This window comes from Devosia sp. FKR38, from assembly GCF_005222805.1.
Lineage (GTDB): Bacteria > Pseudomonadota > Alphaproteobacteria > Rhizobiales > Devosiaceae > Devosia.
Genome location: NZ_STGC01000005.1, coordinates 2,292,883 through 2,406,224, shown reverse-complemented (window position 1 = coordinate 2,406,224; position 113,342 = coordinate 2,292,883). Strand labels below are relative to the sequence as shown.

The following is a 113,342-nucleotide window of genomic DNA, read 5'->3' as shown; positions in this document are numbered from 1 at the left end:
GACTGACCACGACAAATGGCTGTTGGTCACCGCGGCCCTGCCGTTCGGCGATATTGTGGGGGAGTTCCGCCTCGACTCTCACAAGCATTCTGATCAGTCCCGGGCTGAGATAGACTACTTCTTGACCCGTTTGACCCTTGATCGGCCAAGCCTGCCGCGGCCCTAAGGCGGCTGGTTGCCGTATCAGCATGGCCCCTTCACCCATCGGCAAGGGCGAAACGGCTTTTACGACGAAGGGTTCACTTGCTCCTCTTGGCCGACAGGGTTAAGACGTGCGCCAATTCAACGCAGTCTGGGATGACGACTTATGGCGCGCAAAAAGATCGCTCTTATCGGCTCGGGTCAGATTGGCGGCACGCTCGCCCATCTGGCGGCTCTCAAGGACCTCGGCGACATCGTGTTGTTCGACATCGTTGACGGCGTACCGCAGGGCAAGGCCCTGGACCTGTCGCAGTCGGCCCCGGTGGAAGGCTACAATGCCTCGATCACCGGCACGTCCAAGTACGAAGACCTCAAGGACGCCGATGTGGTGATCGTCACCGCCGGCGTGCCGCGCAAGCCGGGCATGAGCCGCGACGACCTGCTGGAAATCAACCTCAAGGTGATGGAGCAGGTGGGTGCGGGCATTGCCAAGTATTGCCCCAAGGCCTTCGTGATCTGCATCACCAATCCGCTCGACGCCATGGTGTGGGCGCTGCAGAAGTTCTCCGGCCTGGCCACCAATCAGGTGATCGGCATGGCCGGCGTGCTGGACAGCTCGCGCTTCGTGCATTTCATCGCCGACGAGCTCAAGGTGTCGGTGGAAGACATCAACGCCTTCGTGCTGGGCGGCCATGGCGATACCATGGTGCCGCTGGCCCGCTATTCGACCGTTGCCGGCATTCCGCTGACCGACATCGTCAAGATGGGCTGGATGAGCAAGGAAAAGCTCGACGCCATCATCCAGCGCACCCGCGACGGCGGCGCCGAGATCGTGGGTCTGCTCAAGACCGGTTCGGCTTTCTATGCGCCGGCGACGTCGGCCATTGCCATGGCCGAGAGCTATCTCAAGGACAAGAAGCGCGTGCTGCCTGCGGCCGCCTATCTGGACGGCCAGTATGGCGTCAAGGGCACCTATGTCGGCGTGCCGGTGGTGATTGGCGCTGGTGGCGCCGAGCGCATTGTGGAAATCTCGCTCAACTCTGCCGAGCAGAAGGCCTTCGACAAGTCGGTCGCTGCGGTGGATGGCCTGATCGAGGCCTGCAAGAAGATCGCGCCCAAGCTGGCGTAATACGATGAACGAGGGCTCCCCTCCCCCTTGAGGGGAGGGGTGGGGGTGGGGTCGATCAGCGATCCACCAATCACCCCCACCCTCGATCCCTCCCCTCAAGGGGGAGGGAAGGACGACTGAAACGTCGGATGCCCTCCGGCAGCAGAACACCCACCCAAGGGGACTTTAAATGAACATCCACGAACATCAGGCCAAAGAACTGCTGAAGTCGTATGGCGCGCCGGTTGCGGCTGGCGTGGCGATCTTCTCGGCTGACGAAGCCGAAGCTGCTGCGAAGTCGCTCCCGGGTCCGCTCTATGTGGTCAAGAGCCAGATCCACGCCGGTGGGCGCGGCAAGGGCAAGTTCAAGGAACTGGGCCCCGACGCCAAGGGCGGCGTGCGCCTGGCCAAGACCATTGCCGATGTGGTGGCCTTCTCCAAGGAAATGCTGGGCAATACCCTGGTGACCAAGCAGACCGGCGACGCCGGCAAGCAGGTCAATCGCCTCTATATCGAAGACGGCGCTGACATTGCGCGCGAGCTCTATTGCTCGCTGCTGGTGAACCGCGAGAGCGGCCGCGTATCCTTCGTGGTCTCCACCGAAGGCGGCATGGACATCGAGGCCGTGGCCGAGCACACGCCCGAAAAGATCATCACCGTCGATATCGACCCGACCGCCGGCGTGACTGACGCTGACGTCGCCAAGATCGTGTCCGCTCTGGCGCTCGATGGCGATGCCAAGGCCGATGCGGCCAAGCTGTTCCCCATTCTCTACAAGGCCTTTGTCGAAACCGACATGAGCCTGCTCGAGGTCAATCCGCTGATCGTGATGACCGACGGGCACCTGCGCGTGCTGGACGCCAAGGTGAGCTTTGATAACAACGCCGCCTTCCGCCACGAAGAGCTCAAGGCCCTGCGTGACCTCAGCGAAGAAGACGCCAAGGAAATCGAAGCCTCCAAGTTCGACCTGGCCTATGTGGCGCTCGATGGCAACATCGGCTGCATGGTCAATGGCGCGGGCCTGGCGATGTCCACCATGGACATCATCAAGCTCTATGGCGCCGAGCCGGCAAATTTCCTGGACGTCGGTGGCGGCGCTTCCAAGGAGAAGGTGACGGCAGCGTTCAAGATCATCACGGCCGATCCGGCGGTGAAGGGCATTCTGGTCAACATCTTTGGCGGCATCATGCGCTGTGACGTGATCGCCGAGGGCGTGATTGCCGCGGTCAAGGAAGTTGGTCTGCAGGTGCCACTGGTGGTGCGCCTGGAAGGCACCAATGTGAAGGAAGGCAAGGCCATCCTGAACGAATCGGGCCTCAATGTGATCTCGGCCGATGACCTGGACGACGCCGCCCAGAAGATCGTCAAGGCGGTGCAGGGCTAGCAGCATGCGCGCCGGCCTCGCCCTCATTGTTGCTTTGACCGCCTGTGTCACGCCTGTCGTGGCGCAGGGCAAGGTCAAGCGCGGGGGCGAGCCGCCGGCGGTGGCTGCGCTGCATGTGTGCGAAAAGTTCGCCGGCGGCGATGTGCTGGCGGTCGAGGCCGCCACGGCCCTGGGCTGGGACGCCTATGTGCAGAATGCCGAGAGCCCCTATGTACAGTCCTTTGGCGGCAGCCGGGAGTTCCCCAACCTGGGGCGTGCGGACCTGTTCTCGCTCTACGAGACCTATCCCGAAACCACCTTCGGCTATTGCCGCGTCGACATGATCGATGTGAGCGGGGATGGCCTGGCGGCCTTCCAGTCGATCCTGGACCTGGGCAGCTATGTGGGTGACACCACCATTCAAGACGACAATCACTATGCCAGCCTGACGGGCAAGGACGATCCTTCCCGCCAGTTGCTGGCGCACTGGGCCGGCGGCAGCTTCGTGATGCAGCTGTCGATCAACCACCCCAAGGCCGAGGGTGTGAAATGATCAGTTTGAAAGCTTCGGCTTCAGAAAATCCTGACCGTGGGACCCCCGGGCGACTCCTATTCGCTTTGGCGTTGGTCACAGCCACAGCGGTGCTGGTCGTCGGGTACGCTCCCGTGGCGAGATGGTTGCCGCTGAGCTATGCCGTTGTTTATGTTTCGCTACTGATTGCAGCCATTTACGTCGAACACTCGTTCCCCACAGTTCCGGCGCGGCCATGGCTTTGGCGGCTATTCTACGTGTCCCCATTCATCCTGTGGGTCGTAGAGTTCATCCGAGTGAGCGAGCGTATTTCGGCCGGTGCCCATCAGTCATCAGGTGCGGGTCTGGGCTTTTTTCTCATTCTCGTCGTAGTGCCGGCATCGTTGCTTTCCTTGATCCTGGGGGCAACGATCAAGCACTTGGCCTTCGACAATAAATCAGACAGCAATTCTGCAGGTTTGCCTCGCCACTCGGTGGACTGAGGTCCGGCCAGCGATGGCCTATCGGAAAAAGGACTAATAGATGTCGATCCTCGTCAACAAAGACACCAAGGTTCTCGTGCAGGGCCTGACCGGCAAGACCGGTACGTTCCACACCGAACAGGCGCTGGCCTATTACGGCACCAAGATGGTGGGCGGCACCCATCCCAAGAAGGGCGGCGAGACCTGGTCCTCGGGCGTGGACGGCACCGAACTGCCGATCTTCACCTCGGTGGCTGAAGGCAAGGCCAAGACCGGCGCCAATGCCTCGGTGATCTATGTGCCGCCGGCCGGCGCCGCAGCGGCCATCGAAGAAGCCATCGACGCGGAAATCCCGCTGATCGTGTGCATCACCGAAGGCGTGCCGGTGCTCGACATGGTGCGGGTCAAGGCAAAGCTGGAAAAGAGCAAGTCGCGCCTGATCGGGCCGAACTGCCCAGGCGTGCTGACGCCAGAAGAGTGCAAGATCGGCATCATGCCGGGCTCGATCTTCTCGAAGGGCTCGGTGGGCATTGTTTCCCGCTCGGGCACGCTGACCTATGAAGCTGTGTTCCAGACCACCAATGAAGGCCTTGGCCAGACCACGGCCGTGGGTATCGGTGGCGACCCGGTCAAGGGCACCGAATTCATCGATATGCTGGAAATGTTCCTGGCCGACGAAGCCACCAAGTCGATCATCATGATCGGCGAAATCGGCGGTTCGGCCGAGGAAGATGCCGCCCAGTTCCTGATCGACGAAGCCAAGCGCGGTCGTCGCAAGCCGATGGCCGGCTTCATCGCCGGGCTCACTGCCCCCAAGGGTCGCACCATGGGCCATGCTGGCGCCGTAATTTCGGGCGGTAAGGGCGGCGCGGAAGACAAGATTGCCGCGATGGAGGCTGCGGGCATCCGCATGTCGAAGTCGCCGGCGCGGATCGGTCGCACTTTGGCCGAAGTTCTCAAGGGTTGAGAGCCTAGACCAAAGGCGGTCGCGCTTCGGACACAGAACGGTGATAAGTCGGCTGTGATTTGCGGCAGTAGAGTGTGAAATAGCCGCGGCGCCTCCTGGGGCGCCGCAAGTCTTAATAAGATGCAAAGGAAGAGCGGGCACTATCCTGCAAATTTGGTGACCGCCCATATGACCGGCAATTGCCCGGTCTGTTCAGAAGGATGGCGGGGCGTGGGCCTCGCGACATAAAAGCGATGACACGACAGGAAAAGAACGACCAGTTCTTGCTGACTTCCTTCCTCTATGGAGGGAACGCCGACTACATCGAGCAGCTGTATTCCCGATACAAGAACGATCCGACCAGCGTGGATGACACCTGGAAGAGCTTCTTCTCCAAGCTCGACGACGGCGAGGGCGTAGCCCAGAAGAACGCCGACGGCCCGAGCTGGGGCCGCAAGGATTGGCCGCAGAGCGCCAATGGCGAGCTGGTCAGCGCGCTGGACGGCAATTGGGGCGAGATCGCCATCAAGGCCGAAAAGGCCGTGGCCAAGACGGCCCAGGCCACGGGCGCAGCCCCGGCCAGCGCCGCCGATGTGCTGCAGGCCACGCGCGATTCGATCCGCGCCATCATGATGATTCGCGCCTATCGCATGCGCGGCCACCTGCATGCCGATCTCGATCCGCTCAAGATGAAGGCCGACGAGCCGGCGCCGGAGCTCGATCCGCGCAGCTATGGCTTCACCGAGGCCGACTACAGCCGCAAGATCTTCATCGACAACTATCTGGGGCTGGAATACGCCACGATCCCGGAAATGCTGGCGATCCTGCAGCGCACCTATTGCGGCACGGTGGGCATTGAGTTCATGCACATTTCCGATCCCGAGGCCAAGGCCTGGATCCAGGAGCGCATCGAGGGCCCGCACAAGGAAATCACCTTCACCGCCGAAGGCAAGAAGGCGATCCTGAACAAGCTGGTGGAGTCCGAGGGCTTCGAGAAGTTCATCGACGTCAAGTACACCGGCACCAAGCGCTTTGGCCTGGACGGCGCCGAGGCGACCATCCCGGCGCTCGAGCAGATCATCAAGCGCGGCGGCGCGCTGGGTATCAAGGATATCGTGCTGGGCATGGCCCACCGCGGGCGCCTCAACGTTTTGACCCAGGTGCTGGGCAAGCCGCACCGCGCGCTGTTCCATGAGTTCAAGGGCGGCGCCTTCTATCCCGACGACGTCGAGGGTTCGGGCGACGTGAAGTACCATCTGGGTGCGTCCTCAGATCGCGACTTTGACGGCAACAAGGTGCATCTGTCGCTGACAGCCAATCCGAGCCATCTGGAAATCGTGGACCCGGTGGTGCTGGGCAAGTCCCGCGCCAAGCAGGACCAGCATATTTCCCCCGACGGCCGACTGGTCAATATTGCCACCGAGGGCAAGCCTGACCGCTCCATGGTGCTGCCGCTGCTGATCCATGGCGATGCGGCTTTTGCCGGGCAGGGCGTGATCGCCGAATGCCTGGGCTTGTCGGGCCTGAAGGGCCATCGCACGGGCGGTTCGATCCACTTCGTGATCAACAACCAGATCGGCTTTACCACGAGCCCGATGTATTCGCGCTCGTCTCCCTATCCCACCGACGTCGCCAAGATGATCGAGGCGCCGGTGCTGCATGTGAACGGCGACGATCCGGAAGCTGTGGTGTTCGCGGCCAAGGTGGCGGTGGAATATCGCCAGAAGTTCGGCAAGCCTGTCGTGATCGACATGTTCTGCTATCGCCGCTTCGGTCACAACGAAGGCGACGAGCCCAGCTTCACCCAGCCGCTGATGTACTCCAAGATCCGCGCGCACAAGACCACGCTCGAGATCTATTCGGAAAAGCTGGTGGCCGAAGGGCTGCTGACTGCCGCCGAGATCGACAAGCTCAAGGCCGACTGGCGCGCCAAGCTGGAAGCCGAGTTCGAGGCCGGGCAGGACTATCGCCCCAACAAGGCCGACTGGCTCGATGGCGCCTGGAAGGATTTCCGCCCCGCCGACCAGGAAGGTCCGCGTCGCGGTGAAACCGGCGTGGCCGTCGATCGGCTGAGCAAGATCGGCACGGCGCTGACGCGCATTCCCGAGGGCTTCAACGTCCACAAGACGGTCAAGCGCTTCATGGACAATCGCCTGGCGGCGATCGAATCTGGCGAGGGCATCGACTGGGCCACGGCCGAGGCGCTGGCCTTCGGCACGCTGGTGACCGAGGGGCATCCGGTGCGCCTGTCGGGTCAGGACTGCGAACGCGGCACGTTCAGCCAGCGCCATTCGGTGCTCAATGATCAGGAGGTCGATAACAAGACCTACACGCCGCTGAACAACCTCTCCGAAGACCAGAGCCGCTATGAGGTCATCAACTCGATGCTCTCCGAAGAGGCGGTGCTGGGCTTTGAATATGGCTACTCGCTGGCCGAGCCCAAGGCGCTGACCATCTGGGAAGCGCAGTTCGGTGACTTCGTGAACGGCGCCCAGGTGGTGATCGACCAGTTCATCAGCTCGGGCGAACGCAAGTGGTTCCGCATGTCGGGCCTGGTGATGCTGCTGCCGCATGGCTATGAAGGCCAGGGCCCCGAGCATTCCTCGGCGCGTCCGGAGCGCTTCCTGCAGCTGTGCGCGGAAGACAATATGCAGGTTGCCAACTGCACGACGCCGGCGAACTATTTCCACGCCCTGCGCCGCCAGGTGACCCGCGACTTCCGCAAGCCGCTGATCCTGATGACGCCCAAGAGCCTGCTGCGCCATAAGCGTGCCACCTCGGGCCTGGTCGAAATGGGTCCGGACTCCTGCTTCCACCGCCTGCTGTGGGACGACGCAGAAGCTCCCGGCATGCCCAAGACCACCACCAAGCTGGTCGCCGACGAGCAGATCCGCCGCGTGGTGCTGTGCACGGGCAAGGTCTATTACGACCTGCTGGAAGAGCGCGAAAAGAAGGGCATCAACGATGTCTATCTGCTGCGCATCGAACAGCTGTACCCGTTCCCGGCCAAGGCGCTGCTGGACGAACTGAACCGCTTCAAGAATGCCGAAGTGATCTGGTGCCAGGAAGAACCCAAGAACATGGGTGCCTGGGCCTTCATTCAGCCTTATGTTGAGTGGGTATTCGACCAGATGGGCCGTACCGGTCAGCGCGTGCGCTACACCGGCCGCCCGGCTTCCGCATCCACGGCAACGGGCCTGATGCGGACGCATCTTGCCCAGCTGCAAGCCTTCCTCGACGAAGCGTTCGCGCAATAAAAGGACAGAACAATGTCGACTGAAATCCGCGTCCCCACCCTTGGCGAGAGCGTGACCGAGGCTACTATCGGCCAGTGGTTCAAGAAGGTCGGGGACACCGTTTCCGCCGATGAGCCGATCGTCGAACTGGAAACCGACAAGGTAACCATCGAAGTGCCGGCCCCGGCGGCTGGCGTGCTGGAGGCCATTGCCGCGCAGCCCGGCGAGACCGTTGACGTTGGGGCCCTCCTGGGCGCCATCGCAGCGGCCGGTGCCGCCGTGGCCAAGCCGGCTGCTGAGCCGGCCAAGGCCGCTGTGCCCGCCGCTAACGCGGCTGGTCCCGAACCGATCAAGCCGGAAACCGCTGCCGCGCCGACCAGCATGGCACCGGCGCCCTCCGCGCAGAAGCTGGCCACCGAAAACGGCATCAACACGGCCGATGTCGAGGGTTCGGGCAAGCGCGGCCAGGTGCTCAAGGAAGACATTCTGTCGGCCATGAGCAAGCCGGCTGCCGCCGCACCGGTCTCTGCCGTTGCCGCGCCGGCCGCCAAGCCGGTCGAGGCCCCCAAGGTTGCTGCCGCGCCGCGTGCGCCGGTGTCGGCCGAGGAAGGCGCGCGCGAAGAACGGGTCAAGATGACCCGCCTGCGCCAGACCATTGCCCGTCGCCTCAAGGATGCACAGAACACTGCCGCCATGCTCACCACCTTCAACGAGGTGGATATGAAGCCGGTGATGGACCTGCGCAATTCCTACAAGGAGCTGTTCGAGAAGAAGCATGGCGTCAAGCTGGGCTTCATGGGCTTCTTCACCAAGGCCGTGGTGCATGCGCTCAAGGAAATCCCGGCAGTCAATGCCGAGATCGACGGCGATGACCTGGTCTACAAGAGCTATGCTCACATCGGCGTGGCTGTGGGCACCGACAAGGGCCTGGTGGTTCCGGTGGTGCGCGACGCCGACCAGATGAGCATTGCCGAGATCGAGAAGTCGATCAACGTGCTGGGCAAGAAGGCGCGTGACGGTCAGCTGTCGATGGCCGACATGCAGGGCGGCACCTTCACCATATCCAATGGTGGCGTCTATGGCTCACTGATGTCGACGCCGATCCTGAATGCGCCGCAGTCGGGCATTCTGGGCATGCACAAGATCCAGGAGCGTCCTGTGGTCGTGGGCGGGCAGATCTTGATCCGCCCGATGATGTATCTGGCGCTCAGCTATGACCACCGCATCGTGGACGGCAAGGAAGCGGTGACGTTCCTTGTGCGCGTCAAGGAGAGCCTTGAGGCGCCCGAGCGGCTCGTGCTCGACCTTTAGGATTTAGAAGTTAGTATTCAAGGGCCGGGGCCATGCCCCGGCCCTTTCAGTTTGGAGGCAATGGTGGACAAAGGCATTGTTCTCGTCACGGGCGGATCGCGCGGTATCGGCGCCGCCATCGCCCGTCTGGCTGCGGCGCGCGGCTATGGCGTCCTCATCAACTACAACAGCAATGCCACTGCCGCCGCGGCCGTATGCGCATCCATTGCCGCCCAGGGCGGGCGCGCCGACATGGTAGCGGGCGATGTGTCGGTCGAGGCCGATGTCGACGCCATGTTCGCCGCAGCTGACCGCATGGGGACCCTGGCCGGGCTGGTCAACAACGCCGGCGTGGTCGACGTCGCGGCGCGGGTCGAGGATTTCGACCTCAAGCGGCTGCAGCGCATGTTCGCCATCAATGTGTTCGGCACGGTGCTGTGCGCGGGGCGGGCCGTGCGGCGCATGTCGCGCCGGCATGGCGGGCAGGGCGGCGCCATTGTCAACATCACATCGGCGGCGGCCAAGCTGGGTGCGCCGGGCAATTATGTGGATTATGCCGCGGCCAAGGGGGCCATCGACAGCTTTACCGTCGGGCTGGCGCTGGAGGTGGCGGGCGAAGGCATTCGCGTCAATGGCGTGCGGCCCGGGATCATCGACACCGACATTCATGCCTCGGGCGGCGATCCGCAGCGGGCCGCGCGCATGGCCGCCGATTTGCCGATGCCGCGCGCGGGCACGGCCGAGGAGGTCGCCGAGGCGGTGCTGTGGCTGCTGTCGGACGCGGCGAGCTATTCGACCGGCACGGTGATCGATGTGACCGGCGGGCGGGGAATAGCGCCCTGAGCCGCGTTCACGAAGGCGTGGGGGCGGGACGCGTTAACACAATGGTAGCACTTTGCACCGCTATGGAGGGCGCTGTCCGCGTGGATGTGTCTGGAGCTGCCTGTTGAAGAAACTGATCGCCATTGCCCTGCTGCTCGCCGTCCCGGCCCAGGCCCAGGAGGCCGCCGACCCCGAGCTGGTGGGCGAGCTGATGGCCTTTCAGGGCGCCAAGGCGATCGTGTCGGTAATGACGACGCATTGCTACGAGACCACCGGGCTGGACGCCGCCTATCAGACGGCTAATGAGAACTGGTATCTGCGCAATGTCGGCTTTCTCGACCTGGCCATGCGGGTGGCCGCGCGGGTGGGCGGGGTGAGCGATGACGAGGTCGCGGCCGCCGAGACCTATGGCGGCAGCCAGATCATGAGCGCCTATAACAAGGCCGAGGACAAGGCCAGTTTCTGCACCAGCTTTCTCGAGCAGGTGAACAGCGGCGCGCTCGATATCGACAAGAGCCTGCCGGCGACGCTGGCCAAGGCACAGAAGATCGCGGCACAATAGGCCGGACGGCTTGCCCAAGGGCAGCCGGAGTGCTTGATGGGGCGCCTAGACCCCGCCGCACAAGGAGCGCCCCGTGAGCATCGAAATGACCCTGCTGATCTGGAGCACTGCGGTTGCGGCGATCTATATCATGGTGCAATCGGCGTTTTATCGGCTGGACCATGGCGTGATCTATGCTGGCTCGGCGCGCGACAATGAGCGGGCGCCCAATATCCTCAATGCCCGGGCCGACAAGGCGCTGCGCAATTTCCTCGAAACCTATGGCATCTTCATCGCGCTGGCGGTGGCAACCGAGCTCACTGGGCGCAGCGGCGGGCTGACGCAATGGGGCGCCACGATCTGGCTGGCGATGCGCGTGTTCTATCTGCCGGCCTATGTCTCGGGCATCCCGTTCCTGCGGTCGGGCATCTGGATGGTGTCGGCGGCGGGGCTGGTGATGATGTTTGTTGGCGTTGCATTCTAGCCCTGCGCGGCGCAACGCGATATGCAGGCTAGCAATCAACACGGGCCCATGGTCCAGGCGACGGTGAACAGATGACGATTCCCTGGCTGGAATTTGCGACGCTGATGCTGGCCTTCGGCATTAATGCGGTCATTCCCGGCGCTGACTTTGCCATGGTGCTGCGGCAGTCGATCGCCCATGACCGGCGCGCGGCGCTGTTCACTTCGGCGGGCATTGCCACCTCGATCCTGGTGCACGGCAGCTATACGCTGCTGGGTGTTGGCGTGATCGTGGGGCAGTCGCTGCTGCTGTTCAATATCCTCAAATGGGCGGGCGCGGCCTATCTGGTCTATCTGGCCATTGCGGCGCTGCGCAGCCCGCCGCCCAAGCCGCCGGTGGCGAGCGAACTGGCCGTGACGCGGCGCGGCGACATGGCCGCGTTTGCATTGGGCTTTTTGACCAATCTGCTGAACCCCAAGGCCGTGCTGTTCTTCCTGGCGCTGTTCACGAGTCTCGTCTCCGCGCACACCGGGGGCGACGTGAAGGTGCTCTATGTGCTGTGCATGAGCATCATGCTTTTTGCCTGGTTCGCACTGGTCTCGGTTTTCTTTACTACGGCCTGGGTGCGGGAAGGCTTTTTCCGCTTTGGCCGGTGGTTTAATCGTGTCACCGGCATTACGTTCATCCTGCTGGCCGTGCGTGTGGCACTGGCGCAGCAGCACTAGACAGTTTTGGGGCTTCCTATGGCAGACGTTTTCGACCTCACCATCATCGGCTCGGGTCCGGGCGGCTATGTTGCAGCAATTCGTGCGGCGCAATTGGGCATGAAGGTCGCGGTGGTGGAGAAGTGGCCGACGCTGGGCGGTACATGCCTGAACATCGGCTGCATTCCCTCCAAGGCGCTGCTGCATGCCTCGGAAATGTTCGAGGAGGCCGGGCATGGCTTCAAGGCGCTGGGCATCGACATTCCGGCGCCGGTGCTGAACCTGCCGCAGATGATGAACCACAAGTCCGAGACCGTGGCGGCCAATGTCGGCGGCGTGGACTATTTGTTCAAGAAGAACAAGATCACCGTGTTCCGCGGCATCGGCACCATTGCCGCGCCGGGCAAGGTGCATGTGACGCCGCAGAACGGCAGCGCCAGCGAGATCGAGACCAAGAATATCGTGATCGCCAGCGGTTCGGTGTCGGCCGGCCTGCCGGGCATCGAGATCGATGAAAAGACCGTTGTCAGCTCGACCGGCGCGCTCAACCTGAGCAAGGTGCCGGGCAAGCTGCTGGTGATCGGCGCGGGCGTGATCGGGCTGGAGCTGGGCTCGGTCTGGGCACGGCTGGGTGCACAGGTGACCGTGGTGGAATATCTCGACCGCATCCTGCCCGGCATGGACAGCGAAGTGGCGCGCCAGTTCCAGCGCATGCTGCAGAAGCAGGGCATGGAGTTCAAGCTTTCCAGCAAGGTTGCCGGCATCGACAAGCAGGACGATGGTTCGCTCAAGGTGCGGGTTGAGCCGGCCAAGGGCGGCGACATGGAAATCCTCGACGCCGACGTGGCGCTGGTGGCCATCGGCCGCAAGCCGTTCACCGAAGGGCTGGGCCTGGACATCGTGGGCGTGGCACTGGACGAGCGCGGCCGCGTGCGCGTCGACGCGCATTACAAGACTTCGATCGATGGCATCTATGCCATTGGTGACGTGATTGCCGGCCCGATGCTGGCGCACAAGGCCGAGGACGAAGGCATTGCCGTCGCCGAAATCCTGGGTGGCCAGGCCGGCCATGTGAACTATGCCGCCATTCCGGCGGTGGTCTATACCAATCCCGAGATCGCTTCGGTGGGCAAGACCGAGGACGAACTCAAGGCCGAGGGCATCAACTACAAGATCGGCAAGTTCCCCTTCACCGCCAATGGCCGCGCCAAGGCGATGCTGGCCACGCAGGGGTTCGTCAAGATCCTGGCCGATGTCGAGACCGACCGCGTGCTGGGCGCCCATATCATCGGCAAGAACGCCGGCGAGATGATCCACGAGCTGGTGGTGCTGATGGAATTCTCCGGCGCTGCCGAAGACCTGGCGCGCTCCACACATGCGCATCCGACGTTGTCCGAAGCGGTGCGCGAAGCGGCGCTGTCGCTGGGCGATGGGGCCATCCACATCTAGGCGCAGCAACAGCGCGACCGATCAGGCCCCGGCATCTGCCGGGGCCTTTTTGTTTTGGGAGGTGAGTGGGACGGTGGCGTCGGACCGGTGTCGTGCCGTGGTCGACCGAGCAGATGATCAAGTCATCATACAAGTGAGCGCCTATTATATGTTGACTTGTCTGGCTGAGCCGTAGCCATTGGCTAGGGGCCGGACATGTCGTGCGGTCGGGGCGCGAACCGGGCAGGCCAATGACTGTGAGTGACCTTCTGTCCGGACCGCTGCGCAAGCCCAAGCTGGCCGATCTGGTGATCGACACGCTGCGCAAGAGGATCAGTGCCGGAGACTACGCCGCGGGCAGCAAACTGCCGACGGAAAGCCAGATGACCAGCATCTTCGGCGTGAGCCGGACGGTGGTGCGCGAGGCCATGGCCGCGCTTGCCGCCGATGGATTGGTGCAGGCGCGGCAGGGTGCCGGGGTCTTTGTGATGGCCAATGCGGCCAGTGCCTTTACGGCCATTGGCGCGGAGAGCTCGAACAAGATCTCGGTGGCGCTCAATGTGCTCGAAGTGCGCATGGGGATCGAGATCGAATCGGCCGGGCTTGCCGCTGTCCGGCGCAGCTCGAGCCAGGATGCGGCAATCCAGGAGGCCTGGAACGCGTTCGAGCGGCAGATCAAGGCCGGCACGCCGACAGGCAAGACCGATTTTGCCTTCCATCGCGCCATCGCTGAGGCGACCAATAATCCGTTCTATATCGAAGTGCTCGACGGGCTGGGCAGCCGCACCATCCCCTGTGATGTGACGTCGCCCTGGGGCACCGACAGCGTGTTGACGCTGGAATACCAGCAGGGGCTGCAGCAGGAGCACCTGGTCATCCTCAAGGCTATTTCGGCCCAGGATGCGAGCGCGGCGCGCGAGGCCATGCGCCAGCACCTCGGGCGCAGCCAGGACCGCTACCGCCAGCGCCTCCGTGAACAATAGACAATAGCAGGACCATGCCAATGAGCACCGACTTCGACATTCGTTTCGCCATTGATCCGGTGAGCGCGGCGACGATGAATACCGAGGAGCTGCGCGAGCATTTCCTGATCGAGACGCTGTTCACGCCCGGCGCCGTCAACTGGACCTATACGCATTACGATCGCATGGTGGTGGGTGGTGCGATGCCGGTGGCGGGGCCGCTGGCGCTGGAGGCCATCAAGCCGACGGGCACAGCCAGCTTCCTTGCGCGGCGCGAGCTGATTGCCGCCAATGTGGGTGGCGCGGGCACTATCGTCGTCGATGGCACGGCGCATGCGGTGGGGCCGCGCGACATGCTCTATATCGGCATGGGCAACACGGATGTGCGCTTTGGCTCGGTCGATGGCGCGGCGCCAGCCAAGTTCTATCTGCTGAGCGCGCCGGCTCATGCCAGCCATCCCACACGGCTGATCCGCCAGGGCGATGCCAAGCGGCTCGACCTGGGGAGCCGGGAAGCCGCCAATGAGCGCAGCATCTTCCAATATGTGAACGCGGACAGCGTCACGACCTGCCAGCTGGTGGTGGGGCTGACCAGCTTTGCGCCGGGCTCGGTGTGGAACACCATGCCCGCCCATATCCATGACCGGCGCATGGAGGCCTATCTCTATTTCGACCTCGACCCTAATGCGGTGGTGGTGCACCTGATGGGGGAACCCGAGGAAACCCGGCACCTGATCGTGCGCAATGAGGAGGCAGTGATCTCCCCGCCCTGGTCGATCCATTCGGGCGTGGGCACGGGCGCCTATACGTTCATCTGGGCGATGGCGGGCGACAATGTTGACTATACCGACGTCGACAAGGTCGGCATGGACATGCTGCGCTGATGGATCTCTCGGCATTCAGTCTTGCTGGGCAGACCATCATGGTGACCGGCGCCAATACCGGCATCGGCCAGGGTATTGCGCTGAGCATTGGCCAGGCGGGCGGCCGGGTGATCGGGGTCGGCCGCTCAAGCATGGACGAGACGGCGGCGCTGCTGCAGGCGGCCGGGGCCGATTTCATCGCCATTGCCACGGACCTCGGATCGAGTGCGGCGGCACAGGCGATGCTCGATGCCTGCTGGGCGGCGCATGGCCCGATCGACGGGCTGGTCAACAATGCCGGCATCATCAGGCGGGCCGATGCGCTCGATTTCACCGAGGCGGACTGGGACGCAGTGATGGACGTCAATCTCAAGACGATGTTCTTCCTGTGCCAGGCGTTTGGGCGGCAGGTGATTGCCGACGGCCGGCAAGGGCGCATCGTCAATGTCGCCTCGATGCTCAGCTATCAGGGTGGCATTCGGGTGGCCAGCTACACCGCCTCCAAGAGCGGGGTTCTGGGGATTACGCGGCTGCTGGCCAATGAATGGGCCGCGCGGGGCATCAATGTGAACGCCATCGCGCCGGGCTATATCGAGACCAACAATACCGAGGCGCTGCGGGCGGACCCCGACCGGTCGGCGTCCATCCTGGGACGCATTCCGGCCGGGCGCTGGGGCGTGCCGTCCGACATCGGCGATGCGGCGGTGTTCCTGCTGTCGCGTGCCGCCAATTACATGCATGGCGCCACCATCCCGGTGGATGGCGGCTGGCTGGCGAGGTGAACAGATGAGCGAACAGGTTTTCTTTGCGCAGGCAGAGGCATCGGCATGGGTGGAGGTGGCGCCGGGCAATCGGCGCCGCGTGCTGATCCACACGCCCGAGCTGATGCAGGTGGAGTTCGGCTTCGACAAGGGCGGGGTCGGCGCGCTGCATAGCCATCCCCATATCCAGGTGAGCTATGTGGCCGAAGGGCGCTTTGAGGTGACCATCGGCGGCAAGACCGAGATTGTGGGCACCGGCGGCAGCTTCATCGTGCCGGGCGGGGTGGTGCATGGCGTAGTGGCTCTGGAAGCCGGGCGGCTGGTGGATGTGTTCACGCCCATGCGGGCCGATTTCGTGTAGACCGTTGTCTTTCAGGTGAGGCCGGTCTGCAAATGGTTGCCATCTCCGCTTCCGGTCCTCACGTACTGATGTACGCTCCGGTCCGGTTCTCGATGCCCACCATTTTCGCCTCGGCCTGACCCGAAATCCTTCCGGTCTACGCCCCGCATTCTGTCAGCATGACAGCGTAAGCTGCGTCATGTCGTCCGGACCAGTTGGGCATGCCGGGCCGGGTCAATATGCCCCGGCGCGGCGGGATATAGCTGTAGATGCTGCGGACCGGCTCCTGCCGCCAGGTCAGGTTGAAGGCGGCATAGCGGGGAAAGAACTGCATGTCGTGGTAGGGCAGGTGGTCATGTACCCACCAGGCCATGGCCTCCCAATCGCCGCTGCGCTCATAGTGGGGAACGAAGCGGGGCACGACGATGCAGGCGGTAGCGCCCATGCGCCCCTCGGCATCGCGATGGTCCCAGATGTGGCCGGCGTAATTGGCGGCATTGCTGGCGCAATTGAAGCCATTGGCATTGCCGAACGCGTTGACCGCGGGCGAGCGATAAGACGAGCGGATGGCCAGGCGCCCGAAGCGGGCCTGCAGCGGCTCGAGCAGGTTTTGGCAGAGTGCCGAACCGGCGGCGATGGCGAGGTCGGGGTCTTCGGGGATATTGGGCAGGCCGGCGATGGCGGCGATTTCCGAGAAGAGAAAATCGCGCATGAAGAAACTGTCCGAAAGACGGACGCGGCCCAGTGTTTCCAGGGCCTTGACGGATCGGGGCTGGCGCATGGCGTATCCGGGGCTGTACAGGGACAATTTGCACTGTAGCTTCAGCCCGGCAACCCGGATTTGACGACAAGGACGAGCATGCTGACCGTGATCTTTTATATCGCCGTGACGGTGGAAGCCATGACGGCGGCGCTGGCGGCCGGGCGGCGGCGCATGGACTGGTTCGGCGTGTGCGTTCTGGCCTGCGTGACAGCGCTGGGCGGGGGATCGGCACGCGATATTATCCTGGGGCATTATCCACTCAGCTGGGTGGCCAATCCGTGGCTGCTGGTGCTGGCCTGCGGCGCGGCCATCTTCACCATTGCCATCGCCCGGGTGGTGCATAGGCTGCGCTGGCCGTTCCTGCTGCTCGACGCGCTGGGGCTGGTGGTGTTTTCCATCATCGGCTGCAATGTGGCGCTGGAAATGGGCCAACATCCGGTGATTGTGATCGTGGCCGGGATGATCACCGGCATTGTCGGCGGCATCCTGCGCGACGTGTTGTGCAATGACGTGCCCCTGGTGTTCAGCGGCGAGCTCTATGCGACGGTGGCTGCGGTGACCGGCACGCTTTATTTCATCGGTCTCAGCTTGAACTGGCCGCATGATGTGGTGATCGCCGGCGCTGCGGCGGTGGGGTTCAGCCTGCGCGTCGCGGCGATCCTGCTCAAATGGGAGATGCCGCGCTTTGTCTATGACAAGGACCTGCGCTGAGCCCTGGCATAGGCGCAGAATGGGGCTTTTCCGCCAGCCGACAGTGTGGCATGGCACTACCATACAAGAATCGGAGTGTTGACGTGCGACAGACCTGGCGTTGGTTCGGACCCAAAGACCTGTGCAGCATTGACGACATCACCCAGGTGGGCGCCGCCGGGGTGGTGAGCGCGCTGCATCACGTGCCCAATGGGGTGGTCTGGACGCCCGAGGAAATCGCCAAGCGCCATGCCGAAATCGGCACGCGCAAGGATGGCACGCCGTCGGGCCTGACCTGGGACGTGGTGGAAAGCCTGCCCGTGACCGAGGACATGAAAAAGCAGAAGAACGCCTGGCGCGAGCATATCGCCAATTACAAGGTGTCGATGCGGAACCTCGCCGAGAGCGGCGTCGAGGTGATCTGCTACAATTTCATGCCGGTTCTGGACTGGACCCGCACCGATCTGCGCTGGGAAGTGCCCAATGGCGGCTCCTGCATGCGCTTTGACATCAATGACTTTGCCGCCTTCGACATCCATATCCTGGAGCGGCCTGGCGCGGCTGCGGACTATACCAATGCCATTGCCGACGAGGCGGCCCGCCGCTTTGGCAATATGGACGAGCCGGGCCGCAAGGCGCTGGCACGCAACGTGACCATGGGCCTGCCGGGGTCGACGGAATCGATGACGCTGGACGATGTGCGCGGCCATCTGGCCGAGTATGACGGGATCAGCCGCGAGCGGCTGCGCGCCAATTTCGTGGACTTCCTCGACGAGGTGGTGCCGGTGGCCGAGGATCTGGGGCTGCGGCTGTGCTGCCATCCTGATGATCCGCCGTTTGCGCTGCTGGGTCTGCCGCGCGTGATGTCGACCGAGGACGACTACCGCTATATCCTCGAGGCCGTCGACAGCCCGGCCAATGGCATGACGCTGTGCTCGGGCTCACTGGGTGCGCGGCCGGACAATGACCTGCCGGGCATGATGGAGCGCCTGGGCGACAAGGTGCATTTCCTGCATCTGCGCAACGTCAAGCGCGACAATGACGATATCGTGGGCTCGTTCTACGAGGCCGAGCACCTGGGCGGGGATACCGACATGGTGGCGCTGATCGCCGCCATTGTGCGGGAAGAGAACCGACGCAAGGCGGCCGGTCGCTCCGACCACTCCATTCCCATGCGCCCCGACCATGGCCAGGATATTCTTGATGACCTGGGGCGGCGCTCGCAGCCGGGCTATCCCACCATCGGTCGCATGAAGGGCCTGGCGGAACTCCGCGGCGTGATGGCGGCGTTCGAGCATCCCAGACTGGGGCTCTAGGCCGCAAAAGAGCCGATAGATAGGGCTTGGGGAGCCAAGTTTACCTCTTTTCAAAGGGTTGCGTTCACTCTCGCATGATCAGATCGTGCGAGGCATTGTCGTGGATATTCAATCGAGCTTCCAGACGGTCGTGAACTGGTTCATTCCGGCCCACATGGCTGCTGACCTGCACACGCGCAAGCGCGTGCAGATGTTCATCATCAGCCATATCTTCGGGCCCATTATCGCCTCGCCCATCCCGTTGTTCCTGTGGTTCGCCGATCCGCAGCCCTGGCCGCATGTGCTGATCCTGGCGGCCTCGATCTATGGCTTCTGGCCGTTCCTGGCGCTGGTGAAGCTCTTCCCGCGTGCCTATACGCCGCTGGCCATGGCCTCGGTGGTGAACCTGACGTTCTGCGTGATGTGGGGCACCTATAACTATGGCGGTGCCAGTTCACCGTTCCTGGTCTGGCTGGTGCTGGTGCCGCTGCTGGCCTTTATGTATCTGGGCTCGACCTGGACGGCGCGCGTATTCGTGATCAGCCTGATCACCGGCGGTCTGGCAGCCCTGTATGGCCTGTATCTGTTTGGCGAATTCCCCGAGAACATTCCGGTCAGCGACATGGTGGTGGCCGGGCTGCTGTCGGCCCTGGGCGCCAATATCTACGTGTTCATGATGGCTGCCTATTACTCCAATGTGGTGGACAGCCAATCTGAGCTGATCAAGGAAATCGACCGGCACCAGTTCACCCTCAAGGCGCTGACCAGCGCCAAGGACGAGGCCGAGCGCGCCAATGGCGCCAAGTCGGAATTCCTGGCCAAGATGAGCCATGAGCTGCGCACGCCGCTCAATGCGGTGCTGGGCTATTCGGAAATCCTGCTCGAAGACGCCGAGCTCGACGGGCGTGGCGAGCAGATTGCGGATCTGCAGAAGATCAGTGCGGCAGGCAAGCACCTGCTGGCCATGGTCAATGACATTCTCGATATCTCCAAGATCGAGGCCGGCAAGATGACGCTGCATGTTGAGAGCGTCGACATGGACAAGCTGCTCGACGAGGTGGAGGCCACGGCGCGGCCATTGGCAGCCAAGAACACCAATAGCCTGGTGGTGAATCGCGATGCCGATATCGGCGTGGTGCGGCTCGATGCCACCAAGCTGCGCCAGACCATTTTCAACCTGCTGTCGAATGCCACCAAGTTCACCCAGAACGGCACCATCACGCTGAGCGCGCGACGGGACGGCCAATGGATCGAAGTATCGGTCAAGGACACCGGCATTGGCATTTCCAAGGAACAGCAGCGCGCGCTGTTCTCCAACTTCACCCAGGCCAGCTCCAAGATCGCTGCGGTCTATGGTGGCACCGGGCTTGGCCTGTCGCTGAGCCAGAACCTGTGCCGCCTGATGGGCGGCGATATCAGCGTGGACAGCGACCTGGGCAAGGGCAGCCGATTTATCATCCGACTGCCGGTGCAGCCCGAACCCGCCAAGGCCGAGCCGATCTTGCTCAATGTGGTGCGCCGCCGCGCCCATGAAGACGATGCCATGCTCGAAGAGAGCGAGGCCGATGCGAGCCAGCGCAAGGCGGGTTACGCCGGCATGAGCGGGCATGTGCCGGGCCATGACAAGCAAGAGCGCCTGCTGGTGGTGGACGACGACCGCAACTTCCTCGAACTGGCCGAGCGGCTGTTCAGCAAGGAAAACTACACCCCCATCTGCACCGATGCGCCGCAGTCGGCGCTGCAGATCGCGCGAACCGTCAAACCGGCAGCGATCTTTCTGGATATTCTGATGCCGGGCTTTGACGGCTGGGACGTGTTGGCAGCCCTCAAGGCGGACCCGATTACGGCCGGAATTCCGGTGTTCATGATCTCGATCCTGACCGAACGCAGCAAGGCCCTGGCGGCTGGCGCGGACGGGGTGGTGATGAAGCCTCTCGACGCCTCCAAGGTCAAAGCTGCGCTTGCTGCCGTCAGGGCAACGCGTGGCCGGGCCAAGGCTGTCTGACGAAAGAACGGAAAGAACTATGGCTCTGGTGCTGATTGTTGAAGACAACCCGATCAACCGCGATGTGCTCGGGCGGCGGCTGGAGCGACGCGGCTTCTCCATCCGCTTTGCCGAGGATGGCCCCAAGGGGATCGCCGCGGCCAAGGCGCTAATGCCAGACGTGATCCTGATGGATATCGGACTGGGCGAGATGGATGGCTGCGAGGCGACGCGGCGCATTCACGCCGACCCCGAGACTGCGGCGTTGCCGATTATCGCGCTGACGGCCAGTGCCTTTGAATCGGATCGGGCCAATGCAATGGCAGCCGGCTGTATCGACTTTGACACCAAGCCGGTGGATCTGCCGCGCTTGCTGGGCAAGATGCAGGCTGTGCTCGGCCCCAAGACCCCGGCTGCCGCGATGGTGCAGCTCTAGGGCATTTGCCCCGGGCCGAACAGACAAAAGCCCCCGCCGGCATGGCGGGGGCTTTTGTGTTGTCATCTGGTCGTGTTGCTAGTGGGCGCGGGCGAGGCGATTGGCGTTCAGCGTCTTGCGCAGGAAGGCAAAATCGACCGGTTTCTGCTGCACCGATGGTTGGCGCAGGCCCAGGGCCTCGGCGGCGCGCTGGGCGATGAGCAAGGTCTGCTCATCGCGGCCGCTGATGATGACGATCTCGCCGTCGAACTGCTGCTGGGCCAGCATGCCGAACAGCTCGATAGCATCGATGTGGGGCATGGTGATGTCCACGGTGATGACGTCGGGCTGCAGGGCCGCCACCAGATTGATGAAGCCACGCGGATCGGAGGTGGCAAAGCCCTCGTAGCCGCAGCGTTCGGCAACCCGCACAATCAGTTCAGCCGATGGCGCATCATCGTCGACGGCAAGAAGTTTGAGGGCGCGACCCATGGCGAGTTCCGATCAGGCGGCCGCAGTGGCGTTGGTGCCAGCGTCAGGCTGACCTTCATGGCCCAGGCGGTATTCGAGGTCGGCGCTGTGCATGGCCTGGGCCAGGACGCGGACGACCTCGTCGATATCGGCACGGGTGTGGGAGGCCATCACCTGGAAGCGGAAGCGGGCGCCACCCTGGGGCACGGCGGGGTATTCGACCAGATTGGCAATGCCGCCCAGGGCCATCAGATTGCGCGAGGCGAAGCGGCCGACGCCTTCCAGGCCCAGGCGTACCGGAACGATGGGCGAGGGATCGCCCAGGGTTTCCAGGCCTGCCTTGGTCATCTGGGCGCGCAGATAGAGGATATTGTCCATCAGCTTGCGGCGCAGCGTGCGGCCTTCCTCGGAACGCACGATATTGAGCGCGGCCAGAACAGAGGCTGCCTGCACCGGCGAGAGGGCGTTGGAGAAGGTGTGGGTGGCGCTGTAATACTTGAGATATTCCGCGGCAGCCTTGGTCTTGACGGCAATGAAGCCGCCATTGGAGCCAAAGGTCTTGGAGAAGCTGCCGATGATGATATCGGCGGCGTCCATCATGTTCTGCAGGCCCAAATGGCCCAGGCCATCATCGCCGATCGAGCCCAGATCATGGGCGCAATCGACCAGCAGGGTGGCGCCGAACTGGTCGCACAGGGCGCGCATGGCGCCGATGTCGGGCGTATCGGAGTGCATCGAGAACAGGCTCTCGGTGACCACCATGATGCCATTGTCGGGATCGTTGGCGCGGATGCGCTCAAGCTTGCGGGCCAGGGCATCGAGATTGAGATGGCCATGGTAGTGGATGTTCTGCGTGGCGGCCTTGGCGCCTTCCTGCAGGCAGGAATGGGCCAGGATATCCATCACCACATGATCATTTGCGCGCACGAAGCCCTGCACCGAACCGTAGCCGGCAGCCCAGCCGGTGGGATAGAGCACCACTTCACGGCCGCCGAGGAATTCGGACAGGCCCTGTTCGAGCAGCAGCGAATTGGCGGTATTGCCCAGCAGTGCGGCCGAACCGGCGCTGTGCACGCCGTATTCGTCGATGGCCTTGATTGCGGCTTCTTTCAGCGCGGGATGGGAGGACAGGCTCAGATAGTCCTGGCTGCCAAAATTGATGCCGGAGAAGGTCTCACCAATGTCGCTGCGCGCCTCGCAATGGGCGGTCGGCGCCGTGCTGGTGGAACGGGCATAGGGCCAGAGCTGGTGCTCGCGGCGCAGGTTCTGCCACTCGTAGAAGCCAGTAATGCGGCTCATCAGGTCTGGACCTTCGGGCGCACGGAAGTCGCGCAGGCTTCCCGTCAGTGCGGCTTCCGGTACGGTTTCGAAATGTGAACTCATCAACGCTCTCCAGGTGGACCTTACCGGTCCTTCAAAACGGAATTTAGAGAACGTCCTTGAAAGTCCGCTTAAGCCCTAGAGTTTATTTTCCGTGTAGCAGAAGAACTTGGGTAACGATTAACGGGTGGTTTCCAGACACTGACAGTTTGTCCCACGGCACGAACACACGCAATATTAAGCGCTGCCGGGTCATAAAGTGATTATGACTCGCATTCCGGGCAGCGGCCTGTTCTCAGTGGTTAACCGCTTTGTCGACCGTGCCATCGGCGCGGACGGGCTGTCACCCATTGTCCGGCAGAAACTGCTGCACCAGCAATTGCGTTCGGTGGCCGAAATGACACCGGCCATGCTGGCGGCATCGATTGCCGTGGCCGCCGTGTTCCTGACACTGAGCTGGGGAACGCCGCGCTTCTGGCCCCTGGCTGGCGCCGTCGGCGTGATCGTGGCGCTGCAGTTGCACTCGGTCTATCTGGCATTCCGGCATGTGCGGACCACGGCCTATTCGGCGCCGCACAAGAGCGGACGACGCACGATCCTGTATGCCCTGCTGCTCGGCATGGCTTGGGCGCTGGTGCTGAACCTGTTACCCAGCGCCGACAACGCCACCATTCGCGGCGCAGCCGTAATCGGCGCAGGCGGGCTGGCCTGTGTGGCGATGATGGCCCTGGTGAACTATCCGCAGGCGCTGGCGGCCTTTGTCATTCCCCTGATCGACGGGGCGCTGGGGCTGGTGACGGCCTTTGACAATACCCCTGACTTTTGGGCGCAGGGCGCGCTGCTGCTGACGTTTATCTTCATCCTGGTGACCATCAGCTTCTACCATGCCTCGGCTTTTGTGGCGCATCGCGCCTCCGAGACGCTGGTGGAGGAAAAGGGCGAGATTATCGGCCTGCTGCTGCGCGAGTTCGAGCAGAGCATTTCGGACTGGATCTGGGGCACCGACGCCGACGGTGCAATCAACCGGGTTTCGGCGGGTCTGACGGCGGCGACGGGCGTGCCGGAGGCGGCGCTGCTGGGCGCCGACTTCGTGCATTTCCTGCGCTGTATCACGCCGCCAGGCGATCCGATGTTCACCCATCTGGAAGCCGACATCGAAAACCGGGAGACATTCCAGGACGTCAATCTGCTGGTGGTGGCCGATGGCGTGGAGTGCTGGTGGAGCCTGACGGGCAAGCCCGCCTTTGATGAGATCGGCACCTATCTGGGCTATATCGGCACGGGATCGGACATCACTGAGCGCAAGCTGGCCGAGCGGCGTATCACCATGCTGGCGCACCATGACTCCATGACCGGCCTGCTCAACCGGACCAAGTTCAGCGAGAATCTGAACAGTTGCGTGGCCCGGCTGGAGCGCTACGGCACGCCGTTCTCGCTGATGTTTCTTGATCTTGACCATTTCAAATCGGTCAATGACAGCCGCGGTCATATGACCGGGGACCGGCTGCTGGTGCAGGTGGCGCGGCGCATTGCCAATGTGGTGCGCGATGCCGACATGGCTGCGCGGCTGGGCGGCGACGAGTTCGCACTGCTGCTGCCCAGCGACTGTGAAGAGGCCGATGTAGTGGCCCTGGCCGAGCGGCTGATCCATGACATCAAGCAGCCCTATCTTATCGACGACGAGCAAGTGAGCGTCGGTGTGAGCATTGGCATCGCCATGGCGCCGCTCAATGGGACGCGGCCCGACCAGATCCTGCGCAATGCCGATCTGGCGCTCTATCGCGCCAAGGCCGACGGCCGCTCGATCTATCGCCTGTTCGAGAGCGAAATGGACTCCGAGGCGCGCGAGCGGCGCCTCTTGGAGGGCGACCTGCGCGAAGCGATCGGCAATCAGGAACTGGTGCTCTATTACCAGCCGCTGGTGTCGGCGCACGACGAAAAGCCGGTGGGCTTTGAGGCGCTGATCCGCTGGAACCATCCGATCCGGGGCCTGGTGGCGCCGGCCGAGTTCATTCCGATTGCCGAGCACTCCAATCTGATCGTGGATATCGGCGACTGGACGATCTTTGAGGCCTGCAAAGCGGCGGTGACCTGGCCGGACCATTTGACGGTGGCGGTGAACCTGTCGGCCAAGCACTTCCGCCGCTCGGACATTTCCCAGGTGGTGCAGCGGGCGCTGGCCGTGTCGGGCCTGGCGCCGCAGCGGCTCGAGATCGAGATCACCGAAGGCCTGCTGATCGACAATCCGGACCAGGTCGTGGAAAAGCTGGCCGAAATCCGGGCGCTGGGCGTCACCATTGCGATGGATGATTTCGGCACGGGCTATTCGAGCCTGAGCTATCTGCAGAAGTTCTCGTTCGACAAGATCAAGATCGACCGGTCCTTCGTGCATGCCTCAAGTGACAATGAGGTGTCGCGCGACATTCTCAAGGCCATTGCCTCGCTGGGCAAGACGCTCAAGCTCAAGATCACCGCCGAGGGCGTCGAAACGCGCGAACAGGCCGATTTCCTGGCCGGCATCGCCTGCAACCAGCTGCAAGGTTTCCTGTTCTCGCGGCCGCTGGACAGTATCGACCTGCCGCTTTACCTGCTCAAGAATGTGCCGGGACGCGCCGCCGAAGTGAAGGCCGAGGCTGAACGCAAACTGGGGCTTTTGGCCAGCTAATCTTCCAGCAGATAGCCGCCAGCCCGGGTGGGCAGGACTGTGGTGCCAACGATCTTGGCGATACTGTCGCCGCGGCGGACATACTTGGCCATGACGCGCGAGAGCACAAAGCCGTCGGTGCCCGCCAGGATCGGCGTGCGCTTAAGGAAGGCCTCGGGGCCATCCATAGCGATGAGATCAGCAATGGGCTGGCCGGCGCTGACGCGATCACCCAAGGCGGCGCGATAGGCGAGCAGCCCCGGCGTATCGACGCGCAGAACTTCGGTGGCCTCAAAGGGCGTGGGGGCGGGGGCCGGGTCAGGTCGCGGCCCGGGATCGGCATCGATGAGGCCGCGACTGGCGAGAAAGCCGAAGAGGCCCGCAGCATCGGCTGCACCAAGATCGTCAAAGCTGTCCGCGCGGCCGCGATATTCGAGCGTTGCGGTTTCCGCGCCGATGGGGATGGGACGGTCGGGATTGGCCTGGCGCGCCTTGCGATAGAGCGTGGGCAGCACTTCATCAAAGGAGCTGCCGCCGCTGTCCTCTGCGGTGAGCGTTGCCGCCACGCCCATCCAGTCAGCGAGATCCTGCAGGCCTGGCATCAGTTCGGGCGAGGTGAAGATGTGCTTGAGGCTATCGTCATCGCAGTGGAGGTCCAGCACGATGTCGGCGGCAGCGGCCGAGCGCAGGACATGCAGGCGCAGGCGCTGGATCGCGGTGACGGGCGTCTGGCTGTCGATCCAGGCGAGCACCGCAGCGCGGATGGTCCGGATATTGGCGCGGCCATCGGCGCCGAGCCGGCCGCGCAGCGCCGGGGAGATATGCGGATAGAGGTCTGGCCAGCGGCGGTTGTAGTTGACGCCGGTCTGGGTGTCATAGCGGCCGATGTGATGGCGGAGGCTCGTGGTGGCAAGGCCCAGCGGATTGACCGAGGGGAAGACCGTGATATGTGCCCGCAGCTGGCCGGCGGCATCGGCGGCGTGCAGCTTGGGCAGCAGGTGGTGCAGCGCCATGGTGCCGGGCTGTTCGTCGGCATGGAGCGCCGCCTGGATATGCACGCGCGTCGCAGCGTCCTCGGGCCCCATGGTGTAGCTATAGAGCGTGGTGGCGGCGCCAGGCGTATCGCCGGGCAGAATGGTCTGGTGCAGGGCGAAAGTCATGACGGATCCCGGGGCGCGAGGCTGGCCAGCTTGTCGGCCATGGTCTGCGGCTTGTCGGTGCGGGTGGAGAACACCAGGGTGCAGAAGACCCGCTCAACGCCGCGCTGGTTGAGATGGGCGCAGCAGGCTTCCACCAGAGCCGTCACGTCAGCCATCTCGCCTTCGATATTGGTGCCGTTGGCATGCATGACATGGGTGAGGCCGGAGCGTGCGATGATGTCGGCGATGTCGCGGATATAGCTTGAGACCGATGGTCCCACGCCCATGGGCACGATGGTGAGGTCGGCGATGATCTTCATGCTGGCTACCGGATCCACTTGGGGGCAAAGCGCATGCCGGGGGCTGCCGGCATGTGTCGCATCAAGCGCTGATAGACCAGACCGAACAGGAAGAACACCACCAGTGACACTGCCAGGAAATAGAGCGCGGCCACCGAGAAATGCAGGAAGGCATTGTAGTCGCGCTCGAACAGCTCCTTGGCGGTGATCATCAGGTCCTTCTGCTGGCCGATGACCGGCAGGGCGAAATAGACGATGGCCGTGGCATGGAAAAGGAAGACCACCTCATTGGTATAGGCGGGCCAGGCGAGGCGGATGAGATTGGGCCAGATGACATGGCGGAACTGCTGGCGCTGGCTCATGCCATAGGCCCGGGCGGCTTCGATCTCCCCGCGGGGTACGGCGCGCAGGGCGCCATAGAAGATCTCGGCGGTGTAGGCGGCCGTGTTGAGCACCAGGACCAGGGGGCCGATGAACAGGGGGTGCAGCACAAACCAGGATATTCCCATGGGCTTCCACAGGCTGACGTTGAACGACAGCGCCAGGGAATAGACCATGAAGAACTGGATGAAGAGCGGCGAGCCGCGGAAGGCATAGATGTAGCCGCGGCTGAGGCGCGAAATCAGCGGATTGGCCGAGTTTTTGCCCAGCGCGAGGAACACGGCCATGACAAAGCCGAGCGGGACAGAGGCGGCGGCGAAATAGACGTTGAACACCACCGCAGGTGCAAAAAGGGCCAGTTCAGCCAGGAAACGCTCCATCAGCGGGCCTCACTGAGAATGCCGCGGCCGGCGCGGCGCATCAGGGCACCAAAGGCGCGTTCTGAGACCAGCGTGACCAGGATGTAGAAGACAAACAGCACCAGATAATAGCGCCAGCGCCAGTCCTCATGCACCAGGCCAACGGTGGGCAGAAAATTGGGGGCGCCCAGACGGTCTGCCCAGAGCACGATGTCGGCGATCTGCAGCAGCGAGAGCAGGGAGGTGGCCTTGACGATGAGCATCCAGACATTGGAGAGCCCGGGCAGGGCATAGATCCACATCTGGCGGATGTGGATGCGCCAGAGCACCTGGCGGGCCGACATGCCATAGGCGCGGGCCGCCTCGAGCTGCCCCTTGGGCACCGAGCGCAGCGCGCCATGAATGACATTGGTGGCAAAGGCGCCATAGACCAGGCCGAGCGAGACAGAGGCCAGGATGAGATATTCGGGCGTGCCAAGGAACCAGTTGGCGTCCTTGCAGGGCGGCCAGGCCGCCGATTGCGCGGCCAGTGTCTCGGGTGTGCAGAGCTGGGTGGCCATCAGCCATTCAACGCCCTGCTCGAAGGCAAGCGGGAAGAACAGGAAGAACAGCACATCGGGCACGCCGCGCACGATGGAGGAATAGATCGAGCCGATCAGGCGCAGCGGCCAGAAGCGGGAATTCTTGAGCGTGGCGCCGATCAGGCCAAAGACCACGGCGAGCCCGCCGCCGGCCAGGGCTGCGAAAATAGTGAACTGGAAACTGGCATACCAGGTGAGGTGCTTGCCGTTGGTGAGGTAGCCCAGCCAGAAGGCGATGTCGTCCATCATGGGGTGACCCGCACGCAGGTTGGCCGCATGCCCAGGCGGAGCATGCCGGCCCGATGGGGCGGATACAGCGGATTGGATGAGTAAGAAATCAGCATATGCGGAGGCAGCCCCCTGATCCGTCTCGCGCTTGGCGCGCCCACCCCTCGCCCGCCAGGGGAAAGGGGTGAGCGCACATGTTGGACCTATTCAGCGAAATAGGGGCCGCGGCCGTCGAACCACTTGGCGATCAGGCCGTCGAGCGTGCCGTCCTTCTTGAGGGCGGTCAGGGCGTCGTCGAACTTGGTCTTGAGTTCGGCTTCGTCCTTGCGCAGGCCGGCACCGACGCCGTTGCCGATCATCACGTCGTCGCCGACGAACTCAAAGGCACCGCCCGATGCGGACACCACGGGCTCAAGATAGGCGCCATCGGCGAGGATGGTGTCGAGATTGCCAGCGCCCAGATCGGCCATGGCCTGATCGGCGGTGCCGAAGGAAACGACGGTGTTCTTGCCGGCAAGATTGGCTTCGGCATAGGCGGCCTGAATGGTGCCGCCCTGGACGCCGACGCGCTTGCCCTCGAGGGTGGCAATGTCGATGCCCGCGCCAGACGGGGCGATGAAGCGCGACGGATCGGGCGGGAAGTAGTTCTGCGTGAAGTCGATGGTCTCAAGGCGCTCGTCGGTGATCGACATGCCGGCCATGATCACGTCGTAGTTGCCGGCGAGCAGGTTGGGGATGATGGAATCCCAGTCATTGGTGATCACTTCGCAGGTGATCTCGGCCTTGGCGCAGATGGCGGCAGCCAGGTCGATCTCGAAGCCGGCCGGCTTGCCGGCGTCATCCAGAAAGTTCCAGGGGGCATAAGCGCCCTCGGTGGCGATCCGCACCGTTTCCTGGGCCTGGGTGGCCGTGCCCAGCGCCATCAGCGCTACGGCGGTGAGAAGGAATTTTTTCATCGATATCTCCTTTGGTCGGTCTTGGGTCGCCGGCGGGCCAGCGACGGGTCGGCTTATTGGTGGTTGGCGGCGTTGAGGAATTGTCGGAGGCGCGGCGACTGGGTGTTGCCGAATACGGCCTCCGGCGAGCCTTCTTCCTCGATCATGCCCTGGTGCAGGAAGATGACGCGATCGGACACGGAGCGGGCAAACTCCATGTCATGGGTGACCAGCACCATGGTGCGGCCTTCGTCGGCGAGCACCTTGATGACGCGCAGCACTTCCACTTCCAGCTCGGGATCGAGCGCAGATGTGGGCTCATCAAACAGCATGACGCGGGGATTGATGCAAAGCGCCCTGGCAATGGCGGCGCGCTGCTGCTGGCCGCCGGAGAGCTGGGCCGGATAGGCGTCGGCTTTTTCGCGGATGCCCACCTTGCCCAGCATGGCCAGCGCTTCCTGCTCGACCTCGGGCCGGGCGCGGCGCTGCACCACCAGGGGCGCCTCCATGACATTCTCCAGAATGGTCATGTGGGCCCACAGGTTGAAGCTCTGGAACACCATGCCCAGCTCGGAGCGGATGCGGCGAATCTGGTTTTCATCGGCGATCTGGCGCCCTGACGTCGTACCACGCAGGCGAATCTCTTCGCCATCAATGCTGACCGTGCCGCTGTCGGGCACCTCGAGCATATTGATGCAGCGCAGCAGGGTCGACTTGCCCGAACCCGATGAACCGATGAGCGAAACCACCTCACCCTCGCGGGCGGAAAAGGATATGCCCTTGAGAACCTCGAGGGCTCCGAAGGACTTATGCAGGTCGCGCACGGCGACGACTGGCATGTGCTGTTCACCTGAGGCCGCCGCGATCGCCATGCTCACCCAGACCTGCTCGGGGCAGGCACCTTCCTGTTTGGTGGTTGCCTTTTTTTGAGGCTGGCAACCGTCACCGCCTGCAACAAAAGCAGAAGCCGGTGAGATAGCAAGCACAATTCGTCATGGTCAGCGGCAGCCGGACGCGCTATCGGCTCGGGAACCACCAAGAGGGATGTCTGGATATGTTCTTCGTGCTGTCGAAAATCTTCTGGCTGCTGGTGCAGCCGCTGAGCCTGATCTTTCTGCTCGGGCTGGCTGGCGCCGTGCTGGTCGCGTGGCGGCGGGTGTGTGCCGGGCTGGCGATAGGCGGGCTGGGGTTGGTACTGCTGGGCGCCAGCAGCTTTACGACGCTTGGGTTCCTTTTGATCAATCCGCTGGAAGAGCGCTTTGCGCGCCCGGCGGAAATGCCGGGCGATGTCTCGACCATCATCATGCTGGGCGGCGCCACAGTGGGCCGGGTGAGCGCGGTGCGCGGGATCACCGAACTCAATGATGCCGGCGACCGGCTGATGGAGACGCTGCGATTGGCGCGACTTTATCCCCAGGCCAAAGTGCTGATCAGTGGCGGCTCTGGGGCGCTAGAGGGCGAGGTCTTGCCCGAGGCGGAGATTGCGGCACGGCTGTTTGTCGACATGGGCCTGGGGCGTGACCGGCTGCTTCTGGAAGACCAGTCGCGCAATACCGACGAGAATGCCGAGCTGACGCGGGACATGCTGGGATCGGTGGACGGGACAGTGCTGCTGGTGACCTCGGCATTCCACATGCCGCGGTCCATGGGGTTGTTCCGCAAGGCAGGGCTCAATGTCATTGCTTGGCCGACCGATTATCGCAATACGGGAGAGGAGGGGATCGGCTTTGACATCGTCAATCCGGTGCTCAACTTTGTCACCACGGGCGTGGCCATCAAGGAATGGATCGGGCTGGCTGCCTATGCGGCGAGCGGGCGGATCGACAGCGTGCTGCCGGGGCCGGAGGCGCCGTAGGATAAGGACCGGGGCCGCTCCTTGGCGGCCCCGATGAGTTTACTCGTCGTCTTTCTCGCCGCTGTTGCTGGCCACCAGCAGCGCGGCAATGGCCGCGGCTGGTATGCCCAGCGTGCGGAACCAGGGCGACTTGAGCAAGACGGGCAGCGCGGTGATGGCGGCCGTGGTGAGGAAGGCTCCGGTCTGGCTGGACCGGCGCCGCTCGACGGCTTCGCGCTGACGCTTGGCCTCGCCGATGCGGGTGCCGAGATAGACCGCCAGGGTCAGCAGCAGGAAGCTGCCGCCCAGGATCAGCGCTGCAATCAGCGGCCCCAGCTGTTCGGACAGGGCGATATAACCAGCAATGATCAGGAAGATTGCCCCGATCAGGCCCAGCAGGGCCATCACCACGCCGGCGATGATCTTGCGCTTGACCTGCTCGGAGATGGTCTCAAGCTCGAAGCCGAGCAGGCCTGCCAGCGCGGTCAACAGATACATGGGACCTGTTACCGCGACAGCAGGGCCAGGATGAAGCCGATGCCGACCGCCGCTGCCACGGCGGTCAACGGCTTTTCCCGGATAGTGTCCTTGATCTGCTTTTCCACAACGCTGGCCTGATCCTGCACATCATCGATAACATGCTGGCTCTGGCGCTGGATGTGGCGCAATTCGGTCTTGGCGACGTCACGGGCCTCGGTGACCTTCTCGCCGGTGAGCTTGGAGAGCGTCGCGGCGATGGACTTGAGATCATTCTGCAGCTGGCTGATCTGGTCTTCCAGCTGTTCTTCACGCGCCTTGGCGGAGGCACGGCTGGCGGCGGCCTTGCGGCGGCTCGGGGCGAGGTCGGAAGTGGTTGCCATTTGAGGCTCCTGTTGGATGTTGTTGCCTGCGGTCCATGGGGCCGAGGGGTTTTCGTCAAGAGATTGTCGTCATGGGCACAGGGTGCAGTTTGCACCCTGGCCGGCTCCGGCGCCACCGTTTTTCAGTGCGACATCAACGACATGGGTGCTTGCGGGGTGTCTGCCGCGTAGCGGCGCGGAGGGTCAGAGGCGACCGGTGAGCGCCAGAACCAGGACGACGACCAGGATGACGCCGACGATGCCGGACGGAAAGTAGCCAAAGCTGCGCGAATAGCCCCAGCTCGGCAGTGCGCCGATCAGCAGCAGGATCAGAATGATAATGAGAATTGTGCTCATTGGATTGCTCCGGACAATGAAGTTGTGACGGCGAGGCTTAAAGTATTGCTGCCATAATAGCGGCGGCCGTGGCCAAAATGAGGAGAGCAAAGCCAAAGGCGGTCAGTAGCTGGCCAAAGTGTGTCTCGCCGGACCGGCTGACCCAGATATTGGGGAGCCAAGAGATACGGTCGGGCGACTTAAAGGTGGTTGCGGCCATACATTCCCCCCTGAGGAAATAGAGTGCCGCAAGCGGAACGCACCCGTTCAATGCTGGTGATGCAACAAGCATCACACAGGACTAACGGCGGGGGCGGTCGCAGAGTTTCAGAGGCCTGAACCGAGAGTCTGCGTTACTCGACGCGGAGGACGTCCACCGACTGTTTGGTCTCGTGCGAGCCGTGAGTCTTGAGGACACCGACGATGGGGGAGATGTCGGAATAGTCGCGGCCGTGGCCAATGGAGATATGATCTGCCCCGGCGACCATGGCATTGGTGGGGTCGAACTCGACCCAACCCAGATGCTGGCCGCACCAGGCGCGCACCCAGGCGTGCATGGCATCGGCGCCTTCGAGGCGCGGCTTGCCGGGCGGCGGATTGGTGCGCAGAAAGCCCGAGACATAGCCGGCCGGAATGCCAAGGCCGCGCAGGCCGGCAATCATGACATGGGCAAAGTCCTGGCAGACACCCTTGCGCAGGGCAAAGACCGTCGACGGCAGGGTTTGCACGTCCGTGGCCTTGGGGTCGTAGGCAAAGTCGCGGTGGATGGCCAGGCAGAGCGCGTTGGCGGCGGAGAAGACCGATGCGGCGTCGGCCGTGGCCGAGGCGGCATAGCGGCTGATGGCCGGATCGAGCGGGACGCGGGGCGAACTGGCCAGAAAATGATGCGGACTGTTCGGCTCGACCGACCAGTAGCGGGCGATGGCCTGGTGCAGTTCGGGCAGGGTAGGCGAGAGATCGGCCGGCCGCACGATGTCCTCGACCTGGACGCGGGCGGTCAGGCGGATCTCGAGGCTGTCGTGCGGATCCAGGAAGGTGACCGTGGTGGCCAGATTGCCGAAGAAATCGGTGAAGCTGCTCTCGCGCTGCGGGCGCGGCTCAAAGCTCAAACTGGAGGCGACGACCCGCTGCACGCCGGGCACGGAAATCGGCGAGACACGCACCAGATGGCGCCCGCCATGCACGGTGGCCTTGTAGTCATAGTTAAGGCTGAGGCGGACATCGTAGAGCATGGTGGTCACACGAAATAGGCCGCAGCCACGAGGCTGGACAAGATGCCGATATCGGCCGCGAGCCGGTCGAGCCGTTCGGGCGTCATGTCGGCGGGCTCGACAATGCGCAGGTCGGTATGGAGCCGCAGGGCCGCCTTGCCGGCCTGAGACAGCTGGCCATCCTCGATGCCGCCGGGCAGCTTGGCGATCTGAGCGCGCAGCTCAGTGAGCTGGAACAGCACCGAGCGCGGATTGAGTGGATCGAGCACCAGAAGGTCGATCGCGCTCTGGGAGCCGGCGGCCACCGAATAGCGGCGCCGATGCGTCATCACGCTGTCGCCGATCTCGAGCAGCATTTCGACCGAGCCGTCCGGCGCTTCGGGACGGGTCATCCAAGCGGTGGTGCGGGCCATCTGCACGGCGCGTTCGAGGCGGCGGCCGAGTTCAAGGAAGCGCCAGCCGGCAAAGCGATACATGTTCTCATGTACCAGTCCGGAGAAGCCGGCGAGCTTGCGCAGCAGAACGGTCATGGCCCGGGTGGAGTCGTCGCCGGGCTGGACGCGCTTGGCGAAGCGCAGGGCGGTTTTCTGCAGATCGTTCAGGGCGAGCCAGCCATCGGGGGAGAAGCGGTCGCGGATCTGTCCGGCGCTGCGCACGGCGCTGTCGATGGCGGCCAAGAGGCCGGTCGGCATGCCTTCGGCGGCGTCGACATCGATGGTCTCAAGAAAGGCCGCACAATGCAGCAGCAGCGGCATTTGTGGTCGCGACAGCTCGGCGAGGCGGGCATTATAGGCGCGCAGAATGCGCACGGTGGCCTCGCAACGCTCGGCATAGCGGCCCAGCCAGATCAGATTGTCAGCGGCGCGACTGGGCAGGCTGCCAGGCGAGTTGCGGACCAGCTTCTGCCCGTCCTGGGGCAGCAGGGAGATGCGTTCGACCGGGCTTGAGGACATGACCCAGACGTCGGCCGCCTGGCCGCCGCGCTGCATGGCGATGGCGGAGGCATCGGCGCCCGAGCCGACGCGGGCAAAGCCGCCCGGCATGATGGTCCAGCCGTCGCTTGTGCGGGCCGCGTAGACGCGCAGGCTGATGGGGCGCGGCTGCAGCTGCCCATCGACATAGACCGGCGCGGTGGAGAGCTGCACGCGCTCCTGGCCGACGAAATTGACGCCGTCGGCCAGAATGCGCTCGCGCAGGGCCTGCTTGTCGGTGGCGCTATAGTCCGAGCCCAGGCGGGTGTTCTGCTGATCTTCAAAGGGCAGGTTGGTGGCGAAGGCCGGCCCGATCATCATGCTGTCGAGATGGTCGAGCACATGGCGCTGCTCGCCCGGCTGTCCGCACCACCAGGTGGCGATCTCGGGCAACAGCAGGTCGTCGCCGAGCAGCTTGCGGGCAATGCGCGGCAGGAAGGCTGCCAGGGCGCGGGTTTCGAGCAGGCCGGTACCCAGGGCGTTGATCATCGAGATCGAGCCATGGCGCAGGGCATCGACCATGCCGGGCGTGCCGATGCGGCTGTCGTAGCGCAGTTCGAGCGGATCGACAAAGGAGGCATCCATGCGGCGCCAGAGCGCGCTGATCTGCTTGAGGCCCGAGACCGTGCGGACCATGACCTTGCCGTCCTCGACGACCAGGTCCTCGCCTTCGAGCAGCATCAGGCCGAGGTAGCGGGCGATATAGGCGTGTTCGAAATAGGTTTCGTTGAGCTGGCCCGGGGTGAGAATGCCGACCCGGCCGCCGTCGCGCTTGGCGTCGTCAAACAATGTATCGCGGAAGCCGCGGAAAAAGCCGGCCAGCCGCTGCACATTCATGTCTGAATAGATGTCGCTGAGGGCGCGGGTAGTGGCGACCCGGTTTTCCAGCGCGAAGCCGGCGCCGGATGGCGCCTGGGTGCGATCGCCCAGGACCCACCATGAGCCATCGGGGCCGCGGCCCAGCTCGAAAGCGCAGAAATGCAGGAAATGGCCACTGGTGGGGCGGACGCCAACCAGCGGGCGCAGGAATTCGCTGTTGCGGGCCACCAGTTCAGGCGGCAGCAGGCCCTGCTGCACCAGGGTGTTGTCGCCATATATGTCGGCGACGACGGTTTCGAGCAGTTCGGCACGCTGGATCAGGCCGGCGCTGATGCGGGCCCAGTCGGCTTCCGAGATCAGCAGCGGCACATGGGCCAGCGGCCAGTCGCGCTCCTTGCTCTCGGTGCCATCATAGGTGCGATAGAACACGCCGGCATCGCGCAGATACTGGTCAGCCCGCTCGAAGCGGGCGGCCAGTTCGGTGGGGCCAAGCGTGTCGAAGGCGGCCATCAGCTTGGCCCAGCCCGGGCGCAGCGCGCCCTGAGCATCGATCATCTCGTCGGGAACGCCAGGCAGCAGGCGGTAGCCTGCCACAATGCTGGGTCCGGCCGGTGGCTTGCCGCGCTTTTGATTCCGCATTTCCATGGCCTACCAGAAGCGCGGCGGCCGACGCAGGTCAAGGGTCAGCGGGAATTCGTCCGCCGGCTTTTCCGTCCGCAGATCATAGCCGCCGGCGGTGTAGTTGTGCGGAACGAAGCGGGCGAGGCGCCGCGCCTCGGCCTCATTGCCATTGACCGGGAAGGTCTCGTAATTGCGGCCGCCGGGATGGGCGACGTGATAGACGCAGCCGCCCACCGGGCGCTGGGTCCAGCGATCATAGATGTCAAAGACCAGCGGCGTATTGACCGGCAGGGCCGGGTGCATGCCCGAGGCGGGTTGCCAGGCCTTGTAGCGGACGCCGGCAATGGCCGTGCCAGCCTGATCGGTGGTGCGCAGGGGCACGTTGCGCTGGTTGCAGGTGACCGCGTAGCGCTCGGGGTTAATGCCGTCGAGCTTGACCTGGAGGCGTTCGACGGAGCTGTCGACGAAACGCACGGTGCCGCCGATGGCGCCCTGTTCGCCCATCACATGCCAGGGTTCGAGCGCCTGGCGCAGTTCGAGGCGGACGCCGTCATATTCGACCTCGCCGCAGAAGGGGAAGCGGAACTCGAGCTGGGCAGAGAACCAGGCGGGATCGACGGAAAAGCCATGCCGTTCGAGATCAGCGATGACGTCGAGGAAATCCTGCCAGACATAGTGGGGCAGCATGAAGCGATCATGCAGGGTGGTGCCCCAGCGGGTGAAGTTGCCGTCCAGCGGATCGGTCCAGTAGCGGGCGATCAGGGCGCGGACCAGCACCTGCTGGGCCAGCGACATGCGGGCATTGGGCGGCATTTCAAAGCCGCGGAATTCGACCAGACCCAGCCGGCCGGTGGGGCCATCGGGCGAGAACAGCTTGTCGATGCAGATCTCGGAGCGATGGGTATTGCCGGTGACGTCGACCAAAAGGTTGCGGAACAGGCGATCGACCAGCCAGGGCAGTGGGGCCGGCTGGCCCGACTGCGGATGGGGCACCTGGGCCATGGCGATTTCAAGTTCGTAGAGGCTGTCATGCCGGGCTTCATCAAAGCGCGGCGCCTGGCTGGTGGGGCCGATGAACAGGCCCGAGAACAGATAGGACATGGACGGATGGCGCTGCCAATGCAGCACCAGCGACTTGAGCAGGTCCGGCCGGCGCAGGAAGGGGCTGTCGTGCGGCGTGGCGCCGCCGACAACGACGTGGTTGCCACCGCCGGTGCCAGTGTGGCGCCCGTCGATCATGAACTTGTCGGCGCCCAGGCGCGACAGCCGGGCTTCCTCATAGATGGCGGTGGTGGTGGCCACGCAATCATCCCAGCTCGATGCGGGATGGATATTGACCTCGATGACACCCGGATCGGGCGCCACGCGGATGACGTTGAGACGCGGATCGTGCGGCGGGGCATAGCCCTCGACATGGACAGGCTGGCCGACCGCTTTGGCTGCGGCTTCGACAGCGGCCATCAGCTCGAGATAATCCTCCAGCCGCTCGACCGGCGGCAGGAAGACGCAGAGGCGGTGACCGCGGATCTCGGCGGTCACGGCAGTGCGCACCACGCCTTCGATCTCGCTGATGGTCTGCTCGGTGCGGTCCTGCTGTTCGCTGGAGGCGGTGAAGGACGAGGTGGTCTGTGCGCGCGGATCGGTTTCGAGGCCGGTCTGCCGGCGGGCAAGCAGTTCCACCGGATCGGGCAGGGGACCGCGCGGCGCGCCGGGGTCCTGCTGGACGACATGGGGATAGTCGACCGGCTTGATGTGGCGCAGCGAACTCAGCGGCAGGCGATAACCGGCCGGGCTGTCGCCGGGCGCGAGGAAGAGCTTGCCGCGCCGGGTCTTCCACACTTCGGTGAGCCAGGGGCTGGAGGCCGCAGCATTCCAGCGCTGCACGGGCAGCACATAGCCGGTCGGCCTGGTCAGGCCGCGCTCGAAAACCTTGGCAATGCGCGAGCGCGCTTCGGGGTCGGCCAGCTCGGAATTGGCGGGATCGACATTGTCAGGCAGCTTGGCTTCCTTGAGCAGCCATTCGCCCGGGTCCTCATAGGCCTCGGCGATGGTGTCGCCGGTGAGCCCCAGATTGGTGGCGAAGGCCTTGAGGAAGCGGCGGGCGTCCTCGTGCGTTGCGGTGGTCTTGACGCCTTCGCGGGCGATGAGCTTGTCGTCCGACCAGATCGGCTGGCCGTCCAGCCGCCAATAGAGCGAGAAGGTCCAGCGCGGCAGGGTCTCGCCGGGATACCACTTGCCCTGGCCATAATGCAGCATGCCATTGGGCGCAAAGCGGGTGCGCAGGCGGCGGATGAGGTCATCGGCCAGGGTGCGCTTGGTGGGTCCGACAGCGCCGGTATTCCACTCGTCGGCTTCGAAATCATCGATGGAGACAAACGTCGGCTCGCCACCCATGGTGAGGCGCACATCATTGTCGGCCAGCACCTTGTCGACCTGGTGACCCAGGGCATCGAGCCTGTCCCAACTGGCGTCCGAGAAGGGCTTGGTGATGCGTGGGTGCTCGGCGACGCGATCGACGCGCATTTCGAAGTTGAAATCAACTTCGGCGAAGGAGGCAAAGCCAGAAATGGGGGCGGCGTTGCGATAATGCGGGGTCGCGGCCAGGGGCACATGGCTTTCGCCGGTCAAAAGGCCCGAGGTGGGGTCGAGCCCCACCCAGCCGGCGCCGGGCAGATAGACCTCGCACCAGGCGTGCAGATCGGTGAAATCATGATCGGTGCCGGCCGGGCCATCGAGCGAGACCAGATCGGGCTTGAGCTGGATGAGATAGCCGGAGACGAAGCGGGCGGCAAAGCCGAGATGGCGCAGGGTCTGCACCAGCAGCCAGCTGGAATCGCGGCAGCTGCCGCGGCCATTGGCCAGGGTTTCGTCGGGCGCCCAGACGCCTGGCTCCATGCGCACGACATAGTCGAGGCGGCGCTGAATGGAGGCATTGATGGCGGTGACGAAGTTCACCGTGTTCATCGGCGTCTTGTCGATGCCATCAAGGAACTGCTGCATCTGCGGGCCGATGGGCTCGGGCTGCATATAGATCGAGAGATCGGGCCGGATGTCGTCGGGATATTGGAACGGGAAGGTCTCGGCGCTCTCCTCGACGAAGAAATCGAAGGGATTGTAGACCGTCATGTCGGCGACCAGATCGACTTCGATCTTGAGCTCGGTCACCGGCTCGGGAAACACGAAGCGGGTCAGAAAATTGCCGTAGGGGTCCTGCTGCACATTGACGAAATGCAGGGCCGGAGAAACCTTGAGCGAATGGCTCAGCACCTTGGTCTTGGAGTGCGGCGCCGGCTGCAGCCGAATGATCTGAGGCTGCAAATAGACCGGACGGTCATATTTGTAGTGCGTAAGGTGATAGACGGCGGCTTTGATCGACATGCGTTCGCATTGCTCGTTTCAGGCCACGAAATTTGGCTTCCCGAGCATCAGCTTAAACAGAGTTGTGCGCCACCGCCAGCGCGCATCACGCAAATCAGACCATCGTGCCGATGATCCCAGAACATCTCGTCGATGGTCTCAGACCATCGCATCGATGACCTCAGACCATGGCGTCTATGGTTTGACGCTGCCGCAGCATCTCAAGGAAAATGGCATAGTCCTTGTCATATTGCGCCCGCGTGGCCTGATCCGGCGCGCGGGAGCGGCCGCCCTGCTGCATGGCGACACAGGCGCCATCGAGGCTGGGATAGAGGCCGGCGGCGGTGGCCGCGACCATGGCCATGCCCAGAAGGGTCGCATCCTGGGCGGCCGATTCCACCACGGTGCATCCGGTGGCATCGGCATAGAGCTCCATCAGCACGGCATTTTTGGTGTGGCCGCCGGTGATGTGCAGTGTGTCGATGGCATAGCCGCGGGTGTTGAGGGTTTCCAGGATGTGGCGGACACCCAGGGCGATGGCGACGCAGGTGCGCCAATAGAGGCGGCAGAGCGAGTCAAAATCGCTGTCCAGCGTCAGGCCCGAGATCACGCCCAGCGCAAAGGGGTCGCCGAGTGGCGAACGGTTGCCGTGGAAATCGGGCAGCACATGCAGGCGATTGGCGAGAGCCAGGCCTTCGCGCTCGCGCAGCTCCATGATGCGGCGCGCAATGGCGCGGTGCTTTTCGGCGGTGGGTTCGCCGCCGGCGCTGTGCAGGCGAATGAGATGGTCGAGCAAAGCGCCGGTGGCGGATTGGCCGCCTTCGTTGAGCCAGACGCCGGGCAGGACGGCGCCGAAATAGGGGCCCCAGACGCCGGGGGTGGGACGGTCTTCGGCCGAGAGGGCCATGACACAGCTTGAGGTGCCGGCGATCAGCGCCAGATGGCGGTCGATGGTCGCGACATCATGGGTGAAGGCGCCTAGCACGCCCAGCGCACCGGCATGGGCATCGATGAGGCCGGCGCCGACGCGGCAGGCGGTGGTGAGCCCCAGGTCGGCCGCGGCGGCCGGCGTCAGGCTGCCGATATAGTCACCGATCGGAGTGGCCGTCTCGGGCAGGGCGGCCTTGGCCAGCAGGTCCTCAAGACCGACGGTGGCGAGGAAATCGGCCTGCCAGGCGGGGGACTGGTGGGCCAGATAGGTCCATTTGCAGGTGAGCGTCGACTGCGAACGGGCGAGCGAGCTGGTGGCCTTCCAGGAGAGAAAGTCGGCCAGATCGAACATCATGGCGGCCCTGTCCCAGCTGTGTGGCAGGTGGCGCTTGAGCCACATCAGCTTGGGCACTTCCATTTCCGGCGACATGACGCCGCCCGCATATTGCAGCACGTGATGGCCGGTGCGGTTGCATTCGTCGGCCTGGCTGAGGGCGCGGTGATCGAGCCAGACAATGGTGTCCCAACGGTCATCGCCCGTGGTGGAGACGCTGACCGGCTGGCCATGGACATCGCGGACGACGAGCGAGCAGGTGGCGTCAAAGCCCAGGCCCACCACCTGTTCGGGGCGGGCGCCGGCAATGGCCATGGCATCGCGCACAGCCGTGCAGACGGCGCGCCAGATCTGTTCGCTATTGTGCTCGGCGTGGTTGGCATCGGGCCGATGCATATCGATCAGATGCTCGGCCCGGCCCAGGAGAATGCCCTGGGCTGTGAGCACTCCGGCCCGGGCACTTGCCGTCCCCACATCCACTGCAACCAGGAGGGTTGTCGTCAAACCTAGCGCCCTTTGTTCGGTCCGGGCGGGACGGTATCGCAAGGCGGGCGGGTTGGCTACATGGCTAGAGCTGGTCGGCGAGATAGAGATCAAGCGTGGTTCGAGTGCCGCGGGTCCAGAGGCTCTCGAGGGCCGTGCTGAAGGCGGCGATGAAGCTGGGGTTGTTGGCCAGGCCGCCATAGATGTCGGCCATGGCCAGCCAGGCTTTGGGATCATCCTTGGCCAGGCGGGACTGGGCGGTCAGCCGGTCCCAGCTGGGGTCGTTGGGGGCGATGACGGCGCCGGAATCGGTGGTGCCATAACAATAGCGGCACCAGAGGGCGGAAACGAGCGCCAGGCCCTTGACCGATTGCCCGGCCGTGACGCGATCAAGGGCCGACGGCACGATGAACTTGGGCTGGCGGTTGGACCCGTCAAGCGCCAGGCGACGGATGGTGTCGCCGATCTTGGGATTGGCAAAGCGCTTTTCGCAGAGGGCGAAATAGTCGTCGAGATTGGTGTCGGGCACCGGGGGCACGACAGGGATGATCTCGTCGCGCTCGACCTTGGCGAGAAAGGCCGACACCAGAGGGTCTTCCATGGCCTCGTGCACGAAGTGAATGTCCATCAGGCCAGCGGGATAGGCGATGGTGGCGTGACCGCCATTGAGGATGCGGATCTTCATGTGCTCATAGGGCGCGACGTCGGGCACGAATTGCACGCCGACAGTCTCGAGCGCCGGACGGCCGGCGGGGAAATTGTCCTCCAACACCCATTGCCGGAACCGCTCGCAGAAGACGGGCCAATTGTCCGCTATGCCGAAGCTGTCGGCCAGCAGCGTGCGTTCGCGTTCGGAGGTGGCCGGGGTGATGCGGTCCACCATGCCATTGGGGAAGGCGACATTGATCTCGACCCAGGCGGCCAGCGCCGGATCGATCAGCGCTGCAAGGCCCGCCACGGCATTGTGGGTGACGTGGCCGTTGCCCGGGATATTGTCGCAACTCATGACGGTGAAGGGCACGACGCCGGCAGCGCGGCGGGCCAGGAGGCCCGCGAGGATGAGGCCGAAAGCGGTGCGCGGCGCATCGATGTGGGCGGCGTCATAGACGATGTCGGGATGGGCGGGATCGAAGGCCTGGCTGGCCGGATTGATATAGTACCCACCCTCGGTGATGGTCAGCGAGACAATGCGGATGGCCGGATCGGCGAGGCGGGCGATGACGGCGGCGCTGTCGCCGGGCCGCAGATAGTCGATCATGACGCCGGTGACGCGGGCGCTGCTGGCGTCGGCTTCCTGCTCGACCACGGTGGTGAGCCAATCCTGCTCCATCAGCTTGAGCCGCATGGCCTCGTCGGCCTCGCGCACGCCGGCGCCGACGATGGCCCAGTCGTGACCCACGCCGGTGGCGAAGAGATCATCGAGATAGACCGCCTGATGGGCGCGATGGAAATTGCCGACGCCGAAATGCACGATGCCGGCCGTCAGGCCCGTGCGGTCATAGGCGGGCACGGCGGCGGTGCTGAGGGTGGGCAGGGCGGCGGCGGAGAGCTTGGTGGTCATGGTGGTCGTCCTATTGTGCCCCCATGACACCGCATGGTGGGCGTGTCGAACCAGGTGTTCGGGTTCGTCGAAATCCTGGTACCACGGCCTCGTCCTGCAACAAGCTCAGGACGAGGTCTATGCAGAGACTAGAGCGCCAGGCCCGCGGCATCGAAGCGGTAGATGCGTGCGGGATCGGGCGTGAGATAGACATCGTCGCCATGGCCGAAGGTCTGGTCGCCATCGGTGCGGATGGTCATCAGGCCCAGCCCGTCGACATGGACATGCAGAAACGTGTCGCTGCCGAGCTGTTCGGCGACGCCGACCTTGCCCTTCCAGGCGCCGGGCATGGGTGTCGTGGCCAGGCTGAAATGCTCGGGGCGGACGCCGATGGCGCTGGCGTTGTAGCGCGCGGCCTCGGGACCATCGACAAAGTTCATGCGCGGCGAGCCGATGAAGCCGGCGACAAAGCGGTTGGCTGGCTTCTTGTAGAGATCGAGCGGGGTGCCGAACTGTTCGACGCGGCCGGCATTGAGCACCACGATGCGGTCGGCCATGGTCATGGCCTCGACCTGATCATGCGTCACATAGATCATGGTGGTCTTGAGCTGCTGGTGCAACTCGGTGATCTCAAGGCGCATGTTGACGCGCAGGGCGGCATCGAGGTTGGACAGCGGTTCGTCAAAGAGGAACGCCTTGGGCTCGCGCACAATGGCGCGGCCGATGGCGACGCGCTGGCGCTGGCCGCCCGAGAGGGCGCGCGGGCGGCGATCGAGATAGGATGACAGGTTCAGCGTGCGGGCGGCATATTCGACCTTCTGGTCGATGACCTCCTTGGGCGCCTTGGCCATCTTCAGAGGGAAGGCGATGTTGTCGCGCACCGTCATATGCGGATAGAGCGCATAGGACTGGAACACCATGGCGAGGCCCCGACGGGCCGGCGGCGCCTTGGTCATATCGACGCCATCGAGCAGGATGGTGCCCGAGGTGGTGTCTTCGAGCCCGGCGATCAGGCGCAGCAGGGTGGACTTGCCGCAGCCGGAGGGACCGACAAAGACGACGAACTCGCCCTCTTTGATGTCCAGCGAGATATCGGGAATGATCTGGACTTCGCCGAAGGACTTCTTGACGTGGGAGAGAGAGATGGAACCCATTTTTCTAGTCCTTACTTTACAGCGCCGAAGGTGAGACCGCGGACGAGTTGTTTCTGGCTGAACCAGCCCATGAGCAGGATCGGCGCGATGGCCAGCAGCGAGGCGGCCGAGAGCTTGGCGAGGAAGAGGCCCTGGGGGCTCGAGAAGGACGAGATGAAGGCGGTGAGCGTGCCCGCCTTGCCCGAGGTCAGGGTGATGGTCCAGAAGGCTTCGTTCCAGGCCAGGATGACATTGAGCAGCAGCGTCGAGGCAATGCCGGGCACGGCCATGGGCACCAGGACGTGGACGATCTCGTTGTAGAGCTCGGCGCCATCCATGCGCGCGGCCTCAAGGATGTCGACCGGGATTTCCTTGAAATAGGTGTAGAGCATCCAGATGATGATCGGCAGGTTGATCAGCGTCATGATCAGCGTCAGGCCATGCAGGGTGTCCAGCAGGCGCAGATCGCGGAAGATCAGGTAGATCGGGATCAGCACGCCCACGGCGGGCATCATCTTGGTGGAGAGCATCCACATCAGCACGTCCTTGGTGCGCTTGGTGGGCGCAAAGGCCATGGCCCAGGCGGCAGGGACGCCGATGACCAGGCCCAACAGTGTCGAGCCGACCGAGAAGATGATGGAATTGAAGGCGTGCTTGAAATAGTCCGAGCGATCCTGCACGGCGCCGAAGTTCTCCAGCGTGAACTCGCGCGGCAGGAAGGTCGGGCTGGTGGCAATCGCCTCGGCCTCGGTCTTGAATGCGGTCAGGATCGTCCACAGGATGGGGGCGAACAGCAGCAGGGCAATGGCCCAGGCGAGTGCGGTAAAGCCGATACGGGTCTGGATGGATGCGGCGCGGGCCATGGTCGGTCTCCCTTACGCGTCTAGGTTCTTGCCGACCGCGCGCATCAGGAAGATGGCAACGATGTTGGCGATGACGACGGCGACCACGCCACCGGCCGAGCCGGCGCCGATGTCGTTGGAGAGGATGCCGGTGCGGAACACCAGGAAGGCGATGTTGGTGGAGGCATAGCCGGGTCCGCCGCCGGTGGTGACGCGGATTTCAGCGAAGATGCCGAGCAGGAAAATGGTCTGGATCAGGATCACGATGGTGATCGCCCGGGCCATGTGCGGCAGGATGATATGGTAGAAGCGGTTGATGGCATTGGCACCATCCATCTCGGCCGCCTCGCGTTGCTCTTCGGAGAGCGACTGCAGGGCCGTGAGCAGGATCAGCGTGGCAAAGGGCAGCCACTGCCAGGCCACGATGACGATGACGGAAAACATCGGATACTGGTTGAACCAGTCGATGGGCTGCAGGCCGAAGAATTTCCACAGATGCGCCAGCATGCCGTAGCCGGGGTGCATGAAGCCGTTCTTCCAGATCAGCGCGGCCACCGGCGGCATGACGAAAAAGGGCGAGATGACGATGATGCGGAGGATCCCCTGGCCCCAGATGGGCTGATCGAGCAGCAGCGCCAGCAGCGTGCCGCCGATAATGGTGATGAGCAGCACGCCACCCACCAGGATCAGCGTATTGACCAGCGACTGGATGAAGCTGGGGTCGCCGATGACATAGACATAGTTCGCCCAGCCGGCGAAACCGGTCATCATCGGATTGATCAGGCTATAGTTCTGGAAGCTGAACCACAGGGTCATCACCAGCGGGACGATCATCCAGATCAGCAGCACGATGACGGCGGGGGCCATCATGATGCGCGAGAGTGTGCGGGTCTGTGCGGTTGCCATGCGGAATGCTCCAAGACGCCGGTGCTGGTGCCGGACGGCCCCTCACCCTAACGCTCTCCCCAGGGGAGAGGTGGATCGGGCCTTGCCCAGATCCGATCTGTTGAACCGCCCGATCAGGGAGATCGGGCGGTTCGGCTTCGGGGGAGGAACTACTTGATGTAGCCGGCGCGGGTCATGTCGCGGGTGGTGGCGTCCTGTGCCTGGGCAAGGGCGTCATCGGCGGACATCTGACCGGCCAGGGCGGCCGAGAACAGCTGGCCGACATTGGTGGCAATGCCGGCGAACTCGGGAATGGCCACGAACTGCACGCCAGTATAGGGCACGGGCTTGACCGTGGGCTGGGTCGGATCGGCAGCGTTGATGGAGTCCAGCGTCATCTTGGCGAAGGGCGCCGCAGCCTGGTACTCGGCGTTTTCATAGAGCGAGGTGCGCGTGCCCGGGGGAACGTTGGCCCAGCCTTCCTTGGCAGCAACAGTGGCCAGATAGTCCTTGTTGGTTGCCCAGTTGATGAACTTCTCGGCCGCCTCGGCGTTCTGGCTGCTCTTGGGAATAGCCAGCGACCAAGCCCAGAGCCAGTTGCCGCGCTTGCCCAGGCCGTTATCGGGCGCCAGGGCAAAGCCGACCTTGTCAGCGACGGTGGAGTCCTTGGGGTTGGTGACAAAGGATGCCGCCACGGTGGCGTCGATCCACATGCCGCACTTGCCCTGCTGGAACAGCGTGAGGTTTTCATTAAAGCCGTTGGACGAGGCACCGGCCGGGCCGGCGTCGGCCATCAGCGACAGATAGGTGTCGAGCGTGGCCTTCCACTCGGGCTGATCGAACTGGGCATGCCAGGATTCGTCGAACCAGCGGGCGCCGAAGGAGTTGGACATGGCCGTCAGGAAGGCCATGTTCTCGCCCCAGCCGGCCTTGCCGCGCAGGCAGATGCCGTTGATGTCATTGGCGCGATCGGTCATGGCGCGGGCGGCCTGGCCGATGAATTCCCAGGTGGGGGCGTCGGGCATGGTCAGCCCGGCCTTTTCCATCAGGTCCTTGCGGTACATCACCATCGAGCTCTCGCCATAGAAGGGCGCTGCATAGAGCTTGCCATCCATGGACAGGCCGCCGCGGATGGCGGGCAGCAGGTCGTCGACGTCATAGGCCGCGTCGGCGCTCAGGCCGTCCAGCGGCACCAGCCAGCCCTGCTTGGCCCAGATGGGGGCTTCGTAGGTGCCGATGGTCATCACGTCATACTGGCCACCATTGGTGGCGATGTCGGTGGTGACGTTCTGGCGCAGCGTGTTCTCTTCGAGCACGACCCAATTGAGCGCGATGCCGGTGTCGGCGGTGAAGGCCTCGGACAGACCCTGCATGCGGATCATGTCGCCATTGTTGACGGTGGCAATGGTGAGCGTCTGCGCAGAGGCGGAAGCCGCCAGCGCAAGGCTGAACGCGCCCACGAGAATGGGTGTCAGTTTCATCGATATCCTCCCAGGAACCGAAACGGGCATTTGTCTCGGCAATGGGCAAATACTCACCTTTCATGCGGCAGAGTCAAGTGTGCCATGCACAAAATGATGGCGAGGTCGGCCGGGGAGTGGATAGTGAAGCCGAAATAATACCTATGAAATCATAGGTTTAATGGAGACGCAGGAGCCCCTCTGCGGTGCGCTCGTCGGTTATGAGGCCGTTAACCAATCGCCGGTTGAGCGTGGCGCGGATGCCGGGCAATTTTCTATCGCCCATGGCGATTGCCACAACCAGCGAGGCCTCGCGCGAGGGCATGGGGGCCGAGGCGACGCGATCATTGGTCAGGCCCTCGATGAGCCGGCCATCGGCATCAAAGCTCCAGCCGCAGATCTCGCCGACGGCGCCGGCCTTCTGCAGCGCCTTGAGCTCGGCATCGGTGATGAAGCCATCCAGATAGAGCGGCGCATCGGGGCCGATGTCGCCGACACCCACGAAGGTGACATTGGCCTGGGCCGCCAGGGCCAGGGTTTCGCGAATCATGGGCTGGGCATGCAGCAGCTCGCGTTCGCGGGCGGAGGAGGCAATGACCGGCAGCGGCATGGGAAAGCTGCGCGACTTGACGGTATCAGCCATGTTGAAGATCACGTTGTAGAACGCTGCCGAGCCGTCTGGCGCGATATTGCCGGTGAGCGAGACCACCTTGTGCTGCGGGCATTCCATGGGCGTGAGCTGGGCGACGGCAGCCTTGAGTGTGCGGCCGGTGCCGATGGCCATGACGATGGGGTCGGGGCGCTTGAGCCAGCGTTCGATCTCGGTGGCAGCGGCCTCAGCGATGCCTAGGGTCGAGGACTGGCTGGAGGGGTCGGACGGAACCACCTCGACAAGGTCGAGCGCAAAGCGGGACTTGAGTCGACTGGCCAGGTCCATGCAGCGGCCAATGGGATGATCAAGGCGGACCTTGATCAGGCCTTCGCTGACCGAAAGCGAGACAAGGCGCTGGGCGGATTGGCGGGAAATGCCGAGCTTGGCAGCGATTTCCTCCTGGGTATTGCCGGCGACATAGTAGAGCCAGCCGGCGCGGGCGGCATCGTCCAATCGATTGGTTGAGCTGTCTGGTCGCTGCGCCATGGTCCGTCCCGGAAACTGCGGCGGATTATTCGGTCATGGCGCGCCCGGCTGCAAGGCGTTTATGCGCTGTCGCCCGGGGGCAGGGACAGCTGATTGAGCGCCGCGCGGATATCGCGTTCGGTATCCTTGAGGTGGGCGCGCATAGCATCGGCGGCCTGGCGGCCATCGCCGGCCTTGATGCAATCGAGGATCTTCTGATGCGCGACAATGGTGTCCTGAATGGTGTGACCGCGCTGTTCATGGCCGCGGCGGCTGATGAAGAACGCCTGGCGCAGCGGCTTGGCCATGGCCTCAAAGAGATAGCCCAGCACACGATTGCCGCTGGCCAGGGCCACAGCTTCATGGAAGCCGACGTCATGGATATGAAAGTTCAGTTCCTGCTCGTGGGTCAGCTCGCCACTCGGGCTGTGGGCAGAATCACGCATGCCCTGCAGTTCGCTTTCGATAGCGGTAATCCCGGCGCGGGTGGCGCGTTTGGCCGCCTGGGTGGCCGACTGCACCTCGAGCGAGAGACGCACCTCGATCAGATCGAACAGGCCCTTGGGATCAAAGCGGATCACCGAGGTGAGGAAATCGGCAAAGGCTGTGCCATCGGGCTCGCGCACTACTGCCCGGCGTCCGCGGGCGATGGTGAGCAGGCCGCGCCCCTCAAGCAGCTTGACGGCCTCGCGGATAGTGAGGCGGCTGACGGCATAGCGCGTGGCGAGATCGGCTTCGCTGGGCAGGCTGGTGCCGGGCGGCATTTCGGCCAGAATCACTGTGGCCAGATGCTCGGCAACATGGCCGGCCGCTGTAGGCTGATCAGCGCGCACCTGCTCGGTCGTATTCAACATAACCCCTCCCGGTTATCAGATACCTTGAGTGCTGGCGGTGTCGCTTTGCGATCTAGCCGAACAGAATCCTCCCGAGGCGGCGGCACGATAACGTTACAAATGCCGAACCGCAATCGCCGCAAAACCTGCTGTATCGTTAAAATTTGACCGTCGAAAAAAATGCGCGAAAGCGCCAAAGCTGCTTTACATCGGGTATCTGATCATCCTAATTTCCCCGGCGATGGCTTGGGAGGGCCCGGGCGGCGCATGCCGTCACGCTGGAGGACTCTATGCAGTGTTGTCACGCATGTCCGCGAGGGCATTTGCTGGCGCGCCTGCAGGAATCCGCAACACCTCTCCGGATGATCACAGGCTGCTTCTGAACTCGAAATATAAAAGGGAGTCGAGACGTGAAGATTTTCAAGACGCTTGCCACCGTACTGGCAGTTGGCGCCATGGCGCTGACCGCATCGACGGCTGTTTTCGCCCAGGACAAGGGCGCCATCGGCATTGCCATGCCGACCCAGTCGTCGCTGCGCTGGATCTCGGACGGCAACGAACTCAAGGCCGCGCTGGAAGCCAAGGGCTATTCGGTTGATCTGCAGTTTGCAGAAGACGATATCCCGAACCAGCTCGCCCAGATCGAAAACATGGTCACCAAGGGCGTCAAGGCCCTGGTCGTTGCCTCGATCGACGGCACCACGCTGTCGGCCGTGCTGCAGCAGGCTGCTGACGCTGGCATCAAGGTTGTCGCTTATGACCGCCTGATCCGCGACACCGCCAATGTCGACCTCTACACCACCTTCGACAACTTCCAGGTGGGCGTGCTCCAGGCCAATTCGCTGGTCAAGGGCCTCAAGGAACGCTTTGCCGACACCAAGCCGTGGAACGTTGAACTGTTCGGCGGTTCGCCGGACGACAACAACGCCTTCTTCTTCTATGACGGCGCTATGAGCGTTCTGCAGCCGATGATCGACTCGGGCGACATCGTTGTGAAGTCCGGCCAGATGGGCATGGACACTGTTGGTACCCTGCGTTGGGACGGTGCTGTTGCACAGGCCCGCATGGACAACATCCTGTCGGCCAGCTACTCGGACGGTAGCCGTGTTGACGGCGTTCTGGCCCCCTATGATGGCCTGAGCCGTGGTATCATCTCGTCGCTGCGCGGCGTTGGCTATGGCTCTGCCGACCTGGCATGGCCCGTCATCACCGGCCAGGATGCCGAAGCACCGTCCGTCAAGGCGATCATCGCCGGCGAGCAGTATTCGACCGTCTACAAGGACACCCGCGAGCTGGCCAAGACCACTGCTGACCTGGTTGACACCATCGTCGGTGGCGGCACGCCGGAAGGCCTGGACACCACCACCTACGACAATGGCGTCAAGGTTGTGCCCTCGATCCTGCTGACCCCCTATGAAGTCGACCTGACCAACTACCAGGCCCTGGTTGTTGACTCGGGCTACATCAAGGCCGAAGACCTGCAGTAAGCCTCTGGCTTGATGCGAAACGGGGCCCCGCGGTGACGCGGGGCCCTTTCCCGTAACCGGGCGCCACCGCCATGTGCAGTGCCCGCGTGCCTACGAGAAAGCTGGCGATGACCAATACCATTCTGGAGATGCGCGGCATCACCAAGACGTTCCCTGGCGTCAAGGCGCTTTCGGACGTCAATCTGGACGTGCGGGAAGCCGAAATCCACGCCATCGTGGGTGAGAACGGCGCCGGAAAATCCACCCTGATGAAAGTGCTCAGCGGCGTCTATCCGTCGGGCAGCTATGACGGCCAGATCGTCTACAAGGGTGAAGAACAGCATTTCAAGACGATCGCTGACAGTGAAGCCAAGGGCATCGTGATCATCCATCAGGAGCTGGCCCTGGTGCCGCTGCTGTCGATCGCCGAAAACATCTTCCTGGGCAATGAACAGGCCAAGGCCGGCGTCATCGACTGGGACGAGACCCGCGACGGCGCCCGCAAGCTGCTGAGCATGGTGGGCCTGACCGAGGACCCTGATACGCTGGTGACCAATATCGGCGTGGGCAAGCAGCAGCTGGTGGAGATCGCCAAGGCGCTAAGCAAGGAAGTGCGGCTGCTGATCCTGGACGAGCCGACGGCCAGCCTGTCGGAGAAGGACAGCGCGGCCTTGCTCGAGCTGCTGATGGAATTCCGCAGGCAGGGCATTACCTCGATCCTGATCAGCCACAAGCTGAACGAAATCTCGCGCGTGGCCGACCGCATCACGGTGATCCGTGACGGCCGCACGATCGAAACGATGAACAAGGAACAGATCTCGGAAGACCGGATCATCACCTCGATGGTGGGTCGTGCGCTTGACGACCGCTATCCGCCGCGCACGCCGCAGATCGGCGAAGTGGTGTTCGAGGTCAAGAACTGGAACGTGTTCCACCCGCTGCACCGCGACCGGCAGATCATTCGCAACATCAACCTCAATATCCGCAAGGGCGAGGTGGTAGGCATTGCCGGGCTGATGGGTTCGGGCCGCACGGAGTTCGCCATGAGCCTGTTCGGCCGCTCCTATGGCCAGAAGATCAGTGGCGAAGTGTTCCTGCACGGCAAGAAAATCGACACCTCGACAGTGGAAAAAGCCGTGGCGCAGGGCATTGCCTATGCCACTGAGGATCGCAAGACCTATGGCCTGAACCTGATCGACCACATCAAGCACAATACCACTCTGGCCAATCTGCGCGGCATTTCGAGCATGGGCGTCATCGACGACATGACAGAAATGGACGTCGCCAATGAGTATCGCAAGAAGACCAATATCCGCTCATCGAGCGTCTATCAGGTCACCGGCAACCTCAGCGGCGGCAACCAGCAGAAGGTGGTTCTGAGCAAGTGGCTGTTCGCCAATCCGGAAGTGCTGATCCTGGACGAGCCGACCCGCGGCATCGACGTGGGCGCGAAATATGAAATCTACACTATCATCAACCAACTGGCGGCACAGGGCAAAGCCGTGCTGGTGATCTCCTCGGAGATGCCGGAACTGCTCGGCATCACCGACCGACTTTATGTCGTCAATGAGGGCCAGATCGTGGGCGAAATGCCGACGGCCGAAGCCAGCCAGGAGAAAATCATGCGTGCGATTGTTCGTGCGGAAGGGAAGGCATCATGACCACCGAGACGGCACCGGCGAGTGCTACGGCCACCACCGAACAGGCCAAGAACCAGCAGCTGAGCGTCTGGGGCGCCCTGAAGGCGAACATGCGCGACTATGGCCTGCTGGCCGCGCTGATCCTGATCATGCTGTTCTTCCAGTATTTCACGGGCGGCGTGCTGTTCAAGCCGCTGAACCTGACCAATATCATCCTGCAGAACAGCTATATCATCGTGATGGCGCTGGGCATGCTGCTGATCATCGTGGCCGGGCATATCGACCTGTCGGTCGGCTCGGTCTCGGGCTTCATCGGCGCGCTGGCCGCCATGCTGATGGTGGGCTGGAAGTTCCCGCCCGAGCTGGCGTTCCTGGCCAATCCCTTCGTCGCAGGCGCCATCTGTATCCTGGTGGGCGCGTTGATCGGCGCGGCACAGGGCTATCTCATCGCCTATCACCAGATCCCCAGCTTCATCGTGACGCTGGCCGGCATGCTGATCTTCAAGGGCCTGTCGCTGGCCATTCTGGCCGGCAAGTCGGTGGGCCCGTTCCCCGCCGAGTTCCAGCTGCTCTCGGCCGGCTTTATCCCTGATGTCTTTGGCCCAACCACCCTGGTGGCGGCCGCAGAAGGGGTCCAGCCGCTCGTGCTGCACACCACCACGGTGGTTATCGGTATTGTCACCGTCGTGGCGATGCTGGCGCTGGCCATTCGCTCGCGGTCCCGTCGCAAGGCGCGTGGCTATGAGAGCGAGCCCCTGGGCCTGTTCGTGGCCAAGAATGTGGTGATCGCGGCGCTGGTGCTGTTCTTCACCTATATGCTGGCGTCCTATCGCGGCCTGCCCAATGTGCTGGTGGTGATGGCGATCCTGATCGCGCTGTTCGTCTTTGTGACCAAGCGCATGACCTTTGGCCGCCGCATCTATGCCCTGGGAGGTAATCTCAAGGCCGCGGCGCTTTCGGGCATCAAGACCGAGCGGATGACGTTCTATGTGTTCGCCATCATGGGCGCCCTGGCGGCACTGGCCGGCATGATCTATGCGGCCCGTCTCAACTCGGCGACCCCCAAGGCCGGCCAGGGGCTGGAACTGGACGTGATCGCGGCCGTGTTCATCGGCGGCGCCTCGGCGCTGGGCGGCGTGGGCGCCGTGGCTGGTGCGGTGATCGGTGCGTTCATCATGGGCGTGATGAACAACGGCATGTCCATCATGGGCATCAACATCGACCTGCAGCAGATGATCAAGGGCGTGGTGCTGCTGGCTGCCGTGTTCTTCGACCTCTACAACAAGAAGCGCGCCGGCTAAGTTCGCGGAGCTTGCTAACCGTCTTGCGGGGCCGCTGGAGTGATCCGGCGGCCCCGTTGCTTTTAGAGAGTAATCAGTCCTCGACGATCTCGAGAAAGTCGTGGTCGGGCTGCCAGGGCAGGCTGCGTTCCGGCCCGGCGCCGATCAACGTGATGAGCGGCACAAAGCCGTTGTATTCGTAGTGGTGCTGGGCCGCAGCATAGGCAAAGCCGCGCGCCTGGTCCTGGTTGGCAGCGGACGCCAGCAGCCGGCCATCATATTCGATGCGCCAATTGCCCGGTTCCTGGCGGATCACCATGCGCTTGGGGGCTATGGCCTGAAGCATCACCGGGCCGCCCGCCAGTTGCAGGATGGTGGCTTCGAGCGCGTCGGGATCATCGAGATAGATCACATCGTAGTCGGCGCAGCTGTCACGATGCTGCTGGCCGGCGGCGATGACCTCCGGTGCGGCCTCGCAGCAGACGATGCTCAATCGCGTGGGCATGCCAAGCGGCGCAAGGCGGTCGATACCAACCGGATAGATCATCAGCATGCGGCGCAGGCCGGGGCGTCGCGCGGGCAGCTCGGCGGCAAAGGGCCGGCCGCAGGAGAGACCCTGGACGAGGGCAGGTGTAATGATGGTTGCCATGCGTAGTCTGCCCCTGCGTGATGGCATGTGCCTGTTTTGACATGAGAGTGTGTCAAGCATGGCGCCTGGGCAGTTCCGCCCGGAACAGGCGCCTCGGCGGATCGCGGGGACATGTTTCCGGCTCTAGCGGTTGTCGCTAGTGTTCGGACCGACAGTGGGGCTGGGCGGGCCTGGGGACGTGGGAGCGGAGGAGCTGATGGGCTGGGATGGCTTGGACTTGTGGGGGGCACGGCGGCTTGAGCGGCTGACGGGCGGCAGTTCCAATGATGTGTGGCGGTTGGACATCGACGGGCAGGTGGCGGTGGGCCGGCTGGGGCAGCGGTCGGATGAAGATCTTGCCTGGGAGATGGACCTGATGGCCCATCTCGACCGCAATGGCTTGGGTGTGCCCATGCCGATCCCAACCCGGGACGGGCGGCTGTTTGCCGAAGGGCTGGTCGTGATGGCATTTGTGCCGGGCGGACCGCCGCAGGATGCGGCGGACTGGCGGCGGGTGGGCGAGACGCTGCGCCGGCTGCATGGGCTGACGGCAGACTGGCCGCAGCGGCCGGGCTGGCGCGCGTCGACGGACCTGCTGAGCGAGGACAAGGGTACGCGCATTGACCTGACGGCCATGCCCGCGGAGGCCGTGTTGCGCTGTCGCGCGGCCTGGGCGCGGCTGGCCGGGCAGACGATGACGGTGGTGCATGGCAATCCGGGCAATCCCGGCAATATCCTGATGTCGCCAGACCGGGTGGCGCTGATCGATTGGGACGAGGCTCATGTGGATGTGCCCGTGCTTGACCTGGTGCTGCCGCACAATGGCGGCGGACTCGAGGGCGCCGCGCGGGACGCGGCAGAGCAGGCCTCGGCCGCCTGGGAAGCGGCGGTATGCTGGAAGGATGATTATGCCGAGATGCGGCTGGCCGAGGTGCGGCCGGTGTGAGGGACGGCAGGGACGCGACGGCGAACCGGAGTTCGCCGTCGCGACGGGGTCAGAACTCGTTCCAGTCGGTGGCGAGGGCGGCGTTGCCGGAGCTGAGGTAGGCCTTGGCTGCGGTGCGGGCCTTGGGCGGCGCGGCGTTGCGGGCAGGCGCGGTGGTTGTGCGTGTCGCGCGGTCGGAAACGGTGAACACGTCGACCACGACGTCGAGCTCGCTGGCCTGGGCCTCGGTCTGCTCGATGGCGGCATTGGTCTGTTCGACCAGGGCCGCGTTGTGCTGGGTCATTTCGTCCATCTGGCGCACGGCGACCGTGATCTCTTCGATGGCCGAGGCCTGCTCGCGGCTGTCGCGGGCGATGCCGTCCATCAGGGCATTGTTGGCGCGGGCCGCATCGAGCATTGAATTGAGCTTGGCTGCGGCTTCGGCAACCAGCTTTGACCCACCCTGGACTTCGGTGGCGCTCTGCTCGATGAGCACCTTGACCTCGGCTGAGGCAGAGGCTGCCGACTGGGCGAGGCGCCGCACTTCGACGGCCACCACAGCAAAGCCCTTGCCAGCATCTCCGGCGCGGGCCGCCTCGACAGAGGCGTTGAGGGCCAGCAGATTGGTCTGGAAGGCGATGTCGTCGATCAGGCCAATAATGTTGGAGATCTTGCTCGAGGACGCAGTGATCTGGCCCATGGCCTGATTGGCCTGATCCATCACCATGCCGCCCTGTTCAGCCGTCTGGGTGACCTTGCTGGCATTGGTTGAGGCTTCGCGGGCGCGCTCGGCATTCTGCAGCACGGTGGAGGCAAGCTGCTCCATGGCGGCTGAGGTTTCCTCGATGGTGGCCGCCTGCTTGGTGGTGCGCTCGCTCAGATCGTTGGCGCCGGCCAGGATTTCGCCGGTCGCGGACTTGAGTGCGCGGGAGGTCGATTTGATGCGGCCAACAACGTCAGACAGCGTGTCAGCCACGGCATTGGTGTCGGCCTGCAGGGCGGCGAAGGCCCCCTGATACTGGCCTTCCATGCGCTGGGTCAGATCGGTGTGGGCGAGGGCTGTCAGCACGCGGCCGGTTTCGGAGACGCCTTTTTCGACCGTGGCGACAAGGTTGTTGACGCTCTCGGCCAGCGTATTGAGCTCGGTATCGGGAAAGCTGGCGTCAACGCGCTTGGCGAAATCGCCGGCAATGGCCGCATCGACCACCGCGCCAAAGGCCCCCTGCAGCTCAGTCATCATCTGCTGGCGGGCCTGGGCATCGGTGATGATCCGCGCCGCCTCAGCCTGGGTCATCTGCGAGACCTGCAGGCCATTGCGGCGGAAAATCTCCACAGCGCGGGCCATGGCGCCAATCTCGTCGCGACCCTGGCTATTGGGTACAGTGAGATCATATTCGCCCTTGGCCAGGCGGCCCATGATCTCGGTCATCTTGCGGATCGGGCTGGCAATGACACCGGCGCCGAACCAGACCAGCAGCAGCACGGCGGCCAGCAGCCCAGCAGAGGCCACAAGCGCCGTGTTGCGGGTGGCGTTGACGGCGGCATAGATGGTGGAGGCAGGCACCTGCATAACCATGGACCAGGTTTCGGAGACGCCGGCAAAGGCCAAGGGCACAACCATGCCGAACTGCTCGACACCGGCTTCATCGCGGAAGAACTGGCCATCGCCGGCTTTGATCGTGGTGTCCAGCCAGGCAGCCGCGTCGGCTGCCAGCGGCTGGCCGAGCAGGGCTGGATCGGCATTGGCGACCCATTTGTTGTCATTGCTGACCAGCATGACCTTGCCGTCGCCGAAGGGGCGCAACTGCGAGACCATGTCGGCGAGCGAACTGAGGCTGATATCGCCCGTGACGATGCCAGCCGGCTTGCCACCGCGATGCACCACACCGCTGATGGTAGTCATCAGCACATCGACGCCTGCAACCACATAGGAATAGGGCGGGGTGATCAGGGTGCGGTCCTCCCGCATCGGGATATCGTACCAGCTTTCGGTGCCGGCTTCGGGCGACATGTCGAGCTGCTCGACGACAACGGCGCCGTTCTGGTTGGTGAAATAGGGGACAAAGCGTCCGTTGGCATCGGAATATTTGTGGCCGATAAAGTCGGCGTCGCGCCCATCAAGGGCATTGCTGTCGAAGGCCAGGGTCATGCCGACCAGGGACGACCTGGCGCTGGTGGCGGCGGTCATGATGGCTCCGAGCTGGTCGCGGTCGGGATTGGGGCCGGCAATTGCACCTTCGAGGGCTGCCTTGGTGGCCTCGACTGTTGCGACCACACTGCTGATCTGTCCGGCTGTGAGTTCGGAATACTGACCGAGCATGGCCTTGGCCTGTTCCCTGGCCTGCTTGCTGGCCATTCCATACATCAATGCGGTTCCGCCAAAGACGATGGCACACATGGACACCGCCGATAGCAAGCCCGCTGCGGCGACCAGCTTCAGCCGGATACTCATATTCGAAAAGACCACTTTTTTCCACCTTGCGTTGTGCTGCCGCCGTGCGGGCGCGTTACACAGACGTTGCGAGCAAAGGAAAAATACCCGGCCGGAGTTAATCTGGCGTTCACTGAGATTGTCTGGATGAAGACTTGCGAGCGGCGGGTCAGTCGCCGGGCGGTGGGGTCCAGCCGGCGAAAGAGGCCCAGTCGTTGGCGCCGGCCATGATGATGTCGAACACCGGATCCTTGATGTCGTAGTAAGCATCGACGTCATCGGGGAAGCGTCGGGAGAGCTGCTGCTTGATGACGGCATAGGCCTGGGCTGCGCCGGGATGGCTGCGCAGATAGTCGCGGCAGAGCAGGGGATAGCGCTGGTTGAAACGGCCCGTCTGGCGGATATGCAGATTGGCCGCACGGCCCGTGCTCTTGAAGAAGAGCTTGGCCAGGTGTTCGGGCGGCAGATCAAGGCCGGGCGGGCAGTGATCAGTGCGGGGGGCGCCGGGGCGGGTGGCAAAGCCGGCCGCCGTGATCGCGGCGATATCGGCCGCCGCCAGGTCATCGAGCGTGACCTGAATATCGATGACGTCCTTGGCGGGCAGGTCGAGCACGGCGGTTGAGCCGATGTGGTGGATCACCGCACCGGCGGGCAGGGCCGGCATTAGGCTGGCCTTGAGCGCCTGGAACTGGACGGGCCAGGTTGGATCCGGCGGACAGATTTCGATCAGGGGCACCGGTACGAGCCCTGATCAGGTCTCAATGTCGGCGTCGGGTCGGCTGCCCCATTCGGCCCAGGAGCCATCGTAGACCGCAACCTGGTCGGCGCCAGCCAATTGGGCGGCAAGGGCAAGGGTGGAGGCGGTGATGCCAGATCCGCAGGTGGTGATGAGGGGCTTGCTCAGATCAATGCCGCGTTCAGCAAATAGGGCGGCAAGCTGTTCGGGCGGGCGCATCTGGCCGGCGTCGGTGAGCAGGCTCACCGGCAGATTGTGGCTGCCCGGAATATGGCCGGACTTGAGACCCGGACGCGGCTCGGGCACTTCGGCGTGGAAACGCGGCGCGGGTCGGGCGTCGGCAATCTGGATACTGCCCTGCTGGCTTGCGCTGCGCACGGCGGCGAAGTCGGTGACGCGAGCCGGGTTGAAATGCGCCTCGAAGATCTGCTTGGGCCGGGACACGAGGCCGGCTTCGGTGGGGCGTTTCTCGGCGCGCCACTTGGGGCCACCACCAGCCAGGATGCGCACGTCGCGGGCGCCCATGGTCTGGAAGGTCCACCAGACGCGCGGGGCGGAGAATAGGCCAATCTCGTCATAGACAACGATGGTCATGGTTTCCGATATGCCCAGGGCCCCGACCATATGGGCGAAGTCGGCGGGGGCGGGCAGCATGTGGGGCAGGTTGCTGTCGGTATCGGCGACGCCGTCGATGTCAAAGAACACGGCGCCCGGGATATGGCCGGCCAGATAATCGGCCTGGGCGTTGCGTGCGGCGTTGGGCATGTGCCAGCTGCCGTCGAGCACGACCAGCTCGGGGTCACCAAGATGGGCTGCCAACCAGTCGGTCGTGACGAAGGGATTATCCACGGCAAGAGTCCTCGGGTTCGGGGCCGAAGATGACGCTGGATGACGGGGAGGTCAAACCCTAGTTGGCCAGAACCAGCAGGTCCTTGCCCGCCAGGGTGACAGTAATGACTTCGCCGCGCTGCGGCGGGGCAGCGCGCTGGTCGTTAAAGGTATCAAGGCTGACGACATTGTGGCCCAGCTTCACCCGGATGCGGATGACGGAGCCGAGGAATGTGACGTCCTCAACAGTGCCGTTGAGGGTGACGTCATTGCCCGGCCGCTGACCGACGGATAGCACTTCGGGGCGCACGGTGAGCACCATGGCTGCATTGGCGCTGATGCCGGCAGGAAGGTTGGGGACCGTGATGATCTGACCATCGAGCGAGACGGTGCGCGCCACCGGGTCGGCGACGGTGACGTCGAGATTGTTGAGCTGGCCGACGAACGTGGCGACGAAGCGGGTCTTGGGGGTATTGTAGATGTCGTGCGGAGCGCCCAGCTGCTCGATATTGCCGGCGTTCATCACCACGATACGGTCGGAAATGGACAGGGCCTCTTCCTGATCATGGGTGACGAAAACGGTGGTGATGCCCAGCTCGCGCTGAATGGCGCGGATTTCCTCGCGCAGCGAGACGCGGATCTTGGCGTCCAGCGCGGAGAGCGGCTCGTCGAGCAGCAACATGCGCGGGCGCGGGGCAATGGCGCGGGCAAGCGCCACGCGCTGCTGCTGGCCGCCGCTCATCTCATAGGGGTAGCGCGTTTCGAAGCCGGGCAGGCCGATCAGCTTGAGCATATCAACGACACGGGCGCGACGCTCCTCAGCGGGCACGCCGGCAATTTTGAGGCCAAAGCCGATATTGTCGCCCACATTGAGATTGGGGAACAGCGCATAGGCCTGGAACACCATGCCGAGCTGGCGCTGGTTGGGCTTGAGGCTGGTGATGTCCTGCCCATCGACCATGACGGTGCCCGAGGACGGCGTCTCGAAGCCGGCGATCATGCGCAGGATGGTGGTCTTGCCGCAGCCCGAGGGGCCGAGCAGGGAGATGAACTCGCCCTTGTCAAAGCCGAAGCTGACGCCCTTGACCACAGTATTGCTGCCATAGGACTTGGTGAGTTTGCTGACGTCGAGGAAAGCCATGGTCAATCGGTCCGGGCGGAGGTGCGGGGGGCGAAGCGGCCGAGCACATTGATCATGCCCATGGCGCCCCAGGTGATGATGAAGGAGATGATGGCCAGGGCCGCCGGCTCATAGGCGCGGTTGGCGCCGATGTTTTGCAGATAGGGGCCGAAGGCCGGTCGGTTGAGCAGGCTGGCGATGGTGAACTCGCCGATGACGATGGCGAAGGTCAAAAAGGCGCCCGAGAGCACCGCCACCAGAATATTGGGCAGGATGATCGAGGTGATGATCTGGACGGTATTGGCGCCGGCGATCTGGGCGGCCTCGGTGAGGGTCTGCACGTCGATGGTGCGCATGCCGGTGTCGACGGCACGATAGGTATAGGGCAGGGCCAGCGTCACATAGGCAAAGACCAGCAGGATATCGGTGCCCAGGGCGCTGCCGGTGAAGGGAATGATCGAGCTCGAATTGTAGAGCCGGATATAGCCATAGACCAAGATGATGGCCGGGATGATCAGCGGCAGCAGCGTGACGAATTCCATGAAGGGCCGCAGCCAGGGCATGCGCAGGCGCACGAAATAGACCGCAGGGACGACCACCACAATGCCCATGACGATGGCGAACAGGCCAATGACTACAGAATAGCTGAAGGTGGCCTGAAAGGCCGGATCGGAAAAGACCGAGGCATAGCTGTCAAAGCTGTAGTAGTCGCGGCGCATGCGCAGGGAGAACTCAAAGGTCGCCGCCAGCGGCACGACGAAATAGGCGGCGCCGGCCAGGAAGACGACCCAGGCCCAGAAGCGGTTCTGCTTCATTTCATCCACCTTTCGGACCGGGCGGAAATGACGAGATAGATGATGTTGGCGCAGGCGGTGATCAGCACCATGCCCAGCGCCAGGGCGGCGCCCAGGCCGGGATTCTGCAGGGCATCGCCACGGATCTGCGCATAGAGCAGGATGGGCACGATGTTGAGCGAGGAGCCGGTGAGGCCATAGGCGGTGGCGATGGCGCCAAAGGCATTGGCGAACAGCAGGCTCAGCGTACCCAACACGCTGGGCCATAGAATGGGCAGGCCGATATAGCGCCAGAACTGCCATGGCGTGGCGCCCAGGATCTGGGCGGCCTCGCTCCACTCCTTCTTGAGCCCGTCGATGGCCGGGGCAATGATGAGCACCATCAGCGGGATCTGGAAATAGAGGTAGGTAAGCGTCAGGCCCCAGAAGCTGAGGAGGTTGAAGCCAGAGCGATAGATGTCAAGACCGAAGACCGTCTTGAGGATGATGGTGACAAGGCCCAGGCGCCCGAGCGTGGCGATGAAGGCGAAGGCCAGCGGCACGCCGGCAAAATTGGAGGCGACGCCGGAAAAAGTCATGACCGCCGCGCGCAGCGGCGCGGGCAGGCGGCCGCGGATGATGGCCAGCGCCATGGCCAGGCCAATCGCAGCTCCCAGGATGGCCGAGGCGCCCGAGATGCGGATGGAAATCCAGTAGGCGGCGATGATCTGATCGGTGAACAGCGCTGCGATGTTGTCGAAGGTGAACTGGCCGTCGCGGCCGATAAAGGCGCCAGCCAGGAGATAGAGCGTCGGGAACGCCAGGAACATCAGCGCGAAGATGATGAAGGGCGCAACGCCAAGCCACTCAAACGAGAGGCGGCGGGGTGGTGCTGGCGAGGCAGGCGCTTGGATCATCATCACGGTTCCGGACTCGTGGGCGGCACGATGCGTTGCCATGGGGCAACTGAGAAGATGATGCCGGGCGGGGATGGGTGCCGCATTTGCATGCTGCGGCCGGGCCATCCCGCGCCCTGGCTGATCAAGAGTCCGGCCAATGCCGGGCTCTCAAACCATTTGGTCCGGCGCGTGCGGCGCCGGACCAGGATCGGTTGGCTTATTCGACGTTGGCGCCCACAACGGCATCCCACTGACCAGTGATGATGGCCTTGGCAGCGTTCTGCTGGTCGATCGTGGGGAACACAGCCTTGGCATAGGCTTCGGCAGGCGGCAGGGCATCAAGCAGATCCTGCGGGATCACACCACGGGCAGCCATGTCGTTGAAGCGGATCGGGTGGCAATAGCCCTTGAGCCAGCCGAGCTGACCTTCGTCGGAATACAGGTATTCCATCCAGAGCTTGGCCGCGTTGGGATGGGGCGCATAGGCGGAGATGGCCTGGACATAGACGCCGGCGACAACGCCGGTGGCCGGAACGACGATCTCAACTTCAGGATTGCCCTGGAAGCCGTCACGGAAGGCGAGCAGGTTGTAGTCCCAGGCGATCAGGATAGGCGTGGTGCCCTGGGCAACCGAGGCAGCCTTGCCAATGACAGGAACGAAGTTGCCGGCCTTGTTGATGGCGGCGAAGGCTTCAAGGCCAGCCTGGCCAGCGGCATCGATGTCGCCGCCGTTGGCGCCAAGGCCAGCGGCGAACACGCCCTGGATGGCCTGGTTGGAAGCGCGCGGGTCACCAGCGAGAGCCACCGAGGCGGCGTATTCCGGCTTGACCAGATCGGCCCAGTCGGCAGGGGCGGTTTCAACCAGATCCTTGTTCACGAGGAACGACATCACGCCGTAGTAGTCGCCGTACCAATAGCCTTCTTCGTCCTTGGCATCGGCCGGGATGGAGTCCCAGGTAGAGACCTTGTAGGGCTGGATCAGGGCTTCAGCCTTGGCCGAAGGGCCGAAGGACAGACCAACGTCGATCACGTCGGGAGCCTGCGGGCCGGTGTTGCCCTTGTTGGCCTTGATGGCTTCGATTTCGTCGGCCGAGCCGGCGTCGGGGTTCAGTTCGTTGACGGCGATGCCGGGATACTTGGCCTTGAAGCCTTCGATCACGGCGCCATAGCCGCACCAGGAATGGGGCAGGGCGATGGTGGTGAGCTGGCCTTCGGCCTTGGCAGCCTCATAGAGCGCGGTCAGATCGGTCTGGGCGAAGGCGGGCGCAGACACGGCGAGAACGGCAAGCATCGAAACGGATGCGCCGAAAGACGTCTTGATGGACATGTTCAGTCTCCCTGAAAGTCGTTCGCCAGCGACCGTCGTGGGGCGTGGCGGCGAACTAAGCTGGGACTTAGAGAGCCTGTGTGACAATGCGATGACACATCCGACGCCGCACCGCCATCCCAGCGGATAGCCGCAGAGTCATTGGTTTCACCTGCGCTGCCCGTCAGCCCCCGTCATGCATGCGTCCCCTCAGTCGCAATTGTGAAGGTGGCCTATTGTGACAGTTTCGTCCAGATGGTCAAAAATTTACGAAAGGCATCGTGCGCCGCTGGTGATGGCGTGTTGCTGGCTACCGAAAATGCCGGTGCAACGGGCAAGTCTGCCAGTTTAGACTTCTTCTAAACTACTGCATTTCCATTGCTTTTTTATCATGACAGGCGTAGTCCGCTTTCGAAATTACCCGATTGGAGGTCGCCATGACGATGCCCGGTTCGCGCAGCCTGCGCCGCCTTGCCCTGTTACTGTGTCTGTCAGTTGCGCCGGTGGCAGCCCACGCGGCGGCACCGGCAGAGGCCGATGTGCTGAGCACCTATGCCGACATCGCACTGGCTGGCTATGAGGATTCGCTGGCGAGAGCAAAGGCGCTCGATGTTGCCATCGATGCATTGATCGCGACGCCCAGCGAGGCGACGCTCGAAGCGGCCAGGGCAGCCTGGAAGGCCGCGCGCATTCCCTATCAGCAGACAGAGGCCTATCGCTTCGGCAATGCCATTGTTGACGATTGGGAAGGACGCGTGAATGCCTGGCCGCTGGACGAAGGGCTGATCGACTATGTCGACCCCAGCTATGGCAGCGAAAGCGACAGCAATCCGCTCTATGTGGCCAATGTGATCGCCAATCCCAAGCTGACGATCGGCGGGGCTGAAGTGGATGCCAGCCAGATCACGCCGGCGCTGCTGCAGGACAACCTGCAGGAAGCCGACGGCGTGGAGGCCAATGTTGCTACGGGCTATCATGCCATCGAGTTCCTGCTGTGGGGGCAGGATCTGAACGGAACGGGACCAGGCGCCGGAACCCGGTCCTATACCGACTATTCCACGGCTGAGCATGCTGATCGGCGCGCAGCCTATCTCAAGGCCGCGTCAACGCTGCTGGTTTCCGATCTGGAGGAGATGGTGGGCAATTGGACGGCCGAGGGTGCGGCTCGGGCGGCGCTGCCCGAACTGGGCCTGTCGGCCATTCTGACGGGCATGGGCTCGCTCAGCTTCGGCGAAGTGGCTGGCCAGCGCATGAAGCTGGGCCTGCTGCTGCATGATCCCGAGGAAGAACACGACTGCTTCTCGGACAATACCCACATCTCGCACCTCTATGACGCTGTGGGCATCCAGAACGTCTATCTTGGCCGCTATGTGCGGCTGGACGGATCGGTGGTCGAGGGACCGTCCCTGGCGCAGGTGATCGCTGACAAGGATGCGGCGCTGGACAGCGAAATCCAGGCGCAACTGGCCGATACGGTGGTCAAGATGCAGGCCATCGTCGCGAGGGCCGAGGGCGGCGAAGCCTATGACCAGCAGATCGGCGAAGGCAATGATGCCGGCAATGCAGTGGTGCAGGCTGCGATCGATGGGCTGATCGCGCAGACGCGTGGCATCGAACGCGCCGTGGCGCTGCTCAACCTGGGCGACGCGGTGACCATCGAGGACAGCGACAGCCTGAGCAATCCGGACGCCGTCTTCCAATAGACGTGAAGCGGCCTGTCCTGCTCGGCGCGGGCAGGACAGGCCGCCTGGTGGAACTGTCGCGCACGAGCCGATAAAGCAGAGCCATGAAAACCCGCCTCACCCTTGCCCTTACCGTCGTTCTGGCCGGTGGCCTGGCCTTTGCTGAGGATCGCCCCGTGCGCAGCGATCTGACGCCCAAGGATCTGGCGCGGGTAGAGGCGGTCACGGCGCCGACGACGGATTTCAGCAAGCCCGAGGCGTCCGAGAACAAGTCGGCCGGCAAGGGCACGACGACGTTCCCGGTCAACCTCAGCTCGTTCAGCCACTTCCTCTCCAACCTCAGCTTTGCGCAGCAGGAGCAGTTCAACCTGGGCGACGGGCTGTTCCGCAAGATCTGGGTCAGTGCGCCCAGTTCGACGCAGGCGTCCGATGGGCTGGGGCCGCTGTTCAACGCGCGCAGCTGCCAGAGCTGTCACATCAAGGACGGGCGTGGACACCCGCCCCTGCCGGGCGAGAGCGAAAGCGCCTCGATGTTCCTGCGGCTGTCGGTGCCGCCGGGGGCGGACGATCCGCGGCCGCGGCAGGGCGATGTGGTGGCGGGCGTGGTGGGTGATCCCACCTATGGCGGGCAATTGCAGGAGCTGGGCGTGCCCGGGCTCAAGGGCGAAGGCCGCATGGTCATCGACTATACCGATGTGCCGGTGACGCTGGGCGACGGGACGGTGGTGACGCTGCGCCAGCCAGCCTATTCGATCGCGGACCTGGCCTATGGTCCGCTGGCCGAAAATGTGATGCTCAGCCCGCGCGTGGCCAATCCGATGATCGGGCTGGGACTGGTGGAACAGGTGCCGGTGGCGGACATCCTGGCCCATGAAGACCCAGAGGATGCCGATGGTGACGGCATTTCGGGCCGGGCAAGCTGGACCATTCTGCCCGAGACCGGGCAGGTGGCGTTGGGCCGGTTCGGATGGAAGGCCGGCATGGCCAGCATCCGCAGCCAGTCGGCCAACGCCTTTGCCGGCGATATCGGCATTTCGACGCCGCTGGTGAACAAGCCCCATGGCGACTGCACACCCAACCAGACGGCATGCCTGGCCATGCCGACCGGCGAGCAGGTGCGGCTGGGCGAGACCGAGGCGCCCGATCCGGTGATGGATCTGGTGACCTTCTATGCCCAGACCCTCGGCGTGCCGGAGCGGCGCAATGCTGGCGACGCGGCGGTGCTGCGCGGCAAGCAGGCCTTCTATGCGGCTGGCTGCGCCAGCTGCCACACGCCCAAGTTCGTGACTAGCCGTGATGCCGAAAATCCGGCGCTGGCGTTCCAGCTGATCTGGCCATATGGCGATTTCCTGCTGCATGACATGGGCGAGGGGCTGGCCGACCATCGGCCGGAAGGCGGCGCGGATGGCTATGAGTGGCGCACCCAGCCGCTCTGGGGCATTGGCCTGACCGAGACCGTATCGGGCCACACGTTTTTCCTGCATGATGGACGGGCGCGGAACCTGACGGAGGCCATTTTGTGGCACGGCGGCGAGGCGCAGGCGGCGCGCGATGCGTTCGCCGATATGTCCAAGGCAACGCGCGACGATTTGGTCGCCTTTCTGGAATCGCTCTGATGCGTCATCTGCTGGTGCTGATCGTATTGTGCTGGGCCAGCGTGGCCCAAGCCGAAGCCATCAAGCCGGCAGAGGTGTTGCAGGGGGCGGTGGTCGATGTGATCCGTCCCAATGTGCTGCGGTTTGACTCGGCCAGCCGCGGGCTGAGCAGTGCCATGCAGGCGCTGTGTGCGGCGCCGTCGGCGCATGGCAAGGCGGTCGCCCAGAGGCAGTTTGGTCTGGTCGTGGCGGCCTATGGTCAGATAGGCTTTCTGCGCATCGGGCCGATGATGGAGGCCAATCGCGCCGACCGGCTGCTGTTCTGGCCGGACCGGCGCGGCATCGGGCTCAAGCAGGTGCAGGCCATTCTGAGCAGCCAGGACAGTGCGGCTGTCGCGCTGGCCGGGCTGCAGAGCAAGAGCGTGGCCGTGCAGGGCCTGGGCGCGCTGGACTATGTGTTGTCCGGAACCGGCTCTGAGGCGCTGACGGGGCCGGACGGTGCCTATCGCTGTGCCTATGGCATGACCATTGCCGCCAATGTTGCCGAGATTGCCGGCGAGCTCGTCGCGGGCTGGTTTGCGCCCGATGGCATAGCGGACCATCTGCAGATGCCGAAGGACAGCAACAGCGACTATCGCAGCGATGTCGAAGCGCTCGAGGCGCTGGTGGGCCTGGTCGCGCATGGGCTGGAAGCGATGCGCGACCAGCAGCTCAACCCCTTCATCGCCACAGCCGAGGCTCCGGCCAAGCCCAAGCAGGCACCCTTCTGGCGGTCTGGGCAGACGATGGCCCTGCTGGGCGGCACGATTGACGGCATGCGGGGCCTGATCGGGGGATCCCGGATCGCGACCGCCGTGCCGGAGAAGGACAAGGGGCTGGCCGATTCCATCGATTTCGAGTTCCGCAATGCGCTGCGGGCCATCGATCTGGTGACGCTGCCAGTGGAGCAGGCGGTGGCCGAGCCCAAGCAGGCGGCGGCGCTGGGCTATCTGGCCCTGGTGACGGGGTCACTGCAGGCCATGGTGGGCGAGCAGCTCTCGGCGGCGCTTGGGCTGAGCGTGGGCTTTTCGGCGCTGGACGGCGACTGAGCATGTGGCAGCGCCGCGCATTCCTCAAGGCTGCGGGCGCCGGCTTTGCCGCCAGTCTGATGCCGCGGCAGGCGCTGGCGCTTGAGCAGAGCGAACTGGTGTTTGCCAGCGCGGTGCAGACCGCCAGCGGCAGCTACGGCGCTGTCTTGTTAGGCGAGGCGGGCGATGTGATTGCCCAGGTGGCCCTGCCGGATCGTGGGCATGACGTGACCATCAGCGCCAAGGCCGGGCGCGGCGTGGTGTTCGCGCGCCAGCCGGGTACATTTGCGGTGGTGTTTGACCCCAGCGGACAGGCCGCGCCGGTGACGCTGACAAGCCCCGCCGGGCGGCACTTCTATGGCCATGGCGTATTCTCGCCGGACGGGAAACTGCTCTATGCCACCGAGAGCGATTTCGAGGCGGCGCAGGGCGTGGTGGGGATCTATGACGCCACCGACGGCTATCGCCGCATGGGCGAGTTTCCCACCTATGGCACTGGCCCACACGAGATGCTGCTGATGCCGGACGGTGTTACCCTCGTGGTGGCCAATGGCGGTATCGAGACCCATCCCGACTTTGGCCGGGCCGAGCTCAATCTGGACACGATGGACCCCTCGGTGGTCTTCATCGACCGGCGCGATGGTACACTGGTAGGACAATTGCGGCTCGACGCCGGGCTGCACCAGCTGTCGATCCGGCACATGGCGATCGATGCCCGCGGCCGGGTGTGGTTTGGCTGCCAGTACAAGGGCGCGCCGAGCGACAGTCCGCAACTGGTCGGCCATGCCAGCATGGAGGGCGAGATCACCCTGCTGGAGCTGCCAGCCGAGACGCTGGCGGGCTTGCGCAATTATGTCGGTTCAGTAGCGGCATCGCGCGATGGCGCGACCATTGCCGTGTCCTCGCCCGAGGGCAATCTGCTGGTGGCCATCGATGCCGAGGGGCGACGCCCGGTGCTGGTGGACAGCCTGCGCAGTGGCTGTGGCCTGGCGCCGGATGGGTCTGGCTTTGTTGCCAGCAGCGGTTTGGGTGCGCTGGTGGGCCTGGCCGGGGCGGAACGAGAGGCCCGGCAGTTCGACTTCCAGTTCGACAACCACCTGCTGCGCATATCGTAACCCCGGTAAGCGTCGGAACGATCTGGACTTCTGTCCGCAGCCGGGCGACAAATCGCCAGTCAGCGGCGGCTCGGGCGCTGGCGCTTGTGCTGGCCGGCCTGTCGTTTTCGGAGATCGCATGCTCCTTGCCGCGATGGTGGATCGCGCTCCTGGTGGGGATCGCTGATGGCCCTGGCTCAGACCCTGTTTCGTGCGCGACTGGCTCGGCGCGGCGATGGGCCGACTCTGGCCGAGGGTCTATCGCGCTGGGATCCGGCGCTGGCGGCATTGGGGGCCGGGTTGGGCCCCACACTGTCGGCGCTGATTGGCGAAGAGTGTCTGCGCGGCGGCTGTGTTGAGGAGACGCTGCCGCCCCCGGAGACGGGCTGGCAGGTGTCGGCAACGGGCGCATCGGCCTTTATCTCTAACACTACGGCACAGGCCCTGCTGGACAATCCGTCGCCGTTCTTCGCCGCGCAGCTGATGGCGCGCATCATGGCCGGCGAACGCGATGTGCTGCTCGATCCGGCCGCCATCGCGCGGGAAAACGCGGGCGACGGGCTGACCTTGTTCGTGCTGGGCTTCACCCATCGCTATGGCGGGCAGGACCATCCCAATCTGCGACCCCTCTTGGGGCGGGCCATCGACCATTTTGTCTATGCGCATCGCGGCTACAAGCTGCGGCGGATGTTGCGGGAGGATCCCGACCCGATTGCCGATGTGCTGGTGACGTCGGGCATGACCGTGGCGCATCATTTTGGCGCCGTCGGGCGCAAGCTGCTGGTGGCCGAGCCGAGCGCGCAGGCGCCAATATTCCCGCACTCGGTGACCTCTGCACTGTTCGCCTATAGTCCACCACAGGTGCATTTTGCCAAGGCAGAGCGGCGGCTGCTGGAACTGGCCGTCGACGGGCTGAGCGATGGCGAGATCGCGGGGGAACTGCAGATCTCGCTCAATACGGTCAAGCAGACCTGGCGCAGTGTCTATGAGCGCGCGGTGCGGCGGGTGCCGCTGGTGCTGGGCGAGGGGGCTGATCTGCCGGCCGGTGGGGTGCGCGGGCAGGAGAAGCGACGGCATCTGATCGCCTATCTGCGCGATCATCCGCAGGAACTGCGGCCGCAGGCCTGAATACACCCTTTTAGGGCAATTGCACTGATCGGGCGGGCCGCCGATGCTCCGCCCGCGAACCGCATGGAGGCCCTGTTATGAGACTGTTCCCGACCTTGTGCCTTGGCGCCATGATGGTGGCGGGCAGCAGCGCCGCGCCGGCCCTTGCGGCGCCCGAGGATTGCGCTGCCATCGCGGCCGCCTTCACCAAGATGGGCGATGTGCCGGCGTTCCGCGAACAGATCGAGCAGAGCGGCATGTCGTTCGAGGCCACGGCGATCGGGGACACGCTCTATATGAAGCTGGATGGGGAGATCAGCGAGATGCCCTTGGGCGAGGGCGGGCGCGCGCAAATGTTTGCCGGGCTGTTCGACGTGCTGCGCGTCAAAGACTGCAAGGCGCTGCCCGATGACGCCATCGATGGCCGGAGCATGAAGGTCTATGAATATGTGTTGCCGGCCGATGGCGGGCTGATCCCAGAGCCGATCACCCAGCAATTGTGGATCAGCAGCGATGATGGCCTGCCCTATAGGGGGACCAATCCGAACGGCCATATCGAGATCACCTACGAAGGCGTTGAGGCGCCAAAACCATAATGGGCGCGCTCCGGGCACTGACAGCGGCGCTCGTGGCGCTGATGTGGGTCCTGCTGCTGCAGCCGGCTATTGCCGCGCCGCGGCCTTTGGCGTTGATCATTGATTCCTCGGGGTCGATGGCCGCCGAGATGGATGGCGAGACGCGGCTCGACATTGCCCGCCGGGTGATCGTCGAGCAGGCCGCCACCTGGGCCGCCGGGGGCGATCTGGGCCTGGTGGCCTATGGCCATCGCCGCGTTGGCGACTGCAACGACATCGAAACATTGGAGACGCCGGCGCCTGTCGATCTTGATCGGCTGCGGCAGGATCTGGGTAGCCTGCGCGCGCGGGGCAAGACGCCGCTGTCGGATTCGCTGATCGCCGCCTCACAGCTCTTGCCCGAGGGCGGCGCGATCATCCTGGTGAGCGATGGGCTGGAAACCTGCGCGGCCGATCCCTGTGCGGTGGCCGAGAGCCTGCGCGACGCCAATGCGGCGCTCAGTATTTTCGTGGTGGGGTTTGGCGTGACGGCCCCGGAACTGGCGGCGCTGCAATGCATCGCCGAACAGGGCGGCGGGTCGCTGTTCTCGGCGCAGGACGCCGCAGGGCTAAAAACCGCATTGAGCACGGCAGGGCAGATGGCACAGGCGGCACCAGCCGAACTGCCGCCGCCGGCGCCAGAGGTGGTGACGCCAGCCGAACCCGTGGTGGCGCCAGCGCCAACACCTGAGCCTGAACCCGCGCCCACGCCTCCTCCGCCGCCGACACCGCTGCCGGTATCGCTGATGGCCATGACATCGGCTGGCGAGGTGACGGCGCCGCTGGGCTGGACCATCACGGCCGATGGTGCCGATGCGCCGCTCTATGAGGGCGCCGGGCGCGGCGTCGCGCTGGAGCTGCTGCCGGGCCAGTACACCGCAGACGTGGCGGGCGATAATCTCCGCGTCCAGGTTCCCTTCGTGGTGGCGGCTGACCAGGGCGATAAGCCGATCACCATTGCCGTCGAGGCAGGGCAGGCGGTGCTGCATCTGGTGGCGGGCGAGGGCCTGTCGCTGGCTGATGCCGAATTGGGCAGTGACATTGCCTGGAGCGTGACGCCGCTCGATGGGCAGAGTGCGGTCACCACGCCGACGGGCCTGGACCCCAGCTTGATGTTGGTGCCGGGCCGCTATGGCATCGAAGCGGTGGTGCAGGGGCATGTTGCCAAGGCCGACATTGAGGTGACAGCCGGGGCCGTGGGTGAGACCGAACTCAGTCTGGCGCTGGGCCGGCTGGCGCTGGAACTGGTGCTGGATAGCGCCGAAGGCCCAGTGACCAAGGGGACGGGTTTGAACTGGACGATTACGCCCGCTGCAGGCGGCGAAGCGATCACCGTCACGGCAGCGGCGCAGCCGCGCCTGGTGCTGCCGGCGGGGGACTATACCGTGGCCGCGACGCTGGACGGCACGACGGTGACGGGCGCAGCACAGGTAGTGGACGGCGCCGAGGCGAAGGTCAGTCTCAGCAATGCCGCCGCCGAGGTGATGCTGGAAGCCAGTTTCGGCGACGGCCCGCCGATCGAGGACTGGCACTATGCCAGCTGGACAGTCACGCCAGTGGCGGTGGCCGACGGCAGCGCCGCGGCGCTGGTCGACAATTCCGAGCCGCGGCCGGTGCTCAAGCTGGCGCCCGGGCAATGGGATGTGACGCTGCAATCGGGCGTCGCCAGCACAACGCAGCGCATTACGGTGGCGCCTGGATTGCCCCAGACGATTCGCATCAAACAGGCGGCAGGGCTGTTGCGCCTGACCGGGTCGCTATCGGGCGTTGCCTTCACCGATTGGCGCGACACGGTCTGGACGCTGCGCTCGGCCGATGGCAGCCAGACCCTTCTCAATAACCAGCCCGAGCTCGAACCGGTGCTGGTGGTGCCGGCGGGCGACTGGGTGGTGACGCTGGTGAGCGGCGCGGTGCGCGCGGAACAGGCGATCACCATGCCCCCCGGCGACGACCAAGCCATCGCAATGGCGCTGTCAGGCGGTCGCCTGCTTGTGGACCTGCCCGCAGGCATGGCCGCTATGGTCAAGGTCAGCGCGCTCGATGCAACGGGCAATCCGCTCACCCCGCCGACCATCGAAGGCCCCGCGGCGCCGCAATGGGGCACGGTGCTGCCGCCCGGCCAATATCTGGTCGAGGCACCGACCTACGATAACCGCTATGCCAGCGCGCCGCTGGAAATCGTCGACGGCCAAAGCCAAAGCATCGCGCTGCAGTTTGACTGAGCGCCGGGAAAGGACATGCCATGAAACGCCTGATCGCGAGCCTGAGCTTTTGCACCTGCCTGCTGCTGCCCAGCCTGGCGCTGGGGCAGGGCGTGCCGGTGATCCCCACCATTCCATCGACCGGCGTGCCGCAGGTGGACAATGCTGCCGGACAGCTCAATAACGCGGCCGGGCAGATCAACAATGCCACGCAGGACCCGGCTGGCACGGCGGCCAATATTGCCAATTCCATCGTGCCCGGCTCGGGCACGTTCGCGCAGACCATTCTCAATGCGGCGCAGGGCGGGCCGGTGGGGGCGCTGATCGCGCCGCTGCTGGGTGGGCTCGAGAGCAAGCTGCTCGACATGGTGTTGGAGAATGACAAGCTCAAGCAGCGGGTGACGACGCTGGAGGCTGACAACACCAAGACCATGATCAATGTGCAGCATCTGCAGCAACAGGTGAGTGATCTGGCGCAGGCCAACCAGTCCATGGCGGCGGCCAATGAGGCGATGCGGGCGGAGCTGGCCGCGGCCCTGGCCACCATGGAACAGCAGACCACCAGCCTGCAGCAGCGCGTCGCCGAGCTCGAGCGCACCAAGGGCACGATCACCGCGCCATTCAAGGTGGTGGCCAAGGATGGCTTTACGCTGCTCAAGGTCGATGAGGTCAGCACGCAGTTGGCCTATCCCGGCGGCGGCACGGCAGGTTTCCTGCTGCAGGCGGGGATGACGCCGCAGTTCTATATCAATGGCGACAACAACGGGGTCACCCTGGACGGAGGCGCGACACCCCGCATCGCGCTGCTGCAGGGTGGCAACGCCGTGTTCGAGGCCAGCCATACGGCGGGCGAAGGAGTGCGCCTGGTGGCACAGTCCGATGCCGGCGGATTCGAGCTGGCGGCGAGCAGCGCGCTCATGGGTCTATTGGTCAAGCGGGGCGATCAGCCCGCTGCGGGGCTGGGCACCTATGACGGTCGAGGCGTGGCGCTGCGGGTGTTCGCGGCTGGAGGCAAGGCGATTGCGGCTATGGGCGAGAATCCGGCCGTTGCTGGCAGTGGCATAGTGTATGTCGGCAACGGCAGCCGTAGTGCCGCTTCCCTGTCGGTGGACAGTGAGGGAACGGGATTGGCCAGCGTGTTTGCTGCCGATGGAACGACTGGGGCCAGCATGATCGGCAAGGATCGCATGGTGGCTGCCTATAATGCCGCCGGAAATGCCGTGGTGACGATTGGCAAGTCGGAGAATTCGGAAGGCGGCAATGTCACCTCGCGCAACCCGGACGGCGAGGGCGTTTTCCGCGCCGGGTTCAATGGCGAACTGGGCGGCGGCGATGCCTGCGTCTATCGCGCCAAGCGGCAGAATACGTTCTGCCTGGGCATCGGCCTGCCCGGCATGGGCGTGGGCAAGTAGGGTGGCGCCCGTGACGGAGGAGCAGACGGCGCGCCCGCCGACCCTCTTGTGGCGGGGGCTGATCTTCGTGCTGCTCGGCGTGCCGCTGGGCGGGCTGCTGTTGCTGCTGGCGGTGCCATTGCTGTTGGGGGAAGGGCTTGATCTGGGCATCGCCTATAGCGACCCGGCCAGCCTGCCCATGCTGGTGGTTTTGCCGCCCTTCTGGTTCATCGGCGGGCCGCCGGCCCTGGTCTGCGGCCTGGTGGATGCTCGCCTCGCGCGGAGGTTGGGCTGGCCTCTGCGGACGGCATTGACCGGGCTGATCGCGGGCGGATTGCTGCTGTTGCCGGTGGGCCTGCTGATACAGGCCGGCATGGTGCAAGGGCCGCTGCCTCTGGCCTTGGGGCTAGTCGGGCTGGTGGCCGGCGCGCTGTGCAGCCTGGTGGCGGCGCTTGCAGATCGAGTCAGCGGACGCGGGTAAGACAAAACGCGTGCGGCTCAGGCCGGTGGCGGACCCGAGCTTTCGCGCAGCACCAGTTCGACCGGCCAGAGCTCGTGGATACCCTCGGGCGGCTTGCCGGCCAGGATCGCCAGGATCAGCTCGGCGATGCGGGTGCCCGCCGCGCGGATGGACGAGCGCGTGGTCGACATGGACGGAAACATGTTGTCGGCGTTGAGGTAGGGGAAGACGTCGTCATGGGCGATCATGGAGACATCCTTGCCCAACACCAGGCCGGCCTGGCGAATGGCGCGGAAAACCCCGAGCGCCGTCATCATCGAGCCGGGCAGGAATGCCGTGGGCCGCGGGCGCAGCTCGAGCATGGACTGGGCGAGGCGGAAGGCCACTTCGTCGGTAAAGACCGAATTGCTCATCAGGGCGGGATCAACCGATACGCCGCGCCCTGAGAGGGCCGCGAGGTAACCGAGTTCGCGATGCTCGGCAAAGGTTCGCCCCTTGAGCCCATTGAGCAGGGCGATGCGGCGATGGCCGAGATCGAGCAGATGGCTGGTGGCGCGCTCGACGGCGCCGGTGTTGTCGATGTCCATCCAGGCGACCGGCTGGCCGATATCGGTGCGGCCGTGCATGATGAAAGGGATATTGAGTTCGAGCAGCAGTTCGGCGCGCGGATCCTTGAGTGTGGGCGAGTGGAGCACGATCGCGTCGACCTTCTGGCTGGCGGCCAGGCGCCGATAGGCCGCCATTTCCTCCTGGAAATTGTCGACGGTGATCAGAAGAATGTCGATCTCTTCAGTGCCCATGCGGGCGCTCATGCCGGCCATGAACTCGCTCATGTGCGGGCCCAGTTCGCCGGCGCCGCGCAGCACCAGGCCGATGGCGCCCGAGCGACCGGTGGCCAGGCGCAGGGCGCTGGCATTGGGCCGATAGCCTAGTCTGGCAGCGGTCTCGGCCACCCGCAGGCGCGTGGTCTCGCTGACCTCAGGATAGCCATTGAGCGCGCGGCTGACGGTGGTCTGCGAAAGGCCGAGATGCTCGGCCAGATCCTTCAGTCTCATTGCTGCAACTGGCCCTTGGCATGGCATGGCAGCGGCGGCGCACCCTGCGCCGACAGCTGTCTGGCCCTGCCAATAGGGCACACAGGCCGCCTTGAACAGCGTTTCCTGTCTACTCCTCCCAGAGGCATTCAAAGCGATTTCAATTTTTAACGCAAGACAGCAATTTGCGCCACGCAGTTTGAGGTGCGTACATCAATCCACATCGGTGGAAATTAACCTCTTTGGGGGCGTAGAAATTTTAAGGCATTGAAAATGCTATATAAAAAGTCACAAATCCCCGCAATTGCTAAGAATGCGCAAATGCGGCGCTTGACAGAAATTCGGCGCTCTGGTTCTTTTTCATTCAAAGCGCTTTGAAACGGTGGCGAAAACGCCATCGAAATGGAGCACTTTGAGGGAGGAGAAACGGCTTTTGGGTCCGCGTTTGACGCTGGCCGTGTTGCCGTGCCTTCCCGACAACAGGTTCATTCGGGAGGAAATCTAATGAAATTGAACAAGCTTCTGGTCGGTCTCTTGGCGAGCGTGACGCTGGTCGTCGGTTCGGCCCAGGCTGCTGATCTGTCGATCGTTTCGGGCGACACCGGCAACGGTCTGGCATTCCTGCGCAGCCAGCTGGACAAGTTCGAAGCCGACACCGGCAACAAGGTCACCATCGTGCCGATGCCGTCGTCGACGTCGGACCAGTTCGGCCAGTACAAGCTCTGGCTGGCAGCCGGCAACACCGACATCGACGTGTACCAGACCGACGTGATCTGGGCTCCGCAGCTGGCGGACCAGTTCCTCGACCTGACCGAGGCTGCCAAGGACGTGGTGGGTAACCACTTCCCCTCGATCATCGAGTCGCAGACCGTGGACGGCAAGCTCGTCGCCATGCCGGCGTTCACCGACGCCCCGGCCCTGTTCTACCGCAAGGACCTGCTGGAGAAGTACAGCAAGCCCGTGCCGGCCACCTGGGACGAAATGGCTGCCACCGCGCAGGAAATCATGGATGGCGAGCGTGCAGCCGGCAATGCCGAGATGTATGGCTTCGTGTTCCAGGGCAATGCCTATGAAGGCCTGACCTGCGACGCCCTGGAATGGGTGAAGTCCAATGGCGGCGGCCAGATCGTGGAAGCCGATGGCACCATCTCGATCAACAACCCGCAGGCTGCTGCGGCCATTGACCGTGCTGCCAAGTGGATCGGCACGATCTCGCCCGAAGGCAACCTGGCTTACCAGGAAGAAGAAAGCCGCGGCGTCTGGCAGCTGGGCAATTCGGTGTTCATGCGCAACTGGCCCTATGCCTATGCTCTGGGCAACAGCGATGACTCGGCTGTGAAGGGCAAGTTCGACGTGGCTCCGCTGCCCGCCGGTGACGGCGAAGGTGCACGCTCGGCTGCTACGCTGGGCGGCTGGAACGTTGCCGTTTCCAAGTACTCCTCGGACCCGGAAGAGGCGATCAAGCTCGCCCTGTTCCTGAGCTCGACGGAAGTGCAGAAGGAACGCGCCATCAACCAGTCCAACCTGCCGACCATCCCGTCGCTGTATGAAGATGCCGATGTGCTGGCCGCTTCCCCGTTCATGGCGAACTGGAAGGCCATCTTCGAGCAGGCCGTGCCGCGCCCGTCCGCTCCCACCAAGATCAAGTACAACGAGGTCTCCTCGCTGTTCTGGAGCGCCGTGCACAACACCCTGTCGGGTAACGGCACTGCGGCAGAGAACCTGGAAGGCCTGGAAGCCGACCTGACCGATCTCAAGGGCGAAGCCTGGTAAGTCCTCCCGGCAGCCCAAAGCAGAGCGGGCGGACGGGAAAACCCCGACCGTCCGCTTTGCACACTGATCGACAACAGGGGAGGAGGCCAAGATGGCCACAGATGTGATGGCTGCGCCGGGTGCGGTGACTGGCGGCAAGATCAAGTCGGAGCTGATGCAGCAGCGCGTGCGTGCTGCGCGATGGTTCCTGCTGCCCATGCTCATTGCGCTGGCCGTGGTGGCCGGTTGGCCGCTCCTTCGGTCCATTTACTTTTCGTTCACCGATGCCTCGCTGAACGATATCGGCGGGGCTGAATGGGTGGGGTTCAGCAACTACCTGCGCGTGCAGGTGCTTGACAGCGGCGCGGTGCGCTATCGCGGGCTGCTGGTGGATCCGGCCTGGTGGAATGCGGTGTGGAACACGCTGCGGTTCGCCGTTGTGTCAGTCAGCCTTGAGGCCGTGCTCGGCATGCTGGTGGCGCTGGTGCTCAATGCCGAGTTCCGCGGGCGCGGCATTGTGCGTGCCGCCATACTGATCCCCTGGGCGATCCCCACGATCGTCTCGGCCAAGATGTGGAGCTGGATGCTGAATGACCAGTTCGGCATTCTCAACGACCTGGGCATGCGCCTGGGCCTGCTCAGCCAGAAGGTCGCCTGGACCGCTACGGCCGATACGGCAATGACCGCCGTGCTGATCGTGGATATCTGGAAGACCACTCCATTCATGGCGCTGCTGATCCTGGCGGGCCTGCAGATGGTGCCCAAGGATATCTATGAAGCTGCTGAAATTGACGGCGTGCATCCGGTCAAGCAGTTCTTCCGGATCACCCTGCCGCTGGTACGCCCGGCGCTGATGGTGGCCATCATCTTCCGCCTGCTCGATGCCCTGCGCATCTTCGATCTGATCTATGTGCTGACGCCCAATAGCGCCGCCACCAAGACCATGAGCGTGCTGGCGCGTGAAAACCTCTTTGATTTCGACAAGTTTGCCTATGGGTCGGCGATGTCGACCCTGCTGTTCCTGATCATCGCGCTGCTGACCATCCTGTATATCTGGCTGGGCAAAGTCCGGTTCGACGGGGGAGACCGCTGATGCCTGCAACGCTCAATCTGTGGAAGATCATCAAGACCACGCTGTTCTATGCGGCAGTGGTGTTCATCGTGGTGGTCTCGGTGTTCCCGTTCTACTACGCGATCCTGACCAGCTTCAAACAGGGCACGGACATCTTCCGTGTCAGCTACTGGCCGACCTCGTTCAGCTTTGAGAACTATCAGGCCGTTCTGAGCCAGGGCAGTTTCCCGCGCAATCTGCTCAACTCGATCTTTGTCGCCTCGGTGACGGTGATCGTGGCGCTGTTCATGGCCGTGACGGCCGCCTTTGCCCTCAGCCGCGTGCGGTTCCGTGGCCGTGGCTTTCTGCTGATGGTGATCCTGGCGGTGTCGATGTTTCCGCAGATCGCCGTGCTGTCGGGCCTGTTCGAGCTGATCCGGGCGCTGGGCATCTACAATACGCCCTGGGCCCTGATCTTCTCGTACACGATCTTTACGCTGCCGTTCACGGTCTGGGTGCTGACCACCTTCATGCGGGACTTGCCGGTGGAGATCGAGGAAGCGGCCATCGTGGATGGCGCCAGCCCCTGGGTCATCATCACGCGCGTCTTCATGCCCCTGATGTGGCCGGCGCTGGTGACGACGGGCCTGCTGGCTTTCATCGGTGCGTGGAACGAGTTCCTGTTTGCTCTCACCTTCACCTCGTCCAACGATACCCGCACGGTGCCGGTGGCTATCGCCTTGCTGTCGGGCGGCTCGCAGTATGAAATTCCATGGGGGATCATCATGGCAGCTTCGGTCATCGTGACCGTGCCGCTGGTGGCCCTGGTGCTGGTGTTCCAGCGCAAGATCGTGTCCGGCCTCACCGCCGGCGGCGTCAAAGGTTAGGGAGAACAAGAAATGGCAAGCATCGAGCTTCGCAACATTCGCAAGGCCTTCGGCGTTGTCGAGGTGATCAAGGGCGTCAACCTTGAGGTCCGCAAGGGCGAGTTCATGGTGTTCGTGGGCCCTTCGGGCTGCGGAAAATCCACGCTGCTGCGCCTGATCTCGGGCCTGGAGGACATCACCTCGGGCGAAATGCTGTTCGACGGCAAGGTGGTCAATGCACTGGCCCCGTCCAAGCGCGGCATCGCCATGGTGTTCCAGTCCTATGCGCTGTATCCGCATATGACGGTCTATGAGAACATGGCGTTCGGGTTGACCCTGGAAAAGGGGCACGACAAGAGCGACATCCGCCGCCGGGTGGAAAAAGCCGCCGACATGCTGCAGATCCGTCAGTATCTTGACCGCCTGCCCAAGCAATTGTCGGGCGGCCAGCGCCAGCGCGTGGCCATCGGCCGGGCAATCACGCGTGACCCCAAGGTGTTCCTGTTCGACGAGCCGCTGAGCAATCTGGATGCGGCGCTGCGCGTCGCCACCCGTATCGAGATCGCCAAGCTGCATGAGAGCATGGACAATGTGACCATGATCTATGTGACGCATGACCAGGTGGAGGCCATGACGCTGGCCGACCGTATCTGCGTGCTGCGCGACGGCCACATCGAGCAGGTCGGCACGCCCATGGAGCTCTATGAATCGCCCAATTCGGTGTTCGTGGCCGGCTTCATCGGCTCGCCGAAGATGAATTTCATTGGCGGCGAGCGGGCGCAAAAGCTGGACGCCCACACCGTCGGCATCCGTGGCGAGCACATCACCATCACCCCCGGTGAAGGCATGTGGCAGGGCACGGTGATCCACACCGAGAACCTGGGCGCGGATTCCTATGTGTATCTGGAAATGGGCACCGAGGAGCCCGTGGTGGTTCGGCTGGACGGCACCAATAGCTACAAGAGCGGCGATGTGGTGAACATCACCCCGATGGCCGACAAGATTCACCGCTTCGACACCGCGGGCAAGCCGATCCGCTAGTGTGCCTGTCGCCCGTGGCGATGTCGCGGGCGGACCGAACGGTTTGATGGCGTGACGGGCTTGTCCTCCCGCTTGCGCCGGATGCAGGGTGCGCGGCCAGATCGTTTGCGGACGCAGGCGATGCAATGGCCAGATTGATATTCGTGCCGGCGGCAGCGCCGGCACTTTACGTTGCCGCGGCGGCATGGCTCCCTTCCGTGAAGCCCGGCGTTCATCAGACGATGCAGGAGACTACCCATGCCGATCCGTACCCTGATATGGGGCGAAAACGTTCACGAACAGAAGAACAAGATCGTTGCCGACAACTACCCGCTGGGCATGCACAATCACATTGCCAAGCTGCTCGAGAGCGACAGCAATATCGTAACCAAGACCACCACGCTGCAGGAGCCCGAGCACGGCTGCACCGTGGAGGCGCTGGCCAATACCGATGTGCTGGTGTGGTGGGGCCATGCGGCGCACGGCCAGGTGGACGACGAGATTGTCGAACGGATCGCCAAGCGCGTGTGGGAGGGCATGGGCCTGATCGTGCTGCACTCGGGCCACTTCTCCAAGATCTTCAAGCGCCTGATGGGCAGCCCCTGTGCGTTGCACTGGCGTGAGGCGGGCGAACGCGAGCGGCTGTGGGTCACCGCGCCCGGCCATCCGATCGCCAAGGGCCTGCCGGCCTATTTCGAGCTCGAGATGGAAGAGATGTATGGCGAGCCCTTCAGCGTGCCGGAGCCGCTGGAAACGGTGTTCGTCAGCTGGTTCCAGGGCGGCGAAGTGTTCCGCAGCGGCCTCACCTATCGGCGCGGCGCGGGCAATGTGTTCTATTTCCGCCCGGGCCACGAGACCTATCCCACCTATCACGACTCCACGGTGGGCCAGGTGCTGCGCAATGCGGTGAACTGGGCCTATAACCCCGATCAGCATCCCGAACTGCTCGATGCCCCCAACACGCCGGTGGAGAAGTCCATCGAGCCGCTGGTGGAACGCGGCCCCAAGCTGCACCACGCGGGCGAAGCAGGCCTGAAGTAAGATTGGTGCCGAACCGCCAAGGGCTGGCGCCGGGCGAAGCGCCGGTGTCTCCCCGCAGCGGTTCGGCTTGTTTTGGTTTCTGGGTGCATCCGGCCGAGCGCGGGGATGTCATCAAGTTGGTTGCAATTTTGGGGCGAGTCCCGAGGGAATAACATCATGCGGTTGCTCATTCTGGGTACCGGTGGCATGGCCAATACCCATGCCAAGGCCTTTGCAGGCATTGAAGGCGTCGAACTGGTCGGTGGCGTCGACGTCGACCCGGCGCGCGTCGAGGCGTTCAACAAGGTGCATGGCATCAAGCGCGGCTTCGGCTCGCTGGATGCCGCCATTGCCTGGGGTGAGTTCGATGCGGTGGCCAATGTGACGCCGGATTCGATTCACCACCCCACCACCATGGCGGCGCTGCAGGCCGGCAAGCATGTGTTCTGCGAAAAGCCGCTGGCGACGGACCATACCAAGGCCATGGAAATGACCGAACTGGCCGAGCGGCTGGGCCTGGTCAACATGGTCAACCTGACCTATCGCAACGTGGCGCAGTTGCAGAAGGCGCGCGCCATCGTGCAGTCTGGCGCGGTGGGGAAGGTCAAGCATTTCGAGGCGAGCTATCTGCAGAGCTGGCTGGTCAGCAAGGCGTGGGGCGACTGGCGCACGGAAAGCCAGTGGCTGTGGCGGCTGAGCAAGAAGCATGGCTCGAACGGCGTGCTTGGCGACATCGGCGTGCACATCCTCGACTTTGCCGCGTATGGCGCCGGCAGCGATTTCTCCAAGGTGTTCTGCCGGCTGGAGACCTTCGACAAGGCCGAGAACAACCGGATCGGCGAATATGACCTGGACGCCAATGACAGCTTTGCCATGACGGCGCAGCTGGAGAACGGCGCGCTGGGCGTGATCCATGCGACGCGCTGGGCGACCGGCCATTTCAACGAGCTGCGCCTGCGCATCTATGGCGAGCTGGGCTCGGTGGAAGTGCAGCATCGGCACGACTGGAGCAAGCTGTTCACCTGTCTGGGCGATGACGCCGAGACGGGGACCTGGACCGAAGTTGCCGTCGATCCGGTGCCGACCAATTACATGCGCTTTGTCGAGGCTGTCCGCACGGGCAAGAACCTTGAGCCCAGCTTCCGCCATGCCACCGGCATCCAGAAGGTGCTCGATCTGGCGACCACGACCGATCGCGACCGCAGCGAACTGTCGGTCTAGTCTTTGACCTGACCCAAACGGAGGCCCGCAGCGATGCGGGCCTTCTGTGTTTGCGGGGGGGCTTATGGCCCGTCATCTTGAAATCGCCATGGTGTGCGACAATTTATCAGCCTCAAGAGGGAACAGACCAACAAACACCCTCAACGGAGACGCGCTATGGGTATCATCTGGGCGATCATCATCGGGTTTCTGGCCGGGCTTGTGGCCAAGATCATCACACCGGGCAACAACAAGCCGAGCGGCTTTATCCTGACCACGGTGCTGGGCATTGTCGGCTCCGTGGTGGCGACCTGGCTGGGCCAGGCCATTGGCTGGTATTCGGTCGGTGACGGCGCCGGCTTTATCGCTTCGGTTATCGGCGCAGTCATCGTGCTGCTGGTCTGGGGCCAGATCGCGCGCCGGGCCTGATTGTTCCGAGACTGCCCGCCTGACAAAAAGGGCCCGTCGTGACCACAAGTGTCGCGGCGGGCCATCGGTTTTTGATCTTGCCAAGCTGCCGGACGGATGGCATTTGAATCGGGCTGCCTCCGCTGGAGGCTCCGTAAGCGTTTACGTCAATCAACGCGCAACCGGCCGGTCGGTCTTGCGCTGCAATACGATTGGCGAAGTACGGATAGACGTCCATGAAGTTCAAGAAACTGCACAAGCGCCACAATGCTGTTGTGGTTCCTCTGCTGCTGTCGCTGCTGATGACTTGCGTGGTCTCGGCGATCAGCGTGGTCCGGACACAGGGCCTGACGCCGCTTGCGTTGCAGACTTGGCCGTCGGCCTGGCTGATCTCCTGGGTGGTGGCCTTTCCGGTGCTGTTGGTGACGCTGCCGCTGGTTCGGCGGCTGGCGGGCCTGGTGGTCGAGAACTGACGCCGCAAGAAAAAGGGCGCCCGTTGGGGCGCCCTTTCGCATTGTGGTGCTGCAGGATTACTGCAGGACGGTGATGCGGCCGTCGGTATAGGGCGTGTATTCGCCGCCCAGCTTGGCGATGTAGTCGGCCAGCACCTGCTCGAGCGGCGGGCCGAAGTCATAGGGATTGTCGCCTTCGGCAAAGGTGCCATAGCCGTCGCCGCCACCGCGCATGTAGTTGTTGGTGACCACGATGTAGCTGGCGGCTTCATCAATGGGGGCCCAGGCGTCGCCTTCGGCTTTGATCATGACATCGCTGATGCGTTCACCGGCCGGCTTGGCCAGGGTGTAGCTGTATTTCAGGCCAGCGACCTGCGGGAAGCGACCGGCACCGTTCTCAATGTCGGAGACGCCGTTTTCGAGCGCGTCGATGACATCGGCGCCCGACAGGGTCACCGTAGCCAGCGTATTGGAGAATGGCAGGACGGTCAGCACTTCGCCCATGGTGATATCGCCAGCATCGATGGAGGCGCGGACGCCGCCGCCGTTCTGGATGGCAATGGTCACGCCCTGGTCGGCAACCCGATCCAGCATGGCGTCGGCAACCAGATTGCCCATCTGGCACTCAACGACACGGCAGGTTTCGCGCGAACCATCAATGGCCGCGGTGGCCTTGCCGATCACTTCGGCCATCAGGGATTCGATGGGCTTCTGCAGTTCAGCCAGGCGATCGACATAGGCCTGGTTCGGGGTCACTGCGGCATCGAGCAGGATGGGGGCGCCGTCAGCAGTGACGACATTGCCCGCGTCATCCCAGGTCACAGCCAGGTCGCCCAGATACTTGCCATAGGAATAGGCCGTCACCACGGGCACTTCATGCCCATCGGGGCCCTTGACCATGGTGGGATAGGGGCCAGCGGCCTTTTCGTCGGTGTTGGACAGCAGCGTGTGGCTGTGGCCGCCGACGATAACGTCGATGCCGGGGACATTGGCCGCAATCTCGAGATCATGGGTGTAGCCGACATGGGTGAGGGCGATGATCTTGGTGATCCCGGTGCCTTGGAGCGCCTCGACCTGGGTGCGCAGGCTGTCGATAGTGTCGTCGAACGCGACGTTCTTGCCGGGCGAGGAGGTTTCGCCGGTGTCCTCGGCCAGGGCAGAGACTACGCCGACCTTTTCGCCGCCGAAGTCGAGCACATAGGTGCCCTTGAGCTTGTCGGCGAGAATGGGTTCGTTGGTAACGTTGGTATTGCCCGAGATAATGGGGAACTTCACCGCATCGATGAGCTTGGCCAGCTCTTCGGGACCATCATCGAACTCGTGGTTGCCGACGGCCATGACGTCGATGCCCAGGTCGCTGGCGAACTCGGAGACGATCTGGCTGCGATACTGGGTGTAAAACAGCGAACCCTGGAACTGGTCGCCGGCATCGAGCAGCACGACGTTCTCGCCCGTCAGTTCCTGGCGCTTGGCGTCAATCTCGGTCTTGAGGCGCGCGATGCCGCCAAAGCACTTGCCGGCGGTGTCGTCTTCGACGCTGCAGTTGGAATCGCTGCTGGTGATGGGTGCAAAGCGCGAGTGAAAGTCGTTGATGTGAAGGATATTGAGCTTGAATTCTGCGTGGGCTGCGCCGGTCATACCGACAATGAGGGTGAGCGCTGTGGCGCCGAGAAGTCGCTTTTTCATCCCTGTTTTCCTTGGTTTGCCTTGCGGCAGTTCAGTCACGCGGCCGCGCTGACAGAGTCGTGGCGCGACAGGGGCGACAAATGGCGGCCCCAGGCGGCACGGCCAGAAGGGAGTTTGGCAGCGTTTTGTGACAGTGAATAGTGGACCTTTTGGTCAAACCTTTCCGCGGACACGCCAATGCCCGATTCACACTGTCTCAACCATGGCGCAAGACAGTCCTTGGCCGGCCCCGGCGCCGTAAGGGGCTGGCAAGGGACGCGGCGCGATAAGCGGTTGATCGTGTGCCAAATGACCAGAGACAGGATTGCCGCCATGAGCGCTGCCCTTGAGAGCCTGATGCCCGCCACCTCGTCGGCCGGGCCCGCGCCGCGGCCCATGTTTGCCGGGGTGCTGAGCTTTGTGGCGATCGGTGCGTCCGGGGCGCTGGGCTTCCTGCTGCTGAGCAATGTGATGATGGCGCTGCCGACCGGCCTGGACAAATGGGTGGTCAATAGCCTGTGCTATGCCCTCTTCATCCTGCCCATCTATCTGCTGCATCGGCGCTTCAGCTTCCAGTCCGATGCGCCGCATGCGGTGGCATTGCCGCGCTATCTGGCCGTGCAGGCCAGTGCGCTGGTGCTGGCGACGCTGTTTGGCTTTGTACTCTATCGGGTCTTTGCCATGCCGACGCCCACGGCCTCGACGCTGGTGATTGTCCTCACCTCGGGGGTGAATTTCCTGGTGCTGCGCGGCTGGGCTTTTGCGCGGCATCAACTTGGCGTACTCGTTCCGGCATGATCGGACAGACCCCCAAAGCTATTCTCAACAGCGTGCATGGCCGGCTGATCCTGGCGCGCCGCGTCCGGGTGCTGAGCGCTGCGCTGGCGGCCGCCATTCCGGGCGGCGGGCGCGTGCTGGACCTTGGCTGCGGCGATGGCCAGGTGGCGCTGGGTCTGATGCGGCTGCGGCCTGATATCAGCGTTGAAGGCGTGGATGTTCTGGTGCGGCCGGTGACGCATATTCCGGTGACGCCCTATGACGGGGTGACGCTGCCCTTTGCCGACCAAAGCTTTGACTATGTGACCATTGTGGACGTGCTGCACCATACCGATGATCCTGCCAGCGTACTGGCCGAGGCAGCGCGGGTGGCCCGGCATGGCGTGGTGATCAAGGACCATCTGCGCGAAGGCCTGCTCGCCGGCCCGACCCTGCGGCTGATGGACTGGGTGGGCAATCGCGGCCATGACGTGCGGCTGCCCTACAATTATCTCGACAGCGCCCAATGGGCCGCAGCCGAGGCCAAAGCGGGCCTCGCACTGGCCGACCGCCAGGAGCGGCTGGGGCTTTATCCCGGTCTCCTGGGCTGGCTGTTTGACCGCCGCCTGCATTTCGTGGCGCGGCTGGTGCCGATCCGCCCGGCCGCGTAGCGGGGTTTCAATACCGGTTCAGTCGGCTATTGTCCGCGACAGTGATTTGCGGAGTGTGCGGCATGAAGAGTGCGTTGATCGTCTATGGTGGCTGGTCCGGGCACGACCCGGAAGAATGCGCGGCAATCTATCGCCGCTGGCTGCATGAGGACGGTTTCTCGGTGCGTATGGCCACCGAAACCAGCGCTTTTGCCGACCCCTCGATCCATGATCTGAGCCTGATCGTGCCGATCTTCACCATGAGCAAAATCGAAAAGGAAGAGGTCGCGAACCTGACCAAGGCCGTCGAGGGCGGTGTGGGCCTGGCGGGGCACCATGGCGGCATGAGCGATGCCTTCCGTGATGCGGTGGACTATCAGTTCATGGTGGGCGGGCAGTGGGTGGCCCATCCGGGCAATATCATCGACTACACCGTCGATGTCGCCGACGCCGAAGACCCGATCATGGCCGGGATCAAGTCATTCGCCTATACGTCCGAGCAGTATTACATGCATGTGGACCCATCCAATCATGTGCTGGCGACCACGACCTTTTCTGGCGAACATGCGCCCTGGATTGCCGGGGTGAAGATGCCGGTGGTGTGGAAGCGCCTGCATGGCAAGGGCCGGGTGTTCCACTCCACGCTTGGCCATCAGGCCAAGGAGTTCGACAATGTCGAAATGGCCACCATCCTGCGTCGCGGCATCAACTGGGCCGCGCGCGAGGAATAACGGCCGCGTCCTACCAGCGCAGCAGGAAGCGGCCGAGCACGGCGCCGATGGCGCCGACCATGACGATGCCCAGGCTGTAGAACAGCGCCAGGAACATCATGCCGTTTTCGGCGCAGGCGAACGAATAGACCCAGGCGCCAGCGCCGCCGGCCATGATACCGGCGGCAAAGCCGGCCAGGGTCGGGTTGGCCGGCGCCATGTGGCGCAGCGCCAGGATGGCCGCCAGCAGCATGGGCAAGCCCAGCAGCACGATGCGCCAGGGGCAGACCAGGGATGTGCTGCCGACGACCAGAGGCATCATCTCCTCGGGTTCGGCGCGGACGAGCTGAACAATGGCCACCACCAGCAGCGCCGCCAGAATGGCAATGGCGGCACGCCAGGGCCAGGTGGTGCGCCCATCGGGGCGGGCCAGAATGAGCGTTGCCACGCCGCCGAGCGCCGCAATGATCAGCGTATAGCCGAACTTGGTCCAAAAACTCATGGTCCAGACGGCCACGGGCATGTCGGTGCGCATGCCCAGCCACATCAGCATGGCGGCAATGGCCACGATGGTGCTGAGCAGGGTGGCGCCGATGAGCAGGCGCTGCATGGCCATGGGGCGGACGGGCTTGAGGTCAGCCGAGAGGCGCGCGATGAGATCGTCCGTCATTTCTGGCCTCCCGCAAAACGGGCCGCGAGCGACTTGAGCCCACGATGAATGGAGACCTTGGCAGCGGTCTCGGTCATGCCATGGGCTGCGGCGGCCTCGGCGACGGAGGCGCCATCGACGCGGGTGCGGCGAATGAGATCGCTGGTTCGCTCTGGAATTGAGTCGAGCACGACATCAAGATCGCGCCGGGCAATGGCATCGCCCTGATCGTCGGGCGCAAAGATGGGCGCGTCATCCTCGAGCGGCACGGTGAGGCGGATGGACTGGCGACGGACGTGGTCGACGAATTTGTGGTGCGCCACCGCGTGCAGCCAGGCCGTAAAGGGGCGGCTGCGATCATAGGTCATGCGGCGAGTATGAACGGCCAGCAGAGTATCCTGCACGAGGTCCTCCGCGTGCGATGCAAAGGCGGGGGTCAGCCGCCGGGTGAAATAGGGTCGCAGATGACGCCCGAGTTCGGCGAGCAACGTGCGATAGGCCGCAGCATCGCCGTCGAGCGCAGCGAGCATCAGTCCGCGCAGTCGCATCTCGGTAGGATCAGTCTGCATTGATCATCCATTCGTCGCCGATGGCGGCATGGTTACATGGCGGGGCGAAAGTTTGGAACTCCGATTTCCTGGTCACGTCGGCGTGATCGCGTAACGGATGGGACAGGTCGGGCGAATGGCAGGGCATCACCGCGCCACTGGGGCGTGGTCCGATCACTGGAGACTGATATGACCTTCGCCCTGCGCACTGTTTCGCTCGCCACCGCCACCCTGCTGGCCATGGCTTTTGCCCCTGCCGTCTTCGCCCAGGACGCCGTCAAGGCCGATGCGATGGCCCCCGCCGCCATGGCCACCGATGCCATGGCCACCGACGCAATGGCAGCTGACGCCATGGCGCCGATGAGCGATGATGATCTCAAGATGTGCCTGGATCAGGCCGCGATGATCACCTTTCCGCATGTGATGGAAGTGGCCACTGCAGCCTGTCATGACATGCACAACGGCATGATGGGCGATGCCATGGGCGGCGACGCGATGAAGGCTGATGCGATGGCGCCGGCCGCCGATGCGATGGCGCCCGCAACGAAGTAACATTTGCGTGTTATCAACGCCTTGTCCCGCTGCCAGCCGTTACTGCTGGTGTGGGGCAGGGCCCATGTGCCGCCAGAGGGGAAACGATGAGCGAACCAGCCGACGTTGCGACGACCAAAGGGCCGCTGATCTATCGCCAGTCGATCTGGACCCGGGCGACGCATTGGGTATGGGCGATCTGCCTGTTCTTCCTGCTTTTGACGGGGCTACAGATCTTCAATGCCCATCCCGCACTCTATATCGGGCAACAGTCTGGCTTTGAGTTCGAGAATGCCATTCTCGAGGTCGGCGCCTTCAACACGCCCGATGGGCCGGTGGGCCGCACCACGGTGTTCGGGCAAACCTTCGACACGACAGGCGTGCTGGGCATGAGCGGACCGGCCGAGCGGCCGGTGTTCACCGCGTTTCCGGGCGCGGTGACCATTCCGTCGTTCCGCGACCTCGGCACAGGGCGCGTGATCCACTTCTTCTTTGCCTGGACGCTGGTCGCCGCGCTGTTCATCTGGTTCCTGGCCAGCTTCATCAATGGCCACATCCGCCGCGACATCCTGGTGCGTCCGGTCGACCTCAAGGGCGTGCCGGGCGATATCGTCGACCATGCCACGCTGCGCTTCAAGCATGGCCGCACCTATGGGCCGCTGCAGCGCATTGCCTATTTCACGGTGTTCTTCATCCTGTTCCCGCTGATCGTGCTGACGGGGCTCTCCATGAGCCCGGGCATGAATGCGGCCTGGCCATGGCTGCTGGACCTGTTCGGCGGCCGGCAGACGGCGCGCACCATCCATTTCATCGTCATGCTGGCGCTGGTGGCCTTTTTTATCATCCACATCATCATGGTGGTGGCGGCCGGGCCGCTCAACGAGCTGCGCTCGATGATCACCGGCTGGTATCGCGCCAGCCCCGGCACACCGACCGTTGAAGGAGACAAGTCATGAGCGGTCTGATCACGCGGCGCAATTTTCTGCGCAGCTCGGTGCTGGCCGGTTCGGGCCTGGTGCTGGCGGGCTGCGACCAGTTCGACTTTCTCGCCGACAAGAGCGGGCCGGGCCGGCAGATCATGGAACGGGCCAATGTGCTGACCTATCAGGCGCAGCGCGCGCTGATCGGCAGCCAGAGCCTGGCGCGCGAGTTCTCGGCCAGCGAAATCCGGCAGGGACAGCGGCCCAATGGGTCGACCGACCCGTCGACGCCGGAATATCTGGCGCTCAAGGCGCAGGATTTCGCCGGCTATACGCTCAAGATCACCGGCATGGTGGACAGGCCGCAGGCGTTCACGCTTGACCAGTTGCGCAACATGCCGGCGCGCAGCCAGATTACCCGGCATGATTGCGTGGAAGGGTGGAGCTGCATTGCCAAATGGACCGGCACGCCGCTGGGGCCGATCCTGGACATGGCGGGCGTGAAGCCGGGCGCGCGCTACTGCGTCTATCACTGCTTTGACAATATCCAGCGCACGCTGAGCGGGGACATTCTCTACTACACCAGCTCGGACCTGATCGACGCCTATCACCCGCAGTCCATCCTGAGCTATGGCCTGAATCATCAGGTGTTGCCGGTGAGCAATGGCGCGCCGATCCGCCTGCGCATCGAGCGCGCCCTGGGCTACAAGCAGCCGAAATATTTGCACACCATCGAGCTGGTCGATAGTCTCGATAGCTTCGGCAAGGGCCGTGGCGGCTATTGGGAAGATGCCGGGTATGACTGGTATGGCGGCATCTAGACCCCTGGTTTAACAGGCAAAACCGGCGCCGCTCGCGGCGTCTGCACACCCCCCATGCACGGCGGCGCGGGCGATTGTCCTTGCTATTTCAGGGCTGATCGCCCACATAGGCGGCATCGTCACCGGCGCATGGACCCTTTTGTGGGATCCGCTGGCGCCAGACTTTGGTGACGGACTTCACTTCTTATCCCCTGCGGTGAGCGGCGAAGTCAGCCCGGAAACTGTTTGTCCGGGTTCGAGCCAGCACCCGCGCGATACCCTTCAATTATCGCCCGATTGCATCTGTTGACCCGCCAGCGCACGTGCGTCTGGCGACTTGCGCGCTGCATTGTCCTGCGCGCATCGCAGCGCCATCCGGCGCAGAAAGACATAGTCACTTGAACGACTTCATTTCCCTGGGCCTGCCCGAAATCCTGACCGACAGCCTGACTGCGGCCGGTTTCACCGAGCCCACCAAAATCCAGAGCCAGGCTATTCCCAAGCTGCTCGAAGGCCGCGACATGATGGGCATTGCCCAGACCGGTTCGGGCAAGACGGCCGCCTTCGGCCTGCCCATCCTGGCGGGTCTGCTGACCCTGACCGGCCGTCCGCGGCCGATGACCACCCGTGCCCTGATCCTGGCGCCGACGCGCGAGCTGGCCGTGCAGATCGACGAAGCCATCCGCAAGTTCGCCGGCTCCAAGATGAAGCTCGATACCGTGCTGCTGCTGGGCGGCGTGTCGCGCTATCATCAGGTCAAGCGCCTGGAACGCGGCGTTGATATCACCGTTGCCACCCCCGGTCGCCTCAAGGACCTGATGGACGATGGCAAGATCAAGCTGGCCGAAACGCGCTGGCTGGTGCTCGACGAAGCCGACCGGATGCTCGACATGGGCTTTATCGCCCCGGTGCGTGCCATCGTGAAGGCCATCGGCATCAAGCGCCACACCATGATGTTCTCGGCCACCATGGCCCCCGAAGTGGCCGACCTCGCCAAGACCCTGCTGCAGGATCCGGTGCGCGTCGATGCGTCGATCGCTGGTTCCACCGTGGTCAAGATTGACCAGCGCGTGATCCTGTCCGGCGCCAAGGCCAAGCGCGGCGTGCTCAATGAGCTGCTGGCCAGCGAAACCGAGAACATGGAACGCGTTATCATTTTCGCGCGCACCAAGCATGGCGCCGATCGCGTCGCCAAGAACCTCGAGATCGACGGCCACAAGGCTGCTGCCATCCATGGCAACAAGAGCCAGAACGCCCGTCAGGGCGCCCTCAAGGGCTTTTCCAGTGGCGACGTGCGCATTCTGGTGGCGACCGATATTGCTGCCCGTGGCATCGACGTGCCCGGCATCACCCATGTGATCAACTATGAACTGCCGGACGATCCGGAAAACTACGTGCACCGTATCGGCCGCACCGGCCGCAACGGCGCTTCGGGCTTTGCCATTACCCTGTGTGATGGCACCGAACGCGGCAAGCTGCGCGATGTGGAACGCCTGATCCGCCGGACCCTGCCCTATACGGGCGATCTGCACCTGGCCAATGATACCGGCGTCGTGGAAGCCCCGCGCTCGGCCTACAAGAAGCCGGCTGGTGGTCGTCCGGGTCCGCGCAGTGCCAAGAACCCGCGCCAGCCGCAGGCGGATCGCCGCTCGCCCGCCGAGCGTCGCCCCTTTGCCGAATTCGGCAGTGAAGGCGCTGGCAAGAGCCAGCCGCATCGCGCCCCCTCCGATACGCCGCGCAATCGCCCGGCCGCCGAGGCCCCGCGGTCGCGTCCGGCCGCCGATGGCCAGCGCAGCCGTCCGGCCGATGCGCCGCGGACCCGCCCGGAAGGGACCCCGAGCCGCGGTGTGCGTCGCGATATGGAAACCGGCAAGCCGATGGCGGCCAAGCCCGCCGGCGCCAAGCAGCGCTGGGGCAAGACCCAGAAGGAAGCGGCTCGCAATGAGGGTCGCTCCAATCTCGACCGGCAGCGCGGCCGGGTTGTGCAGGGCTGATCGAATCCAGATAGTGAAAGGGCGGCCCAAGGGCCGCCCTTTTTTCTGGAGCCTGCCATGACCAGTATTGCTGTTGTCGGACCCGGTGCCATTGGCGGCACGATTGCTGCCTGGCTGGCGCAGAATCCGGCCCTCTCCGTCACAGTGTGTGCCCGCACCGCGTTTGAGCATCTGGTGGTCGAGACGCCCAGCGGCCCCATCACCGCGCACCCCAGGGTGCTCACCGATCCCGCGACGGCGCAGCCCGTCGATTGGGTGATGGTGGCGACCAAGACCTATGACATCGACAGCACGGCGCCCTGGCTCAACCGGCTAGTGGGCGCCAACACGCGCGTTGCCATCATTCAGAACGGCGTCGAGCATGTGCGGCTCTTCGCCCATCTGGTGCCGCCCGAACAGCTGGTGCCGGTGATGATCAATCTGCCGGCAGCGCGGCTGGCGCCCGGCCGTATCGTGCAGCAGCGGCATGGCATCATCGCCGTGCCCTCGGGTGTGAATGGCGACGCGCTGGTGGCGCTGTTCGCCAAGACCGAGATCGCGGCCTCGGCAGACGCCGATTTCCTGTCGCAGGCCTGGGTCAAGCTGGTCAGCAATAGTGCTGCGATTGTTCCGGCGCTGACGCTGCGGTCAACGGGCCCGGTGTGGACCGATGCGCTTGCCGCCATTGTGCGCGGCATCGTCGAGGAATGCGCTGCGGTCGGGCGGGCTGAGGGCGCTGTGGTGCCCGATAGTGTGATCGAGGCGACCATAGAGAGCGCCCGGACCATGGATGAGGGGTCGCGGGGCAGTTCCCTGCAGATGGACCGCATGGCGGGCAACCGCATGGAGATCGACGCGCGCAATGGCGTGATCGTGCGGCTTGGTGACAAGCACGGCATCCCGACGCCGATGAACAGGATGCTGGTGACCCTATTGGCGGCGTCGGGCAGTCCCTGGGTGTCGCGGGGCTAATTGCCCTTGACGGCAGGCGTCATGGTCGAAGCGTCAGCAGTGCCGCTCGGGCCACCCTGGCCACCGGCGGGCGGGGTGCCGTCAGCGGGCGGGCCGCCGGCATCGCCGCTAGGCGGCTGCGGCGCGTCGCCGCCGCTGGCCATCGCGCCCATGGATGCGGCGGTGGGATCAACGCCCACGATCATGGCGACGAGATACTCGTCCTCGAGTTCCTTGACGAAGGCAAAGGCCGCGCGGGTCGAGCTGGTGGCGATGCTGTCATTGGAGTTGAGCGTGTCGCGGGCCCGGCTGCGATCATTGTAGGGCGCGACATTGGCATAAATATATTCGCTCAGCGCATCGGGGAAGAAGATCTGCCCGGTCAGGACGGTCGTCTGATCGAGGAAGACCTTGAAGTGCACATGGGTGGTGCGGCCACCATACCAGCTGGGATAGATGCTCTCGAACTCGACGATGCCATTGGCGTCGGCGAACTGGGTGCCCCGCAGATAGGTCTGTCCGGTGGTGTCCACCGTGCGGTCATCGCCCTGGTTGGCATAGCCGGAATAGACGCCGGTGGCGTCGCAATGCCAGATATCGACGCGGGCGCCCTCGATAGCGGCACAGGCGGCGTCGACCACCTGCAGACGCACCCGCATGGGAATGCCGACCTTGCCCTCGGTGATATCGATGCGCTCAAGCGCCGGATCGAAATAGTAGGGCCCCTCGGTGACTTCGGGAATGATGGCGCAGACATCGGCGCCCTGTAGCAGGGCCGCGGTCTGTGTGGCGCTGACGCCGGCCTCCTGGGCGAAGGCCTGCTGGCTCATCAGCAGGCCGCCCGATGCGGTGATGGCAACGGCCTTGAAGGCGTCGCGACGGTTGATCTTGGTCATGGCTTGTCCCTTGTCTGGCCGGTCTCGGACAGGTCCGCTCAACGCCGGCGATGATGCTCGGGGTCTAGCAGGCGCAGGGCGCGCCGTGTCTTAAAGTGCGGACAGGTGCATGACAAAGCGGCAAGGATCTCAGCCGGTCGACGCCAAGTAGAGCATGTCGCGCGTTCCACTGGCCGCGCCGCTGGTGTCGGGCGACAGACGTGCCAGGAAGCTGGCTGCCCAGTTGTCGACGCTGTGCAGGCGCGCAGCGTCCATCAGCGCCGTCCAGCGGGCGATACGCTCATCGAGCGGCATGTCCAGCGCCATGCGCAGCGCCTCAGCCGTCTCGTCGGTGTCAAAGGGATTGACCTGGATGGCCTCGGGGAAGATCTCGGCCGCGCCGGCAAAGCGCGACAGGATCAGCACACCCGGATTGGTCGGGTCCTGGGAGGCGATGAACTCATGGGCCACCAGGTTCATGCCGTCGCGCAGCGGTGTGACCAGACCAACGCGGGCCAGCCGATAGAGACCGGCGAGGCTCGGTTGGCCATAGGCGCGCTTGACATAGGTCAGCGGCTGCCAGTCGGGCTCGGAGAAGCGGCCCATGACGCGACCACAGATGGCGTCCAGCGTGTCGCTGGTCTCCTGGTATTCCTTGATGGTGTCGCGCGATGGCGGTGCGACCTGCATCATGTGCACGGTGCGCCGGAAGCGGGTGTCATTGTCGAGCAGCTTTTCATAGGCCTCAATGCGCTGCGGCAGGCCCTTGGAATAGTCGAGCCGATCAACGCCTAGGATCAGCTTGCTGTCGCGCAGGCTGCGCTCGACGCGGCGGACCATCTTGGTGGCCGCCGGCGTCACCGCAAGGCGGGCGAAAGCGTCAGGGTCTGAACCGATGGGGAAGGCCGCCGTTTCCGTGCGCGAGAAGTCCACCGAGCGCAGCGGATTGCCCGACAGGCTCGATGGGGACTGATGTTCGGCAAACTCGGTGAAAGCGCCGACATCGCGGTTGGCCTGCAGGCCGACAACATCATAGCGCGACAGGTCGCGCATCAGTTCGTTGTGATGCGGAATGGCATAGAGCGCATCGGTGGTGGGGAAGGGGATGTGGAGATAGAACCCGATGCGGTTGCGCGCGCCCAGACTGCGCAGCTCGTTGGCCAGCGGGATCAGATGATAGTCATGCACCCAAATGACATCATCGGGCTCCAGCAGCGGCAGCAGGGCGCGGGCGAACTGGCGGTTGACGGCGCGATAGCCCTCGTACCAATGGCCCTCGATGGTGGCCAGATCGAGCCGGAGGTGGAAGCTGGGCCACAAGATGGAATTGGAAAAGCCGGCATAATAGGCGTGGTGATCCTCGCGCGTCAGATCGATCTGGGCGACGCTGAGGCCGTCGATATCCTCAAAAACTGCCGCTTCGGACGGGGATTCTGCCAGCTTGCCGGACCAGCCGAACCAGAAGCCGTCGCGTGCGGCGAGGGTCTTGCGCAGCGCCACGGCCAGGCCGCCGGCGGCGGGACCCTTGCCGGGTGTGCGGTTGGAAACGACAATCAGTCTGCTCATGGTTTACCCCCAGGCGCTGGTGAGACGGCGGGCGCGCTGCCGGTGCGGGCGCGCAGTCGGCTCCGGCCGTCTCGGTTTGCAAGGCGATGGTACGGAAGGCCCGACCCCGGGCCTTCCGTAGGCCCTATCAATGGATCGGCGTGAATTCGCGTTCGCGGGCCGCGATATCGCCCAGGCCCTGGATCAGGGCGTGGACAGAGGCGATGTCGGCAATGCGCATGCGGGCGGCGGTTTCGCCTTCGCCCAGCTTGATGCCGATGCCGCCCAGGTCCTGGGCCGCAATGAAGGCGTCCTCGTCGGTGACATCGTCGCCGATGAAAATAGGCGTGCGGCCGAGGAACGGCTCCTCACGCATGAAGGCCCGCAGGGCATCGCCCTTGCTGACGCCTTGTGGGCGGGCCTCATAGACCATCTTGCCGGGGACCAGGGAGAAACCGCCAACGGCGCGCAGGGCCTCTTCCATGGCGGTGCGGACGGCGGTTTCGAGTTCGGGCGCCTGGCGGAAATGCAGCGCGACGGCGCCCTGCTTGGTTTCCAGCAGCAGGTCGGGATGGGCAATGAGCAAGGGCGACAGGGCCTGGGCGATGGCTTGGGCGTCGCGCAGGCTGGCCGGATCAATCGGCTCGACAAAGCCATCGGCGCGGCGGCGCTGGGCACCATGGGCGCCGGCGATGGGCAGCTGAAGCGGCGACAGGAAGCGATCGATATCGGCGATTTCGCGCCCGGTCAGCACGGCGAAGGCACTGTCGAATTCGCGGGCGGTCTGTTCGAGGCGGTGGGCAAGGGCGTCGGGGACGGAGACGGCATCGGGCGTTTCAGCCAGCTCGACCAGTGTCCCGTCGAAGTCAGTGAAGATGGCCAGAAGCGGGGTGTTGGTGGTGGTCGTGGGATCTGTCTGCGGCATGGTGCGCCTCATGTGTCGTTGACGATGCCTGCCGTCATAGGCGCGCAATGGGGTCACGATGTGGCGAAACGGCGTCTCATGGCTGGCATGCGCCAGCCGGGCTTTCTTGTGATCGGCAAAGGGCGCAAGCCAGAGCCATGTTGTGGCAGATGCGTGAGCAGGGTCGGAAGAAGTGGTGCAGCGTCGGCCTTTGGGGCAAAGCAGGTTGAGGCAGTGGGCGCTGGCGGCGCTCACGGCTGTGCTGATCAGCCTTGGCGCCTATGCTGGGACGTTTGCGGCGGTGCCGCGCAGTGAATTCACCGCGGCGCCCGACGCGACCGCTCAGGCCAGCGGAATGCCCTTGTTGCCCTTGTCCTTCTGATAGACGGACGAAAGCTCTGCATAGAGCCCGGTTATGTCATCGAAGCGGGCGACCAGGGCCTCGCGATCATCGCGCGATAGGGCCGCAATCATCCCGCCGATGTTGTGGCTGGTCCAATATTGATTGGTGCGGTTGTAGAGCGGGCGGTCAGGCGAGACCAGCCCGGTCTCGGGTTCCGGCACGGCATAGACCGCCTTGAGGATGGCGATGTCATAGGGAATGGCGAAGCTGTCCCGCGTGTCCTCGTAGCTGAACAGATAGTAGAAATTGTCAAAGCCAGACCAGGTAATGCCGGATAGGCACAGCGAGCAGGGCTCGTGGGTGGCCAGGAACAGGCATTCCTTGACGTCGGGGCGCTGGTCGGCGGGGAGTTCGAAGAAGCGCTTGATGGCGTGCATTTCGCCATGCCACAGCGGGTTCTCGGTTTCGTTATTGGTCTCGGCGACCACCACCGACAGGTCCGACTTGCGCAGGATGGCGGCGCCAAACAGCTTGTTGCCCTTGGTCACGCCGCGCCGGGTAACCGGGGCAATGTCGTGTTCGATCACGTCAAGCAGGCGGGAGATCAGGTCGGTATTGTTCATTGCGGCCCCATAGGTTCGGCAGAGCCTAATCAGCCAGCGTTGCCTTGAAAAGCCCGGTTCAGGGCTGACGCACCAGACCGACGAGGGCAACGCCCGCCGCATCGACCAATTGCAGGGCGTCGCCCGAGAGGTCGTAGCCCGCGGTGGCTTCGAGCGCGGCAAAGAAACGGGCCTCTTGCGCCATGATGGCGGGGTCGCACGCCATGCGCGTGCTGGCGATGGGGGAGAATGTCAGCGGCGGCGCGGCAAACTCGGCCTCACTGAAATAGCTGTTGCAGCCGCCGCTGCCGCCCGCGCGGAAATCATCGGCGATCGACAGCGTCACATTGGTTTGCGGCAGAATGGGCTCGCCGCCGATGCTGGTGACTGTCCAGGCCGTGTCGAGCAATGGATTGGGCGCCTCGACGGGCAGCAGGACCTGCTCGGGCGCGTCGTGAGGCGGTGGCGCGCGGTGCTCAACCGGTATCAGGATGCCGCTGGGCAGCAGGGGATCGACGGGCACCGGCCGGGCATTGCTGAATATGGCATAGCCGCCTGACCAGATTTCGGCCACAAGGCCATAGCTGCCCGCATCGGCCAATACGCTGCTGCGGACGGCCAGGCTGAATTGAAAGGGCGAGTTGGTCTTGCCCAGAGCCGCCTGGGCGCTGACGACGCGGTGCTGGCCGGGCAGGCTGACGAGGCTGATGACCAGCTCTGCGTCGGGCGGGAGGGTGATGCGCTCGCGGTAGGAGACGTTGCCGGCAAAGGTGATGTCGACGGCCTGGGCCGGCGCGGCAAGAGTCAGCACAATCAGGCCGGCCAAAAGCCAGGCAGCGCATTTCGACAAGGTTTGCAGCATCGAGACCTCCCTCTCAATGCCGGAACTGTAGCCGAGACCGGGGCGGAAGAGGAGTCGCGGTTCGGAATGGGGTTAAATGGCCGGGCTCAGGCCGAGATCATCCACGGCGCGTCGAAGTGGTGTTCTTCCAGGTTGATGCCGTCGCCGCCACGGTCGACGACGAGGAAATCGGCGGCAACCTCCAGCGGGGTGAGAACGCCGTGCCAGGTGTTGATGGCGATGTTGACGCCCTGGCCCGGCGACGGCTGGAAGGCGCGCAGCCGCACCGGTTGGCCGGCATCATCTTCGGCGACGATGACTAGCCAGGGGCTCTGCCCGAGCGGATAGAAGGCCTGGCTGCCCAGGGGATGGCGCTCGACCAGCTTGAGCGGCAGCGGCAGGGCATAGGGTTGACCGCGGAAGATCGAGATCAGCGGGCGGGCATGGACCCCCGCCAGCTCGACGCGCGCCAGATCGTGGTAGCGCTCGGTCATGCCGGCATTGATGGGGTAGTGATGGGCGCCGGCCATTTCGATGACCTGGCCGAACGGCGCAAAAGCCTCAGCGCTCAGCGGTTCGATCCGGATCTGGGTCACCGGAAGACGCCCAGCGGCATGTGGCGGTTGACGTCTTTGTAGAGCAGGTAGCGGAAGCGCTCGGGGCCGGCATAGCAGGCCTGGGGGCAAAAGGCGCGCAGCCACATGAAGTCGCCGGCCTCGACCTCGACCCAGTCGCGGTTGAGGCGATAGACGGCCTTGCCCTCAAGCACATAGAGCCCATGCTCCATGACGTGGGTTTCCTCGAAGGGAATGACCGCGCCGGGCTCAAGGGTGACGATGTTGACATGCATGTCGTGGCGCATGTCGGTGGGCGCGACGAAACGGGTGGTGCCCCAGGTGTTCTTGGTGCCAGGCATCCAGATGATGGGTTCGTCCTGCTCATTGGCGACGAAGGGCGCCGGCACCTCGATGCCATCGACCTGCTGGTAGCGCTTGCGCACCCAATGGAAGCGCACCGGAACCGTGCCCTTGTTGAGCAGGCTCCAGGCGCAGCCGGGTGGCAGATAGGCATAGCCACCGGGCTTGAGCAGATGGCTCTTGCCTTCGATGGTCACAGTGGCCTGGCCTTCGACCACGAACAGCACGCCCTCGGCACCGGGATCGAGCTCAGGCCGATCGCTGCCGCCGCCGGGCATGACTTCCATGATGTATTGGGAAAAGGTCTCGGAGAAGCCGGACATGGGCCGGGCGATGACCCAGCAGCGCTCATCACGCCAATGTGGCAGATAGCTGGTGACAATGTCGGTCATCACCCCGCGCGGGATCAGCGCATAGGCTTCGGTGAAAACGGCGCGGCCGGTGTGGAGGGCCATCTGGCCGGGCAGACCGGCGGCGGGGGAGGCGTAGGTGGAGGCCATGGGCAAGGGTTCAACACTGACGATTCTGACCCCACACTAGAGGCTTGCGCGGCGCAAGACCATGGGTGGCGCGTCTGGGGTGCTTGGCGCGGTTCAGACCTCGGCAGGGGCGTCGAGGTCACGCCGCAGGCGGCTCAGCATGCTCGCGGCATAAGCGGCGTAAGGGCCGATGAAGCGCTCGTGGATGGCGTGAATAGGCAGGGCATCGAGATGGTTCCAGCGCTCGCGGCCGCGCTTTTCGGCCACCACCAGGCCCGCGTCTTCCAATACGCCCAAGTGCTGCATCACGGTGCAACGGTCGAGCTCGGGGAAGAGGTCGCAGAGCATGCCAGTGGTCAGTGACTCGGTCTTGAGGAGATCGAGAAGTCGCCGCCGCACGCGGTGGCCCAAAGCCTTGAAAATCAGGTCGTCTGCGTCGTCATTTGACATGTTATGAAATTATAACATATTGTCCCTGCAGTCAACCGAAGGAGATGGGCTCATGCGTGCCGTTGTCGCCAAGGAGAAAGATCTGCAGATCCAGTTCCGGGTCTCGGGCCGGATCAACAAGCCGGTGCATGACGTGTTCGAAGCCGTGGCGGATCCTGGCCAGTTGTCGGGATATTTCACCACTGGCGGCGCCAAGGGGCGCCTGGAGACGGGGGCCACGGTGATCTGGGACTTTCACGATTTTCCCGGTGCGTACCCGGTAGAGGTGGTCGAAGTGGTGCCTGACAGAAGGATCGTGCTGCGGTGGGATGCGAGCGAAGCAAGCGAACCCAGCACGACGGGCGAGACGCCGCAGGCCATCGGCTACAAGACCAACGTGACCATGGACTTCACCGCGCTTGAGGATGGCCGCACCCTGGTGACGATTTCCGAAAGCGGCTGGCGGCAGACGCCGGGCGGCCTCAAATCATCCTATGGCAATTGCGAAGGCTGGACGGCCATGCTGTGCGCCATGAAGGCTTTTCTCGAGCATGGCATCAACCTGCGCGAGGGCTTCTACAAATAGGCCTTGGCGGCAAGATAAGGTTACGCAATCTTCAACAGTTGCGACGATGATGCTGGGATCATGCGTGATGTGTTGTTGAGTATCGGCGTTTCCCCGCACCATTGGGTGCAGCACAACCTGCCCTGGCTGGCCGTGCTGGCCATGCTGTTCGGGTTTGATCGCGACGAAGAGCCAGCGGACGGCGAGACCGACCGCTAGCGCGTTTGCGCCTGCCCTCAGGGCAGGATGGCCTTGAGCCGCAACAAGGCAATGCGCTCGACCTGGGCGCAGGCGGCGGCGAATTCTTCTTCAGCACTATTGGTCAGCCGCGTCTCGAAAGCCGCAAGGATGCTGGCCTTGGTATTGTCGCGCACCGCGATGATGAAGGGGAAGCCGAACTTGTCGACATAGGCGGTGTTGAGCATGGTGAACTTCTGCCGTTCGCCATCGGTCAGCGCGTCGAGGCCCACCGAGGCCTGTTCGGCGGTGGATTCTGCCGTCAGGCGTTTGGCTGCGGCGAGCTTGCCGGCGAGATCAGGATGGGCGCGCAGCACGCCCAGGCGCTCGTCGGCGCTGGCCATGCGGAACTGGCTGCGCAGCGCGAAATGCAGGCCAATGGCGGTATCATTGGCCGGGCCCATTTCGGCCTTCCAGGCGCGCTCGGCGATCCAGGGGGAATGCTCGAAGATCGAGCCATAGCGGGCCACAAAATCGGCCTTGTCGAGCTGGGAGGGAATGGCCTCGGGCGCGACATAGGGATGCTCGCTGGTCCAATGTTCGGCGATGGCCAGGCGCGTCGGAATCCACACCTTGTCGAAGCTCTTGATGTAGTCGACGAATTTCTTGAGGCCCTGGTAGCGACCGGGCTGGCCGACTAGGCGGCAATGCAGGCCCAGCGACATCATCTTGGGCGAACCCGCCTGGCCCTCGGCATAAAGGCAATCAAAGCTGTCCTTGAGGAACTGGAAATATTCCTCGCCGTTGTCAAAGCCGGGGCCGGTGACAAAGCGCATGTCATTGGTTGACAGGCTATATGGGATGATCAGCTGCGGCTTGCCCTGATGCACGCGCCAATAGGGCAGGTCGTCGTCATAGGTGTCCGAGATATAGGCGAGGCCGCCGACTTCGGAGACCAGATCGACCGTGTTGAGCGAAGAGCGGCCGGTGTACCAGCCGCGCGGGCGCTCGCCGGTGGCGATGGTGTGCAGGCGGATGGCCTCGGCGATCTGCTCGCGCTCCACCTCGGGCGTCATGTCCTTGTGCTGGATCCATTTGTAGCCATGGCTGGCGATTTCCCAGCCCGCCTCCTGCATGGCCGCAAGCTGGGCCGGCGCGCGCATCAGCGCGGTGGCGACGCCATAGACGGTGACCGGGAGTTCCGCCTCGGTGAACAGGCGGTGCAGCCGCCAGAAGCCAGCGCGGGCGCCATATTCATACATGGATTCCACATTGGCGTGGCGCTGGTTGGGCCAGGGCGCCGTGCCGAGCACATCGACCAGAAAGGCCTCCGATGCGCCATCGCCATGCAGGATATTGTTCTCGCCGCCCTCTTCGTAGTTGAGCACGAACTGCACTGCGACATGGGCGCCGCCGGGCCAATTGGCCTTGGGCGGGGTGGGGCCGTAGCCGTGCATGTCGCGGGGGTAGCGGTTCATGTCAGAGTCTCATTTGGGTCAGGAATTGTGACCCAATGGTAAGCAGAACCCGGGCGAGGACGCTAGTGGCCATGCAGTGCTATCGCGCCTTCGCCGCCCCCCTTGCTCCCGCCCCATCCAGGCGTAGCAACAAGGGGGCCTCTCGCGCCAGGCCGATTCAGGGGTCCCGCGCGGCCGTTGCTTCCAGCTTCTCCAGAAACTGCTTCCAGCCGGCGTGGGCCCCACCAAAGGCCTGTTTCTGTTCGGGCCGAAAGCCAGCCTGTTCGACGCGCAGATGCGTGCCGGATGCCGTGGGAGTCAGTGTGTAGGTGACGACGCTCTTGAGGGCGTAGAGCGGATTGTCATTGGTATGGTCCCAGGCATAGGACAGCGACCGCTCGGGCTCGATGAGCAGCACTTCGCAGTCGAGGACGCCGCCCCATTCGCCGCGCAGCTTGAACTTGTGGCCGACCTTGAGGTCGAAATCATTGCTCATCAGCCATTCGGAAATCAGGTGCGACTGGGTCAGCGCCCGCCAGATCTTGGCAGTCGGCTGGGCAATCTCGCGCTCAACGACGACCGAGCGGGTTTGGGTGTCCGTGTTCATGGCGGGTCCTATTTCTTTGCTTTGGCGGCGGTAGCGTCACTATTGGCCAGGGCGGCGGCCTTGATCAGGTCCTTGAAGGCAGCCTCGTTTATGGCCCCACCCTCGAAGAAATCGATGGCGCGGCGGACATTGCCCTCCATGCTCGAATTGAACAGGTGGTCGGGATCGGCGAGCGAAGCGCCCTTGGGGAAGGTGGTTTTGACGGCGGCCTTATAGACCTCGCCGGTGCACAGCAATCCATTGTGCGACCACACCGGCTTTCCCCATTTCCATTCTTCCTCGACGTCGGGCAGGGCCTCGTGGATGAGTTTGCGCAGGTGTGCGAGCTTTTGGCCGCGCCAGTCGGGCAGGTCGGCAATGCGCCTGTCGATCAGTTCCCTTGGCGTGGCCCCGGTGGCGAGATCGGCGGCACTGTTCTTGGAAAATGTCATCGATCACCCGCCATGCTTGCCCGGCGCCGGGCGAAATAGGGCTGGAAGAACATGAACAGGCCCGAGAACAGCAGCAGGAACAGCGGCAAGAGCGGAGAATAGGTAATAAAGGGCGGTACGTTGGCCTGGCCCATGAAACCGATTGCAACGAAGTTGGCGATGACGGTGAGGGTGAAGGCTATCGAGGTCCAGCGATGAAAGCTGCGGATGAAGCGGATCATTGGTCTATCCTTGTGAGCAAATTTTCGAGGGCGTCGAGCCGCGCCTCCCAGAAGCCGGTCATCTCTCTGGTCCAATCCATCAACGGCAACAGGGCCTGCGCCCGGGCGGAATAGTGGGTTTGCCGGCCGGCATGGCGATCCTGCACCAGACCGGCCTGCTTGAGCACGGCGAGGTGTTTGGAGACCGTGGGTTGGGCGACCCCGGCCACGCTGGTCAGTGTCCCAACGGTTTGTTCACCATGCCTGCAAAGCTGCTCGAATATGGCGCGCCGTGTCGGATCGGCGAGCGAGCGAAAGAGGGCATCCTGATGCGCATTCATGGCAAACCATTCACGATTGGCTATGAATAGAACCAATAGCCAATCGTGAATGAATGTCAAGCAAGCGTGTCGGATCGCATCGGCGACCTAGATGGCGCCGGGCAGCACCAGATTGTCGAAATAGGATTTGGCGTGGTCGAAAAAGATCGCCGGCGCCAGGTGGAGTGGCGTGCCGGCGCGCAGCATGATGCCGAAGCGGTTGGTGGGCAGGCCGCCATCGTCGAGCGGGCGGAACACCAGGCGTCCTGACTCCACTTCGCCCTGGGCGCCGATGGGCGTCATGATCGAGGCATAGTGGCCGCCCAGCGCCAGCTCGACCAGCATGCGGATGGAATCGACCTCGACCAGCGGCGGCAGGATGGTGGCGGACTGGCGCAGGAAGGGCTCGATGACCTCGCGGATGGAAATCTCGGGCTTGGCCACGGCCAGGGGATGTTCGAGGCATTGCTGCATGGTCAGCTTGCGCAGCCCGGCCAGGGGGTGGTCTGATGTCATGACCACGCCGATGGGCACGTCGCGGCGGAAGGCGATGTCGATCTGGCGGGGCGGCTTGGCGATGAAGCCAAAGCCGATGTCGATGCGCTCGTCGAGCAGGCGTTCGATCACCTCGGCCGAGGAGATCACCGAGACGTCGATGTTGAGCCGGGGATAGCGCTTGCCGAAATCGGTGATCAACCGGGGCAGGAAGGACAGGCCGACGCTTTCGGCCGCCCCAATGCGCACCGCGCCGGAGCGCAAGCCGCGCAGCAGTTCGATCTCCGAGACCGCCGCTTCCATGGGCGCGGTGAGACGGCGGGCGTGGCGGAAGAGGATTTCGCCAGCCGGCGACAGGCGCAGCCGCCTCTTCTCGCGGAGGAACAGGGCGATGCCCAGCGCGTCCTCGAGCTGGGCGACCTGGCGGGTGACGGCCGAGGAGGCGATATTGAGCCGGCGCGCCGCCTCGCGGATGGAGAGATGGGTGGCGACAGCGTTGAAATAGATCAGCGATGGCTGGTGAAACACCCGGGCCAGCAGGCCGGCCGAAAGGGCGTTTTCGCGCGGGCGCTCGGGCGGACTGCGCTGTTCCATGTAGGGCTTTCCCTGTTGCCGTTTTGGCAGCATAGTGCTCCCAATTTGAGTATATCAAGAACAATCGGCCGCGTACTAAGCTTGATGCGGGGACGACAGCAGGAGCAGGACTATGGCGGGAAACGGGCGTCTGACGACCCATGTGCTGGATACCATGCACGGCAAGCCGGCGCGGGGCATGCGCATCGAGCTGCTGTTCGTGCACGGGGACCACACCCACCATATCACCGACAGCTATACCAATGCCGATGGACGGGTAGATCAGCCGCTGCTCGATGAGCAGCAATTCCAGCATGGTGAGTTCGAAATCCACTTTCACGTCGGGCAGTATTTCGAGCGGCTGGGCGTCGAGATCGAGACGCCGTTCCTCGATGTGGTGCCGATCCGCTTCACGATTTCCGAGGACAAGCATTATCACGTGCCGCTGCTGGTGAGCCCGTTTGCCTATTCCACCTATCGGGGGAGCTGAGGCATGACCGCAGTATCGGGCGCTATTCGCTTTGTTCTCAATGGTGAGGCGATCAGCCTGACCGATGTGCCGCCAGACCTGACATTGCTGGACTGGCTGCGGCTGGAGCGCCGGCTGCGCGGCTCCAAGGAGGGCTGCGCGGAGGGCGACTGCGGCGCCTGCACCGTGCTGGTTGGCCGGCTGATGGATGACGAGATCATCTATGACTCGGTCACCGCCTGCATCCGCTTCGTGGGGAGCCTGCACGGCACCCATGTGGTGACCATCGAGCATTTGCGTGGCGAGAACGGCAATCTGCATCCGGTGCAGCAGGCGATGGTGGATCACCATGGCAGCCAGTGCGGCTTCTGCACGCCGGGCTTTGTGATGAGCCTTTATGGGCTATGGATGCGCAATCCGGAACCCAGCCAGTCGGCCATCGAGAAGGCGCTGCAAGGCAATCTCTGCCGCTGCACCGGCTATGCGCCGATCATTCGCGCGGCGCAGGCGATGTCGAGCTATGGCCTGCCGCAGGGCGATCCGCTGCTGGCCGAGCGCATTGCGCTCAAGGCGCAGATCAAGGCCATCCACGATGGCAGCCGCGTGGAGATCGGCGAAGGCGAGAACCGCATTATCGTGCCGGCATCGCTCGACGATTTCGCTGCAGTCTATGAGTCCAACCCCGAGGCGACCATCGTGGCCGGCTCGACCGATGTGGGGCTATGGGTCACCAAGTTCATGCGGCGCATCGGCCCGGTGATCTTCATCGGCCATCTGCAGGAGCTCAAGCGCATTGCCGAGAACGCCAGCGAAATCCGCTTTTACGCCGGGGTGAGCTATTCGGAGGCCATGCCGACGCTGACGGCGGCTTTTCCTGCGATGGCGGAACTGTGGGACCGCATTGCCGGCGAGCAGGTGCGCAACATGGGCACGATCGGTGGCAATATCGCCAATGGTTCGCCCATCGGCGACACGCCGCCGCCGTTCATCGCGCTGGGCGCCAAGCTGCATCTGCGGCGGGGCGAGCATCGGCGCGAGATCAAGCTGGAAGACTATTTCCTGGCCTATGGCAAGCAGGACCGGCAGCCGGGCGAGTTCGTCGAGAGCGTGACCATTCCGCTGTTGCCGGCGGGTGAGCGCTTCGCGGTCTACAAGATCTCCAAGCGCCGCGAAGAGGATATTTCGGCGCTGTGCGGCGCCTTCCGGGTGTTCATCAATGACGCCGGGGTGGTGGGCATGGCGCGCATTGCCTTTGGCGGCATGGCGGCCACGCCCAAGCGGGCCAAGGCCGTCGAGGCGGCGCTGGTGGGCCAGCCCTGGACGCTGGAGAGCGTCGAGGCCGCCATGGCAGCGTTTGCTGCGGATTATCAGCCGATCTCGGACATGCGGGCCAGCGCCGACTACCGGCTGCTGAGTGCGCAGAACCTGCTCAAACGCTTCTTCCTTGAGACCACTGGCCAGGGCCAGCGACTGCGGCGGGAGGTGGCGTGATGGATCCCAAACCACAGACCGCCATTGCCCTGTCGTCCCTGCATGTGGGAACCCGCCACGACAGCGGCCCCAAGCATGTGACCGGCACGGCCGAATATATCGACGATCTGGTCGAACCGGCGGGCACGATGCATGCCTATCTTGGCCTCTCAACCAATCCGCATGCCGAGATCGCCGGCATGGATTTTTCCGCGACTTTGGCGGCGCCGGGCGTGATCGGCGTGCTGACGGCGGCCGATGTCCCCGGCGACAATGACGTCAGCTCCAATCATAGCCATGACGAACCGCTGTTCCCTGTGGACAAGGTGCATTTCTGGGGGCAGCCGCTGTTTGCAGTGATTGCCGAAACGCGCGAGCTGGCGCGGCGAGCCGCCCATCTGGCCAAGATTGACTATAGGCCGCTGCCGTTTGTCACCCATGTGCGGGCGGCGCAGGCGGCCGGCGGGACGTTGGTGACGCCGCCGCTCAAGCTTGAGCGCGGCGATATGGCCGCCGGCATGGCCGGTGCGCCGCGCCGGGTCAAAGGCAGCATGGAGATCGGCGGGCAGGATCACTTCTACCTCGAAGGTCAGATCGCCATAGCGGTGCCGGGCGAAGACGAGGACGTGACGGTCTATTCCTCCACCCAGCATCCCACCGAAGTGCAGGTGATGGTGGCCCAGGTGCTGGGCATTCGCCAGCATGCCGTGACGGTCAATGTGCGGCGCATGGGCGGCGGCTTTGGCGGCAAGGAAACGCAGAGCAATCTGTTCGCGGCGGTGGCCGCCCTGGCTGCCAAAAAATGGAACCGCGCCTGCAAGCTGCGGCCAGACCGCGACGATGACATGACCGCTACCGGCAAGCGGCATGATTTCGTGGTCGACTATGATGTCGGCTATGACGAGAGCGGCAAGATCCACGCTGTGGACGCGGTCTATGGCGCGCGCGCGGGCTTTTCGTCCGACCTCAGCGGTCCGGTGACCGACCGGGCGCTGTTTCATGCCGACAATGCCTATTGGTATCCGGCGGTGCGGGTGCGGAGCGAACCGCTCTATACCAATACGGTGAGCAATACGGCGTTCCGCGGCTTCGGCGGCCCGCAGGGCATGCTGGCGGCCGAACGTTGGATCGAGGACATCGCCTATAGCCTGGGCAAGGATCCGCTGGAGATCCGCAAGGCCAATTTCTATGGCACCGACAGCAACAACATCACGCCCTACCACCAGGAAGTGACCGACAACATCATTCACCGCGTGGTTGATGAGCTGGAGGCCAGCGCGGACTATCAGGCGCGGCGTGCAGCGATCGTGAAATACAATGCTGGCAGCCCGATCCTCAAGAAGGGCATCGCGTTGACGCCGGTCAAATTCGGCATCTCGTTCACGGCCACCTGGTACAATCAGGCCGGCGCGCTGGTGCATGTCTATAAGGATGGCTCGATCCATCTCAGCCATGGCGGCACCGAAATGGGGCAGGGGCTCTATATCAAGGTCGCCCAGGTGCTGGCCGATGCCTTTGGCGTAGGGCTGGACACGGTCAAGATCATGGCCACCAGCACTGGCAAGGTGCCCAATACCTCGGCCACCGCCGCCTCGTCAGGCACCGACCTCAATGGCATGGCCGCGTTCGATGCGGCGCGGCAGATCAAGGAACGGATGACCGCCCATGCCGCCAAGCTGCACAATGTGGCCGAGGCCGATGTGCGCTGGGTGCCGGGCGGGGTCGAATGCGGCGACAAGTTCGTCGGCTTTGCCGAGCTGGCAGCCTCGGCCTATCTCAACCGGGTGCAGCTCTCGGCCGCCGGCTTCTATCAGACGCCGAAGATCCATTGGGATCGGGCGACCGGTCGCGGGCGTCCATTCTACTATTATGCCTATGGCGCCTCGGTGAGCGAGGTGACCATTGATACGCTAACCGGCGAATATACCGTCGACCGGGTCGATATCCTCCATGACGTCGGTCATTCGCTCAATCCGGCGATCGATACCGGCCAGATCGAGGGTGGGTTCGTGCAAGGCCTGGGCTGGCTGACCACCGAGGAATTGGTGTGGGACGACAAGGGTCAGCTGCGCACCAAGGCGCCATCGACCTACAAGATCCCGCTGGCCAGCGATGTGCCGCCGATCTTCAACGTGCGGCTGGCGGAATGGTCGGTCAATACCGAGCCCACCATCGGCCGCTCCAAGGCAGTCGGTGAGCCGCCGTTCATGCTGGCGATGAGCGTGATGGAGGCGCTGTCCATGGCGGTGGCAAGTGTCGCCGACTACGCAATAGCGCCGCGGCTCAATACGCCGATCACGCCCGAGCGGGTGCTGATGGGTGTGCAGCGGCTGGCGCGGGAGCACAAACAGGCATGATGGCGACTGCGGCCTCAGGTGACCTGCTGATCCCCCCGACACACGGGGCCAGGCCATGACCCGCCGCGCTGCCCAGCTCTCCAGCTTCCTTGCCGGCACTGGCGACGCCATCGTCTGCGAGCTGACCTCGGTGCGGGGATCGTCCCCACGGGAGCAGGGCACTTTCATGCTGGTGAGTGCCAGCGATCTCTTCGGCACCATTGGTGGCGGGGCGCTGGAATATCTGGTGATCGAACATGCGCGGCGCCTGCTGGCGGCTGGCCTTGCCAGTGAAGCCATGGATGTGCCGCTGGGCCCTGAGATCGGGCAATGCTGCGGCGGCCGGGTCGGGGTGACGCTGAGCCTGCTCGACCCAGCGCGGCGGACCGAACTGACGCGCCGGGTTGCGGCCGAGGACGCGGCGTTGCCAAGCGTTTATGTGTTCGGCGCCGGCCATGTGGGGCGGGCGCTGGCGCAGATCCTTGCCATGATGCCGGTGCGGCTGAGCGTGATCGACACGCGGCGCGAGGAGATTGCCCTGCTGCCGCCAACCATCACGGCGCAGGTGGTGGCCATGCCGGAGGCCGTGGTGCGCAGAGCGCCGGCGGGCAGCAGTTTTGTGATCGTCACGCATGACCATGCGCTGGATTTCCTGATCGCACAGGAGGCATTGGCGCGGACCGACGCGGCTTATATCGGCATGGTGGGATCGGCGACCAAGCGGGCGCGCTTTGCCAGCTGGTTCACCGGCGAGGGCGGTGACGCGGCGGCTCTGGAGCGGCTGGTTTTGCCGATCGGCAAGCAGGGGCTTGGGGATAAGCGGCCGGAAGTCATCGGGGTACTGGCGGCGGCGGAAATTATGGTCCACATTGGGCAATGGGAAGCTGATATCGCGCGGGCAGCCGTCCCCGTTCACACGGGGGCGATACATGGACGTTGATATGCCATTGCGGTTGCAACTGACCGGCATCACCAAACGCTTTCCAGGCGTGCTGGCCAATGACAACGTCAGTTTTTCGGTGAAGCCGGGCGAGATTCATGCCCTGCTGGGCGAGAACGGCGCTGGCAAGTCCACACTGGTCAAGATGATCTACGGGATCATGCAGCCCGACGCCGGCGAAATCGTCTGGGACGGGCAGCCGGTTGTGGTGTCCAGCCCCAAGGCCGCCCGCAAGCTGGGCATCGGCATGGTTTTCCAGCATTTCAGCCTGTTCGAAGCGCTCACGGTGTTGGAAAACATTGCCTTGGGCATGGATGCCAAGATTCCGGCACGGGACCTTGAGGCGCGGATTCGCCAGGTGATGGCGCAATATGGGCTGCTGCTCGACCCGCACCGTACGGTGGCGACCCTGTCGGTGGGCGAACGCCAGCGCATCGAAATCGTTCGCGCCCTGCTGCTCGAGCCCAAGCTGCTGATCATGGATGAGCCCACGTCGGTGCTGACGCCACAGGAAGTGGAACAGCTGTTCGACGTGTTGCGCCGGCTTGCTGCGCAGGGCTGTTCCATTCTGTACATTTCCCACAAGCTGCATGAGATCAAGGCGCTGTGCGACACGGCGACGATCCTGCGCGGTGGCCGCCTGGTGGACACCTGCGACCCCAAGCAGGAGACCAGCCGGTCGATGGCAGAAAAGATGATCGGCGCGGGCCTCAAGGATATCGTGCGACCGGAAGGGCGCAGCATGGGCGAACCCAAGCTGGTGGTGTCGCGCCTGTCGACGGCAAAGACGGGCCATTTCGATGTGCCCGTCAACAAGGTGAGCTTCACCGTGCGGGCCGGCGAGATCTTCGGCATCGCCGGGGTCGCGGGCAATGGGCAGAATGCGCTGCTCGATGCCCTGAGCGGGGAAATCCGCTCCGATGATGCGGAAAGCATCACTATTGATGGCTTTCCGCTGGGGCTGCTGGATACCACGGAGCGGCGCAAGCGCGGTCTTTGTGCGGTGCCCGAAGAGCGCAATGGCCACGCTGCGGTGGGCGAATTCTCGCTGAGCGACAACTCGGTGCTGACGGCGCGCGATCGCCTGGGCATGGTGGTGATGGGCCTGATCAATTCGGGCGCGGCCCGCACCTATACCGGCAAGGTGATTGCCGAGTTTGCCGTCAAGGCGCTGGGCCCGGCGTCCATGGCCGGCTCGCTCTCGGGGGGCAATCTGCAGAAATACATCATGGGCCGGGAGATCCTGCAGAAGCCCAGCGTGCTGGTGGTGAGCCAGCCGACCTGGGGTGTGGATGCCGGCGCGGCGGCCGCGATTCACCAGGCGCTGGTCGATCTGGCAGCGGTGGGTTCAGCCATCGTGGTGATCAGCCAGGATCTGGATGAGCTCAGGGCGCTGTGCGACACGCTGGCGGTGATCAACCTGGGACAGCTGTCACCAGCCAAGCCCAATGCGGAGATGTCCATTGAAGAAATCGGCCTGCTGATGGGCGGCGTGCACGGAGCCACGGAGGCGCATGATGCAGTTCCGGCTTGAGAAGCGACCCGAGCCGTCCAAGCTGATGCTCTATGTGACGCCGGTGGCCTCGGTGCTGCTGACGATGCTGGTGGGCGCGATCATCTTCTCGCTGATCGGCTATGACGGTGTCGGTGCGGTTCGCGAAATCTTCCTGACGCCGCTGACCAATTCCTTCAAATGGCAGGACCTGGGCGTCAAGGCGGCGCCGCTGATCATCATCGGCGTCGGGCTGTCGATCGCCTATCGCGCCAATGTGTGGAACATCGGTGCGGAAGGGCAATATGTAATGGGCGGGCTGGCGGCCACCGGGGTGGCGCTGGCCACCTATGGCATGACCGGCTGGTGGATCCTGCCGCTGATGATGATCGCGGGCATTGCCGGCGGGGCGGCCTATGCGGCAGTGCCGGCCCTGCTCAAGACCCGCCTGGGCGTCAATGAGATCCTTACCAGCCTGATGCTGACCTATGCCTCGGTGCAGCTGATCTATTATCTGGTGCGCGCGCCCTGGAAGGACCCCATGGGCATGGGCTTTCCGCAGACCCGGCGCTTTGCCGCCGATGCGCTGCTGCCCAACATCATTCCGGGCACCATCGTGCATCTGGGCGTGCCGATTGCCATCGTGGTGGCGCTGATCGCCTGGTTCGTGATGTCGCGTTCGGTGTTTGGCTACCAGATGAAGGTGGTTGGCGCTGCGCCGCATGCTGCGCGCTACGGCGGGTTCTCGGAAAACAAGACGATCTGGCTGGCCCTGCTGGTCAGCGGCGCGCTGGCAGGCCTGGCCGGTATGCTGGAGGTCGCCGGGCCGTTCCAGCGCATGGTGCCGGGCTTTCCGACAAATTATGGCTTTACGGCCATCATCGTTGCCTTCCTGGGGCGGCTCAATCCGCTCGGCGTTATCCTGGCCGGCATTGTGATGGCCATCACCTTCGTGGGCGGCGAGGTGGCGCAGACCACCATTGGCCTGTCGAGCTCGGCCACCGGCGTGTTCCAGTCGATGATGCTGTTCTTCCTCTTGGCCGGGGACATTCTGGTGCGATACCGCCTCAAGCGGGTCATTCCGGCGCAGGAGGCGCGCGCATGAACCTGGACCTGTTGATCGCCATCTTTATCACCGTGGTCGGCGCATCAACGCCGATCCTGATTGCGGCCACCGGCGAGCTGGTGGTCGAAAAATCCGGTGTGCTCAACCTTGGGGTCGAGGGCATGATGCTGGTGGGCGCCATCACTGCGTTCCTCGTCGTCTTCCTGACGGGGCAGCACTATCTGGCCATCGTTCTGGCGGCCGGCGCCGGCATCGCAACCTCTATGATCTTTGGCTTTCTCACCCTGAGCCTTTCCGCCAACCAGACCGCTACCGGGCTGGCTCTGACCATTTTCGGTACCGGCTTTTCGGCGCTGGCCGGGCAAGGCTATAGCGCCAGGCCTGTGACGCTGCTGGGGCCGCTGTTTCCAGCAGAATTGGCCACCCACCCGGTCTTGCGCATCCTGTTCGGCTATTCTGCGCTGGTCTATTTTGCGCTCATCATGGTCGTGGCCGTGTGGTGGTTTCTCAAGAAGACCCGGGCGGGGCTGATCCTGCGCGCCGTGGGCGAGAACGATCTGTCGGCTCACTCCATCGGCTATTCGGTGATCGGGGTGCGCT

At 64.0% G+C, this 113,342-nt stretch carries 110 protein-coding genes (2 of these 110 only partly in view); 61 read left to right on the top strand and 49 right to left on the bottom strand.

Annotated elements, in window-relative coordinates:
• From E8M79_RS16635 to E8M79_RS16555, 17 genes are all read left to right on the top strand, one after another.
• On the top strand, positions 1–166 hold the end of the coding sequence (locus E8M79_RS16635; RefSeq protein WP_137152967.1) for a hypothetical protein. Its footprint begins 437 nt before the window's first position; 166 of the gene's 603 nt are visible here — the last part of the coding sequence; the start codon falls outside the window, past its left edge; it ends in the stop codon at positions 164–166.
• 141 nt (positions 167–307) lie between these two features.
• Positions 308–1,270, top strand: coding sequence for a malate dehydrogenase (mdh, locus tag E8M79_RS16630; protein WP_137152966.1), 963 nt, complete (start codon positions 308–310; stop codon positions 1,268–1,270).
• 169 nt (positions 1,271–1,439) lie between these two features.
• The gene (gene sucC / locus E8M79_RS16625) at positions 1,440–2,633 is read left to right on the top strand and encodes an ADP-forming succinate--CoA ligase subunit beta (RefSeq protein ID WP_137152965.1); all 1,194 of its coding nucleotides are present in this window, start codon (positions 1,440–1,442) and stop codon (positions 2,631–2,633) included.
• 4 nt (positions 2,634–2,637) lie between these two features.
• Positions 2,638–3,165, top strand: a complete 528-nt coding sequence (locus E8M79_RS16620) for a hypothetical protein (RefSeq protein ID WP_137152964.1) — start codon at positions 2,638–2,640, stop codon at positions 3,163–3,165.
• Entirely contained in the window at positions 3,162–3,626 is a 465-nt protein-coding gene (locus E8M79_RS16615) for a hypothetical protein (protein WP_137152963.1), read from the top strand. Before E8M79_RS16620 ends, E8M79_RS16615 begins: the two co-directional genes overlap by 4 nt.
• 40 nt (positions 3,627–3,666) lie before the next feature.
• The gene (gene sucD / locus E8M79_RS16610; protein WP_137152962.1) at positions 3,667–4,572 is read left to right on the top strand and encodes a succinate--CoA ligase subunit alpha; all 906 of its coding nucleotides are present in this window, start codon (positions 3,667–3,669) and stop codon (positions 4,570–4,572) included.
• 233 nt (positions 4,573–4,805) lie between these two features.
• Entirely contained in the window at positions 4,806–7,808 is a 3,003-nt protein-coding gene (locus tag E8M79_RS16605) for a 2-oxoglutarate dehydrogenase E1 component (protein ID WP_137152961.1), read from the top strand.
• A 12-nt stretch (positions 7,809–7,820) separates the two neighbouring features.
• Entirely contained in the window at positions 7,821–9,098 is a 1,278-nt protein-coding gene (gene odhB / locus E8M79_RS16600; RefSeq protein WP_137152960.1) for a 2-oxoglutarate dehydrogenase complex dihydrolipoyllysine-residue succinyltransferase, read from the top strand.
• A gap of 60 nt (positions 9,099–9,158) precedes the next feature.
• Positions 9,159–9,920, top strand: a complete 762-nt coding sequence (locus E8M79_RS16595; protein WP_137152959.1) for an SDR family oxidoreductase — start codon at positions 9,159–9,161, stop codon at positions 9,918–9,920.
• 103 nt (positions 9,921–10,023) lie between these two features.
• The gene (locus tag E8M79_RS16590) at positions 10,024–10,461 is read left to right on the top strand and encodes a hypothetical protein (protein ID WP_137152958.1); all 438 of its coding nucleotides are present in this window, start codon (positions 10,024–10,026) and stop codon (positions 10,459–10,461) included.
• Positions 10,462–10,534: 73 nt separating this feature from the next.
• Positions 10,535–10,924, top strand: coding sequence for an MAPEG family protein (locus tag E8M79_RS16585; protein WP_137152957.1), 390 nt, complete (start codon positions 10,535–10,537; stop codon positions 10,922–10,924).
• 71 nt (positions 10,925–10,995) lie between these two features.
• Entirely contained in the window at positions 10,996–11,628 is a 633-nt protein-coding gene (locus tag E8M79_RS16580; protein WP_137152956.1) for a LysE family translocator, read from the top strand.
• Positions 11,629–11,646: 18 nt separating this feature from the next.
• The gene (gene lpdA, locus E8M79_RS16575; RefSeq protein ID WP_137152955.1) at positions 11,647–13,056 is read left to right on the top strand and encodes a dihydrolipoyl dehydrogenase; all 1,410 of its coding nucleotides are present in this window, start codon (positions 11,647–11,649) and stop codon (positions 13,054–13,056) included.
• A gap of 230 nt (positions 13,057–13,286) precedes the next feature.
• A complete protein-coding gene (locus E8M79_RS16570; RefSeq protein ID WP_137152954.1) occupies positions 13,287–14,018 on the top strand; it encodes a FadR/GntR family transcriptional regulator in 732 nt (243 codons plus the stop codon).
• 14 nt (positions 14,019–14,032) lie between these two features.
• On the top strand, positions 14,033–14,881 hold the full coding sequence (kduI, locus tag E8M79_RS16565; RefSeq protein WP_137152953.1) for a 5-dehydro-4-deoxy-D-glucuronate isomerase: 849 nt from the start codon (positions 14,033–14,035) through the stop codon (positions 14,879–14,881).
• Positions 14,881–15,642: a 2-dehydro-3-deoxy-D-gluconate 5-dehydrogenase KduD gene (kduD, locus tag E8M79_RS16560; protein ID WP_137152952.1), complete on the top strand. Its 762-nt coding sequence runs from the start codon at positions 14,881–14,883 to the stop codon at positions 15,640–15,642. Before kduI ends, kduD begins: the two co-directional genes overlap by 1 nt.
• A gap of 4 nt (positions 15,643–15,646) precedes the next feature.
• Positions 15,647–15,982, top strand: a complete 336-nt coding sequence (locus tag E8M79_RS16555; protein ID WP_137152951.1) for a cupin domain-containing protein — start codon at positions 15,647–15,649, stop codon at positions 15,980–15,982.
• Positions 15,983–16,118: 136 nt separating this feature from the next.
• On the opposite strand, the gene E8M79_RS16550 is transcribed toward E8M79_RS16555, so the two are convergent.
• On the bottom strand, positions 16,119–16,742 hold the full coding sequence (locus tag E8M79_RS16550) for a hypothetical protein (protein WP_137152950.1): 624 nt from the start codon (positions 16,740–16,742) through the stop codon (positions 16,119–16,121).
• 78 nt (positions 16,743–16,820) lie between these two features.
• Here E8M79_RS16550 and E8M79_RS16545 point away from each other — a divergent pair, with 78 nt between their 5' ends.
• From E8M79_RS16545 to E8M79_RS16530, 4 genes are all read left to right on the top strand, one after another.
• Positions 16,821–17,435, top strand: a complete 615-nt coding sequence (locus tag E8M79_RS16545) for a trimeric intracellular cation channel family protein (protein ID WP_137152949.1) — start codon at positions 16,821–16,823, stop codon at positions 17,433–17,435.
• An 83-nt stretch (positions 17,436–17,518) separates the two neighbouring features.
• On the top strand, positions 17,519–18,730 hold the full coding sequence (gene uxuA, locus E8M79_RS16540; RefSeq protein ID WP_137152948.1) for a mannonate dehydratase: 1,212 nt from the start codon (positions 17,519–17,521) through the stop codon (positions 18,728–18,730).
• A 100-nt stretch (positions 18,731–18,830) separates the two neighbouring features.
• A complete protein-coding gene (locus E8M79_RS16535; RefSeq protein WP_137152947.1) occupies positions 18,831–20,714 on the top strand; it encodes an ATP-binding protein in 1,884 nt (627 codons plus the stop codon).
• Positions 20,715–20,733: 19 nt separating this feature from the next.
• Complete coding sequence (locus tag E8M79_RS16530; protein WP_137152946.1) at positions 20,734–21,129, top strand: response regulator; 396 nt, start codon at positions 20,734–20,736, stop codon at positions 21,127–21,129.
• 78 nt (positions 21,130–21,207) lie between these two features.
• Here E8M79_RS16530 and E8M79_RS16525 read toward each other — a convergent pair whose 3' ends face one another.
• The gene (locus tag E8M79_RS16525) at positions 21,208–21,600 is read right to left on the bottom strand and encodes a response regulator (RefSeq protein ID WP_137152945.1); all 393 of its coding nucleotides are present in this window, start codon (positions 21,598–21,600) and stop codon (positions 21,208–21,210) included.
• A gap of 12 nt (positions 21,601–21,612) precedes the next feature.
• Positions 21,613–22,962, bottom strand: a complete 1,350-nt coding sequence (locus E8M79_RS16520) for an aminotransferase class I/II-fold pyridoxal phosphate-dependent enzyme (protein WP_137152944.1) — start codon at positions 22,960–22,962, stop codon at positions 21,613–21,615.
• Positions 22,963–23,164: 202 nt separating this feature from the next.
• Here E8M79_RS16520 and E8M79_RS16515 point away from each other — a divergent pair, with 202 nt between their 5' ends.
• Positions 23,165–25,564 carry a bifunctional diguanylate cyclase/phosphodiesterase gene (locus tag E8M79_RS16515; protein WP_137152943.1) on the top strand — a complete coding sequence of 800 codons (2,400 nt, stop codon included), beginning with the start codon at positions 23,165–23,167 and terminating at the stop codon, positions 25,562–25,564.
• Here the strand turns inward: E8M79_RS16515 and E8M79_RS16510 are convergent.
• The 6 genes from E8M79_RS16510 to E8M79_RS16485 all read right to left on the bottom strand — a co-directional run bounded on the left by E8M79_RS16510 (position 25,561) and on the right by E8M79_RS16485 (position 30,304).
• Positions 25,561–26,703: a succinylglutamate desuccinylase/aspartoacylase family protein gene (locus tag E8M79_RS16510; protein ID WP_137152942.1), complete on the bottom strand. Its 1,143-nt coding sequence runs from the start codon at positions 26,701–26,703 to the stop codon at positions 25,561–25,563. The genes E8M79_RS16515 and E8M79_RS16510 overlap by 4 nt on opposite strands.
• A complete protein-coding gene (locus tag E8M79_RS16505) occupies positions 26,700–27,002 on the bottom strand; it encodes an MTH1187 family thiamine-binding protein (protein ID WP_137152941.1) in 303 nt (100 codons plus the stop codon). Before E8M79_RS16505 ends, E8M79_RS16510 begins: the two co-directional genes overlap by 4 nt.
• A gap of 5 nt (positions 27,003–27,007) precedes the next feature.
• On the bottom strand, positions 27,008–27,742 hold the full coding sequence (locus E8M79_RS16500) for an ABC transporter permease subunit (protein ID WP_137152940.1): 735 nt from the start codon (positions 27,740–27,742) through the stop codon (positions 27,008–27,010).
• Positions 27,742–28,551 carry an ABC transporter permease subunit gene (locus E8M79_RS16495; RefSeq protein ID WP_137152939.1) on the bottom strand — a complete coding sequence of 270 codons (810 nt, stop codon included), beginning with the start codon at positions 28,549–28,551 and terminating at the stop codon, positions 27,742–27,744. The genes E8M79_RS16500 and E8M79_RS16495 overlap by 1 nt, the downstream gene beginning before the upstream one ends.
• 182 nt (positions 28,552–28,733) lie before the next feature.
• On the bottom strand, positions 28,734–29,486 hold the full coding sequence (locus E8M79_RS16490; RefSeq protein ID WP_137152938.1) for a transporter substrate-binding domain-containing protein: 753 nt from the start codon (positions 29,484–29,486) through the stop codon (positions 28,734–28,736).
• A 53-nt stretch (positions 29,487–29,539) separates the two neighbouring features.
• Entirely contained in the window at positions 29,540–30,304 is a 765-nt protein-coding gene (locus E8M79_RS16485) for an amino acid ABC transporter ATP-binding protein (protein WP_171015903.1), read from the bottom strand.
• A 215-nt stretch (positions 30,305–30,519) separates the two neighbouring features.
• Here E8M79_RS16485 and E8M79_RS16480 point away from each other — a divergent pair, with 215 nt between their 5' ends.
• Positions 30,520–31,320 carry a YdcF family protein gene (locus E8M79_RS16480; protein WP_137152937.1) on the top strand — a complete coding sequence of 267 codons (801 nt, stop codon included), beginning with the start codon at positions 30,520–30,522 and terminating at the stop codon, positions 31,318–31,320.
• Between the two features lie 39 nt (positions 31,321–31,359).
• Here E8M79_RS16480 and E8M79_RS16475 read toward each other — a convergent pair whose 3' ends face one another.
• The 14 genes from E8M79_RS16475 to E8M79_RS16410 all read right to left on the bottom strand — a co-directional run bounded on the left by E8M79_RS16475 (position 31,360) and on the right by E8M79_RS16410 (position 49,031).
• Positions 31,360–31,797: a hypothetical protein gene (locus tag E8M79_RS16475; RefSeq protein WP_137152936.1), complete on the bottom strand. Its 438-nt coding sequence runs from the start codon at positions 31,795–31,797 to the stop codon at positions 31,360–31,362.
• An 8-nt stretch (positions 31,798–31,805) separates the two neighbouring features.
• Positions 31,806–32,159 carry a DUF883 family protein gene (locus tag E8M79_RS16470; RefSeq protein WP_137152935.1) on the bottom strand — a complete coding sequence of 118 codons (354 nt, stop codon included), beginning with the start codon at positions 32,157–32,159 and terminating at the stop codon, positions 31,806–31,808.
• Positions 32,160–32,342: 183 nt separating this feature from the next.
• Positions 32,343–32,495 (bottom strand): DUF3309 family protein, encoded by a 153-nt coding sequence (locus E8M79_RS16465; protein ID WP_137152934.1) that lies wholly within the window; start codon positions 32,493–32,495, stop codon positions 32,343–32,345.
• A gap of 332 nt (positions 32,496–32,827) precedes the next feature.
• Entirely contained in the window at positions 32,828–33,706 is an 879-nt protein-coding gene (locus E8M79_RS16460) for a transglutaminase family protein (protein ID WP_137152933.1), read from the bottom strand.
• Between the two features lie 5 nt (positions 33,707–33,711).
• Positions 33,712–36,120, bottom strand: coding sequence for a circularly permuted type 2 ATP-grasp protein (locus E8M79_RS16455; protein ID WP_137152932.1), 2,409 nt, complete (start codon positions 36,118–36,120; stop codon positions 33,712–33,714).
• Positions 36,121–36,123: 3 nt separating this feature from the next.
• On the bottom strand, positions 36,124–39,474 hold the full coding sequence (locus E8M79_RS16450) for a transglutaminase family protein (RefSeq protein WP_137152931.1): 3,351 nt from the start codon (positions 39,472–39,474) through the stop codon (positions 36,124–36,126).
• A 160-nt stretch (positions 39,475–39,634) separates the two neighbouring features.
• Positions 39,635–41,221 carry an FGGY-family carbohydrate kinase gene (locus E8M79_RS16445; protein WP_171015902.1) on the bottom strand — a complete coding sequence of 529 codons (1,587 nt, stop codon included), beginning with the start codon at positions 41,219–41,221 and terminating at the stop codon, positions 39,635–39,637.
• Positions 41,222–41,285: 64 nt separating this feature from the next.
• The gene (locus E8M79_RS16440; protein ID WP_137152929.1) at positions 41,286–42,761 is read right to left on the bottom strand and encodes a mannitol dehydrogenase family protein; all 1,476 of its coding nucleotides are present in this window, start codon (positions 42,759–42,761) and stop codon (positions 41,286–41,288) included.
• Between the two features lie 128 nt (positions 42,762–42,889).
• On the bottom strand, positions 42,890–43,894 hold the full coding sequence (locus E8M79_RS16435) for an ABC transporter ATP-binding protein (RefSeq protein WP_137152928.1): 1,005 nt from the start codon (positions 43,892–43,894) through the stop codon (positions 42,890–42,892).
• Positions 43,895–43,905: 11 nt separating this feature from the next.
• Complete coding sequence (locus E8M79_RS16430) at positions 43,906–44,736, bottom strand: carbohydrate ABC transporter permease (RefSeq protein WP_137152927.1); 831 nt, start codon at positions 44,734–44,736, stop codon at positions 43,906–43,908.
• Positions 44,737–44,748: 12 nt separating this feature from the next.
• Positions 44,749–45,621: a sugar ABC transporter permease gene (locus E8M79_RS16425; RefSeq protein WP_137152926.1), complete on the bottom strand. Its 873-nt coding sequence runs from the start codon at positions 45,619–45,621 to the stop codon at positions 44,749–44,751.
• Between the two features lie 149 nt (positions 45,622–45,770).
• On the bottom strand, positions 45,771–47,081 hold the full coding sequence (locus E8M79_RS16420; protein ID WP_137152925.1) for a sugar ABC transporter substrate-binding protein: 1,311 nt from the start codon (positions 47,079–47,081) through the stop codon (positions 45,771–45,773).
• 157 nt (positions 47,082–47,238) lie between these two features.
• Entirely contained in the window at positions 47,239–48,198 is a 960-nt protein-coding gene (locus E8M79_RS16415; RefSeq protein ID WP_137152924.1) for a sugar-binding transcriptional regulator, read from the bottom strand.
• Positions 48,199–48,257: 59 nt separating this feature from the next.
• Entirely contained in the window at positions 48,258–49,031 is a 774-nt protein-coding gene (locus E8M79_RS16410; protein WP_137152923.1) for a FadR/GntR family transcriptional regulator, read from the bottom strand.
• A 389-nt stretch (positions 49,032–49,420) separates the two neighbouring features.
• Here E8M79_RS16410 and chvE point away from each other — a divergent pair, with 389 nt between their 5' ends.
• From chvE to mmsB, 3 genes are all read left to right on the top strand, one after another.
• Positions 49,421–50,497, top strand: coding sequence for a multiple monosaccharide ABC transporter substrate-binding protein (chvE, locus tag E8M79_RS16405; protein WP_137152922.1), 1,077 nt, complete (start codon positions 49,421–49,423; stop codon positions 50,495–50,497).
• A 107-nt stretch (positions 50,498–50,604) separates the two neighbouring features.
• On the top strand, positions 50,605–52,137 hold the full coding sequence (gene mmsA / locus E8M79_RS16400; RefSeq protein ID WP_137152921.1) for a multiple monosaccharide ABC transporter ATP-binding protein: 1,533 nt from the start codon (positions 50,605–50,607) through the stop codon (positions 52,135–52,137).
• Between the two features lie 89 nt (positions 52,138–52,226).
• Positions 52,227–53,417, top strand: a complete 1,191-nt coding sequence (mmsB, locus tag E8M79_RS16395; protein ID WP_248305078.1) for a multiple monosaccharide ABC transporter permease — start codon at positions 52,227–52,229, stop codon at positions 53,415–53,417.
• Positions 53,418–53,490: 73 nt separating this feature from the next.
• On the opposite strand, the gene E8M79_RS16390 is transcribed toward mmsB, so the two are convergent.
• On the bottom strand, positions 53,491–54,045 hold the full coding sequence (locus E8M79_RS16390) for a hypothetical protein (protein ID WP_137152919.1): 555 nt from the start codon (positions 54,043–54,045) through the stop codon (positions 53,491–53,493).
• Positions 54,046–54,241: 196 nt separating this feature from the next.
• Here E8M79_RS16390 and E8M79_RS16385 point away from each other — a divergent pair, with 196 nt between their 5' ends.
• Positions 54,242–54,970 (top strand): phosphotransferase, encoded by a 729-nt coding sequence (locus E8M79_RS16385; protein WP_137152918.1) that lies wholly within the window; start codon positions 54,242–54,244, stop codon positions 54,968–54,970.
• 49 nt (positions 54,971–55,019) lie between these two features.
• Here E8M79_RS16385 and E8M79_RS16380 read toward each other — a convergent pair whose 3' ends face one another.
• From E8M79_RS16380 to E8M79_RS16350, 7 genes are all read right to left on the bottom strand, one after another.
• On the bottom strand, positions 55,020–57,401 hold the full coding sequence (locus E8M79_RS16380; protein ID WP_171015901.1) for a methyl-accepting chemotaxis protein: 2,382 nt from the start codon (positions 57,399–57,401) through the stop codon (positions 55,020–55,022).
• A 148-nt stretch (positions 57,402–57,549) separates the two neighbouring features.
• On the bottom strand, positions 57,550–58,116 hold the full coding sequence (locus tag E8M79_RS16375; protein WP_137152916.1) for a GrpB family protein: 567 nt from the start codon (positions 58,114–58,116) through the stop codon (positions 57,550–57,552).
• A gap of 15 nt (positions 58,117–58,131) precedes the next feature.
• Entirely contained in the window at positions 58,132–58,965 is an 834-nt protein-coding gene (gene sseA / locus E8M79_RS16370; RefSeq protein WP_137152915.1) for a 3-mercaptopyruvate sulfurtransferase, read from the bottom strand.
• A 58-nt stretch (positions 58,966–59,023) separates the two neighbouring features.
• Positions 59,024–60,085, bottom strand: a complete 1,062-nt coding sequence (locus tag E8M79_RS16365; protein WP_137152914.1) for an ABC transporter ATP-binding protein — start codon at positions 60,083–60,085, stop codon at positions 59,024–59,026.
• Between the two features lie 2 nt (positions 60,086–60,087).
• Positions 60,088–60,879 carry an ABC transporter permease subunit gene (locus E8M79_RS16360; protein WP_137152913.1) on the bottom strand — a complete coding sequence of 264 codons (792 nt, stop codon included), beginning with the start codon at positions 60,877–60,879 and terminating at the stop codon, positions 60,088–60,090.
• Complete coding sequence (locus E8M79_RS16355) at positions 60,876–61,754, bottom strand: ABC transporter permease subunit (RefSeq protein ID WP_248305020.1); 879 nt, start codon at positions 61,752–61,754, stop codon at positions 60,876–60,878. The genes E8M79_RS16360 and E8M79_RS16355 overlap by 4 nt, the downstream gene beginning before the upstream one ends.
• Positions 61,755–61,953: 199 nt before the next feature.
• Positions 61,954–63,063 (bottom strand): ABC transporter substrate-binding protein, encoded by a 1,110-nt coding sequence (locus E8M79_RS16350; protein ID WP_137152911.1) that lies wholly within the window; start codon positions 63,061–63,063, stop codon positions 61,954–61,956.
• A gap of 416 nt (positions 63,064–63,479) precedes the next feature.
• Between E8M79_RS16350 and E8M79_RS16345 the strand changes: the two genes are divergently transcribed.
• The 9 genes from E8M79_RS16345 to E8M79_RS16305 all read left to right on the top strand — a co-directional run bounded on the left by E8M79_RS16345 (position 63,480) and on the right by E8M79_RS16305 (position 74,274).
• Positions 63,480–64,745, top strand: coding sequence for an imelysin family protein (locus tag E8M79_RS16345; RefSeq protein WP_248305019.1), 1,266 nt, complete (start codon positions 63,480–63,482; stop codon positions 64,743–64,745).
• 83 nt (positions 64,746–64,828) lie between these two features.
• Positions 64,829–66,340 carry a di-heme oxidoredictase family protein gene (locus E8M79_RS16340; protein ID WP_137152910.1) on the top strand — a complete coding sequence of 504 codons (1,512 nt, stop codon included), beginning with the start codon at positions 64,829–64,831 and terminating at the stop codon, positions 66,338–66,340.
• Positions 66,340–67,407 carry an imelysin family protein gene (locus tag E8M79_RS16335; RefSeq protein ID WP_137152909.1) on the top strand — a complete coding sequence of 356 codons (1,068 nt, stop codon included), beginning with the start codon at positions 66,340–66,342 and terminating at the stop codon, positions 67,405–67,407. The genes E8M79_RS16340 and E8M79_RS16335 overlap by 1 nt, the downstream gene beginning before the upstream one ends.
• A gap of 2 nt (positions 67,408–67,409) precedes the next feature.
• Positions 67,410–68,501, top strand: a complete 1,092-nt coding sequence (locus E8M79_RS16330) for a DUF1513 domain-containing protein (protein ID WP_137152908.1) — start codon at positions 67,410–67,412, stop codon at positions 68,499–68,501.
• Between the two features lie 165 nt (positions 68,502–68,666).
• On the top strand, positions 68,667–69,608 hold the full coding sequence (locus E8M79_RS16325; RefSeq protein ID WP_137152907.1) for a hypothetical protein: 942 nt from the start codon (positions 68,667–68,669) through the stop codon (positions 69,606–69,608).
• A gap of 77 nt (positions 69,609–69,685) precedes the next feature.
• On the top strand, positions 69,686–70,183 hold the full coding sequence (locus tag E8M79_RS16320; RefSeq protein WP_137152906.1) for a hypothetical protein: 498 nt from the start codon (positions 69,686–69,688) through the stop codon (positions 70,181–70,183).
• Positions 70,183–72,423 (top strand): VWA domain-containing protein, encoded by a 2,241-nt coding sequence (locus tag E8M79_RS16315; protein WP_137152905.1) that lies wholly within the window; start codon positions 70,183–70,185, stop codon positions 72,421–72,423. The genes E8M79_RS16320 and E8M79_RS16315 overlap by 1 nt, the downstream gene beginning before the upstream one ends.
• 20 nt (positions 72,424–72,443) lie before the next feature.
• Complete coding sequence (locus E8M79_RS16310; RefSeq protein WP_137152904.1) at positions 72,444–73,814, top strand: hypothetical protein; 1,371 nt, start codon at positions 72,444–72,446, stop codon at positions 73,812–73,814.
• A gap of 10 nt (positions 73,815–73,824) precedes the next feature.
• Positions 73,825–74,274, top strand: a complete 450-nt coding sequence (locus E8M79_RS16305) for a hypothetical protein (protein WP_137152903.1) — start codon at positions 73,825–73,827, stop codon at positions 74,272–74,274.
• Between the two features lie 17 nt (positions 74,275–74,291).
• Here E8M79_RS16305 and E8M79_RS16300 read toward each other — a convergent pair whose 3' ends face one another.
• Positions 74,292–75,308: a substrate-binding domain-containing protein gene (locus E8M79_RS16300; protein WP_137152902.1), complete on the bottom strand. Its 1,017-nt coding sequence runs from the start codon at positions 75,306–75,308 to the stop codon at positions 74,292–74,294.
• A gap of 483 nt (positions 75,309–75,791) precedes the next feature.
• Between E8M79_RS16300 and E8M79_RS16295 the strand changes: the two genes are divergently transcribed.
• From E8M79_RS16295 to E8M79_RS16260, 8 genes are all read left to right on the top strand, one after another.
• The gene (locus E8M79_RS16295) at positions 75,792–77,060 is read left to right on the top strand and encodes an ABC transporter substrate-binding protein (RefSeq protein ID WP_137152901.1); all 1,269 of its coding nucleotides are present in this window, start codon (positions 75,792–75,794) and stop codon (positions 77,058–77,060) included.
• 91 nt (positions 77,061–77,151) lie between these two features.
• Positions 77,152–78,132, top strand: a complete 981-nt coding sequence (locus tag E8M79_RS16290; protein ID WP_137152900.1) for a sugar ABC transporter permease — start codon at positions 77,152–77,154, stop codon at positions 78,130–78,132.
• Positions 78,132–78,977, top strand: a complete 846-nt coding sequence (locus E8M79_RS16285; RefSeq protein WP_137152899.1) for a carbohydrate ABC transporter permease — start codon at positions 78,132–78,134, stop codon at positions 78,975–78,977. Before E8M79_RS16290 ends, E8M79_RS16285 begins: the two co-directional genes overlap by 1 nt.
• 12 nt (positions 78,978–78,989) lie before the next feature.
• Positions 78,990–79,997 (top strand): ABC transporter ATP-binding protein, encoded by a 1,008-nt coding sequence (locus E8M79_RS16280; protein ID WP_137152898.1) that lies wholly within the window; start codon positions 78,990–78,992, stop codon positions 79,995–79,997.
• Positions 79,998–80,234: 237 nt separating this feature from the next.
• A complete protein-coding gene (locus E8M79_RS16275) occupies positions 80,235–81,017 on the top strand; it encodes a ThuA domain-containing protein (RefSeq protein ID WP_137152897.1) in 783 nt (260 codons plus the stop codon).
• A 156-nt stretch (positions 81,018–81,173) separates the two neighbouring features.
• A complete protein-coding gene (locus E8M79_RS16270) occupies positions 81,174–82,217 on the top strand; it encodes a Gfo/Idh/MocA family oxidoreductase (protein WP_137152896.1) in 1,044 nt (347 codons plus the stop codon).
• A gap of 156 nt (positions 82,218–82,373) precedes the next feature.
• Complete coding sequence (locus E8M79_RS16265) at positions 82,374–82,625, top strand: GlsB/YeaQ/YmgE family stress response membrane protein (RefSeq protein ID WP_137152895.1); 252 nt, start codon at positions 82,374–82,376, stop codon at positions 82,623–82,625.
• A 215-nt stretch (positions 82,626–82,840) separates the two neighbouring features.
• Positions 82,841–83,077 (top strand): DUF2798 domain-containing protein, encoded by a 237-nt coding sequence (locus tag E8M79_RS16260; RefSeq protein WP_137152894.1) that lies wholly within the window; start codon positions 82,841–82,843, stop codon positions 83,075–83,077.
• Positions 83,078–83,134: 57 nt separating this feature from the next.
• On the opposite strand, the gene E8M79_RS16255 is transcribed toward E8M79_RS16260, so the two are convergent.
• On the bottom strand, positions 83,135–84,742 hold the full coding sequence (locus E8M79_RS16255) for a bifunctional metallophosphatase/5'-nucleotidase (protein WP_137152893.1): 1,608 nt from the start codon (positions 84,740–84,742) through the stop codon (positions 83,135–83,137).
• 312 nt (positions 84,743–85,054) lie between these two features.
• On the opposite strand from E8M79_RS16255, the gene E8M79_RS16250 reads away from it, so the two are divergent.
• The 3 genes from E8M79_RS16250 to E8M79_RS16240 all read left to right on the top strand — a co-directional run bounded on the left by E8M79_RS16250 (position 85,055) and on the right by E8M79_RS16240 (position 86,858).
• Complete coding sequence (locus tag E8M79_RS16250) at positions 85,055–85,519, top strand: GtrA family protein (RefSeq protein WP_171015900.1); 465 nt, start codon at positions 85,055–85,057, stop codon at positions 85,517–85,519.
• Complete coding sequence (locus E8M79_RS16245; protein ID WP_137152891.1) at positions 85,516–86,148, top strand: class I SAM-dependent methyltransferase; 633 nt, start codon at positions 85,516–85,518, stop codon at positions 86,146–86,148. The genes E8M79_RS16250 and E8M79_RS16245 overlap by 4 nt, the downstream gene beginning before the upstream one ends.
• A 62-nt stretch (positions 86,149–86,210) precedes the next feature.
• Entirely contained in the window at positions 86,211–86,858 is a 648-nt protein-coding gene (locus tag E8M79_RS16240) for a ThuA domain-containing protein (protein ID WP_137152890.1), read from the top strand.
• A gap of 10 nt (positions 86,859–86,868) precedes the next feature.
• Here the strand turns inward: E8M79_RS16240 and E8M79_RS16235 are convergent, their stop codons facing one another.
• A complete protein-coding gene (locus E8M79_RS16235; protein WP_137152889.1) occupies positions 86,869–87,507 on the bottom strand; it encodes a DUF1109 domain-containing protein in 639 nt (212 codons plus the stop codon).
• Positions 87,504–88,028, bottom strand: coding sequence for a sigma-70 family RNA polymerase sigma factor (locus E8M79_RS16230; RefSeq protein WP_137153422.1), 525 nt, complete (start codon positions 88,026–88,028; stop codon positions 87,504–87,506). The genes E8M79_RS16235 and E8M79_RS16230 overlap by 4 nt, the downstream gene beginning before the upstream one ends.
• 195 nt (positions 88,029–88,223) lie before the next feature.
• On the opposite strand from E8M79_RS16230, the gene E8M79_RS16225 reads away from it, so the two are divergent.
• The 5 genes from E8M79_RS16225 (at position 88,224) to E8M79_RS16205 (ending at position 93,230) form a co-directional block, all read left to right on the top strand.
• Positions 88,224–88,586: a hypothetical protein gene (locus tag E8M79_RS16225; RefSeq protein ID WP_137152888.1), complete on the top strand. Its 363-nt coding sequence runs from the start codon at positions 88,224–88,226 to the stop codon at positions 88,584–88,586.
• An 86-nt stretch (positions 88,587–88,672) separates the two neighbouring features.
• The gene (locus E8M79_RS16220; protein ID WP_137152887.1) at positions 88,673–89,521 is read left to right on the top strand and encodes a cytochrome b/b6 domain-containing protein; all 849 of its coding nucleotides are present in this window, start codon (positions 88,673–88,675) and stop codon (positions 89,519–89,521) included.
• Complete coding sequence (locus E8M79_RS16215; RefSeq protein ID WP_137152886.1) at positions 89,518–90,306, top strand: molybdopterin-dependent oxidoreductase; 789 nt, start codon at positions 89,518–89,520, stop codon at positions 90,304–90,306. The genes E8M79_RS16220 and E8M79_RS16215 overlap by 4 nt, the downstream gene beginning before the upstream one ends.
• A 377-nt stretch (positions 90,307–90,683) precedes the next feature.
• Positions 90,684–92,279, top strand: a complete 1,596-nt coding sequence (locus E8M79_RS16210; protein ID WP_248305018.1) for a DEAD/DEAH box helicase — start codon at positions 90,684–90,686, stop codon at positions 92,277–92,279.
• A gap of 57 nt (positions 92,280–92,336) precedes the next feature.
• Positions 92,337–93,230, top strand: coding sequence for a 2-dehydropantoate 2-reductase (locus E8M79_RS16205; protein ID WP_137152885.1), 894 nt, complete (start codon positions 92,337–92,339; stop codon positions 93,228–93,230).
• Here the strand turns inward: E8M79_RS16205 and E8M79_RS16200 are convergent.
• The 8 genes from E8M79_RS16200 to E8M79_RS16165 form a co-directional block, all read right to left on the bottom strand.
• On the bottom strand, positions 93,227–94,105 hold the full coding sequence (locus E8M79_RS16200; RefSeq protein ID WP_137152884.1) for an intradiol ring-cleavage dioxygenase: 879 nt from the start codon (positions 94,103–94,105) through the stop codon (positions 93,227–93,229). The two genes, E8M79_RS16205 and E8M79_RS16200, sit on opposite strands and share 4 nt — an antisense overlap.
• Before the next feature lie 129 nt (positions 94,106–94,234).
• Positions 94,235–95,650 (bottom strand): trehalose-6-phosphate synthase, encoded by a 1,416-nt coding sequence (locus E8M79_RS16195; protein WP_137152883.1) that lies wholly within the window; start codon positions 95,648–95,650, stop codon positions 94,235–94,237.
• Between the two features lie 127 nt (positions 95,651–95,777).
• Entirely contained in the window at positions 95,778–96,554 is a 777-nt protein-coding gene (gene otsB / locus E8M79_RS16190) for a trehalose-phosphatase (protein ID WP_137152882.1), read from the bottom strand.
• Positions 96,555–96,875: 321 nt separating this feature from the next.
• Positions 96,876–97,499 (bottom strand): nucleoside deaminase, encoded by a 624-nt coding sequence (locus E8M79_RS16185; RefSeq protein ID WP_137152881.1) that lies wholly within the window; start codon positions 97,497–97,499, stop codon positions 96,876–96,878.
• Positions 97,500–97,557: 58 nt separating this feature from the next.
• On the bottom strand, positions 97,558–98,340 hold the full coding sequence (locus E8M79_RS16180; protein WP_137152880.1) for an META domain-containing protein: 783 nt from the start codon (positions 98,338–98,340) through the stop codon (positions 97,558–97,560).
• A gap of 86 nt (positions 98,341–98,426) precedes the next feature.
• Entirely contained in the window at positions 98,427–98,915 is a 489-nt protein-coding gene (locus tag E8M79_RS16175; RefSeq protein WP_137152879.1) for an ureidoglycolate lyase, read from the bottom strand.
• On the bottom strand, positions 98,912–99,736 hold the full coding sequence (locus tag E8M79_RS16170) for a bifunctional allantoicase/(S)-ureidoglycine aminohydrolase (RefSeq protein WP_137152878.1): 825 nt from the start codon (positions 99,734–99,736) through the stop codon (positions 98,912–98,914). The genes E8M79_RS16175 and E8M79_RS16170 overlap by 4 nt, the downstream gene beginning before the upstream one ends.
• A gap of 93 nt (positions 99,737–99,829) precedes the next feature.
• A complete protein-coding gene (locus E8M79_RS16165; protein ID WP_137152877.1) occupies positions 99,830–100,165 on the bottom strand; it encodes a helix-turn-helix transcriptional regulator in 336 nt (111 codons plus the stop codon).
• 82 nt (positions 100,166–100,247) lie between these two features.
• On the opposite strand from E8M79_RS16165, the gene E8M79_RS16160 reads away from it, so the two are divergent.
• Positions 100,248–100,730, top strand: coding sequence for an SRPBCC domain-containing protein (locus E8M79_RS16160; protein WP_137153420.1), 483 nt, complete (start codon positions 100,248–100,250; stop codon positions 100,728–100,730).
• Between the two features lie 60 nt (positions 100,731–100,790).
• Entirely contained in the window at positions 100,791–100,928 is a 138-nt protein-coding gene (locus tag E8M79_RS18430; RefSeq protein WP_171015899.1) for a hypothetical protein, read from the top strand.
• Between the two features lie 17 nt (positions 100,929–100,945).
• Here the strand turns inward: E8M79_RS18430 and puuE are convergent, their stop codons facing one another.
• The 6 genes from puuE to E8M79_RS16130 form a co-directional block, all read right to left on the bottom strand.
• The gene (gene puuE / locus E8M79_RS16155; protein ID WP_137152876.1) at positions 100,946–102,364 is read right to left on the bottom strand and encodes an allantoinase PuuE; all 1,419 of its coding nucleotides are present in this window, start codon (positions 102,362–102,364) and stop codon (positions 100,946–100,948) included.
• Between the two features lie 157 nt (positions 102,365–102,521).
• Positions 102,522–102,950: an SRPBCC domain-containing protein gene (locus tag E8M79_RS16150; RefSeq protein ID WP_137152875.1), complete on the bottom strand. Its 429-nt coding sequence runs from the start codon at positions 102,948–102,950 to the stop codon at positions 102,522–102,524.
• Positions 102,951–102,958: 8 nt separating this feature from the next.
• Entirely contained in the window at positions 102,959–103,381 is a 423-nt protein-coding gene (locus E8M79_RS16145) for a DUF1801 domain-containing protein (RefSeq protein ID WP_137152874.1), read from the bottom strand.
• Positions 103,378–103,602, bottom strand: a complete 225-nt coding sequence (locus E8M79_RS16140) for a hypothetical protein (RefSeq protein ID WP_137152873.1) — start codon at positions 103,600–103,602, stop codon at positions 103,378–103,380. The genes E8M79_RS16145 and E8M79_RS16140 overlap by 4 nt, the downstream gene beginning before the upstream one ends.
• On the bottom strand, positions 103,599–103,922 hold the full coding sequence (locus E8M79_RS16135; RefSeq protein WP_137153419.1) for a metalloregulator ArsR/SmtB family transcription factor: 324 nt from the start codon (positions 103,920–103,922) through the stop codon (positions 103,599–103,601). Before E8M79_RS16135 ends, E8M79_RS16140 begins: the two co-directional genes overlap by 4 nt.
• A gap of 87 nt (positions 103,923–104,009) precedes the next feature.
• Complete coding sequence (locus E8M79_RS16130) at positions 104,010–104,990, bottom strand: LysR family transcriptional regulator (protein ID WP_171015898.1); 981 nt, start codon at positions 104,988–104,990, stop codon at positions 104,010–104,012.
• A 112-nt stretch (positions 104,991–105,102) separates the two neighbouring features.
• On the opposite strand from E8M79_RS16130, the gene uraH reads away from it, so the two are divergent.
• The 7 genes in view from uraH to E8M79_RS16095 are tightly spaced (at most 55 nt apart) and all read left to right on the top strand, a layout consistent with a single transcriptional unit that may run on beyond the window.
• On the top strand, positions 105,103–105,459 hold the full coding sequence (gene uraH, locus E8M79_RS16125; protein WP_137152871.1) for a hydroxyisourate hydrolase: 357 nt from the start codon (positions 105,103–105,105) through the stop codon (positions 105,457–105,459).
• A 3-nt stretch (positions 105,460–105,462) separates the two neighbouring features.
• Positions 105,463–106,929 carry a xanthine dehydrogenase small subunit gene (xdhA, locus tag E8M79_RS16120; protein ID WP_137152870.1) on the top strand — a complete coding sequence of 489 codons (1,467 nt, stop codon included), beginning with the start codon at positions 105,463–105,465 and terminating at the stop codon, positions 106,927–106,929.
• On the top strand, positions 106,929–109,265 hold the full coding sequence (gene xdhB / locus E8M79_RS16115; protein ID WP_137152869.1) for a xanthine dehydrogenase molybdopterin binding subunit: 2,337 nt from the start codon (positions 106,929–106,931) through the stop codon (positions 109,263–109,265). The genes xdhA and xdhB overlap by 1 nt, the downstream gene beginning before the upstream one ends.
• Before the next feature lie 55 nt (positions 109,266–109,320).
• A complete protein-coding gene (gene xdhC / locus E8M79_RS16110; RefSeq protein WP_137152868.1) occupies positions 109,321–110,184 on the top strand; it encodes a xanthine dehydrogenase accessory protein XdhC in 864 nt (287 codons plus the stop codon).
• 1 nt (position 110,185) lies between these two features.
• Positions 110,186–111,718, top strand: a complete 1,533-nt coding sequence (locus E8M79_RS16105) for an ABC transporter ATP-binding protein (RefSeq protein ID WP_137152867.1) — start codon at positions 110,186–110,188, stop codon at positions 111,716–111,718.
• Positions 111,699–112,781 (top strand): ABC transporter permease, encoded by a 1,083-nt coding sequence (locus tag E8M79_RS16100; RefSeq protein ID WP_248305017.1) that lies wholly within the window; start codon positions 111,699–111,701, stop codon positions 112,779–112,781. The genes E8M79_RS16105 and E8M79_RS16100 overlap by 20 nt, the downstream gene beginning before the upstream one ends.
• A gap of 2 nt (positions 112,782–112,783) precedes the next feature.
• Positions 112,784–113,342 carry the 5' portion of an ABC transporter permease gene (locus E8M79_RS16095; RefSeq protein WP_205747958.1) on the top strand. 365 nt of this gene lie beyond the right edge of the window, so the window shows 559 of its 924 coding nt (coding positions 1–559); it begins with the start codon at positions 112,784–112,786; its stop codon lies off the right edge, out of view.

Bases quoted from the DNA above. Each gene is read 5' to 3' on its own strand.
- mdh (WP_137152966.1), top strand. From the start codon at position 308: ATGGCGCGCAAAAAGATCGCTCTTATCGGCTCGGGTCAGATTGGCGGC.
- sucC (WP_137152965.1), top strand. From the start codon at position 1,440: ATGAACATCCACGAACATCAGGCCAAAGAACTGCTGAAGTCGTATGGC.
- E8M79_RS16620 (WP_137152964.1), top strand. From the start codon at position 2,638: ATGCGCGCCGGCCTCGCCCTCATTGTTGCTTTGACCGCCTGTGTCACG.
- E8M79_RS16615 (WP_137152963.1), top strand. From the start codon at position 3,162: ATGATCAGTTTGAAAGCTTCGGCTTCAGAAAATCCTGACCGTGGGACC.
- sucD (WP_137152962.1), top strand. From the start codon at position 3,667: ATGTCGATCCTCGTCAACAAAGACACCAAGGTTCTCGTGCAGGGCCTG.
- E8M79_RS16605 (WP_137152961.1), top strand. From the start codon at position 4,806: ATGACACGACAGGAAAAGAACGACCAGTTCTTGCTGACTTCCTTCCTC.
- odhB (WP_137152960.1), top strand. From the start codon at position 7,821: ATGTCGACTGAAATCCGCGTCCCCACCCTTGGCGAGAGCGTGACCGAG.
- E8M79_RS16595 (WP_137152959.1), top strand. From the start codon at position 9,159: ATGGTGGACAAAGGCATTGTTCTCGTCACGGGCGGATCGCGCGGTATC.
- E8M79_RS16580 (WP_137152956.1), top strand. From the start codon at position 10,996: ATGACGATTCCCTGGCTGGAATTTGCGACGCTGATGCTGGCCTTCGGC.
- lpdA (WP_137152955.1), top strand. From the start codon at position 11,647: ATGGCAGACGTTTTCGACCTCACCATCATCGGCTCGGGTCCGGGCGGC.
- E8M79_RS16570 (WP_137152954.1), top strand. From the start codon at position 13,287: ATGACTGTGAGTGACCTTCTGTCCGGACCGCTGCGCAAGCCCAAGCTG.
- kduI (WP_137152953.1), top strand. From the start codon at position 14,033: ATGCCAATGAGCACCGACTTCGACATTCGTTTCGCCATTGATCCGGTG.
- kduD (WP_137152952.1), top strand. From the start codon at position 14,881: ATGGATCTCTCGGCATTCAGTCTTGCTGGGCAGACCATCATGGTGACC.
- E8M79_RS16555 (WP_137152951.1), top strand. From the start codon at position 15,647: ATGAGCGAACAGGTTTTCTTTGCGCAGGCAGAGGCATCGGCATGGGTG.
- E8M79_RS16550 (WP_137152950.1), bottom strand. From the start codon at position 16,742: ATGCGCCAGCCCCGATCCGTCAAGGCCCTGGAAACACTGGGCCGCGTC.
- E8M79_RS16545 (WP_137152949.1), top strand. From the start codon at position 16,821: ATGCTGACCGTGATCTTTTATATCGCCGTGACGGTGGAAGCCATGACG.
- E8M79_RS16530 (WP_137152946.1), top strand. From the start codon at position 20,734: ATGGCTCTGGTGCTGATTGTTGAAGACAACCCGATCAACCGCGATGTG.
- E8M79_RS16525 (WP_137152945.1), bottom strand. From the start codon at position 21,600: ATGGGTCGCGCCCTCAAACTTCTTGCCGTCGACGATGATGCGCCATCG.
- E8M79_RS16520 (WP_137152944.1), bottom strand. From the start codon at position 22,962: ATGAGTTCACATTTCGAAACCGTACCGGAAGCCGCACTGACGGGAAGC.
- E8M79_RS16515 (WP_137152943.1), top strand. From the start codon at position 23,165: ATGACTCGCATTCCGGGCAGCGGCCTGTTCTCAGTGGTTAACCGCTTT.
- E8M79_RS16510 (WP_137152942.1), bottom strand. From the start codon at position 26,703: ATGACTTTCGCCCTGCACCAGACCATTCTGCCCGGCGATACGCCTGGC.
- E8M79_RS16505 (WP_137152941.1), bottom strand. From the start codon at position 27,002: ATGAAGATCATCGCCGACCTCACCATCGTGCCCATGGGCGTGGGACCA.
- E8M79_RS16500 (WP_137152940.1), bottom strand. From the start codon at position 27,742: ATGGAGCGTTTCCTGGCTGAACTGGCCCTTTTTGCACCTGCGGTGGTG.
- E8M79_RS16495 (WP_137152939.1), bottom strand. From the start codon at position 28,551: ATGATGGACGACATCGCCTTCTGGCTGGGCTACCTCACCAACGGCAAG.
- E8M79_RS16490 (WP_137152938.1), bottom strand. From the start codon at position 29,486: ATGAAAAAATTCCTTCTCACCGCCGTAGCGCTGATGGCGCTGGGCACG.
- E8M79_RS16485 (WP_171015903.1), bottom strand. From the start codon at position 30,304: ATGCCAGTCGTCGCCGTGCGCGACCTGCATAAGTCCTTCGGAGCCCTC.
- E8M79_RS16480 (WP_137152937.1), top strand. From the start codon at position 30,520: ATGTTCTTCGTGCTGTCGAAAATCTTCTGGCTGCTGGTGCAGCCGCTG.
- E8M79_RS16475 (WP_137152936.1), bottom strand. From the start codon at position 31,797: ATGTATCTGTTGACCGCGCTGGCAGGCCTGCTCGGCTTCGAGCTTGAG.
- E8M79_RS16470 (WP_137152935.1), bottom strand. From the start codon at position 32,159: ATGGCAACCACTTCCGACCTCGCCCCGAGCCGCCGCAAGGCCGCCGCC.
- E8M79_RS16465 (WP_137152934.1), bottom strand. From the start codon at position 32,495: ATGAGCACAATTCTCATTATCATTCTGATCCTGCTGCTGATCGGCGCA.
- E8M79_RS16460 (WP_137152933.1), bottom strand. From the start codon at position 33,706: ATGCTCTACGATGTCCGCCTCAGCCTTAACTATGACTACAAGGCCACC.
- E8M79_RS16455 (WP_137152932.1), bottom strand. From the start codon at position 36,120: ATGGAAATGCGGAATCAAAAGCGCGGCAAGCCACCGGCCGGACCCAGC.
- E8M79_RS16450 (WP_137152931.1), bottom strand. From the start codon at position 39,474: ATGTCGATCAAAGCCGCCGTCTATCACCTTACGCACTACAAATATGAC.
- E8M79_RS16440 (WP_137152929.1), bottom strand. From the start codon at position 42,761: ATGACCACCAAGCTCTCCGCCGCCGCCCTGCCCACCCTCAGCACCGCC.
- E8M79_RS16435 (WP_137152928.1), bottom strand. From the start codon at position 43,894: ATGGGTTCCATCTCTCTCTCCCACGTCAAGAAGTCCTTCGGCGAAGTC.
- E8M79_RS16430 (WP_137152927.1), bottom strand. From the start codon at position 44,736: ATGGCCCGCGCCGCATCCATCCAGACCCGTATCGGCTTTACCGCACTC.
- E8M79_RS16425 (WP_137152926.1), bottom strand. From the start codon at position 45,621: ATGGCAACCGCACAGACCCGCACACTCTCGCGCATCATGATGGCCCCC.
- E8M79_RS16420 (WP_137152925.1), bottom strand. From the start codon at position 47,081: ATGAAACTGACACCCATTCTCGTGGGCGCGTTCAGCCTTGCGCTGGCG.
- E8M79_RS16415 (WP_137152924.1), bottom strand. From the start codon at position 48,198: ATGGCGCAGCGACCAGACAGCTCAACCAATCGATTGGACGATGCCGCC.
- E8M79_RS16410 (WP_137152923.1), bottom strand. From the start codon at position 49,031: ATGTTGAATACGACCGAGCAGGTGCGCGCTGATCAGCCTACAGCGGCC.
- mmsA (WP_137152921.1), top strand. From the start codon at position 50,605: ATGACCAATACCATTCTGGAGATGCGCGGCATCACCAAGACGTTCCCT.
- mmsB (WP_248305078.1), top strand. From the start codon at position 52,227: ATGCGCGACTATGGCCTGCTGGCCGCGCTGATCCTGATCATGCTGTTC.
- E8M79_RS16390 (WP_137152919.1), bottom strand. From the start codon at position 54,045: ATGGCAACCATCATTACACCTGCCCTCGTCCAGGGTCTCTCCTGCGGC.
- E8M79_RS16385 (WP_137152918.1), top strand. From the start codon at position 54,242: ATGGGCTGGGATGGCTTGGACTTGTGGGGGGCACGGCGGCTTGAGCGG.
- E8M79_RS16380 (WP_171015901.1), bottom strand. From the start codon at position 57,401: ATGAGTATCCGGCTGAAGCTGGTCGCCGCAGCGGGCTTGCTATCGGCG.
- E8M79_RS16365 (WP_137152914.1), bottom strand. From the start codon at position 60,085: ATGGCTTTCCTCGACGTCAGCAAACTCACCAAGTCCTATGGCAGCAAT.
- E8M79_RS16360 (WP_137152913.1), bottom strand. From the start codon at position 60,879: ATGAAGCAGAACCGCTTCTGGGCCTGGGTCGTCTTCCTGGCCGGCGCC.
- E8M79_RS16355 (WP_248305020.1), bottom strand. From the start codon at position 61,754: ATGATCCAAGCGCCTGCCTCGCCAGCACCACCCCGCCGCCTCTCGTTT.
- E8M79_RS16350 (WP_137152911.1), bottom strand. From the start codon at position 63,063: ATGTCCATCAAGACGTCTTTCGGCGCATCCGTTTCGATGCTTGCCGTT.
- E8M79_RS16345 (WP_248305019.1), top strand. From the start codon at position 63,480: ATGACGATGCCCGGTTCGCGCAGCCTGCGCCGCCTTGCCCTGTTACTG.
- E8M79_RS16340 (WP_137152910.1), top strand. From the start codon at position 64,829: ATGAAAACCCGCCTCACCCTTGCCCTTACCGTCGTTCTGGCCGGTGGC.
- E8M79_RS16335 (WP_137152909.1), top strand. From the start codon at position 66,340: ATGCGTCATCTGCTGGTGCTGATCGTATTGTGCTGGGCCAGCGTGGCC.
- E8M79_RS16330 (WP_137152908.1), top strand. From the start codon at position 67,410: ATGTGGCAGCGCCGCGCATTCCTCAAGGCTGCGGGCGCCGGCTTTGCC.
- E8M79_RS16325 (WP_137152907.1), top strand. From the start codon at position 68,667: ATGGCCCTGGCTCAGACCCTGTTTCGTGCGCGACTGGCTCGGCGCGGC.
- E8M79_RS16320 (WP_137152906.1), top strand. From the start codon at position 69,686: ATGAGACTGTTCCCGACCTTGTGCCTTGGCGCCATGATGGTGGCGGGC.
- E8M79_RS16315 (WP_137152905.1), top strand. From the start codon at position 70,183: ATGGGCGCGCTCCGGGCACTGACAGCGGCGCTCGTGGCGCTGATGTGG.
- E8M79_RS16310 (WP_137152904.1), top strand. From the start codon at position 72,444: ATGAAACGCCTGATCGCGAGCCTGAGCTTTTGCACCTGCCTGCTGCTG.
- E8M79_RS16300 (WP_137152902.1), bottom strand. From the start codon at position 75,308: ATGAGACTGAAGGATCTGGCCGAGCATCTCGGCCTTTCGCAGACCACC.
- E8M79_RS16295 (WP_137152901.1), top strand. From the start codon at position 75,792: ATGAAATTGAACAAGCTTCTGGTCGGTCTCTTGGCGAGCGTGACGCTG.
- E8M79_RS16290 (WP_137152900.1), top strand. From the start codon at position 77,152: ATGGCCACAGATGTGATGGCTGCGCCGGGTGCGGTGACTGGCGGCAAG.
- E8M79_RS16285 (WP_137152899.1), top strand. From the start codon at position 78,132: ATGCCTGCAACGCTCAATCTGTGGAAGATCATCAAGACCACGCTGTTC.
- E8M79_RS16280 (WP_137152898.1), top strand. From the start codon at position 78,990: ATGGCAAGCATCGAGCTTCGCAACATTCGCAAGGCCTTCGGCGTTGTC.
- E8M79_RS16275 (WP_137152897.1), top strand. From the start codon at position 80,235: ATGCCGATCCGTACCCTGATATGGGGCGAAAACGTTCACGAACAGAAG.
- E8M79_RS16270 (WP_137152896.1), top strand. From the start codon at position 81,174: ATGCGGTTGCTCATTCTGGGTACCGGTGGCATGGCCAATACCCATGCC.
- E8M79_RS16265 (WP_137152895.1), top strand. From the start codon at position 82,374: ATGGGTATCATCTGGGCGATCATCATCGGGTTTCTGGCCGGGCTTGTG.
- E8M79_RS16260 (WP_137152894.1), top strand. From the start codon at position 82,841: ATGAAGTTCAAGAAACTGCACAAGCGCCACAATGCTGTTGTGGTTCCT.
- E8M79_RS16255 (WP_137152893.1), bottom strand. From the start codon at position 84,742: ATGAAAAAGCGACTTCTCGGCGCCACAGCGCTCACCCTCATTGTCGGT.
- E8M79_RS16250 (WP_171015900.1), top strand. From the start codon at position 85,055: ATGAGCGCTGCCCTTGAGAGCCTGATGCCCGCCACCTCGTCGGCCGGG.
- E8M79_RS16245 (WP_137152891.1), top strand. From the start codon at position 85,516: ATGATCGGACAGACCCCCAAAGCTATTCTCAACAGCGTGCATGGCCGG.
- E8M79_RS16240 (WP_137152890.1), top strand. From the start codon at position 86,211: ATGAAGAGTGCGTTGATCGTCTATGGTGGCTGGTCCGGGCACGACCCG.
- E8M79_RS16235 (WP_137152889.1), bottom strand. From the start codon at position 87,507: ATGACGGACGATCTCATCGCGCGCCTCTCGGCTGACCTCAAGCCCGTC.
- E8M79_RS16225 (WP_137152888.1), top strand. From the start codon at position 88,224: ATGACCTTCGCCCTGCGCACTGTTTCGCTCGCCACCGCCACCCTGCTG.
- E8M79_RS16220 (WP_137152887.1), top strand. From the start codon at position 88,673: ATGAGCGAACCAGCCGACGTTGCGACGACCAAAGGGCCGCTGATCTAT.
- E8M79_RS16215 (WP_137152886.1), top strand. From the start codon at position 89,518: ATGAGCGGTCTGATCACGCGGCGCAATTTTCTGCGCAGCTCGGTGCTG.
- E8M79_RS16205 (WP_137152885.1), top strand. From the start codon at position 92,337: ATGACCAGTATTGCTGTTGTCGGACCCGGTGCCATTGGCGGCACGATT.
- E8M79_RS16200 (WP_137152884.1), bottom strand. From the start codon at position 94,105: ATGACCAAGATCAACCGTCGCGACGCCTTCAAGGCCGTTGCCATCACC.
- E8M79_RS16195 (WP_137152883.1), bottom strand. From the start codon at position 95,650: ATGAGCAGACTGATTGTCGTTTCCAACCGCACACCCGGCAAGGGTCCC.
- otsB (WP_137152882.1), bottom strand. From the start codon at position 96,554: ATGCCGCAGACAGATCCCACGACCACCACCAACACCCCGCTTCTGGCC.
- E8M79_RS16185 (WP_137152881.1), bottom strand. From the start codon at position 97,499: ATGAACAATACCGACCTGATCTCCCGCCTGCTTGACGTGATCGAACAC.
- E8M79_RS16180 (WP_137152880.1), bottom strand. From the start codon at position 98,340: ATGCTGCAAACCTTGTCGAAATGCGCTGCCTGGCTTTTGGCCGGCCTG.
- E8M79_RS16170 (WP_137152878.1), bottom strand. From the start codon at position 99,736: ATGGCCTCCACCTACGCCTCCCCCGCCGCCGGTCTGCCCGGCCAGATG.
- E8M79_RS16165 (WP_137152877.1), bottom strand. From the start codon at position 100,165: ATGTCAAATGACGACGCAGACGACCTGATTTTCAAGGCTTTGGGCCAC.
- E8M79_RS18430 (WP_171015899.1), top strand. From the start codon at position 100,791: ATGCGTGATGTGTTGTTGAGTATCGGCGTTTCCCCGCACCATTGGGTG.
- puuE (WP_137152876.1), bottom strand. From the start codon at position 102,364: ATGAACCGCTACCCCCGCGACATGCACGGCTACGGCCCCACCCCGCCC.
- E8M79_RS16150 (WP_137152875.1), bottom strand. From the start codon at position 102,950: ATGAACACGGACACCCAAACCCGCTCGGTCGTCGTTGAGCGCGAGATT.
- E8M79_RS16145 (WP_137152874.1), bottom strand. From the start codon at position 103,381: ATGACATTTTCCAAGAACAGTGCCGCCGATCTCGCCACCGGGGCCACG.
- E8M79_RS16140 (WP_137152873.1), bottom strand. From the start codon at position 103,602: ATGATCCGCTTCATCCGCAGCTTTCATCGCTGGACCTCGATAGCCTTC.
- E8M79_RS16135 (WP_137153419.1), bottom strand. From the start codon at position 103,922: ATGAATGCGCATCAGGATGCCCTCTTTCGCTCGCTCGCCGATCCGACA.
- E8M79_RS16130 (WP_171015898.1), bottom strand. From the start codon at position 104,990: ATGGAACAGCGCAGTCCGCCCGAGCGCCCGCGCGAAAACGCCCTTTCG.
- uraH (WP_137152871.1), top strand. From the start codon at position 105,103: ATGGCGGGAAACGGGCGTCTGACGACCCATGTGCTGGATACCATGCAC.
- xdhA (WP_137152870.1), top strand. From the start codon at position 105,463: ATGACCGCAGTATCGGGCGCTATTCGCTTTGTTCTCAATGGTGAGGCG.
- xdhB (WP_137152869.1), top strand. From the start codon at position 106,929: ATGGATCCCAAACCACAGACCGCCATTGCCCTGTCGTCCCTGCATGTG.
- xdhC (WP_137152868.1), top strand. From the start codon at position 109,321: ATGACCCGCCGCGCTGCCCAGCTCTCCAGCTTCCTTGCCGGCACTGGC.
- E8M79_RS16105 (WP_137152867.1), top strand. From the start codon at position 110,186: ATGCCATTGCGGTTGCAACTGACCGGCATCACCAAACGCTTTCCAGGC.
- E8M79_RS16100 (WP_248305017.1), top strand. From the start codon at position 111,699: ATGATGCAGTTCCGGCTTGAGAAGCGACCCGAGCCGTCCAAGCTGATG.